We start from the raw sequence: 115,343 nt of genomic DNA, 5'->3' as shown, positions 1-115,343 counted from the left end.
GTGGCCAAGAGTCGCGGCGCGCGGGTGGCGATGGTCGACACCAATCGCGATCGCCTGGCGCTCTGTCGCGACGCGCTCGGCGCCGACGCCGTCTGGCACGCCGTCGAGGACGACGTGACCGCCGGGATCGAGGCGCTCAACGACGGCGCCCTGGCCGACGTGGTGTTCGATGCCACCGGCAATCCCGAGGCGATGATCCGCGGCTTCGACTTCGCCGGCCACGGCGGTCGCTATGTGCTGGTGAGCGTGGTCAAGGCCGACATCAGTTTCAGCGATCCGGACTTCCACAGGAAGGAACTGACCCTGCTGGGCAGCCGCAACGCCACGCGGGAGGACTTCGAGACCGTCACCCGGCTGATGGCCAGTGGCGACCTCCTCACCGAGCCGCTGATCACCCACCGGGGTCGGCTCGAGGAGTTGCCGACGCTGATGCCCCAGTGGTGCGCACCCGCCAGTGGCGTGATCAAGGCGATGGTGACGCTGGATGCCGCAACCGCGGAGGTCGAATCATGAGCGATACCCGCCTCGACACCATCGGTACCGACAGCCCGACCCGGATCACCCTGCGCATCCACCCGCGCGACAACGTGGCGGTGGCGCTGACCGACCTGCCCGCCGGCCGCCGGGTCGTGATCGACGACCGCGATATCGCCCTTGCCGACAATGTCCGCCACAAGCACAAGTTCACGCTCCAGGCGCTGTCGCCGGGGGATATCGTCACCATGTACGGCGTCACCGTGGGCAAGGCGACGCAAGCCATCCCCGCGGGCGGCGTCATCAGCGTGGACAACGTCGCCCACGCCACGGAGAGCGATGACGTCCAGCCCGGCAGCAGGAGCTGGACGCCGCCGGAGGTGACGCGCTTCCAGGGCGCGACCTTCGACGGCTTCCATCGCCCCGACGGCAGTGTCGGCACCGCCAACCTCTGGCTGGTGATCCCGCTGGTGTTCTGCGAGAACCGCAATATCGAGGTGCTGCGCCAGTGCGTCGCCGATGCGCTGGGCGACGACCCTTATCGCGACTACAAGCGCATGGCGCGGCAGATGCTGGACGGGATGCTCGATGCCTCGTTCGGCAACCCTTTCGAGTCGCAAGCGCCAACACGCTTCCCCAATGTCGACGGCGTGCGCTTTCTGACCCATACCCTGGGCTGCGGCGGCACCGACGACGATGCCGAAGCGCTGTGCCAGCTGCTGGCCGGCTACATCTGCCACCCCAACGTGGCCGGCGCGACGGTGCTGAGCCTCGGCTGCCAGAAGGCGCAGATCCAGATGCTCAAGGCGGCGGTGGCCCAGCGCGACCCGCAGCAACTGCGAACGGTGGACTACTTCGACCAGCAGTCTTCACCCAGCGAGGAGGCCCTGATCCGCAATGCGCTGCAGTCGATCTTCGACGGCCTGGCGGCCGCCGACCGTATCCCGCGTCAGCCGGCGCCGCTCTCCAAGCTCACGCTCGGCGTCGAGTGTGGCGGCTCCGACGGTTTCTCCGGGATCTCCGCCAATCCGCTGGTGGGCGGCGTGGTCGATCGCCTGGTCGCCCTCGGCGGCAGCGGCATTCTCGCCGAGTTCCCGGAGCTGTGCGGGGTCGAGCACGAGCTGGTCGCCCGCTGCACCGACGCGGGCGTCGCCGGACGCTTCCGCGATCTGATGCAGGCCTATCAGCGCCACGCCGCCGCGGTGGGGGCCGATTTCTCCATGAACCCTTCGCCGGGCAATATCCGCGACGGCCTGATCACCGACGCGATGAAATCCGCCGGCGCGGCCAAGAAAGGCGGCGATGGCCCGGTGGTCGACGTGCTCGACTACACCGAACCCCACCGCCGCGCCGGGCTCAGCCTGCTCTGCACCCCGGGCAACGATGTGGAATCGACCACCGCCCTGGCCGGATCCGGCGCCAACCTGATCCTGTTCACCACCGGGCTCGGCACGCCCACCGGCAACCCGGTGACACCGGTGCTCAAGATCGCCAGCAACAGCGAACTGGCCACGCGCATGCGCGACATCATCGATTTCGACGCCGGCCCCATCGTGCGCGGCGAACGCAGCATCGACGAACTGGCGGAAGAGCTGCTGACGCTGTGCATCGAGGTCGCCTCGGGGCGTCACCACTCGCACGCCCAGCGCCTCTCCCAGCACGACTTCATTCCCTGGAAGCGCGGGGTCTCGCTATGACGCTCTCCAGGCACACCAACGACTACCGCGACGCCGGGATCGTTCAGTTCGGCACCGGGCGTTTTCTGCTCGCCCATGTCGACGCGCTGGTCTCCGAATCGCTGGAGAGCGGAGAGAGCGACCAGCGCATTCTGGTGGTGCAGAGTTCGACCCGCGAGGAAGGCAAGCGCAAGGCGCGCCTGCTGGCCGAGCGGCGCCGCTACCCCGTGCGGATTCGCGGCCGACGCGACGGCGAGGCCATCGACCGCGAGCAGACCGTCGACAGCGTCGCCGGCTGCCTGATCGCCGCCGAGCAGTGGGACGCGCTCGAGCGCCACGTAATCGAGCACGCCCGCATCATCGTCTCCAATACCGCCGACAACGGCTACGAGATCGGCGACGACTCGAGTCTCGCCACCGTGCCGGCGAGCTTTCCCGGCAAGCTGACCCACTTGCTGCGGGCGCGCTTCGAGGCCGGCAACGACGGCCTGACGATCCTGCCCTGCGAGCTGATCGAGCACAGCGCCAGCCGGTTGCAATCGCTGGTGACGGCGATGGCCCGCCGCGACGGCGCAGGAACCCCGGACAGCGAGGCCTTTCTGGACTGGCTCGATAACCGCTGCGTATGGGCCGATACGCTGGTGGATCGTATCGTCTCGGAACCGCTCGAGCCGCTCGGCGCGATCGCCGAGCCCTACGCGCTCTGGGCCATCCAGCGCAGACCCGGCATGGCGATTCCCTGCACCCACTCGGATGTCGAGATCGTCGATGACCTGGGCCCGCAGGCGATGTGCAAATTGCACATTCTCAATCTCGCCCACACCTATCTGGTCGATCGATGGCAGCGCGAGGGCCGGCCGGTCGAATTCGTGCGCGAGGCGATGGAGCACTCCGCGCTGGTCGACCCGCTGCATGCCGTGCTCGAAGACGAGGTCCTGCCGACGCTGGCCACCGAGCTGCCGATGACCCGATTGCAGCGCTATCTGGCCGTGACGCTGGAGCGCTTCGCCAACCCCTTTCTCGATCATAGCCTCGCCGATATCGCCCAGAATCACGCCGCCAAGCGACAGCGACGGCTGCAACCGGTGGTGGATAAAGCACGCCTCCAGGGGCGCGCCACACCCAGGCTCGACGACGCGTTGAGCCAATGATCCCAGCAAGAAGCCCACAAGACGACAACACTGGAGCACGCCCATGACGACCCATCGATTTTTCCGATTCACGGCTTCGCTCGCCCTGGCGAGCGTGAGCACCCTTGCCCTCGTCAGCACAGCGCAAGCCGCCACCGAGATTCGCGTCGCCTACGGCAATCAGCCCGGCGAGCCGGTCGATGTCGCCGTCAAGGCGTGGGCGAAAAGCGTCGAGGAAGCCAGCGACGGCGAGTTGACGCTGAAGGCGTTTCCCGCCAGCCAGCTCGGCGGCGAGACCGAAGTGATGGAGCAGGCCCGGTTCGGCTCGCCGCTGATCACCATTACCGCCTACTCCAACTTCATCAGTTCGGTGCCGGATCTCGCCGTACTGGACGCGCCCTATCTGGCCGACGATTTCGACAGCAAGCTCAAGGTCTTCGATTCCGACTGGTTCGCCGGACAGGAGCAGAAAGTCGAGGAAGCGGGCTATCACATCGTGATTCCCAACACCGTCTACGGCGTGCGCCAGCTGCTCTCCCGCGAGCCGGTGGCCACGCCGGAAGACCTGGCCGGGGTCAAGATCCGGGTGCAGAACTCGCCGATGTACGTGGCCGCGATCAAGGCAATGGGCGCGGTGCCGACACCGATGTCCCTGGGCGACGTCTACCCCTCCCTGGCCCAGGGCCTGGTCGACGGTGTCGAGAACCCGCTGCCGGTGCTCTACGGCGGCAAATTCCATGAAGTGGTGAAGAACCTCAATCTCACCGCCCACATGCACACGGTCGCGCCCTTCGTCACCGGCGAGGCGTTCTGGCAGCAGTTGAGCCCGGAAGATCAGAAGATTCTCACCGAGACCGGCCAGGAGATGGCCCAGAACCTGCGAACCCTGGTCGAGAAAGAGACCGACAAGTCGCTCGAACAGCTAAAGGATGCCGGTGTCCAGGTTCACGAGGTGGATACCGCGCCGTTCCGCGAGCGCGCCCAGGAAGAGATTCCCAAGGCGTTTCCGCAGTGGAGCGAGGGGCTTTATCAAGAGGTCAGCGACATCATCAACGGCTAGTCTCGATGCCTGCGCGAGCGAATCGCGGCGTTGCGCGGGGCTCGAAGCCCTCGCCTAACACCCCGTTATGTCTCGTCTTCTGCGCCCCGCGCGCCTTGCGCTTCATCTCGCTCGGCTATCGATCCTCCTTTGTTTAACGCTGCGACGTGAGCTGTTGCTCACGCCGTTAGGAGTTGAATATTCATGCAAACGCTTTTCAGGGCGGTCGACCGTTTGATGCGGCTCGACGAGGTGATCGCCAGCCTGGCACTGTTCGGGCTGTTCCTGGTCGCCATCGCCAATGTCTTCATGCGCTATCTGTTCTCGTCCCCGCTGGCCTGGAGCGAGGAGATCCTGCAGCTGCTGATGGTATGGGCGACGTTTCTCGGCGCCAGCGCGCTGGTGCGGCGCAACGAGCACGTCCTGATCGGCCTGCTGGGCGACAAGTTGCCGCCCCGCCTGAGCCGCTGGAATACCCGCATCTTCAATATCGGCATCGTCATGCTCTGTGCCCTGGCGATGCTGTTCTGGGGCCTGGAACTGCTGCCGTTCTCGCGCTTCCGCAGCACGCCGATGCTGCAGATCCCCTACTACTGGATCCACGTCGCCATCCCCATCAGCGCCGCCATGATGCTCTACCACGGGCTGGTGCGCCTGATCACCGATGACCGGGGTGTGGCTTCACCGGACGCGACCGCCGACCTCTTGACCGCCGATGTGTTGAACACCAAGGAGTAATATCGATGGCCGTTGGCATTGCGCTCGTCGCGCTCTTCATCCTGTTCTGCCTGGGTACGCCGGTTGCCTTCGCGCTGTTCGCGTCGAGCCTGGCCTACTTCCTGATCGGCGCCGACCAGCCCATGGTGATGCTGATCCAGCGCCTCGCCGGCGGGCTGGAGTCGATCTCGCTGCTGGCCATTCCGTTTTTCATCATGGCCGGGGTGTTCATGAATCACTCCGGCATCACCGAGCGTCTGCTCAAGCTGGCCGAGCTGATGACCCGCCGCCTGCACGGCGGACTGGCCCAGGCCAACGTGCTGCTGAGCACCTTCATGGGCGGGCTGTCCGGCTCCAACATTGCCGATGCGGCGATGAACGCCAAGCTGCTGGTGCCGAGCATGACCAAGGCCGGCTACCCCAAGGCGTTCTCCAGCGCGATCACCGCCTCGTCGTCGCTGATCACCTCGACCATACCGCCGGGCATCGCGCTGATCGTCTACGGCTACGTCAACAACGTCTCCATCGGCCGGCTGTTCCTGGCCGGCGTCGTGCCAGGGGTGCTGATGGCGGTCGCCATGATGGTGCTGGTCTCGATCCAGTGCCGACGTCTCGGCTACCAGAAGCCGCGCCGCGAGCGCGTATCGCGTCACGAGTGGATCAGCGTCACCCGCGCCGGGATCATCGCCCTGCTGCTGCCGGTGGTGGTGATCGGCGGGATTCGCGTCGGTATCTTCACCCCCACCGAGGCGGGGGCGATGGCAGTGCTCTACGCGCTGATCGTCGGCCTGTTCGTCTATCGCCAGATGGGGCTGGGCAGCATCGCCGTGGCAACGCGGGAATCGCTGATGGCCTCGGTCAACGTGCTGTTCATCATCGCCGTCGCCTCGGGCTTCGCCCGCGTGCTCACCTGGGAGCAGATTCCCCAGCAGATCGCCCTGATGCTCTCCTCGGGCGTCGGCAGCGCGGTGGCGTTTCTGCTGATCGCCAACCTGCTGCTGCTGGTCCTCGGCATGTTCCTGGAGGGCAACGCGATTCTGATCGTGCTGTCGCCGCTGCTGGCCCCGGTCGCCGCCCAGTTCGGCATCGACCCGGTGCACTTCGGCATCGTCTTCATCCTCAACGCCTCGATCGGCACGATAACGCCACCGCTGGGGACGGTGATGTTCACCACCTGCAGTATCACCGGCGTCTCGATCGGGGCGTTCATTCGCGCCATCGTGCCCTACTGGCTGCTGCTGGTCGCCTTGCTGCTGGTGGTCACCTTCGTGCCAGCGGTGTCATTGACGCTGCCCAACTGGGTGTTTTGAGCACCGCTGAAAGCCATGAGTGAAAGCTTGCGGATACGACCATGGGTGTATGTCGACCTTTCCAGGTCGCGCGTTCGGCGACCCGACGGGTAAGATGAAGTTGAGAAAGCCAATGTTGACCATACGGCTTAGCCAACTTCGACTGCCGAGACCCGATGTTCGTGAAGGACGCGCCGCCAACTCGTTCCCCCCAACGCCCCAGCGTCGCCGAAGCGCTGGTCAAGGAGATCTTCGCCGGACACTACCAGCCCGGCGAATTCGTACCCAAGGAGATCGATCTCTGCGAGCAGTTCGCGCTCAATCGCTCGGCGGTGCGCAGCGATCTGCGCCAGCTGGTCGACGCTGGCATCATCGAGCGCATTTCCGGCTACGGCTCGCGAGTCCGGGCGTACTCCGAGTGGAATATTCTCGATCCGCAGGTCACCGACTGGATGGTCCGTTTCGCCACCCCCAACCCGGGTATCCAGCGCGAGATCCTGGCCTTCAGGTTCGACGTCGAACCCTATGTCGCGATGACCGCGGCCAAGCGCGCCACCGCGCGAGACCTCGTGGCGATCGAGGAAGCCTTCGAGGGCATGGGCCAGGACTTCCACAACCCAGAGTCGGCCAACCGCGGGAGGCTTCACAGCGACCACGACGTCGCCTTCCATGTGGCCATCTTCAAGGCGACTCACAACATCGTCTGGACGCAGCTCTCGCACATTCTGAAGCCCTCGATTCATCTGCTGGTGGAAACATCCAACATCAGCGCCAGCGATCCGGAGCAGAGCCTGGAGCGTCACCGACAGTTGATGGAGTGCATTCGAACCCGGCGCCCACGCGACGCCTTCTTCGCCTCGGTGGCCGTCCTGCAAGGAACGGCCGACGCGCTGGACATGGAGATGCCGGAAACCTTGCTGGGCGAAGTGCCTGCCTCGATCGGGGGCTGATCGACGGACACGCCGTTTCACTGCAGGTCACCGCGGGTGGCGATAGCCGACGCCGGCGATGCCTGTCTCGATCTCATGAAAGGAGAGACATCATGGATTTCGGTATTCACGGCCGCTGGGCCATCGTCTGTGCAGCCAGCCAGGGGCTCGGCAAAGGCTGCGCCATCGCCCTGGCCAAGGAAGGCGTCAATCTGGTCATCAACTCTCGCCGGCAGGAAACGCTCGACGCAGTTGCGCAGGAACTGCGTGCACTCAATCCGGCGATCGAAGTACGTACGGTGGCCGGTGATATCAGCGACCAGGCCGTCAGAGATGCGGTGCTAAGCGCGCCGCCCCAGGTCGATATCCTGGTCAACAACAACGGCGGCCCACCGCCCGGCGACTTCCGCGACTGGAACCGGGACGACTGGATCGCGGCGCTGGACGCCAACATGCTGGCCCCCATCACGTTGATTCAAGCCTGTGTCGATGGCATGGCCGAGCGAGGCTTCGGTAGAATCGTCAATATCACCTCGTCGGCAGTGAAAGCGCCGATCGACGTGCTCGGACTCTCCAACGGTGCCCGCAGCGGCCTGACCGGGTTCGTCGCGGGCACCGCACGCCAGTCCGGCCTCGCCAGCCGCAACGTCACCATCAACAACCTGCTGCCGGGCGCTTTCGACACACAACGACTGAGGGGGAGTATCGACAAGGCCGCCAGCAAGAGCGGCCGCACGCATGACGAGGTCGCCCAGGCGCGTCTGGCCGCCATACCCGCCGGCCGCTTCGGCAACTCCGAGGAGTTCGGCGAAGTCTGCGCCTTTCTCTGCAGCCGCCAGGCCGCCTACATGACCGGCCAGAACGTACTGCTCGATGGCGGTACCTACCCCGGCACCTTCTGAAGCGCCAAGACTGTGAACCTCCGGGGCCGAAGAGGCCGAGCTCGAGGGCCCGGCGTCTTCCAGACTTGCTAATGACAAGCGGTTTCAATCGGGCGCATCCAGGTCGGCTCCCATCTCCCTGCCATCATTTCTCTTCCGACTGCGGCTCGGGAATTTCCGGCATCGGCCCTCGCTCCAGATAGGTTCCCAGCACTACGTAACTGTGGGTCGTGCGCACGCCTTTTATTGCTTGAATACGCGACAGCAATGCCTCGAGGCTGGAAGGGCGCAAGCAGCGCACCTTGAGAATCAAGCAGGTTTCCCCGGTCGCCGTGTGGATTTCTTCCACGTCAGCCATCTCGCGCAGCGCGAGCACCGGTTCGGTCATCCCCCATCCTTCGGTGGTGATATGCACGAACGCCAGTAGCGGGCAGCCGATCTTCGTGCCATCGAGCTTTGCCACCGTCCCTTGAATGACGCCGTCACGGCGCAAGCGCCTGACACGCTCATGCACGGCCGGCGGCGAAAGGTGTACCCGTTCGGACAATTCTGCGTAGGATCGGTCGGCTCGCTCAAGCCTAAGAACAAGTAGGTCAACTGGCTTAGCCTACGTCTCTCGCCCAATTCCACGGGCGAGAGACGTCATGGTGCCTCGTTCAGCACGCGAGTCTTAATGCTTGAGCGAATCCTTGATGTCGTTATGAAATTGCCAATTTCCCTCAGTCCAGCTCATGCCCTGAATCGAGCGGCAAATTTTCCAGCCATCCTCCGTTTTCGTGAACCCCAGGTCGTACGTACCGACCAGCGTCTGAAACGGGCTGCCATTCGCCCCTCTGTAGAAGTGATGTGCATGGACCAGTACGTGACAGAACGCTGCATCACCATTAATCACGATGCTTTGTGGTATCAGGATATGCTCATCGCCATCCAGCTGGCTATGGAACTTATCAGCAAGTTCACACCACCGGTCGGCCGAGATATGCATACGCCCCATACCGATTGTCGGGCTATGATCGACTTCAATCTCGTCGGTATAGCATGTCCTGAGCGTTTTGAAATCACGCATGTCAACGCATTGCCCATAGCGCTGCAGCACATCTGTAATCTGAGCATGATCAAGGAGGTAGGTCACTTTCTCTTCCATGTTCGCGCTCTCGAGATATGCCATTTGCTCCGCAGTTGTAGTGAATGCCGTCATCATATGTCCTCATGCGAGAAATTCTTGCTGGAAAATGAGTAAGCCCCACACAAAGCGGAGCAATCCTCCTCTTCAAAAATACGGAGTAGCCCTCCGCTTTTCAAGCGCGGCATGAACGAGCACCACAATGGTGAGTCCCCATAGTCAAACAAAGGACTATGATCACAGCTATTCAGGGGGCTGGCACAACTGAGAACCCACTTGATCACGCAGATTCACTCATCGCCGGGCGTCCAACCACATCACTGGTGAGCCGGCGACCCGACAACCATATTGATCAAGCGGGTGTACCTTGTTTCCGCTTGCCATACGGGGTCATAACAGCAGGACCATCATCCTTGCACTTCAACGCTCGATCTGCATCCCTCTGATCAGAAGGTCAACCATCCGAATGGCTGATGGCTTCCAATTCTGGCCGGGCCTGATGTTTGCGACACCGGCAATGGCACGCAGCAGGTCAAGGGGCTCGATATCGATCCGAAACGTACCGGTCTTGATCGCACCGTCGACCAGCGCCTCAATGGATGAGGCAAGGTGGGAAGGAGTTCCGCTATAGAGCGGCTCGGGACCACCTATCAGAGTATTCAGTGCATCCGCCATATCCCGTTTGGTATCGATAAAATCCACGAACAGCAGTAACCATTCACGCAGCGCTTCGACTGGCTCCTGCTGCGCCATTAGCCGATCCGCTGCGTCGACCAACGTATCGGTCTCCTGCCGGTAAACGGCCTCGAGCAGCACATCTCGTTTGGGAAAGTGTCGATATAGCGTACCTATGCCGACGCCTGCCTCACTGGCGACTTGCTCCAGACTGGCAGCAGCGCCTCGTGCCGCGAAAACCTGCTTGGCTGCCGCAATCAAGCGCGCACGGTTACGTTCCTTGTCGGCACGAGGCCGGGCCCTTGGTTGGGAAGACACTTTTTTCTGCATGTTGACTGGTGCTCTTGATATACGGAGGAAGCCTCCGTATATTGATGCGGAGGCTTCCTCCACAATAACATGTCGAGGCTTCTGGAGCATGGCGCCACGACGTGGCGATACCGGAAATTCGTCATTTGGTTAAGCGGATCTCACATCGATGCGGACGTACCCAAACACAACGCATCTGACATAGCCCCACTACCGAAAAAACATCCTCGTAAAAATGGACATCAGGAGTAATAAATGCCATTCGTTGAAACTGACGAGTCGAAAGTTTTTTTCCGAGTCGATGGATCGGGACCAGGCTTGTTGCTGCTACACGGCACAGGTGGCAACTCCGAAACGAATTGGGGACCATTGGTTGGTCATTTGACTGAGGAACGTACGGTCATTCGCCCAGATTACTCGGGCTCGGGTAAGACGGTCGATGATGGAGCATCGCTCACAGTCAGTATGCTTGCGTCACAAGCCATTGCAGCCGCCGACAAAGCCGGTGTCTCACAATTCGACCTTGTTGGCTTCTCATTGGGCGCTGCGGTCGCAACCTATATCGCTGCAGAGTATCCCGATCGCGTGCGCTCAGTCATCCTGCTCGCAGGGTTTGCAACAAACAAGGATACGCGCCAAATACTGAGCTTCGAGCTATGGAGGGATCTCATCCACACAGATCGCGAAGCGATGGCACGTTTTATGTTAGTTACAGGCCTCAGCCCGGACTTTCTCGCCACGATGGACTACCACACGATGAGTAAAGCTACCCACGAGATAGTCGAGACAAACAATTGGGAAGGAATGGCACGACAGGTTGAACTCAATCTGACACTAGATGTAAGCGAGCATGCGCAACGCATCACTCAACCTGCCTTGGTCATTGGGTGTACCTACGATTGGATGGTTCCCTCCCCTTACTCACGACAGCTCGCCGACATCGTCCCAAGCGCCCGCTATCAGGAAATCGCGACCGGTCATCTCGCAACAATAGAGAAGCCCGATGAGGTGGCACGATTGGTGCTCGACTTTATAAGCACCAGTATTTCTTCATCGGATTGACCTTGACCTACCACTGAACTTTCATCGCACTGGCCATTTTAGCCCAGTTAGCTTTTGCTCTGTCCCTCTCACAATTGACCGCCGGATCCTGGAGTTTTTCGACTTAGTCACGATAACAGGCTAGCTACGTTATCGGGAAAATGCATGATGATCGAAACATTGTAACCGATCACACTATGGGGGCGGTCCTCATTGTAGTATCACGCCGTCAGTTTACGCGCCACTTGTTCGGCCGGATATCGAGGTGTCCGGGATCGCTACGAGGCACTCACGCGGGACGCCATCGACGACGTTGAGCACTCGGAGTAGATCAGCTCGAGTCATCGTCACAGCGTAACGCCCAAGCGTTACGTGCCAATCACATGAGTCGACAACGTCTTCCGAGGTATCTGTTAACAATGCTGTAACTTCCATAAACTGCGTTAGGATCTCTCTATCGCCTGTTAGCCCCCCCCTGATCCCGGTTTACTCTGCCCTGCCGACGACGTCGACTCTGGCTGGGGGCGAACCCCATCACGCGCTTGAACGCCCGGCTGAATGCCGGCTCGGAGTGATAACCGAGCCGTTCGTAGACAACAGTCACCCTTTCGCCATCGTCAGCCAGCCATTTGTGCGCGAGATGCATTCGAATCCGCGCGACATACTGCGCCGGTGTTTCGCCGACGACGGTCTTGAACCGATGCGCGAAAAGCGATCGGGAAGCGCCCATGACTTGCGCCAACCTGAGTATCGACCAGTCCTGTCCCGGGTCGCTATGAATCGCTGCCAGGACGCGGCCGATATTCGGATCACGGGACGCGGCCGCCCAGCCTTCAACGTCGCCGTAACCGAGCTCGACCCACGATCGGATGATTTGGGCTGCAAGCACGTCGGCCAGTCTCGAGACGATGGCGCCCGATCCCAGGCGATTGCCCTGCAACTCGCAGCCCATTGCGTCAATCAAGGCTGGAATAGCCGGCTGATCGCGCATGAGCGAACCGGCGTGCAGTATGGACGGCATCATATCGATGAGTGGATGCAAGCGATCCAAGTTAAAGCGCATCGTGCCGTAGAACATCAGGCAAGTGTCGTTCGTATGCTCGTTCTGAAACTCGATCGGGTCATCAAAATCGGCTTCGCAACGAAAAGCCGGAGTTCCCGGTCCGACCCCTTGACGTGTGCGCGCCAGAACGTGGGCATCGCCGCGCGGTAGCAAAATGGCATCGCCTGCTTCGAGCCACCGATAGCCGTGGGCCTTGTGAAACAGCCAACATCCCTGACCGGCGATGAAGTGAAAAGACGCGTTACTTTCTTCCGGAAATGAATAAGCCCATGAGCCTTCGAGGCGTCGACGGCCGTGTTTGATCCCAGTCAGCCACAGGCTGCGCAATACGGGGTCGACGAGATCCGTTGCCGGACGGCCGCTAAAGTTGGACGAATGGTTATGTTTATCGGACATATGAGCATCGATATTCCAAAACATAGAGCATAGCATCCTCTCCAAAGAGTAGAAGGAGAGAACGATGCCAATCGCCTCAGAACAAGAGCAATCGCCGACCGAACGCGCCCGCCGAAATGACACGACCGTTTCGGCAACGCGTCACTGGGCTGCCGTATGGTCCTTGTCCGTCGGGGTTTTCGGATTGGTCACCAGCGAATTTCTGCCGGCGAGTTTGCTGACGCCGATAGCCGACGATCTGGGCGTGTCGGTAGGGGCGGTCGGTCAAGCGGTCACGGCGACTGCCGCGATCGCGGCGGTGGCGGCCGTCGCCGTCATTTTTTCGCGCGTCGATCGCCGGTTCCTCATATGTATCTTATCGTGTTTGCTCATCGTCTCGAATATCGGGTCGGCCTTGGCCGGTTCGTTATGGCTATTCATCACCGCCCGTGCCGTTCTCGGCATTGCGCTGGGTGGCACATGGGCGCTTGCGGCCGCGCTCGCACTGCGCCTCGTGCCGAAGGAAAATGTCGCGAAAGCCATAGCCATCATCTTCGCCGGTATGACCGCAGCGTCTGTGTGTGCCCCAGCCATCGGCAGTTATCTCGGCTATCTCATCGGATGGCGCGGCGCATTCTGGGCGGTCGCGGGCATCGGCTCCGTTGCGCTCGTCGCGCAATTAGTGGCTCTGCCGAGCCTGCGTGCCGAATCCACGACCACGTGGCGGATGCTGGTCGATCTGCTGCGGTATCGCCGCATCTACGCTGGACTGATTACCGTCGTGTTCGTGTTGTCGGCCTATATTGCAGGCTTTACCTACATAAGACCGTTTCTTGAGCGGGTCACCCACATCGGTGATCAGTGGCTCGCGGTCACACTACTCCTTCTCGGGCTGGGCGGGTTTGCCGGCAACTTCGCCGGTGGCTGGGGGGCGGGTCGCAGCTCGCGCCATGCCTCGATCCTGGCGGCCTACACGGTCGGCCTAACTGCATCCGTGCTTTTTGGGGGTGCGGCATCTTTTCCGATCGCACTCACCGGCATCGCGCTATGGGGATTCGCGTTCGGGGCGTTCCCGGTAAGCATCCAAACGTGGACGACCGAGTCCGCACTCAATCACGCAGAGAACGCCGGTGCGTTACTGGTCGCGACGTTTCAGGTTGCCGTGATGGCAGGGGCGTCCGTCGGCGGCCTCGTCGAAAACACGTTCGGCGCGGCCGGTCCCATCGGCTATTGCGCCATCGCCGCACTCTGCGGTGGCCTAGCCATGGCTGGCTTAACAAGACGCGACGACACCTAAATGCCGCGCGTCGAAAGACCGGTGGCGGCACGCATCGGGACTCGTGCACAACGCAGCAAGGCAACAACCGGACCATTAAGAGAGTCCACGAACTAGGAGAAACCTCATGACAGCCGTATTCGTTCACGGCGTTGCCGATACGTTTCGGATTTGGAAGGGCGTTCAACGCCATTTGAAGCGTTCGGATTCTATCGCCCTCGCCCTTCCCGGCTTCGATAGCCCGGTGCCCCCGTCGTTTCAGGCGACGAAAGAGGAATACGTCGATTGGCTGATCGATCGGCTTGAAAGGATCGGCGAGCCGGTTGATCTCGTCGGCCACGATTGGGGCTGTATCCTCACGTTGCGCGTAGCCTCACTGCGGCCCGATCTGGTGCGGACCTGGGCCGGCGGGAGCGGGCCAGTCAGTGCCGCTTATGAATGGCACGAATTTGCGCACATATGGCAGACGCCTGGAGTCGGCGAACGCTGGATGCGATCGCTGGATATCGAGTCGTTCAGCCGCCAGCTCGAAGCATTCGGCGTGCCGATCGATGAAGCCCGAGCCACGGTCGCGCGCATCGACGACACCATGAAACATTGCATCCTCCAGCTCTACCGGTCCGCGGTTAATGTGGGCGCGGAATGGGAGCCGAGGCTGACCGAAATGAGCGCACCATCGCTCATCTTTTGGGGCCAGCACGATTCGACCACGCCGGTCGAGTATGCAGATCGTCTGCAAAAAGCGATTGACGCACCTGACATCTTGAAGCTCGAGTGCGGCCATTTCACGCCCATTCAATGTCCTCAAGCGATCGCGGCGGCTTTGGAAGATCACTGGGCGCACGGAAATAAAAAGATGGCTTGATTCAATGTCTTCTTATTGTTGAGAACAGATTGAGCTATTCCCCAAACCAGACATTAAATTGTAAATTGCGAGGTAGACTGCGATGTCAGTAACCGTGAGGATCGTTCGTTTCCACGAAACCGGCCCCTCCGACGTGCTCAAGGTGGAGACTGTGCCATTGCCAGAACCGGCCGCCGGGGAAGTGCGCATCCGTGTCAAAGCGATCGGACTAAACCGCGCTGAGGTGATGTGGCGCGAGGGCAGCTATCTGATACAGCCCGACCTGCCCGCGCAGATCGGATTCGAGGCCGCTGGCGATGTCGAAGCGATCGGCCCTGACGTCGAGTCCAACTGGCTGGGCAAACGGGTCAGCAACATGCCCAGTTTCTCGCCCAATATGTATGGCGCCTACGGTGATGTGGCGATCTTGCCGGTCCACGCGCTGTCGGAGATTCCAGACACTTTGAGCTACGAACAGGGCACGGCGATTTGGGCCCCATACCTGACTGCCTATGGTTCGCTGGTACGAATCGGCCATCTGGATAAGAACGATACCGTACTGATCACCGCTGCCAGCAGCAGCACTGGACTTGCAGCGATCCAGATCGTCAATACTATCGGTGCACAAGCGATTGCTACGACGCGCAAAGCCGATAAAAAGGGGACGTTGCTCGCCGCCGGCGCCGACCACGTCATCGTCACCTCGGAAGAAGACCTGGTGGAGCGTATTGTCGAGCTCACCGAAGGCAAAGGCGCGCGCCTAATCTACGATCCAGTAGCAGGCCCCGGGCTCGAGTCGCTCGCTAGAGCTGCGGCAATTGGCGGGACGATCTTCGAATACGGCCTACTTTCGCCAGCTCCCACGCCCTACCCGCTGCGCACCGCGCTTCTGCGCCAGCTCACGATCCGGGCTTACGACGCCGCTCCGGAGATGTTTCAGACGCCTACGGCCCGTAAAGAAGGTAAGGCTTGGCTTCTCAAGCAGATATCAGAGGGAAGGATTTCACCAATTATTGACAAAAGTAAATTCAAACTTTGCGACATTGCGAGCGCACACGACTATATGGAATCAAATACGCAGTTTGGAAAAATCGTTTTAACTCCGTAAATTTGTGCGTCAATTCTGCACGAAATTGAGCTAGAAAACTTCTGAATTCCTTTCTAACAACTTCAGCAACTGGCCTAGAGAATTCACTCCATTTCGATCAAGACAAACGCGCAGGAGGCCGATAGTCATCACCTGCGGGGCCGCATCCGTGATGATGGGCCCTGTCTACTCCATCGGCGGCTTTTCGGCCGTGACAGCGCTAGCCGCCGTTTTCGTGGTGCTCGGCGCGCTGACTAGTTGAAGCTGAGAATGAATACGTAGCAAATATCATCAAGCGTCAATGGCCTCCAAGGCAGCAGGGGCTCGTGGCTTACATCTTCATCTATCGTACGGACCGCTTATTGCTTGAATTCAGGTCCCATGGCGATGTGGTTCCTTTGCTTCGACCGCGATCACACCTGCACGCAGCACGATCATCCCGGCGGAAGCTATCAACACGATGCCCGCCACCGTCCAAAGATCGGGGACTTCACCAAAGAAAATGAATCCCCAGAACGCCGCGAATATTAAGAACGCATAATCGAACGTCGCGATCACATGCGTCCGAGGCGACTGATAGGCCCTGGCCAAGCCAATACTGATGACGAGCATGAGAGCGGCCAGTATACCGATTACCACCCAGTCACCACTGTGCATTTGACTCCAGTAACCCAAGAGGAAGGGATAAGAATGACTCTCCCCCGTCTGTAGCAAGACAATGAAAAGGCTAGCGCTCACCCCAAAAACCAGTAGTGTTAAATTCAACCAGAAGGCTAGAACGGGGGCTTCGACATCATCGCATTTTGCTCGGGTCAGGACCGCAGCAATCGCATAAAGAAACGCCGCGCCGACGGGAATTAACGCATAGGGCGTAAAACCCGAGACGCCAGGCTTTACGACCAACAGGACACCCAGAAACCCCATCAGAATCGCTATCCAATGCCGTAGGTTGATAGTCTCGCGAAGGAAGGTCGCCGACAACAGGGTGATAAAGAGCGGCGCGGTATACAAAGAAGCCGCCACGACAGATAGGTCCAGCTTCGGCAGAGCGCCGTAGATGCCCAGATACATCAAGGCGAGCGACAGGCTGCGCAACATGACCCAGCCAAGCCTTGGAACTCGAACGCGCATACCAACCAACAGCGCGAGCAACGGTACAACCAGCAATGATCGCAAGACGTATATCTGCCACAGCGACATGTCGGCACTGGCATATTTTACGAAGGCATCAGCCAGGGCCATGGCGAAGACAGTGGCAAGAATAGTACCGACGCCCGCCATGGTCGAAGTATCACGACTTGTTACGCTAAACATGCTAGGACTCCTATCTTCAGGGAGCCCTAGTGTTCCAAGCGAGTATAATTTCGTATAGTGAGCATAATACACCCACAAAGTTTCATAAAATCGAACAATGGACCGCAACGACCTCCACGCGTTACAAACGTTCGTCACCATCGCTGATCAAGGGTCGCTACGCGCGGCGGCACGCGTCCTTGGTGTCAATCCACCCGCAGTGTCGCACCAGTTGAAGGCTTTCGAGACACGCCTCGGCGTGCCGCTATTCGCTCGCAGCACGCGCTCGGTCGCACTTACCCAAGCGGGGCGAGCTCTGTACGAAGGCAGCAGCCATCTGTTGGGCGCCCTCGGAGAGACACTGGAAAATACTCGCAATGCAGCAAAGGCACGCTCCGGGCGCTTGAGGATCACCTTGCCCTTTCGCGCTTGGCAACTGATCATGGCCCCCAAAATCGCCGCTTTTCATTCAGCCTATCCAGGTATTGAGCTCGATCTGACGATAGAGGAAGGGCTGACTGACGTCATCGCCAATGGCTTTCATGCGGGCATCCGCCTGGGTGACCATTTGCAGGACAATATGGTCGCCATTCGCTTATCGGCGGCTGAAGAAACAGCCTACGTCGCAGCTCCAGAGTATCTTCATCGACATGGGACCCCACACACACCGGAAGACCTTCTGCACCACCCCTGCATTCGCTATCGGCAACCCAGTTCCGGGAAGGTCGCCGATTGGCAGTTCTTCGACGCCCTGAGAGAGTTCACGATGACGCCGCGCGGCACGCTGATTTTCAATGACTTCCGGAGCGTAGTGGATGCGGCGGCCCAAGGCTTGGGCATCGGTTGGTCATTGAAGCGAGGCGTCCAAGACGAATTGCAACGCGGTACATTGATCCAAGTATTGGCCGAATATACTCCGACCCGGCCGGGATTCTTTCTTTATTTTCCCAAACAGATACAAGATTTCGGCTTGCTACGCGCCTTCATAGAGCACTTTCGTGCCGATTGAGAGCATCTGACTCCCGAGGAAACGCTGAATAGATCCGCGAGCGGAATGAAACGCAGGCTTGGCGATATCTCAGCGCAGGGCAAGTAGCGTATCGACCGGCAGATGCATGACGCAGCCTTGCCTGATCACTGACTACGAGATCGCCAGTCGAGCCCCATTTGCCAAAAGTCGATCTCAAGAAGGGTTGCGTCTCGAAAAATACCCACGAGTTCTTCAAAGCGCTGCTCGGTCACACCGGCCAGTCGTTCGTCTAGCCATTCGATTTCACTGTGCATGGCGCTTTGGAATGCATCGCTTTCGTATATCGCGATCCAGGCATCGTAAGGGTTATCGGCGCGTACCGTCGTGGACTCGCTGTTGAGCATATTGGCGATTTCGCCGTAGCCCACCAGGCACGGGGCAAGCGCCACGTGCATATCGAGTAAATCACCCCGATTGCCGGCATCGAGCACATAGCGCGTGTAGGCCATGGTGGCCCGGTCTTCTGGTAATCGAGCCAAGTCATGGTCACTGATGCCCCATTGCCGGCAGTAGTCGACATGCAGCGTCAGCTCGGTATCGACGATGGCCTTGAGACCGTCAAAGGCTTGGCGCAGATCCGCCATGTTGCGGCTTTTATAGATCGCCAGCGCATACGCCCGCGCGAAATGCTGAAGAAACAGATAGTCCTGCTGGAGATAATAGCGAAAAGCGCCCGGCTCGAGCGTACCGGTGCCTAGACGGCGCACGAAATCGTGCTGGATATACGCCTGCCAGTCGGCCGCGCACGCGTTTTTGAGATCGTCGAAACTGTAGGCCATGATCGTCTCCGGTCGTTGGCAAGTAGGATCAGGAGGCAGGCCACAAGGGACAGGCAGATGTGTTGTCACAGGCCCGCTTGATTCCCTACGCCAGTACCCGCCTGCACGCGCAGGCATTCGCCGGATCAGGTTCAACGGGTTAATGCGCTAGTCCGGCTCACGGACCTGCATCTCTCAGCCGGTCGCCCGGCACCCCGTCAAGCACGCTAGACACACTGCCAACGGGAGGTTGTTTGTTCAACAACTGTCTGGGATGAGCTAGTCCTGGGAAACAAGAGACGAAGTCACAGCAAAAGCGTTCTTATATCGCTCAGAGCCCGGGCCAAAAAGGCCGTGAAGCGAGCCGCGTCGGCACCGTTGACCGCTCGGTGATCGTAGGACAACGACAGCGGCATCATCAGCCTTGGGGCAAACTCGGCGCCGCCCCACACCGGTTTCGTCTGCACCTTGGAAACGCCGAGGATGGCGACTTCCGGGGCGTTGACGATGGGCGTGAAGGCGGTGCCGCCGATGGAACCCAGGCTGGAGATGGTGAAGCAACCACCGCTCATCTCCTCGCGCTTGAGCTTCTTCGACTGCGCCTTGCCGGCTAGTTCGACCGATTCCTTGGCCAGGTCGATCAACGATTTCTGGTCGGCGTTGCGGATCACCGGCACCATCAACCCGTCCGGCGTGTCCACGGCGATACCGATGTGCACGTAGTGCTTCTGCACCAGCGTTTCACCGTCGCTCTTCAAGCTGACGTTGAACTGCGGGAACTTCTGCAAGGCGTAAGCACAGGCCTTGATCATGAACGGCAGCGGCGTGAGCTTGGCATTCTGCTTGGCGGCCTCGTCCTCCATCGACTTGCGGAAGGCTTCGAGCTCGGTGATGTCCGCCTCGTCGAACTGAGTCACGTGCGGTACGTTGAGCCAACTGCGATGCAGGTTGGCCGCGCCCGCTTTCATCAGGCGACCTATGGGCTTTTCCTCGACCTCGCCGAACTGGCTGAAGTCGATGTCCGGCACCGCCGGGATACCCGCACCGCCACTCGGCGCGGCCGAGCTTCCGGCACCACTGGCGCGCTGCTGAAGGGCGTTTTTGACGTAGCCTTGCACGTCTTCCTTCAGCACACGATTCTTGGGCCCAGTGGGTGTGACTTGGGCCAGGTCGACGCCCAGCTCGCGCGCCAGCATGCGCACCGCCGGGCCGGCATGCACATGAGCTCCCACCGTTTTGTCGTCGCCGTGCTTGTGGCGTGCCTCGGGGCGCGGCTCGCCCGCAGGCTCCTTGGCAGACGGCTCCGACTTGGTAGCGCTGGTCGTTTGCTGACTGGCGTCTTTCTGACCGGCATTAGCTTTCTTGGCTGACTTCTTGGCTTCCGCAGGCAGCGCGACACTCTCAGACTCGCCTTCCGCTAGCGTCTCGTCGGCGTCTTCCGCGTCGTCCCCTGCATCGGCAACTTCCATGGTACCGATTAGGTCTCCTTCGGAGACGCTATCTCCTTCTTTGACCGAGACTTCGACCATCTTGCCCTTGTAGGGGCTGGGCACTTCCATGGAGGCCTTGTCGGATTCCAGCGTGATCAACGTATCTTCCACGTCGATCTCGTCGCCTTCGCTGATCGCCAGTTCGATAACTGGCACGTTCTCGCTGCCGCCGATGTCCGGTACCCGTATCATTGCCTTACGCACTGTAGTGCTCCTCGTCCTTTAATCCGCTTTCACGTCACGTGGGCTCATGCTCAGTCACGCTTCAATTATCAAGCGGGTTAGGCGCGGCAGGATCGATGCCGTAATGCGTCATGGCATCGGAAACGACGTGCGGCGCTATCTCACCACGTTCGGCCAATGCCCAAAGCGCCATCGTCACTACGTGATAGCGGTCTACCTCGAAGAAGCGGCGCAGCGCCTCGCGCGTGTCGGAACGTCCGAAACCATCGGTGCCCAGAACATGAAAGTCACTCGGTACCCAAGCACGAATCTGATCGGCATACAGACGAATGGAATCGGTGGCCGCGACCACAGGACCTTGACGATCGGCCAACTGGCGCATTACCCAAGGCCTCTCCTGACGCTCGCCCGGAGCAAGAAAGCGCCGGCGATCATAGTCAAGCGCCTCGCGACGCAGCTCGTTGAAGCTGGTCACACTCCACACGTCGGCGATCACGCCATGTGACTCGCGAAGTATCTCGGCCGCCGCCTCGACCTCGCGAAGAATCGCGCCGCTACCCAGCAACTGAGCCCGTGGCTTGGGCTTGCCATCGTCGGTTTCCCCTGGATGCAACAGGTACATGCCACGCACGATGCCCTCTTCACAGTCGTCGGGCATGGCCGGGTGCGGGTAGTTCTCGTTCATCACCGTCAAATAGAAGAAGATGTCCTTGCCTCGCTCGTACATCTCCTGCAGGCCATGGCGCACGATGACCGCGACTTCATGAGCATAAGTAGGATCGTAAGTACGGCAGTTGGGAATGACCGAAGCGAACAGGTGACTATGGCCATCCTGGTGCTGCAGCCCCTCACCGTTGATGGTAGTCCGCCCCGCCGTGCCGCCTACCATGAAGCCCCGGCACATCATGTCGCCGGCGGCCCAGGCGAGATCGCCGACACGCTGGAAGCCGAACATCGCGTAAAAGACGTAAAAGGGGACCAACATCGTGCCGTGGTTCGCATGTGCAGTCGCCGCCGCAATCCACGACGACATGGCGCCGGACTCCGTGATGCCTTCCTCGAGGATCTGACCAGTCCGGTCTTCGCGATAGAACATGATCTGTCCGGCATCGGCCGGCTCGTATTTCTGGCCTTCCGGCGAATAGATACCCAGCTGGCGAAACATGCCCTCCATGCCGAAGGTCCGTGCCTCATCGGGAACGATCGGCACGATCCTCTCACGCAATGGCTTGAATTTGGTCAAGCCACTCAGCACACGCACGAAGGCCATGGTGGTCGAGACCTCGCGTTCACCGGTGCCTTTCAGTTGAGCAGCGAATGGCTTGTCCTCAAGCGTGGGGATCGGCAGCGTCTCGTGATTAGTGCGCCGCGCGGGCTGAAAACCATGCAGACGCTCGCGACATCCCTGTAGATAGCGCATTTCGGGCGAGTCCGTCGCCGGCTGATAGTACGGCATGCCACCGTCCTGCAATTGCTCGTCGGTAACCGGTACCTGAAAACGGTCGCGAAGCTGCCTCAAGCCCTCAGCCGTCATGGTCTTGATGTTATGAGCTTCCATATCCGCCTCACCGTGCTCGCTGCCCATGCCATAACCCTTCACGGTATGCGCCAGAATCACGGTGGGCCGGCCATTGTCAGCGTCCATGGCGGCACGATAGGCGGCATGGACCTTCACCGGATCGTGTCCGCCGCGGATGAGCCCCTGGATTTCCTCGTCCGACAGAGAGGCGACCTGCTCCGCCAGCTCATCGTACTTGCCGAAGAAATGCTCGCGGGTGTAGGCCCCGCCTTGTGCCTTGAAGTTCTGGTATTCGCCATCGACGGCTTCGTCCATGCGCCGCTGCAAAAGGCCGGTGTGATCGTCGTTCAGCAAGCGGTCCCAGGCACTACCCCAGACAACCTTGAACACATTCCAGCCGGCGCCACGAAAGGTCCGCTCCAGCTCACTCATCACGCTACCGTTGCCGCGAACCGGCCCGTCGAGACGCTGCAGATTACAGTTGATCACGAAGATCAAGTTATCCAGGCGCTCCCGGCTCGCCACGTTGAGTGCACCCAACGTTTCCGGCTCGTCGCATTCACCATCGCCAAGAAAAGCCCAGACCTTGCGTTGCTGGAGTGGCTGCAGCCCGCGGTTATCCATGTATTTCATCAGGCGTGCCTGATAGATTGCCTGGATTGGCCCGAGTCCCATCGACACCGTCGAAAACTGCCAATAATCCGGCATCAGGTAGGGGTGTGGGTAAGACGACAGCCCCCTGCCCCCAACCTCCTGCCGGAAGCAGTCCATCTGGTCCTCGGTCAGACGCCCCTCGAGGAAGGAGCGTGCGTAGATACCCGGCGTAATGTGGCCCTGGAAATAGATAAGATCGCCAGCAAAGCTTTCCGATGCGGCACGGAAGAAGTGGTTGAAGCCGACTTCGTAGAGCGTACAACTCGACATGTAGCTGGCCAGATGGCCACCGAGGCTCTTATCTTTCGCATTGGCACGCACCACCATGGCCACACCATTCCAACGGACTGACGAGCGAATCTTTCGCTCCAATGCCAAGTCTCCAGGGTAATCTGGCTCTTCATGAGGAGCGATAGTGTTACGGTGGTGCGTCACGAACCCGCCCTCGAACGACACACCGCTTTTGTCGGCCGCCTCGAGTAACCGGTGAATCATGAAACGCGCCCGATCTTGGCCTTCACAATGAGTCAACGATGACAAAGCATCCAGCCATTCACGTGTTTCAATAGGATCCGCATCGACAATGTTGCTGACAACATCGCTCATAATGTCGTGCCTCTTTCAAAAGATAAGATCGATGAAGCTATACAAGAGGCCGGCCGCCTACTCCTCGAAAACCCTAATATTGCACCTCGATGCTGGCAACGCAGTAAGATTGGAAACACTTTCCCGGATTTGAGCCTATGAATCTCGATTACTTAAAAGTCTTTGTCGCCATCGCCAAGCAAGGTTCTATCCTGGCGGCCTCAAAGGCATTGGACATTCCCAAGTCAACGGTGGCACGCCACCTCGATCAGTTGGAAAATCAACTGTCTCATCAGTTAGTAATGAGAAATACACGACATTTGCGCCTTACCGCCGAGGGCCAACGTCTATATCATCTATCAGAAAGCATCATTGGCGATTTGGAGGAAGTCGAGCATGAGATGAAGGGTCAACATGGCAGCCTTAGCGGTAGGGTTACCGTCGCCATTCCTTCCGAATTTGGCGTCAAATGGCTCGATGAAAGTATCGCCACTTTCGTGGCCGACCACCCGGACATCGCCATCGACTGTATCACCAGCATGGCGCCACTCGATCCAATCAGAAGGGATGTGGATGTCTCGATCTGCTATCACCGAGGCAAGCTGTCCGATAGCGGCATGGTGGTTCGCCCACTGGTCAGCATGCGCAGCGCCGTGGTCGCCGCACCTTCGGTCGTTGCCGATCATGGCCGGCCCGCTTCGGTACAGGAACTCAGTCATTTACCCTGTATCTCGACGCTGACGGCGCTACAGGCGAACCCCTGGCATTTCATCGATGTGGAAGGTCGAACTATCGCGCTGGATGTACCGACTCGCTATCGCGTTGACAGTAGCTTGATGCTCATCGCCGGTGCCCGCGCCGGGATCGGGTTCGCGATCATTCCGTATGAATTTTGCAAGGAAAGTATCGCGGCAGGTGATCTCGTCGAATTTGCGCTCGACCTTCAGCCGGCACCGCTGGAAATCGTCGCAATCCATCCGAATAGGCAAAGCATTTCGACACGAACACGTGCGTTCGTAGATATCGTAGAGCAGCAATTGCGGGCACGCCAAGACCTTTAACTTCTGTCATGAAAACTGGTTCATTGACGCTAGTGCATATCATGGAGCACGACCTTTTGACTAATTGTCAGGAAAGGTGGACAAGAAAAATTTAACCACTCTTCTCCTGTTACCCGAGAGCCAACCAATGGAAAAGAGCTTATCCCAACCAGAAACGCCACCTTTGAATCACCCTATACCGGCAACAATAGCAGCGGTCATTAAGAACGGAAATGTATTATTAGTGCGACGCAGGAACCCACCGGACGCCAATCACTGGGGTTTCCCGGGAGGAAAAATAGATTTTGGTGAAACGGTTGAAAACGCAGCATTACGTGAGCTTCACGAGGAAACGGGCGTCCAGGCAAACGTTGTAAAGACCTTTACCGCCGTAGATGTATTCGATCATGATCGCGCTGGCCATATTCAGCAACACTTTGTTCTTATCGCTGTATTGTGTCAGTGGGTATCTGGCGACCCCGTGGCCGGCGATGACGCCCTGGACGCACGGTGGTTTCCGATAGAAAGTCTAGAATTTCAAGACTTGGCGTTGAGCCTTGATGTGGTTGAAGTGGTCAAGATGGCTGCTGTGCTATAAGCGAAAGCCGGAAACGTCTATCACATAACCCCATCTCAGGCTTGCGGGGTATTCAAGCGCTCCTCCATTGCTTACAGAGTCACGCGGTATCTCGGTACACCGACCTTTTCACTCTTTCACGAGGGAGTGCTGCATGATCCCTTAGCATTGAGCGGGCACTAACTCGGCCACGTGCTGCCGAATGATCTGACCCAACCGCGTTACGGCGAGAGACGGTGCTGTCTCGGCATGATAAAGCGACAGCTCCAATCCGGGCAGCTCGGGCAATCCGGCTTCCTGCGCATTCAAGGCACGAACCTGTGCTGGCAAGCACAGCGGTGTTCGGATACCGATTCCCAATTCCGCCGTGATGGCAGCCCATGTGGCGCCCAAACTGGCACTACTGAAGGCGATACGCCATGCGATACCGGCACGGTCCAGGGCATCGATCGCCATCTGGCGAAGCATGCAGGGTGCTTCCAGAACTACCAGCGGCAACGGGTCGTCCAGGGCCTGGAGCGGTTGAAACGAAACCGACCCGATCCACTTCATTGGTACGCTAGCCAGGGTTTCGGCACTCAAGGACTCGCTAGCGGCTTTCCAGACCAGCGCCAGATCCAATTTGCCAAGGGAGACATCTTCCTTCAGCCGCATATTACTGGCGACACGTACCTCGATATGCAATTTTGGATGCGCCCGGGCGAAACGACCCAACACACCCGGTAGCAGGCGCTCGCCGAAATCCTCCTGCAAGCCGAGGCGGACACGCCCCTCCAGTTGTTCACCGCAAACGGCAGCCGCCGCCTCGTCGTTGAGATCCAGCAGTCGCCGCGCATAGCTCAGCATGACCTCGCCCTGTTCGGTCATCACCATGCCACGCCCTACCCTGTGAACCAGTGGCGTGCCCACCTGCTCTTCGAGTCGCTTCAGTTGGGCACTAACAGCCGATGTTGACCGATTCAGACGCGCAGCGGCCTTGGCAAAGCTCCCGAGCTCGATGCCCAGCACGAAGCCACGCAACACATCCGGGTCAAACGTAGTCTGGCGCATACATGAATCCCGATTTAGTGGATCACATATCCAAAAAGTTTTGATATTCGGGATAACAGTGAGGCGCTAACGTATCTAGCGTCAACTATCACGATGTTCTATCCGGAGACTGACATGCCGTTAGTTCGTATCTCACTGCGCCAGGGGAAAAGCGACAACGATCTGCAAGCCATCCGTGAAGGTGTTTACAGGGCCCTGCGTGACACCTTCAATGTCCCCGAAAATGATCGTTTCATCCTGCTTCACCAACATGCCGACGAAGAGTTCGACTGCAGCCCCGACTATCTGGGCATCTCGAGAAGTCAGGAACTGGTGATTATCCAGATCACCTGCAACGATACACGGAGCGAGACTCAGAAACGGGCACTCTATCAACGTCTGACGGAATACCTCACCACGGCCCCCGGCCTCAGGCAGGAAGATGTTTTCATCAACCTGCTCGAAACCGATCGGCACAACTGGTCGTTCGGCAATGGCGGGATGCAGTACGCCTGATCGCGTACTGCTCGATGGCGGCGCCTGTCTGGAGATCTGTTGAAGTGCCCAAAGCCGGCCCTCGCTCGTAGCTCGTAGCTCGTAGCTCGTAGCTCGTCAGTGATTATCCCGCGGTAGATCCCAGGCGATGGCCCGGTACTTGGTTGCCGGCGCCAGGGTCATGCCGCGGTCGAGCTGTTCGACCATCGAGCGCTGGATCTCCTGCCATGGGGTCTGATGATCGCGATAGGGATAACCGCCGCTGGCCTCGAGCCTGGCGCGTCGCGCCGCCAACTCCTCGTCGTCGATCAGCAGATTGGCTTCGCCACGCTTGAGATCGATACGGATCCTGTCACCGGTTTCCAGCAGCGCCAGCCCGCCACCGGTCGAGGCTTCCGGCGAGGCGTTGAGAATCGAGGGTGAGCCGGAGGTCCCCGACTGGCGGCCATCGCCCAGGCACGGCAGCGAGTCGATGCCCTGCTTGATCAACGCTTCCGGCGGTTGCATGTTGACCACCTCGGCCCCCCCGGGATGCCCCACCGGACCGGCACCGCGCATCACCAGGATGGTGTTCGCATCGATCTCGAGCGCCGGGTCGTCGATGCGCGCGTGGTAATCCTCCGAGCCATCGAAGACGGCGACCTTGCCCTCGAATGCGTCGAGATCGCCGGGGTTGGAGAGATAACGACGACGGAAGTCATCCGAGATCACGCTGGTCTTCATCAGCGCGGAGTCGAACAGATTCCCCTTGAGGTTGAGGAAACCCGCCGACTCCACCAGCGGGTGGTCATAGCGCAGGATGACGTCCTCGTCCTGCGTCTCCTGGCCGAAGCAGTTGGCGTGCAGCGTCTGGCCGTTGACGGTCAGCGCATCGCCGTGGAGCCGCCCTGCCGTGAGCAGTTCGTGAACCACCGCCGGCACCCCGCCCGCCCGGAAGAACTCTTCGCCGAGATAGGCACCCGCCGGCATCACGTTGGCGAGCAGCGGTATCGCGTGCCCGAGGCGCTGCCAGTCATCGTTGGTGAGTTCGATCCCGGCGTGCCGGGCGATGGCGTTGATGTGGACCGGTGCATTGCTGGAGCCGCCCAGCGCGGAGCAGACGACGATGGCGTTCTCGAACGCTTCCCGGGTGAGGATGTCGCTCGGACGCAGATCCTCCCACACCATCTCGACGATGCGCGCGCCGGTGGCGTAGGCGACCATCGGCCGCTCCTTGTAGGGTGCGGGGATCATCGCCGAGCCGGGCAGGCTCATGCCCAGCGCCTCGGCCATGGAGTTCATGGTCGAGGCCGTCCCCATGGTATTGCAGTGTCCCACCGAAGGGGCCGAATCCGCGATTCGAGCCAGGAACTCGGGGTAGTCGATCTCGCCGGTGGCGAGGCGCTTGCGCAACTCCCACACGATGGTGCCGGAACCGACCCGCTCCTTGCCGCGCCAGCCGTTGAGCATCGGCCCGCCGGAGAGCACGATCGCGGGGATATCGGCGGTGGCGGCGGCCATCAGGCAGGCCGGCGTGGTCTTGTCGCAGCCGGTGGTCAGCAGCACGCCATCGAGCGGATAGCCATGCAACACCTCGACCAGCCCCAGGTAGGCCAGATTGCGGTCCAGTGCAGCCGTCGGCCGACGCACGTTCTCGTGGATCGGGTGCAGCGGGAACTCGAACGGAACGCCGCCCGCCGCGCGGATGCCGGCCTTGACCCGCTCCACCAGTTGGATGTGATGCCGGTTGCACGGCGTCAGGTCGGAGCCGGACTGGGCAATGCCGATGATCGGCTTGCCGGAGGAGAGCTCTTCCAGCGTGATGCCGTAGTTCATGTAGCGCTCCAGGCAGAGCGCCGTGGTACCGGCGTGGTCGGGGTTGTCGAACCACCAGCGCGAACGCAGTTGGTCGGCGGTTCGGCGGGGACGTTCGCTCATGATCAGGACTCCAGAACGGGCGGATCCGGCGGCCAGGGATCGGGCAGCCGGAACGCCGTCATGCATGGGTGACTCGACGACGGGACGGTAACCTTGGCGGCCGGTCGATACGTCGTGTTGTCACGAAGGGGTTACGCTCTGTCTGAAAAATGCCTGCGCTCGCCCATAAGGCGTTAAAAATTGACTCAAAATGCTCATTTACACCTCGTAAACTCCGCTTCTTCGTCAATTTTTGCCTTTTCTGGCCATCGCTCGCCGATTTTTCAGACAGAGCTTAGAGCGCCTTGGCGGCCGAGTAACCGAAATCGTCCTCGCTGCCGAGCACGTTGCGCAGGGGGCGGCCCAGCGCCGGCAGGTCGATCTCGTAGCGGTCACCCGGTTCGGCGACGATCTTGTCGGCAAAGCTCAGCGTCGCGGTCCCGAAGAAGTGCACGTGGACATCCCCCGGGCGGCGGAAATTGCGATACTTGAAGTGGTGATGCTCGAGATTGGCGAGACTGTGGGCCATGTTGCCCTCGCCAGTCAGGAACGGCTTTTCCCACAAGGTACGGCCGTCGCGGACGATACGGCTGGTGCCTTCCAGGTTTGCCGGCAGCTCGCCGACGAAGAGTTCCGGCCCGAAGCTGCAGGCACGCAGCTTGGAGTGCGCCAGCCACAGGTAATTGAAGCGCTCGGTGACATGGTCGGAGAATTCATTGCCGATCGCATAGCCGACCCGCCAAGGCTGGCCGTCCCTGCCGACGACGTAGAGGCCGGCCAGCTCCGGCTCCTCCCCGGCATCCTGGGCGAACGACGGACTGGGGATCTCGCTCTCCGGCGCGACCACGCAGTCGCCGTCTCCCTTGTAGAACCACTCCGGCTGCGGCCCCACCTCGCCCGCTCTCGGCTTGCCGGCTTCCACGCCCATGCGGAACATGCGCATCGAATCGGTCAACTCGCTTTCGTCGACCTTGTCGGACGGCTGCATGGCGGCGGCGTGCATCGCCGAGCGCGTATCGGCGCTGCCAAGGTGCGTCAACCCGGTCCCGGTCACCAGACAGTGCGCCGGGTCGGGATGGGTAAGCGGCGGCAACAGACGGCGCTCCTCGATCAGCCGGGCATAGTCTAGCCGGGTTTCGGTCAGCGCGGCTTCGACCACGGCGGTCAATGGCGTGCCGTCGGCGATGGCGCGCCTGGCCAGTCCGTAGACGCCCTCGTCGCCATCGACGACCTGGACTTCATGTTCGTCGATGACCACCGCCACGGTCAGGCGGTCATCGTTCAGGCACTGAATCAGGCGCATCGGCATTCTCCTTGCATCGATCATCGGTCACTGTCGCCAACGGCCTTGCGGCGGCCATGGCAGAACGCCTCGCACGTTGCCGTACGGACCCATGCCGCCGCGATACAGCGACCACCATTTATCATCTCTCCACTATGTTGAACATATAAAAAATAAGTACAACATAGACTTTCGGAGCAAATACGTCCGTCGCCAACCGGCGTAATCTGCATGGTGGAGCCCCTTGATCGCTGCCGTTCCGTCACCGGGTTTTTGATCGATGGTATTGAAAAACGGAGATAATCACGGACTCCTCGGATCGTGATTCGGTGCCATAGTCAGACCCATGACGCGGCGCCGATTTACGCTCGTTATACCAATGTCTAGCCAATACGTTTATTGCACCCAATAGTCATAAATCATAGCTTCAGTGGGCGCCAAGTCGATTCCGTGACGGTAGAAATTCAAAACACCAACAACACCCCTCCCCAAGGAGACACGCCATGAAGACCTCAATCAACAAGCGTCATCTCGCTGGATTACTGGGATTGTCACTGCTGCTGCCGCTGCCGGCGCTGGCCGACTACCCCGAAAAACCGATCACGCTGATCGTCCCCTGGGCGGCTGGCGGCGGGACCGATGCGACCGCGCGAACCATCGCCGCTGCCCTGGAAGAGCAGTTGGGCCAGACCGTCAACGTGGTCAACCGAACCGGCGGCAGCGGCGTGGTGGGACACACCGCCATGGCCATGGCGAAGCCCGATGGCTACACGCTCGGTCTGATCACCGGCGAGATCAACATGATGCACTGGCAGGGGCTGACGCAGCTGACCTACGAGGACTACACCCCCATCGCCCAGATCAACTACGACTACGCCGGTATTCAGGTGGCCGCCGACGGCCCCTTCGACTCCGTCCAGACGCTGGTCGACCAGATCAAGGCCGAGCCCGCGCGAACCTACACCGCCTCCGGTACCGGTCAGGGCGGCGTGTGGCACCTGGCCTTCGCCGGTTTCCTGCTCGACCAGGGCCTGGAAGCCGATCGTGTCTCCTGGATTCCCAGCCAGGGCGCCGCGCCGGCGATGACCGAGATGGCCGCGGGCAGCATCGATATCGTGCCCAGCTCGGTTCCCGAAGGGCGCTCGATGATCGAAGCCGGCAAGGCCAAGAGCCTGGCGATCATGGCGCCGGAGCGGCTCGATAGCTTCCCCGACGTGCCCACCCTGAAGGAGGCACTCGGCACCGACTACACCATCGGCGAATGGCGCGGCATCGCCGGCCCCAAAGGCATGGACCCGGCGGTCGTCGAGACCCTGGAGACGGCGATCGAGGACGCCTACAACAGCGACACCTACCAGAACTTCATGGCCAAGCAGGGCTTCGGTACCGAATGGCGCGGGGCGGAAGATTTCGGCAAGCTCATGGCCGAGCAGGACAAGCGCTTCGGCAAGATCGTCGAGCAGGTGGGACTGGCCAAGTGATCCAGCGATCCGAACGGGAGACGACCTCATGAGAGACTTCCTGCTCGGACTGGCGTTCGTGATCGGCGGCGGCGTGGTCATCGCCGTCGCCCAGACCTACCCGACCATGCCGGCCCTCCAGTACGGCCCCTCGCTGTTCCCCTCGCTGATCGGCGGGGGAATGGTGATCGGCGGACTGGTGCTGGCGCTGACCCGGATAGGCCAACTCAGGATCGCGTTCGCCGGCCCCCGCTCCCAGACGCCGCGATACGACTACCGCGGCCTGCTGATCTCGCTGCTGCCCTGCGCGCTGATCGTCTTTTACATCCTCGCCAGCGAGTGGCTGGGCGCCCCATTGTGCATGGCGGTGAGCATGCTGATCCTGATGCTGCTGCGCGGCGCCAGGCCGTGGCTCTCGCTGGTCGTGTCGCTGGTCGTCGCGGCGGCGATCTATCTGCTGTTCTCACGCTATCTGCTGATCCCGCTGCCGGAAGGCACCCTGCTGTCTCAAATCCTACCCTAGCCTGGTGATTGCTCATGGACTCCTTTCTGCAAGGCCTGGCAATGGTGTTCAACGTCCAGACGATGCTGTTCATCGTCGCGGCGGCCGTCTTCGGACTCTTCGTGGGCGCCATTCCCGGCCTGACCGCCACCATGGCAGTGGCTCTGCTGGTGCCGATCACGTTCTACATGGATGCCACCCCGGCCATTGCCGCCATCGTGGCGACCTCGGCCATGGCGATCTTCGCCGGCGACATTCCCGGCACCTATCTCAATATCCCCGGCACGCCGGCATCCGCGGCCTATGTTGGTGAGTCCTATCGTCTCGCCCAGAAGGGCCGCGCCCGGGAAACGCTGGGCACCAACCTGATCTGCTCCGTCATCGGCGGGCTGTTCGGCACCATGGTGCTGGTCTTCGTCTCCCCCTCGCTGGCCGAAATGGCGCTCAACTTCAGCTCGTTCGAGTACTTCTGGCTCGCCCTGCTGGGCTTGAGCAGCTCGATCTTCATCGCCATCGGTTCCCGGGTCAAAGCGTTCCTGTCGCTGACCGTGGGACTGCTGCTGTCGACCGTCGGTCTCGACATGATGAGCGGCGCGCCGCGCTTCACCTTCGGCGTGCCCGACCTGATGGCCGGCATCAATTTCATCCCGGTGATGATCGGCATGTTTGCGCTCAACGAGATCATGATGTTCTACGGCTCGCGGGCCGAAGCGCGCAGCGTCCCGGTAATGGCCAAGGACAGCGTGTTCGCCAACGCTCCGGGGCACGTCAAGACCTACTGGCGCAACATCCTGCGCGGCAGTTCGCTGGGCACGCTGATCGGTGCGCTGCCTGGCGCGGGTGCGGATATCGCCGCGTGGATCGCCTATGCGCTGGGCAAGAGTCGCTCCAAGGAGAAGGAGAAATATGGCACCGGCCATATCGAGGGCATCGTCGATGCCAGCTCCGCCAACAACTCCGGCATCAGCGGTGCCTGGGTACCGGCGCTGGTGTTCGGCATACCGGGCGACACCATCACCGCCATCGTCATCGGCGTGCTCTACATGAAGGGCATGAACCCGGGGCCGACGATCTTCATGAACGGCGGCGGCCAGGTCTATGCGCTGTTCACGGTATTCTTCGTCGCCAACCTGATCATGCTGCCGATCGGCTACCTCGCCATTCGCGCCTCGAAGGTGTTCATCCTGACCCCGCGCAAGCTGCTGATGCCGGTGATTCTGAGCTTCTGCATCGTCGGCGCCTTCGCCATCAACAACTCGATCACCGACATCTGGATCATGCTGATCATCGGGCTGGTAGCGTTCGTGCTGGCCCGCAATGACTTCCCCATGGCGCCGGCGATCCTGGGCCTGGTGCTCGGCGGCACGCTGGAGAACAGCTTCATGAGTTCGATGCTGAAATCCAACGGCGACCTGCTGGCCTTCTTCGAACGGCCGATCAGCGCCGCGCTGGGCGCGCTGGTCATTCTGATCTGGGCGCTGCCCACGCTGATTCGCCTATTCCGACACTGGCGCCGCCCGGCGCAAACCGACCAGACACCGAGGTCCTCATGACACGCTACGACGCCGATACCCTGCGCGCCACGCTGTTCACCTTGTTCACCGAGAACGGCGCCAGCGCCGATGTGGCGGAAACCACCGCGCGCATCCTGGTCGAGGGCGACCTGCTCGGTCACCACACCCACGGCGTGAAACTGGCCAACGGCTATCTCAAGGATCTCAAGGCGGGCCATGCCTGCGGCGATCACAGCCGGCTCGAGATCCAGGAGAACAGCCCGGTCGCGGCGCTGTTCGACGGCCACTACCTGCTGGGTCCGTACCTGGTGCAACGCGCGCTGGACCACTGTCGCGACGCGGCCACTACGTTCGGGATCGGGATGGTCAGTCTCAAGCGGTCGCACCACATCGCGTGCCTGGCGGCGTACCTGCAACCGCTGGTCGAGGCCAACCTGGTTCCGCTGATATTGACCTCGGATCCGGCGGTCGCCTCGGTCGCACCGTTCGGCGGCCTGGACCGGGTCTACACCCCAAACCCGCTGGCGGTCGGTATCCCCGGGCGCGAACAGCCGCTACTGATCGACGTCAGCATGTCGACGATCACCAACGGCACCGTGGGCAAGACCCGTGCCGCCGGCGACAGGCTCGGCCACCCGGCGATTCTCACCGGCCACGGCGAGGTCAGTGACGATCCCGAGGACTATTTCGCCTCCCCGGAGGGGAGCATCCTGCCCCTGGGCGAACTCGCCTTCGGCCACAAGGGCTTTGCGCTGGGGCTGATGGTCGAAGCCTTGACGTCGGCCCTTTCCGGCTACGGACGCAAGGACTCCCCGGAGGGCTGGGGAGCGTCGGTGATGGTCATGGTGATCGATCCGGCCCGTTTCGGTGGCACGGACTCCTTCCTCGACGAGACCGACCACATCGCCAGACGCTGCCTCGGCAGCCGGCCGCGCGATCCCGAGCGGCCGGTGCGCCTGCCGGGTCAGTCCGGCCTCTCCCGCCGCCGGGACTATCTGGACAACGGCATCCCCTTACCACCGGACGTGGTGGAGGCCATGCGCGAGGCCGTGGCAGACTCGTCGCTATCGGGCAATACCGCTTTCGGCTGAAGCAATCCCACTTTCTCTCTCGACTCGACAGGAGCTCACCGCTACATGGCCTCATTCAACGATCCCGACTCCCTTTCCCCGCAACGCCAGGCCGGGCATTGCCTGCCCGACGATGCCGATCGCGCCCTCCTGGTGGGTCGCGTCTGGCTGGAGAGCGCCGGCGGCCGGGCCGGGCCGGCGCCGGTGGCGCTGCGCGGCGATACGCTGGTCGACCTCTCCCGCCACGTGGCCACCATGGCCGACCTGCTGGAACGCGACGACGCGACCTGGCTCGTTCGCGAAGCGCCCGGCGACACCGTCGGCACCCTGGCCGAAGTGCTCGCCAACAGCCATGCGGATATACCGCAGGCGCCCTATCTCCTGGCCCCCTGCGACGTGCAGGCGATCAAGGCCTGCGGCGTGACCTTCGCCGTCAGCCTGCTGGAGCGGGTGATCGAGGAGCAGGCCGGTGGCGACCTCAAGCGTGCCGCCGAGCTGCGCGAGGAGATCCAGGCGTTGATCGGTGGCGACCTGTCGCGGATCGAGCCCGGTTCGGAGGAAGCGATGGCGCTGAAGGCCGAGCTGCAAGCCCGTGGCGGCTGGTCGCAGTACATGGAAGTGGGCATCGGCCCCGATGCCGAGGTGTTCTCCAAGGCGCAGCCGCTGTCCGCCGTCGGCCACGGTGCGCGAGTCGGCCTGCACCCCGCCTCCCAATGGAACAATCCGGAGCCGGAGATCGTGCTGGCGGTGGACGCCGAGGGCCGGGTGCGTGGCGCGACCCTCGGCAACGACGTCAATCTGCGCGATATCGAGGGCCGCAGCGCCCTGCTGCTGGGCAAGGCCAAGGACAACAACGCCTCCTGCTCGATCGGCCCCTTCATCCGCCTGTTCGACGAACACTTCGGCATCGACGACGTGCGCAACGCCAGGGTCTCGCTACTCATCGAGGGGGTGGACGACGACTTCGTGCTGGAGGGCGAGAGCGACATGCGCGAAATCAGCCGCGATCCGCTCGACCTGGTGGCGCAGACCTACGGTGCCCACCACCAGTATCCCGACGGCTTCATGCTGTTCCTTGGCACCATGTTCTCGCCGATCCAGGACCGGGACGGCGAGGGCCAGGGCTTCACCCATCATGTGGGCGACCGGGTGACGATCTCGACGTCCAGGCTGGGCGCGCTGACCAACGTGGTCGATCGCAGCGATCGGCTACCACCCTGGACCTTCGGTATTCGCGCCCTGCTGGCCCATCTCGGCCAGCGCTGACATCGATCGCGAACGCCCCGCTCACCGCAAGACTGCAGCGAGCGCCGTCGTCGGACCGGCGGCGCTCAGGCGTCGTCGCGCATCAACAGGGTATCGATGAACTCGCCGACCACATCCGATATCTCTTCCCCCTTGCGGGTCAGCACGCCGTAATAGCCCAGCGGCTCGCCGATCACCAGCGGCAGCGCGGTGAATTTACCCGCCGAGATCGCGGTCTTGAGCACCGACGTCGGCAGCAGGGCGATGGCGTCCGATGAGCTCACCAGTTGCAGCGTCGTCTGTGTCGACGTGGTTTCCACCACGTTGCGGGGGGAAGCCACGCCCGACTCCGCCAGCGCCACCTCGAACAACCCTCGCATTGGGCTGCTCATGGGATGCAGTACCCAGGGCCAGCGCACGATCTCGCCCAGCCCCGGGGGGCGTTCGCACAGCGGATGCCCCGCCCTGACCACGATCGAGACCGGCTCCGCCTGCAGGGGCATGAAGTCGAACAGGTGGTGCTGGGCGTGTTCCGTCACGCGCCCGATCACCACGTCCAGGCGCTTGTACTCCAGGTCCGCCAGCAGCCGGTCGCTGGAGTTCTCGAACAGGCTCACCGCCAGTTGCGGACGCCGCGCCTTGATCGAGGTGATTGCCCTGGGCAGCAACAGCGGCGCCGCTCCCGGCACCGAGCCGATGACGAGCTTGCCGTAACCGCCCTCCCGCAGCGAGACGAGATCGTCGATCAGGCGGTCGGTATCGTTGAGGATGCTGCGGGCATAGCGCACCAGCAACCGTCCGGCATCGGTGATTTCCATGTGGCGAGGCTGGCGGTAGAAAAGCGTCATACCGAAGAAGGTCTCGATGTCCTTGAGCATCTTGCTGGCCGCGGGCTGACTCATGTTCATATGGCGCGACGTGGCGTGGAGATTGCGACTCTCGTCCAGCGTGACCAGCAGCACGAGGTGCTTGATGCGCAACCAGCCCTTGACGTGAATACGACTATCGTTGGACATCGATACCACCCCGCATAATCCTTTGGTCAAAGACAATAACCCCCGGTTATCGGGGTTGCAAAAAAAACGATTAGCCACCGATCACGAGCGCCGATTAGGCTATCGAATAACCGGGAATATCCGCTCCATACTTTCGACCAATATCCAAAAATGATCTTTTTCATTTTTGAAAAATAGAAGACAAAAAAGGCTGTACCTTTCCGATATTTAAGGGCGTTAAAGCTACGAACTCCCCATTCAATCCTCTCCAGGCAAGGAAGCTCATCGGCATGCCCACGATTCAACGCGTCGAAGTTCAGGACATCCGCTTTCCGACCTCCCGTGAACTGGACGGGTCGGATGCGATGAACGCCGCGCCGGACTACTCAGCCACCTACGTCATTCTGCACACCGATGCCGACGATGGTATTACCGGCCACGGTCTGACCTTCACCATCGGACGCGGCAACGAGATATGCGTCACCGCCGTCGAGTCGCTGGCGACGCGCCTGGAGGGACATTCGCTGGCGGACATCACCGCCGACATGGGCGCGTACTGGCGGGAGCTCACCAGCGGGGACAGTCAGTTGCGCTGGCTGGGGCCGGAGAAAGGTGTCATTCATCTGGCCTGCTCGGCGATGATCAACGCGATCTGGGATCTGTGGGCCAAGCGGGAGGGCAAGCCGGTGTGGAAGCTGCTGGCCGACATGACGCCCGAGGAGCTGGTCCGCTGCCTCGATTTCCGCTTCGTCACCGATGCCTTGACGCCGGAAGAGGCGATCGGCCTGCTCAAGCGCCGCGAAGCGGGCAAGGCCGAACGCGAGGCCTCCATGCGCGAGCACGGCTATCCCGCCTATACCACGTCCGCCGGCTGGCTGGGCTACTCCGAGGAGAAGATGCGCTCGCTGTGCCGGGAGGCGATCGCGGCTGGCTGGGAGCACTTCAAGCAGAAGGTCGGCGGCAACATCGAGGAAGATCGACGACGGGCCCGGATTCTGCGCGAGGAGATCGGCGAAGAGCGCCTGTTGATGATGGACGCCAATCAGATGTGGGACGTCGATGAGGCGATCGCCAACATGCGTCGGCTGGCCGAGTTCCGGCCACACTGGATCGAGGAGCCCACCAGTCCGGACGACGTGCTCGGTCATGCCGAGATTCGCCACCGCCTGGCACCGATCGGCGTCGCCACGGGCGAGCACTGCCATAACCGGGTGATGTTCAAGCAGCTCTTCCAGGCAGACGCGATCGATTTCTGCCAGTTGGATGCCGCCCGCCTGGGCGGACTCAACGAGGTGATCGTGGTGCTGCTAATGGCCGCGAAGCACGACATCCCGGTCTGCCCCCATGGCGGCGGCGTGGGCCTATGCGAGTACACCCAGCATATCTCCATGTTCGATTACATCGCCGTTTCCGGCTCGCTCGAGGGTCGTCTGCTGGAGTACGTCGACCACCTGCACGAGCACTTCGTCGACCCGGTTCGGATCGATCGCGGGCATTACCAGATACCGGACGCCGCCGGCTACGGCGTCACCATGAAAGCCAGTTCACTCGAGGCCCACCGCTTTCCAGGCGGCAGCGCCTGGCAATAGCCCTTGGCACCGGACGCCCGCCACCCAGAGCATTCGGACGCCGCCGAGACCGGCGTCGCCATGCAGCAAGTCACTCACGCTATTCATGCCACTCACGCGAGAAGCGCCACCAAAGCTATGGAGCTGAAGATGACAACAATCACATCCTTCCCCACCACTCCGCGCCCTAGTCGTGCCCGTTCCCGGTTGACGACGCTGGTGATGGCAACGGTCCTGGGTCTGACTAGCCTCTCTGCCACCGCCGCTACCGAAATGCCGCCATTCCCGGAGGTGACCGGCGATGTCGTCGAGGGTGACGGCAACGATTACAGCCTCAAGTTCAATATCGGCCTGACCCAGTCCAGCGCCCAGTATCGCGGCCTGGAGTACTTCAAGAAGATCGTCGAGCAACGCAGTGACGGTCATATCCAGGTACAGGCGTTCCATAGCGCGCAGCTGGGCGACGACCTGCAGTCGGTCAGTGCCCTCCAGGCCGGCACGCTGGAGATGACCGCGCCGTCCACCTCCCCCATGGTCAGCATGTTCCCGCAGTTCGCCGTCTTCGACCTGCCATTCTTGTTCCCGACACCGGAAATCGCCGACAAGGTACTGGACGGGGATATCGGTCAGCAGATGCTGAAGGACGCCTCCACCAAGGGACTGGTCGCCATCGGCTGGGCCGAGAACGGCTATCGCCAGTTGACCAACAGCAAGCAGGCGGTGACCTCCCCCTCGGACCTGGATGGCCTGAAGGTCCGGACCATGCAAAACCCGATCCACCTGGATATCTGGCGTACGCTGGGCGCGAATCCGACTCCGATGTCCTTCGCCGAGCTCTTCACCGCGCTGGAGCAGGGAGTCGTCGACGGTCAGGAGAATCCGTGGATCACCATCGAATCCTCGAAATTCAATGAAGTGCAGCAGTATGCCACCGAGACCAACCACGTCTACACGCCGTTCATCACGCTGGTGTCCGAGCGCTTCTGGAACCGGCTGCCGGAGAGCTATCAGCAACTGCTGCGCGAGGCGGCAAAGCAGATGGGCGACTACGAGCGTCAGGTCAGCCGGACTCTCAACGACCAGATCAAGCAGGAGCTGAAAGATCAGGGCATGCAGATCACCGAACTGACGCCAGAGCAGATCGCGACCTTCCAGGAAGATCTGGCGCCGGTCTACGACGACTGGCGTGACAAGATTGGCGGCGACCTGATCGATCGTATTCGCGCTGAGTCCAAGACTCAGTAAGTACCGGTTCGCCGCAGGCGCCGACTCGCGCCTGCGGCGATTGCGTGATCACGGAGGTCATGATGAATGCCGACTCGCCTTCCGCCCGGGGTTTCCTGGGCTGGCTACGCCAAACGCTGGAAATCGCTGTCGGGCTACTCGTGCTGGGCGTGGTGTTCTGCGTTACGGCCAACGTCTTTGGCCGCTTCGTCCTCAACTATTCCTACACCTGGGCCGAGGAGCTCTCCCGGGTGCTCTTCATCTGGTTGGTTCTGCTCGGCGCCGGCGTCGGCAGCCTCGGCAACGAGCATGTGGCGGTCACCTTCTTCCGCGACAAGGCACCCGCCGGGCTGCGCAAGGCCGCCGTGCTGCTGAGCATCGCCATCATCTACATCGTCTGCATCTGCATCCTGCTGGGGTTCAACGACGTCATTTCGGGCTATACCAGCGCCACGCCGATGCTGGGCATTCCGCAGACGTTTCTGTACAGCGCCATGCCGGTGATGGCGATCCTGACGATCATCGCCAACACCATCGCCCTGTTCTCCCTGTTCCGGAGCAAGACACCATGATTCTATGGAGCATTCTGATAGGGCTGGCCATCTGTATCGTCATCGGCATGCCGATCTCGTTCGGTCTCGCGGCCATCAGCCTGTTCATCTTCTTCGAGTCCGGCTACGCGCTCTCGCCGATCGTGGCACAGGCGGTCAATGGCCTGGACTCCTTCCCGCTTCTGGCCATTCCGCTGTTTATCCTGGTCGGGGAAGTCATGAGCGCCGGTGGCATCGCCACCCGCCTGGTTCGGCTGGCCAGCGCCCTGGTCGGATTCGTGGCCGGCGGCCTAGGCCAGGTCGCGGTGCTGACATCGATGTTCTTCGGCGGCATCAGCGGCTCGGCCGTGGCCGACGCTTCCGCCGTCGGCAGCATGATGATCGAGCCGATGAAGCAGCATCGCTACAGCGCGCCGCTGGCGACGGCCATCGTGGTGGCCGCGTCGGTGGTCGGCATCATCATCCCGCCCTCGATACCGATGATCCTGTTCGGCGTGGTCACCAATACCTCGATCTCGCAGCTGTTCATGGCAGGTATCGTGCCGGGCATCCTGATCACGCTGGGGCTGGCGGTGACCACCTATGTCCAGTCGCGCAAGAACGGCCGCGGCCGACCGTTCTCGGTACCGGAGCTGTTCGCGGCGTTGAAGGAAGCGCTGCTGGCACTGCTGCTGCCGGTCATTATCGTCGGCGGGATCCTCTCGGGCGTCTTCACCCCGACGGAAAGCGCGGCGATCGCCCTGGTCTACGCCTTCGCGGTCTCGTTCTTCATCTACCGCAGTCTGACGCTGAAGCGCTTCTTCGAACTCTGTATCGCCACCGGCAAACTGACCGGCGTGGTGATGCTGCTGCTGGCCTTCGCCAGTGTTCTCGCCTGGCTGCTCACCGCCAACATGATCCCGCAACAACTGGTGGTCAGCCTGTCCGCCATTACCGAGAACAAACTGCTGCTGCTGCTGATCCTGTCTGGCTTCCTGCTGGTGGTCGGCTTCTTCATGGACCTGACGCCGGCGATGGTGATTCTGGCGCCGCTGATGACGCCAGTAGTGGTCAAGCTGGGCATCGATCCCGTCTATTTCGGGGTGCTGATGTCGTTCATCCTGGGGATCGGCCTGATCACGCCTCCCGTGGGTACGGTGCTCTACGTCGGCTGCGGCGTCGGCAAGGTCGGCATGGAGAGCCTGGTCAAGAGCCTGCTCCCCTTCTACTTCACGTTGATCGCCCTGCTGGTGCTGTTCCTGCTCTTCCCCCAGGTCGTTCTCTGGTATCGCTGAGGCCGGTTTCGACGGGGACGAGGGGTTTCGATAACGTTGCGAGAGGTGATTCATGACCATTCAGGCCACGCTGCTCGACGATCTGACCGCGATGCTGGGCCCGGGTGGGTTACTGACCGATACCGACGACATGGAGCGCTACTGCGTCGACTGGCCGGGCTACCGTGGCGCCGAACCGCTGGCGGTGGCACGCCCGGCGACGACGCGCCAGGTCGCCGACGTGGTGAGCTACTGCCATCGCCACGATGTCGCACTGGTGCCCCAGGGCGGCCACAGCGGGCTGGTCGGCGGCGCCTTGCCCGATGTCGAACGGCCGGAGCTCGTCGTCAGTCTTGAGCGAATGGCGGCGATCCGCGATGTCGACCCCATCAACTTCACCATGAGCGTGGATGGCGGCTGCGTCCTGCAGTCGGCCAAGGATGCCGCCGAAGCGGCGGATTGCGATTTTCCACTCTCGCTGGGCGCCCAGGGTAGCTGCCAGATCGGCGGTAACGTCTCGACCAACGCCGGCGGCCTCAACGTGCTGCGTTACGGCATGATGAGACAGCTGGTGCTGGGACTGGAGGTGGTACTGCCGGATGGACGCATCTACAACGGCATGAAGGCGCTGCACAAGGACAACACGGGCTACGATCTGAAGCAGCTTTTCATCGGTGCGGAGGGCACGCTCGGCATCGTGACCGGCGCGGTACTCAAGCTGTTCCCCCGGCCCCAGGTCAGTCGCAGCGCCCTGCTGGCCTGCCCCAGCGTGGCTGCCGTGCTCGAGCTCTACGCGCTGGCGCGACGCAGTTGCTGCGACCTGCTGACCGCCTTCGAGCTGGTGCCGCGCGCCTGCCTCGAGCTCGCCATGGAGGCCGCCCCCGATCTACGCGATCCGCTGGATGCACCGGCGCCGTATTACGTCCTGATGGAAGCCAGCGCCAGTGGACCGGCGGACCTGGACACGATGATCGAGGACCTGTTCGAGCGCGGACTCGCGGCCGGCCAGCTCACCGATGGCGTGCTCGCCACCAGCGAGGCCCAGGCCGGCAATCTCTGGCGCATCCGAGAAGCCATGCTGGAGGGCCAGCGCAATCGTGGCGAGCACCTGCGCACGGACGTCTCGCTGCCGATCTCGTCGTTGACGGCATTCCACCAACGCGCTGCCGACGACATCCAGACATTGTCTCCGCAAGCGACGATCATCGCCTATGGCCACATCGGCGACGGCAACCTGCACTTCAACGTCCTGCCGCCCCCGGGACTCGATTCCGATGAGCGCTCGTCGCTGCTGCACGAGCTGGAGGAGCGCCTGTTCGAGATCGTCGCCGACTTCGACGGCAGCATCAGCGCCGAGCATGGCATCGGGCGGTTCAAACAGGCCGCCTTCCTGGAGACGCTCTCCGAGCCCGAGTACGACATCATGCGCGGCCTGAAGCGTCTCCTGGACCCCCGGTACCTGATCTCCCCTGGCCGGATTCTTCCCCCCCCGCCGAGTGACCCGGCCCCGGAAGCGTCCCCTTCTTTCAGGAAACGACTCATGCAAGATCCCAGTGTCGAAAAAGATCGCCATGGCGAAAGCCCACTGACCATCGGCTTCATCGGAACCGGCATCATGGGGGCCCCCATGGCGGCCCGCCTGGCGGATGTCGGCCATCGTGTCCAGGCCTGGAACCGCACGCCCGACAAACTGACACCGCTGCAGGCGGCCGGCGTGGTCGCGGCCCGATCCCCCGAAGCGGCTGCCCACGATGCCGATGTGGTCATCGTGATGCTGAGCGCCGGTCCCGTCTGCGATGAGATCCTGCTGGGCGAGACTGGCATCATCGCCGCGATGCGGCCCGGCAGTTGCCTGGTGGTGATGAGCTCGATCCCGGTGGACACCGCCAAGGGGCAGGCGGAGGCCGCCAGCCCCCATGGCATCGGCTATCTCGATGCGCCGGTCTCCGGCGGCGAGCGCGGCGCCATCGAGGGCACGCTGGCGATCATGGTCGGCGGCGAGGCTTCGGTTTTCGAACGTCATCGCCCGCTGCTGGCGACCCTCGGCCGCCCGACCCACGTCGGCCCCGCCGGGAGCGGCCAGCTCGCCAAGCTTGCCAACCAGATGATCGTGGCCAACACCATCGCCACCGTTGCCGAGGCCCTGCTGCTGGTGGAACGCGGCGGGGCCGATCCCGCGCAGGTGCGTCAGGCGTTGATGGGCGGTTTCGCCGACTCGACCGTTCTCGATGTCCATGGTCGGCGCATGCTGGAGGAAAGCTTCGTGCCGGGCGGCGCCGCAAAATGGCAGTACAAGGACACCCAGACCGCCATGGCGCAGATCGCTCGTCTGTCACTCGACCTTCCCATGAGCCGCCAGGGGGATGCGCTGTTCGGCGACATGCTGGAACATGGCGATGGCGACCTGGATCACAGCGCGCTGATCCGGGAGTTGCGCCGACGAAACGGCATGCCGGTCGACTGACTTCACGGCCCAACGGCCCAGCCAGAGTCTGGGCTCTGTCTGAAAAGTCGACGAGCGACGGCAAGACATGGCCTAGCGCTGGCTCAACCAACGCAGGTATCCCGGCTCCCGCAGCTCGCCGGCATGCCGGAAGTTGGCCAGACGTTCCTGGACCAGTGCCTCGGAGTCCTTGATGTGCCGGTAAAGCGCTTCGCTGGCCTGCTCGGCACGCCGCAGCTGCATCGCTTCGAAGACCTGCCGATGCGCGGCGAAGAACGGGTCGCCCGGCGGCAGTTCGATCGCGCCCCCCAGCAGGTGCTTGCTGATCAGCAGGATCGGCCGCGTGCGCTGAAGCATGATCAGGATCTCGGCGTTGCCGCCCTGCTCCAGCGCTTCGTGGTGCAGGTCGTTCTCCAGCGCATCGAGCTGGCTGGCTTCGATTCTGGGGTAGCTGGCCTGGGCCTGATCCAGACGGTCCAGATAGCGCTGGATCGACTTGTCGGCGATGCGCTCGCAGGCGCGCGCGATCATGAACGGCTCCAGTTGGCGTCGCGCATCGTAGAGCTGATGCAGTCGGGCGTCGTCCAGCGGCACCACGTTCCAACTGCTGTACTTGATCTTCTCGACGACACCGAGAGACTGCAGCTGCAGAAGGATGCGGTACGTGGTGGCGCGGCTGACACCCAGCGACTTGGCCAGTTGCAATTCGTTGAGCTCGAGTCGCCCCTTCATCGAGCAGAGGACGACGTCGTGCTCCACCCTCTCCGCCAGCGCGCGCCAGGAGTCCGTTCGCTTGACGGAGGCGCGGCCGCCCGCGGCCCGGAAATCGGCTGCCGTCAGCGATCGACGCACGACACTCCCCGGGGCCCGCCCCACCAGGAACCCCCGTCCTTCGAAACGGCTGATGGCGCCCTCGTCGTGCAGCCGTCCCAACGTCTGGCGCACCGGCGAGCGGCTCATGCCGAAGATATCGGCGATGTTGCCCTCGAGCAGCACCAGGCCGGGCTCCAGATGCCCACTGGCCATGCTGCGCAGCAGGGCCTCGTACAGTTGATCCTTGAGCGTCTTGGTCATCGAACTGATTCCGCCACGTTTTCGGTGGACCTGAATCGGGACGTGCCACGATTCAGCGATAATGAGTATTGCATACAAAGACCGTCACCGACTGTCAGACCTAGGTCCTGCCTCGAGACGGGTTGGAGACATCGCTTCTCGGATCGCCCCGGGGACGAGGCGACGCTACCGGACCCAAAAAAAACGCCGCCCACGAGGTGGGCGGCGTTCTTTCGACGCCAGCGGAGCATCGAGCTCGGCTGGCGGCGCGGCGTTCGACGATCAGGCGTGAGAGCGGCGAACCGGTGCGTCGCCATCGGTGCGGCGACGCGGTGCACGCTCGGGCGCGCCCTGGTCTTCCGAGATCTCCAGCGAGCGTCCGCCGACCCGCGCGCGTGACATCTTGGCCAGAATCGAGGACGGCAGTCCGCTCGGCAGCTCGACCACGGAGAAAGCGTTGCGGATATCGATGCGGCCGATACGACCGCCTTCGATGCCGCCTTCGTTGGCCAGCGCACCGACCAGTTGACCCGGCTTGACGCCATCCTTGTGTCCGACGGAGACCCGGTAGCGGGTCATGCCTTCGCGCGGTGCACTGTCGCGACGACGCGGGGCACCGCGCTCGCGGCTACCGCCATCGCGGCCACCGTCACGACCGCTATCGCGGCGCGAGGGCGAACTGGTGATGCGGCCGATCGGCGCTTCGCCGGCACGCGCCAGCGTCGCCAGCGCCGCCGCCAGATCGATCGGATCGTGGCCTTCCTCGACCAGCTTCTCGATCAGCGCGCGCTGATGATCGCCACCGGCTTCGAGCATCTCGCGCAGACGCCCACTGAACTGCGTGTCGCGATGGGCGCGAATGGCGGCCTCGTCGGGCAGCGGCATCTCGGTCATGGCCTGACCGGTGGCCTGTTCGACCCAGCGCACCTTGCGGGTTTCGCGACCGCCGGCAAAGGTGATGGCGACACCGTTGCGGCCCGCACGGCCGGTACGGCCGATACGGTGAATGTAGGCTTCGGAATCCTGCGGCAGATCGTAGTTGATCACGTGAGTGATCCGCGGTACGTCCAGGCCACGCGCAGCCACGTCGGTGGCGACCAGCACGTCGACCTTGCCACGCTTGAGGCGGGTCACGGTGCGCTCGCGCAGGCTCTGGTCGAGATCGCCGGACAGACCGGCGGCGTTGACGCCGCGTGCGGTGAGCTGCTCGACCAGCGTGGTGCAGGCGGCACGGGTGCGCACGAACACGATAGCGGCATCGACCGTCTCGACTTCGAAGATACGCGCCAGGGCTTCCAGCTTGCTGGGGCCTTCGACACGCACGACGCGTTGTTCGATGTTCTCGCCTGTGCTGACCTTGGACTCGATCGTGACTTTGACCGGATCGACCAGATAACGGTTGACGATACGCTCGATCTCGCTCGGCAGCGTCGCCGAGAAGAAGACCCGCTGAGCATCCTTCGGTGTGTCCGAGACCACGCGCTTGACGTCATCGATGAAGCCCATGCGCAGCATTTCGTCGGCTTCGTCGAGCACCAGCGCCGACAAGCCGTCGAGCTTGAGGCTGCCACGGTCAAGGTGATCGATGATTCGACCCGGTGTACCCACGACGACCTGAGCGCCACGCTTCAACGCCGACAGCTGTTCGCGATAGTCCTGTCCGCCACACAGCGTGGCGATCTCCAGCCCTTTCAGGTTCTGGCCGTACTTGGAGAACGAGACGGCAACCTGCTGCGCCAGCTCACGGGTCGGTGCCAGCACCAGCACTTGCGGTTCGCGCCGGCCGAGATCGAGACGGCTCAGCAGTGGCAGCGCGAACGCTGCGGTCTTGCCGGTGCCGGTCTGTGCCTGGCCCAGCATGTCGCGGCCTTCCAGCAGCGCAGGAATCGTCTGCGTCTGGATCGGCGAAGGAATTTCGTAGCCCAGCGTTTCGAGGGCGGTCAGTACTTCCGGCAATAGAGCCAGATCGCCAAAGCTAGGCGAAGCAGTAACAGTCGAGGTCATTTCACACCTTGGAGTGGCCGGTAGGCACCGGCGAAAATGTCATGGCATTGGTGGCGTGATTACCACTGAATGCCGGTCGCACCAGGCATTGCGCTTGTCGCCAGCGGATTCGAAAGCGACAGCGTATGTGGCGACCTTGATGCGCCCGGTTGCGTGATACGTCAACCGATCTAGGCGCTCCATCGTTGCATCCGGACGCGAAAAACGGCGAAGCCGTGCGTCATGTACGAGATACGTCCGGTGCTGGGCATCGACTCACGGGTCGATGGCGTCGATTACAGACATATCGGCAGGATGGTGGGGTCAACACATGCGAGGAGGCGCTACTATACCATCGGCGTAGACGTTTCACCACCCGAACGTAAAAATCCTACCGGGATCCCCTTCAGGCAGAGGTTGTGCCGGGTGAAGCCTGGCGGCGAACGCCGTAGACTGCGCGCCATGTCCCTCCTCAGCCAGCCGAGCGTCACTGCCATGCCGACGACACCCAAGCCCACATTGTGGATCGACGCCGACGCCTGCCCCCGCGTTGCCCGCGACATCATCATTCGCGCCGCAGAGCGCACCCATACCCGGACCTGGATGGTGGCCAATCACGCGCTGCCGTTGCCGCCGTCGCCATGGGTCAAGTCGCGCACGGTGGCACATGGCTTCGATGCCGCGGACAACGCGATCGTCGACGCCGTCACGAGCGGCGATCTCGTCATCACTAGCGATCTTCCTCTCGCACAGGAGGTCATCGAGCGGGGTGCGATGGTCATGACCACTCGGGGCGAGAATCTGACCCTCGACAACATCAGGTCGCGCGTGCAGATGCGCGATTTCATGGAGACGCTGCGCGCCAGCGGGGAACACACCCAGGGGCCCAACGCCTACACCGATGGCGATCGCCGGACGTTCGCCAACGCGCTGGACCGCTGGCTGCAGCGCCATGCTCGCGTCTAACGGGCTCGCTACCGACGACGACTCGCCAGCTCCCCGGCCCCGGCTGCAATAGCCTTCACTCGCCGCCGCGAACCCCGCGCCCCGTCAGCCGGTCACGATCATGCGGCGCATCCAGCGCCAACTCTGGCCCGACAGGCACGATGCGGGTCGGATTGATCGTCGGATGGCTGTAGTAGTAGTGGCGCTTGATATGGTCGAAGTCGACCGTGTCCCGGATACCCGGCCACTGGTAGAGTTCCCGCAGGTAATTCGACAGATTCGGGAAATCCGCGATGCGCTGCCGGTTGCACTTGAAGTGGCCATGGTAGACCGCATCGAAGCGTACCAGCGTGGTGAACAGCCGGATATCGGCCTCGGTCAGCCACTCGCCCGCCAGGTAACGCTGCCCGTCGAGACGCGACTCCAATCGATCGAGGCAGTCGAACAGCGCAGCGAAGTGCTTTTCGTAGACGGCCTGCTCGGTTGCGAAGCCAGCCTTGTAGACGCCGTTGTTGACGTGGTCGTAGACATCGGCGTTGACGGCATCGATGACGTCGCGCAGATCGTCGGGATAGAAATCGAGGCGGCTGCCGGTCAGTTCGTCGAACGCCGTGTTCAGCATCCGCACGATCTCCGCGGACTCGTTGTTGACGATGCGCCGCTCGCGCCGGTCCCATAACGCCGGGACCGTCACCCGACCCGTGTAGTTCGGGTCCGTCAGGGTATAGAGCTGGTGATGGTAGTCGACATGGTTGAGGCTATCGCCGCTGGACCCTTCGTCGACTCGATAGGACCAACCCTGACCCAGCATCAATGGACTGGTGTGAGAAACACCCACCAGCGCCTCCAGCCCCTTGAGCTTGCGCATGATCAGTGCGCGATGTGCCCACGGACACGCCAGCGACACGTAGAGGTGGTAGCGCCCGGCCTCCGCCGCCAGCCCCCGTTGGCCATTCGGCCCCGGCGCGCCGGTCGGCGTGATCCAGTCGCGCAGCTTGGCGGACTCGCGGACGAACTCCCCGCCATGGCTCTCGGTGTCATACCATCGATCCTGCCATTTCCCATCGACCAGCAATCCCATGACGCTCTCCTGTGCATTCAATGTCGTGCGGCGCCCGACCCATCAAGCCCCCGACGACGAGTGCGGGATGGCGTCAAGCACCGCTTGGCTACGTGCCGATGGCAGCATAGATCCCGGCGGCTGAAGGTCGAGCGCAATAACTCGGCTCATTCATTCGGCTGCATCGATGAATTGGGCACCGGCGGCAACGTATCGCGCGGACACGTGGACGTCACGCCCACCATCAGTTCATCGGCCAGAGCACGCGTGGCCGGGCCGGCGCCATCGACATCTTTGTAGATCATTTGAAGCGACGCCCTTCGCACGCCGCCCGCACGCAGCGGCAACGCCTTCAACCGGCCCTCCCGCAACGCCGCGTGGATGCGGGGTTCGGGCACCCAGGCAAAACCCAGCCCGCGCTCCAGCATGTCGATGGTGGTAGACAGATGACTCAGCGTCCATCGCTGCTCGGCCTTCAACCAACCGGCATCCAGCCGATGGCGGACCGCAGAGTCCCGTGTCACCAACTGCCGATGTCGCTCCAGATCCCGCAGATCCAGTTCGCGCTGTAACTGATGCAGTGGATGCCGAGGATGGGCGACCGCAATGAAGGCCACATCGACGACCGGTTGCCCCAGGAAGCCCTGGGCGTCGATACCCGAAATGGCGAGATCGGCCCGCCCCTCGTACAACATCTCTACAGCGCCATTGAGAACGGTCTCGTGCAATTGGACACGCACGTGCGGAAAAGCGTCCGAAAACCGGGTCAACGCCTCCGCGAGTGCATCCGTCGGAAATATCTGATCCACGGCCAGGGAGACTTCCGCCTCCAGCCCACCCGCGAGACGCTCGGCAACGTCTTCCAGCGAGGCCGCATTCTCGATCAGCTGACGCGCCCGTCTCAGCAGGAGCCCACCGGCTTCGGTGAGAACGACCTGGCGGCCCTTTGGCTCGAATAGCACTACGCCTAGCTGTTCCTCGATCTTGTGAATCGCATGGTTGAGCGTCGAAGGGCTTCGGTGAACAACATCAGCCGCCTTGGCAAACCCACCGTGGTCGGCTACCGCCGCCAGCATCTGCCACTGTAGTAACGTCACTTTTGGCACGACTTTCTCTCCATTGGCCCGCGCATCCGATGCTAGAGGACTCGTCTCTGCACTCAAGCTCTCTACATTTCCACATTTTGCCATCCGCGTCAGAAATCGGTGTTTCCCCTCCGACTTTTGCTGCACCAAGCTGGCTTGGAAGTTGACGCCGTCTGCTCAACCTTATCGATCAATAAAAGCCGTACAAAAGTTTTACGATGCAATATTTTCCCATAAAACAAGACTTTTAACGGCACCATATCGGTGCAACAACGCGCACCATCACATTACACAAGCTTACATTGAGCGTTTCGACGCAACCCATCGGGGCTCCCCGTGTCATTACCCCACCGTCCGTATGGCGGGGCATGAAATACTGTAATTAAATACAGACTAGGCAATTAATACTGGCTTGAGGTATTGTTCCCCGGCCTTTATTTAAATTTGTCATCTTTTTTTACCTGGGCCTTCATCTTCATGTTGCGAATATTCCATTCGCTGCCCCGCACGCACAAAGTGTTATTGCTGCCGGTCGCCACCATGGTCACCGTGCTGGGTACGCAAAAGATTATTGGTGTTTTCGGTGGTACCGAAGACGCACAAAAGCAGATTCCCCTGGCGACGACGACCACGATTTCTCAGTCGATCGTCAATTCAGCGACACCTAATAAAGAGACGGACTCCACTTCCTTCTCCCTCGGTGATCTATCGAAAGAGATTCCACTGGCGCAACTCGAACCTTTGGAGATAATGCACCTCGATCTGGTACCCGAAGCGCACGCTGACGACACGCCTCAACAGTCAGCGCAGGCGATCTCTCCCATCATTAAACCGGCGGTCAAGCCCAGTGTCAGGAAACTGGCGGTACAACTGCCCGTGGGCGATACCTACTCGGCGACCGACGAAGACGATGACAGCATTGGAGGTACCTCTTACGAAGATTGGTCCTTCGACAACTCTCTCGACCCTTCCGGCAACACGGAACTGGGCGACGAGATCGCTGCCCGCGAGACCTACGTCCCTGAATGGCAGAGCTATACCATTCAGAATGGCGACTCCTTCGCGCTGACTGCCGAGCGAACGCTGGGCCTGGCATATAGCGACGTCATGCAGATTCTCAACACGGTGCCGGACAAGAAGGTCCTCACGCGCTGGCGGGTCGGTCATAGTTTCGACTACAAACTCGACGAGAACGGCCAGTTGCTGGCGCTGCGGGTGATGAAAGATCCCCGCGAGGGCTACCTGATTAAGCGTGACGACGAGACGGCCGCCTTCGCCTATTCCCCGATCGAGAAGACTGGGGAAGCTGCCCAACGCATGTTCAGCGGCACGGTCAACGGCTCTTTCGCGCTCTCGGCTCAGTCGACGGGGCTATCCAGTGCCGAAGTGTCCGAACTCACCAGCGTGCTCTCGAAAAAGCTCGATTTCCGCCGCGAAGCACGTGCGGGCGATCAGTTCCGGGTTCTGGTCGAGTCCGACATGATCGACGGCCACTCCATGGACTCCAGGGTGCTGGCCGCCGAATACGAAGGCCAGCGCATGAACCTGACGGTAGTCCGCAACAGCGCCGACGACCATTTCTATACCCCGGATGGAAACAGTCTCGACCCCGCGTTCGATCGTTACCCTTTCCAGGGCAACTACCGCATCAGTTCACCGTTCAACCTGCGTCGCCATCATCCGGTCACGGGCCGCATCAGTCCACACAAAGGCACCGACTTCGCCATGCGCAGCGGCACGCCCGTCGATGCTCCGGCGGATGGCATCGTCGAACGGGTGGTCAACCATCCGATCGCCGGTCGCTACATCGTGATTCGCCACAACAACGGCTACGTGACCCGCTATCTGCATCTCAGCAAGGCACTGGTCAAGCCCGGTGAGCACGTCAAGATGGGCGAAGAGATTGCGCTCTCAGGCAGCACTGGCCGTGTCACGGGCCCTCACCTGCACTATGAAGTGCTGGTGAATAACCACCAGGTCGACGCCATGCGAGTGAAGCTGCCGGAGTCCCAGAGCCTCCGGGGTGATGCCCTCGCTGCCTTCAAGCGCGAATCGGAAAACCTGTTGGCGAAGCTGGATCAGAGCGGCGACAACGAACCGGCGATCGCCCAGGTCAGCATCAAGAAGAACGACGATGCCAACGACAACACCTAGTCGATGTCGTTGCCATTCAAAGCCCCGCCACGGCGGGGCTTTTTTGTGGCTCTCCTTCCCGAGGCGATCGCTGGCTCATCGATGGCCGCCATTACCTCCGTGAACGATGCAATCGTTTTTTGCGCCCAATGCCTCAAATGGGGGTAGCACTTTTGGTCACATCAGGCCATTCTGGGGGTGACTTCATCCGTCAGAGAGGTAAAGCCGACACAGTCTTTACGTTCGAACGATAGTGGCACTGACGGAGTGAATCGGGGCGACACCGTTCTGTCACCGCACTCTGTCAGGGTCGAGTAGCCTTGAACTCACAGGAGTGCTTTTGCCGATGGTGCGAATCGACAAGAAAGCGAACAGGCTCTACGTACTGGACACCAATGTCCTGATCCACGACCCAGCAGCCCTTTACCATTTCGAGGAGCACGATGTCGTCATCCCCATGACGGTGCTCGAGGAGCTGGACAAACACAAGAATGGCATGCGCGAGATCGCGCGAACGGCAAGACAGATCAGCCGCACCCTCTCAGACCTCACGGCCCACGTTACACCGGAAGAAATCCAGCAAGGCATTCCCATTCCCCGCGTCACCGGTGACCCCGCCGGCCGTCTGCGCTTTCTGTGCTACCAGGATCTGGCGCCGCTGGAGACGCTGGAAAATTCCCCCGACAACCGCATCCTCGCCGAGACCTGCCGGCTACGCGACGAAAGGCCCGATGCCTCCGTCACGCTGGTGACCAAGGACATCAATCTGCGAGTCAAGGCCACCGCGCTCAACGTCCCGGTCGAAGACTATCTCAACGACAAGGCGTTCGATGACCTCGACGCCATGATCGAAGGCGCCAAGGTCTACGCCGATGCCGGCCGTGACGGGAGGAGCCTGTGGGAATCGCTCGATGTCGAGGTCATGGTCGAACGGACCGATGGCCACACCTTCTATCACCTGGAAGGCGGCATTCCCGAAGACTGGCATGTGGGCATGCTGGTATCGGACAGCGAAAACGGTGCCGAATTCGAGGCCATCGTCCGCAGCCACGGCCCGCGCAAGGCCAGCCTGCAATTGTTGACCAACTATCGCCATCACGGTGGCGTCTGGGGCGTACATGCCCACGACAGCCGACAAAACTTCGCTCTCAACCTGTTGATGGATCCGACCCTTGATTTTCTCACCCTGGCGGGCAGTGCAGGGACCGGCAAGACCTTCATGACGCTCGCGGCAGCCCTGCAGCAGACACTGGACAGCAAGCAGTTCGAGCGTATCGTCTTTACTCGGGCTCCCATTCCGATGGGTGAGGACATCGGCTTCCTGCCGGGCACCGAGGAAGAGAAGATGTCGCCGTGGATGGGCGCTTTCCACGACAACATGGACAACCTGCTGCGCGACGAGCGTGAAGGATCGTCGAGCTGGAACGATGGCGCGACCCGGCAGTTGATCGGCTCCCGCGTCCAGATCCGCTCTCCCACCTTCATGCGTGGGCGCACCCTCAACGATACCTTCCTGATCATCGACGAGGCCCAGAACTTCACGCCCAAGCAGCTCAAGTCGCTGGTGACGCGCGCCGGACGCAATACCAAGATCGTCTGTCTGGGCAATGTGGGACAGATCGACACGCCCTACCTGACGGCCAACACCTGCGGCATGGCAGCGGTCGTGGAACGTTTCCGCGACTGGCCCCATGCCGGCCATATCACGCTGAGAAGCGTCGAGCGTTCCAGACTCGCCCTGGCAGCGGAGGAGCTGCTGTAACTCCCTTGTCGACCTTCTTCCATCCAACGCAAGACGCCCCGGCCAAGCCGGGGCGTCTATCGGTAATATCCCACCAATGACAGTCAATAGTCGTCTTCTGATGGCTTCTTGTTGTTCATGACGTCCTCGATCAGCTGTTCGGATTCGCTGCGTGGCGTCTCGGCCAGGATCCGCTCGGCCTCCTCCCAGGCGCAGACTTCCGTGTTGCAGGACGTGCAGTAAACCAGATCATCGGCTGACTTGGCCTGGGAAACCTTCATCATATGGTTGCCGCAGTTGGGGCACCCCTTGGGCATACGAAACTCTTCGGAAAAGTCTGACACGGCATCACTCCTTGTCGGCCGGTGAAGGTCTGCATCCAGTGTAGTCGAGTTGCGGCTCGCTACGGCGACATCTCCCTGCCCGATGCCGAATCGCCTCGGGCGTCAACGCCGCCAGACGACACAGAGATTGTTCGCCGGCAGCTCGTGAACGGCTTCGCACTTCAGGTCGTTGTCCCTGGCCAGCCCCTCCACCGCTTCGAGATCGCGAATGCCCCAGCGCGGATCACGCGCCCGCAGTTGCTCATCGAACGCCGCATTGCTGGGCGCGGTGTGCTCGCCATGGCGCAGAAAAGGGCCATAGACCACCAGCGCGCCACCCACGGGAAGCTGACGTCCGGCTGCAGCAAACAGTGCCTCGCTGGCCGCCCAGGGCGAGATATGCAGCAGGTTGATACAGACGACCGCCGCCAGATCCGGCAGCGGCGGCCAACGAGCCGTGACATCCAGGCGAACCGGCGCCGCGAGGTTATCCAGTGCCTCGGTCTCCCGCCAGGCAGCAATCGAGGCCAGCGCGGTCTCACTGGGATCCGTCGGCTGCCAGCACAGCGGGGCCAGGTGGCGGGCAAAATAGACCGCATGCTCGCCACTGCCGCTGGCGAGTTCCAGTACCCGCCCCGTGCTCGGTAGTACCGAGCGCAGTACCGCGAGAATCGGCTCTCGATTGCGCTGGGCGGCCGGACTGAAAAGACGCCGGTCGCTTCCTCGCGGTTCCAGACTGTCCATGCTGTTCATGACGCCCCCGTCATTGAAGTGTCGTGGTCAACCAGGCGGCGATGTCTCGCGCCTGCTCGGGACACAGACTGTGTCCCATCTCGTAGCTGCGATAGTTGACCGGGTAGCCCAGCGACTCGACCTTCTCGGCGCCCTCGCGGCCCAGGGATTCGGGGACGACGGGATCGGCCGAGCCATGATGCACCTCGATGGGCAGGCGGCGGTTGACCTCGACCAGATCGATGCTGTCGGCGGTGGCGAAGTAGGTCGACAGCGCCAGCAACCCGGCCAGCGGCCGGGCACAGGAAAGCGCCGCCTCGTAGGCCACCGCGCCCCCCTGCGAGAAGCCAGCGATCACGATCCGCCGGCTGTCGATCCCATCGGCGATCTGGTCGTCGACCAGCCCGTGGACGCGCTCGGCGGAAGCGCGTAGCTGCTCGACATCGACCCGGCGGCCGAGATTCATCTCAAGAATGTCGTACCATGCCGACATCGTCATTCCGCCGTTGACCGTCACCGGCAGTTGCGGGGCATGGGGCAGCACGAACCGCACGGCCAGCGAATCCGGCAACGCCAGCGCCGGTATCAACGGCTCGAAATCATGACCATCGGCCCCCAGCCCATGGAGCAGAATGACACAGGCATCGGCCTTTCTCCCGTTCGATGGTTCAATGATCAACTCGCGCGCAGCTGTCATGTTGGATCGTCCTCGTCGCCTGGTTGGCCCGGTTCGGGTTCGACATTCTGGTCGTTCAGTTTAACGTGCCATCCGAAACCTTGCGCGCTGCGTAGGTTGATGAACGAATTCGATTCACGCCCACCCGACGGCGACAGGTCAAAGCCATGCTGACGCCGAATCGCCCGACCCGACTCAAGGACGAGCCATGATGTTTTCCCTTGCCCAGGCGCCTCGCTGGCACCTGCTGATGGCCCTCTCGTTACTCAACATCCTGCTGCTGACACCGGAGCTTCCCTGGGCGGGGTTTCCGCCGGAACACTGGATCGCGCTCGAGGTGCCGCTCATCGTCGGTGTACTGGCCCTGCTGCCCCCCTCGCGCTGGCGACGCTGGCTGTCCGGACTGGTCGCCCTCTTCGCACTGGCGATCGTCTTCGGGGCCGCCGGCGACGCCTTGACGCAAACCATGCAGGGGCGATCGCTGAACCTCTATACCGACATCAAGCTGATTCCCATCCTGGTCGAGCTGATCGTCACCAATCTCGGCCTGCCGCTGGCCATCGCAGGCTTATCGGCCGCCGGCCTCGCCTCATTCGCCACCGGCCTCTTGCTGGTGAGACTGCTGCGCGGTTTTCACGCCCGCAACACACCACGCGCGCTGGCGCTGCTGCTGGTCTTGTCGGGAGGCATCGGTCTCGCGGGCGTCAATGTCGTATCCCAGGGCAACGCTCCGGTCTGGATCGCCAGGCTCGGCCATCCCGCTGCCAGCTTCGTGAGGTTCGAATGGCAGCGAGCCCAGCAGACACGCCAGGCGATGGCGACGTTCGGCCGCCGGTTGTACGACGACGATCGCGCCTATGCGACGCCCGACGGCCAGGCCCTTCCCGGCTTGGCCGACACCGATGTCATTCTGGGCTTCATCGAGTCCTACGGCGTCGCCGCCATCGAGCGCAAACCGTTCAAGGCCGAGATTCGGCCACGCCTCGAGACGATAGCGCACCAACTCGCCGCCGCCGGCCTGTCGGTCGTCACCGGACGCGTCACCGCTGCCACGCTCGGCGGCCAGTCCTGGCTCAATCATGCCACGTTCACCAGCGGCCTGCCGGTCACGTCGCAGCTGCGGTTCGAGCTGATGATCAATAGTCCTCACTCGACCCTGATCGACGATTTCAAGGCGACCGGGCATACCACCATCGCCATCATGCCGGGCATCACCCGGGATTGGCCCGAGGGCAGCCTCTACGGCTATGACGAGATCCACACCGCCGGGAGCATGGACTATCAAGGCCCCTCGATGGGGTGGGCCAGCATGCCCGATCAGTTCACCTGGCAACGGGTCGAGGATTATGCGCTGTCACGTCACGACAGGCCGAGCTTTACCGAGCTGGCGACGCTGTCGAGCCACGCCCCGTGGTCGCCGGTCATCGACATGATCGAGGATTGGTCGACGGTCGGCGACGGTCGGGTTTTCGATCACTGGAAAGGCGCGGGCGAGGACTACGCCACGCTGTGGCAGGACACCGAGGCGATGCGCCGAAACTACGGCCCGGCCATCGACTACTCGCTACAGGCGGCCAGCGGCTTTGCCCGGCGCTACCTGGGCCGGAACCTGCCCGGCGGCGATCACGCCCTGATGATGATACTCGGCGACCACCAAGCCGCACCGGCAATCATCGGCGACACTCCCGGCAGGGATGTGCCGTTGCATGTCATCAGCGACGACCCGGCGTTGCTACGGGGATTCATCGATAACGGCTTGCGGCCCGGCATGTTCCCGCCCGGGCCGCAAGCCGCGATTCCCATGGAGGGAATGCGGGATCTGCTACATCGGATCTACGGCGACGTCACTTCTGATGAGACGTCGCCGACTTCAGATTCCGGCTCTTGATCAGGCTGGCAACGGTAGTGACGACCAGGGTACCGAGAATGATCGACATGGATAGCCAGATCGGGATTTCCGGAACCAGATGCAGCGGCTGTCCGCCGTTGATGAACGGCAGGCTGTTGGTATGCATCGCCTCGATGATCAGCTTGACGCCGATGAAGGCCAGGATGAACGACAGCCCCAGGCTGAGATAGACCAACCGGGTCAGCAGGCCACCGAGCAGGAAATAGAGCTGGAGCAGCCCCAGCAAGGCAAAGGCGTTGGTGGTGAAGACGATATAGGGCTCCTTGGTCAGCCCGTAGATCGCCGGGATCGAGTCCAGTGCGAACAGCACGTCGGTCATCCCCAGCGCCACCACCACCATGAACAGCGGCGTCACCAGGCGCTTGCCGTTCTTGACAGTCAGCAGGCGGTCGCTGTCGAACTCGTCGGTGGCCGGTAGACGCTGCTGGATCCAGCGCACGATGGCGTTGGGCTCGTACTCTTCGTTCTCGTCATGACCGCCCGCGCCCTCGCGCACCAGCTGAATCGCCGTATAGAGCAGGAAAAAGCCGAAAAGGTAGAAAACCCAACTGAACTGTGCGATGGCCGCGGCACCGACCGCGATGAAGATGCCGCGCAGGATCAGTGCAATCACGATGCCGATCAACAGCGCCTTCTGCTGGTAGGCGCGCGGCACCGCGAACTTGGCCATGATGATCAGGAACACGAACAGGTTGTCGACCGACAGGCTCTTCTCGGTGATGAAACCCGCGAAATACTCGGCGCCATGCTGCGCGCCCCAGACCCACCACAGACCGCCACCGAAGATCACCGCCAGCGCGATGAAGAAGACCGACCACCAGGCCGCTTCCTTGAAGGTGGGATCGTGGGGCTTACGCACATGGGCGCAGAAATCGAAGATGAAGAGTGCGGCGATGCCGGCGACAGTCGCCAGCCAGACCCAGACGGGTACGTGCATAGAGGAACCTCCGGTAGACGGTGAACGTCACCGAAAGTCTCTCCCGCTGCCTGCGGCGCCTTAAGCGGCCGTGGCAACCGATGATTCCGGGGCAATGTGGCCCGTGCTGACGAAATCATCGACCGGCGGCGCCTGAGGCGCCGGCGGCGGGATACTCCCCTTCCGTGCTGAGCGCATTGTGTCTGCAAGACGGTATCGACGCAAGCGGCCGGCACACATATCATCCCGTCAATACCACGGTTCTTCCGGCGTGCAGGAAGACGCGCTTCTGCAGGTGGTAGCGCACCGCCCGGGCCAGGGTCAGGCACTCGATGTCACGCCCCCGGGCCACCAGATCCTCCGGATAGTGGGCATGGTCGACCGCCTCGACACCCTGGGCGATGATCGGCCCTTCGTCGAGGTCGTCGTTAATGTAGTGGGCAGTGGCGCCGACCAGTTTCACGCCCTTCTCGTAGGCCTGGTGGTAGGGCTTGGCCCCCTTGAATCCCGGCAGCAGCGAGTGGTGGATGTTGATCGCGCGGCCAGCGAAGTGGTGGCACAGCTCGGGAGACAACACTTGCATGTAGCGCGCCAGGATCACTAGCTCGGCCCCACTCTCCTCCACCACCCGGCGCACCTGCGCCTCCTGCTCCGCCTTGGTCTCCGGCGTGATCGGCAGATGGTGATAGGGCAGCCCGTGCCATGCTGCCAGCGGCTCCAGGTCGGGATGGTTGGAGACGATGGCGCGCACGTCGATCGCTAGCTGCCCGGTACGATAGCGGTAGAGCAGATCGTTGAGGCAGTGGTCGGTCTTGGAGACCATGATCACCACCGGCAGGCGGTAGTCCGGCGGGGTCAGCTCGAAGTGCATGTCGAACGCCGACGCCCGCGCGTTGAACTGCTCGCGGAAGTCGCCGCCGTCGAAATCGGCCTGCTCGGGGAGAAAGGCCGCGCGGATGAAGAACTGTCCGCCGCGGTAGTCGTCGAAGGAGTGCAGCTCGGTGATATAGCAGCCCTGCTCCTTGAGGAAGCGAGTCACCACGTCCACCGTGCCCAGCCGGCTCGGGCACTGGGCGGACAGAATCCAGCTGTTGTTTTCAGAGTGCATGTTGGCTCCAGCCAGGCCTGGCCCCTACTGTCGCAGGGGCCTTGTATCGTCAGGGCGACGCGGATTCCACGCGCAGCCCGTACTCGCGTCCGGCGTCCAGCAGCCAGCGCACGCAGTAGTCGGCGAAGCTGCGCCGTACCACCAGCTCGAAACGCGCCTCGCTCGGGCGGCGCAGTACCACGCTGGTCTTGGCGAAGACGGTACCCACCGCCTTGCCCACCGGCAGCCCCTGCTCGTGCACATCATAGGTGACCGACTTCATCAGCAGCTCACGCGCCTTCTCGCCGGAGAGCTCCAGCAGGGTCTGGCCGCCGCCGACGTTGACGATGGCGAAGTGGGCATCCCCCAGCCTCGCCCGCAGTCGGTTCTCCAGCTCGAACTCCTCGCCGGCGGGCACGATCACCAGCCACTCGTCCGGCGAGACCCACTGCACCGAACGGCTGCCCTCGGCATCGAGCACCAGCCCCAGCGGCTTGCCCGGCAGGCTCACCCCGAGTTCGGCGCGCACCGCCTCGTCGAGGGTGATGGCCCCACCGCGCAGCACCAGATGGCCGAGGAATGGCCGTTCGACCACTCGGATCTGCTCGGCGGCGCCACCTTCCTCGGTGACGCGCCCCTGTACCCGGCTCCACTGCAGCGGCGACTCGGGGGTGACACCGGCGTCGGCGCCCGGATGCGCATCGAAAGTGGCAGCGTTGCCACCATTATCTTCAGGACGGGCTTCGGAACGGGCTTCAGACATTCTGGCGCTCTCCCTTGGGATCGATGAAGACGGTACTCACGACTTCGGCCTGGTGGACACTGCCGTCGGACATCGGCAGATAGACGGTCTCGCCCATCCGGTTGCGTCCGCCCTTGAGCACCGCCAGCGCGAAGCCGCTCTCCAGTACCGGGCTGTAGTAGCTCGAGGTGACGTGACCCATCATGGTCATGGGGATCTTCTGCTCGGGGTCGAGCACGATCTGCGCCCCCTCCTCGAGGACCACCTTGGGGTCCTTGGGCTTGAGCCCCACCAGCTGCTTGCGATCCTCGCGGGCGGTGTCCGGACGCGTCAGCGCGCGCTGGCCGATCCACGAGAACGGCTTGTCGTAACCCACCGCCCAGTGCATGCCCAGATCCTCCGGGGTCACCGAGCCGTCGGTGTCCTGACCGGCGATGATCAGCCCCTTCTCGGCACGCAGCACGTGCATGGTCTCGGTGCCGTAGGGCGTGAGGTCGTACTTCTCGCCGTGGGCGAACAGCGCCTTCCACACGTGCATGGCGTAGTTGGCCTGGACGTTGATCTCGAACGCCAGCTCGCCGGTGAAGGAGATACGGAACACCCGCGCCGGGACGCCGGCGACCTTGCCCTCCTTCCAGTCCATGAACTTGAACTGCTCACGGTCGAGGTCGATATCGGTCACTTCCGACATCAGCTTGCGCGCGTCCGGACCGGTCACAGTCATGGTCGCCCAGTGGTCGGTGACCGAGTTGAAGTAGACCTGCAGCTCCGGCCATTCGGTCTGGTGCCACAGCTCCAGCCACTCCAGCACGCCGGCGGCGCCGCCGGTGGTGGTGGTCATCAGGAAGTGGTTTTCGGCCAGGCAACTGGTGGTACCGTCGTCCATCAGCATGCCGTCGTCCTTGCACATCAGCCCGTAGCGCACGCGCCCCGGTGCCAGCTTGGCCCACTTGTTGGTGTAGACCCGGCCCAGGAACTCACGCGCATCCGGCCCCTGGATGTCGATCTTGCCCAGGGTCGAGGCGTCGAGGATACCCACGCCGCGGCGCACCGCCAGACACTCGCGCGCCACCGCCTCATGCATCGTCTCCAGACGCTCTTGACCGCCGGCGCGGCGTTTTTGTGGAAAATACCAGGGGCGCTTCCACTGGCCGACATCCTCGAACTCGGCGCCGTTCTCCACGTGCCACTGGTGCAGCGCGGTGTAGCGCTCGGGATCGAACAGCTCGCGGCAGTGGCGGCCGACAATGGCGCCGAAGCTGACCGGGGTGTAGTTGGGACGGAAGACCGTGGTGCCCACCTCGGGGATCGAGCGATTGAGGCAGCGCGCGGCGATCGCCATGCCGTTGATGTTGCCCAGCTTGCCTTGGTCGGTGCCGAAGCCCAGCGCGGTGTAGCGCTTGACGTGCTCGATCGACTCGAAGCCCTCGCGGGTCGCCAGCTCCACTGCCGCCGCGGTGACGTCGTTCTGCAGATCGACGAACTGCTTGGGCGCGCGCAGCGGCGGCTTCTCATGAGGCACCTGATAGAGCGCGCTGATCGGCGACTCGTGGCGCACCGCGACGTCGGGTACCGCGATCGCGGCGGCCTCCTTGAAGCCCGCCGCGCGGGCCGCCTCGGCACCGACACCGGCGCCGTCGGCCAGGGCCTCGCCGAGAGCGTAGACGCCGTGGGCGCCGCCGGCGACATGCATCCCCTTGAACTCGCCGGGCACGAAGCCGAGCAGGTCATCGCGCCACTGGGGGCGCTTGCCGGTGTGCGAGGCCAGGTGGACCACCGGGCTGTAGCCGCCGGAGCTGGCGATGGTATCGCACTCCAGCGTCTCGACCTTGCCGGTCACCACGAAGCGCTCGGTGTCGATCGCCACCACCTTGGCACCACTGACACGCTGGCTGCCGGTGGCCTCCATCACCGCGCTGCCGGTGATGACACGGATGCCGGCGTCGCGGGCCTGCTTGACCAGGTCGCCATCCGGCTTGGCCCGCGAGTCGACCACCGCGACCACCTCGCGGCCGGCCTCCTGCCAGTCCAGCGCCGCGCGATAGGCGTGGTCGTTGTTGGTGGAGAGCACCAGGCGCTGCCCGGGTACCACGCCATAGCGGCGGATATAGACAGAGATCGCCCCCGCCACCAGGTTGCCGGGCACGTCGTTGTTGGCGTAGACCAGCGGGCGCTCGTGGCTGCCGCTGGCCAGTACCACGCGGCCGGCACGCACCCGGTGCAGCCGCGCGCGCACTTCGCCCTCGCGCCCGGCGCCCGCGGCGGTATCGGCGAGGTGCTCGGTGCGCCGCTCGTGCAGGGTGACGAAGTTGTGGTCGTGATAGCCGTTGGCGGTGGTACGCGGCAGCAGCGTGACGTTGGCCAGACCGGCGAGTTCGGAGACAACCTGTTCGGCCCAGGCGCTGGCCGGGGCGCCGTCGATCGCTTCACGGCTGTCGAGCAGCGAACCGCCCATCTCTTCCTGTTCGTCGCACAGGATCACCCGCGCGCCGGCACGCGCAGCGGAGAGCGCGGCGGCAAGCCCGGCGGGGCCGGCACCGATCACCAGCACGTCGCAGTGCTGATTGAAGTGGTCGTAGATATCCGGGTCGGCTTCGGTGGGCGCGCGGCCGAGGCCGGCACCCTTGCGGATGAACTTCTCGTAGGTCATCCACATCGAGGCCGGGGCCATGAACGTCTTGTAGTAGAAGCCCGGCGGCATGAAACCGCCGCCCAGCTTGCCGACCCAGCTCATGACATCGCGCTGCACGTTCGGCCAGCCGTTGGTACCGCGTGCCACCAGACCGTCGTACAGGGCCTGCTGGGTGGCGCGCACGTTGGGCACCTGGGCGGCCTCTGAGGCGCCGAGCTGGACGATGGCGTTGGGCTCCTCCGGCCCGGCGGCGGTGATCCCGCGTGGACGCGAATACTTGAAGCTGCGGTTGACGATATCCACGCCGTTGGCCAGCAGCGCCGAGGCCAGGGTATCCCCGGCGAAGCCCATGTATTGCTGGCCGTTGAAGGTGAACGACAGCCGCCGCGAGCGGTCGATGCGCCCGCCCTGATTGAGACGGTTGGACTGGGTCATGACGGCGTCTCCTCGTTGAGCCGGCTGTTCTCGGGCCGGGCGCCGACGGTCTGCCAGCCGCCATCGGCGGTCTGCACGCCCTGCTCGCGGCGCACTTCGGCGCTGGCGGCGGTGATGCTCGGCTGCTCGCCCATGCGATAGGTCTCGAGAATCTCGTAGCTCGCGGTGTCGCGGGTGATATTGAAGAACTTGCGACAGCCCAGCCGGTGCACCCACATCTCGTGGTGGATGCCGCGCGGGTTGTCACGTAAGAACAGGTAGTCGCCCCACGCCTCGTCGCTCACGCTGGCGGGTTCGGCCGGCCGTTCGATGTGTGCCTGACCGCTGGGATGAAACTCCTCTTCCTCGCGGTACTCCTGGCAGTAGGGACAGAAGATATGAAACATGGTGTGCTCTCCTCAGTGCGCCACGCCGGCGGCGCCGTGTTCATCGATCAAGGCGCCGGTATGGAACCGGTCGATGGAGAACGGCGCCGCGATGGGGTGCATTTCCCCTTTTGCCAGACTGGCTGCGAAAACGTGCCCGGAACCGGGGGTGGCCTTGAAGCCGCCGGTGCCCCAGCCGCAGTTGAAATAGAGTCCCTTGACCTGGGTCTTGGACAGGATCGGGCAGGCGTCGGGGCAGGTATCGACGATGCCGCCCCACTGCCGGTTCATGCGTACCCGCGAGAACATCGGGAACATCTCGACGATCGCCTGCAGGGTGTGCTCGATCGTCGGATAACTGCCGCGCTGACCGTAACCGAGATAGCCGTCGATCCCCGCCCCGATCACCAGGTCGCCCTTGTCGGACTGGCTGACGTAGCCGTGCACGTGGTTGGACATGGTGACGGTATTGAGGATCGGCTTGAGCGGCTCGGAGACCAGCGCCTGCAGCGGATGCGACTCCAGCGGCAGCTTGATCCCGGCCATCTTGGCCAGCACGCCGGAGTTGCCCGCGGCCACGCAGCCCACCGTCTGCGCTTCGATATCGCCACGGTTGGTGTGCACGCCGTGGATCTGGCCGTCGCGGATCTTGAAGCCGGTCACCTCGGTGTTCTGCAGAAGGTCGACGCCCAGCGCATCGGCACCGCGGGCGAAGCCCCAGGCCACCGCGTCGTGGCGCGCGACCCCGGCGCTCTTCTGCCACGAGGCACCCATGATCGGGTAACGCGCGCGCTTGGAGGTATCCAGCGCCGGCTCGATCTCCTTGATCTGCTCGGGGGTCACCACCTCGCTGTCGATGCCGTTGAGGCGGTTGGCATTGACCCGGCGCTGCACGTCGCGCATGTCCTGCAGGGTGTGCGCCAGGTTGAGCACGCCGCGCTGGGAGAACATCACGTTGTAGTTGAGATCCTGCGACAGCCCCTTCCACAGGTCGAGGGAGTGGTTGTAGAGCTGCGCCGCCTCGTCCCACAGGTAGTTGGAGCGTACGATGGTGGTGTTGCGCGCGGTATTGCCACCGCCCAGCCAGCCCTTCTCGACCACCGCCACGTTGGTGACGCCGAACTCCTTGGCGAGGTAGTAGGCCGTCGCCAGACCGTGGCCGCCACCGCCGACGATGATCACGTCGTAGCGCTTCTTGGGGGTGGGATTGCGCCAGTGACGCTGCCAGTTCTCGTGATGACTGAGCGCGTGCTTGACCAGGCTGAAACCGGAATAACGTTGCATGGGGACCCTCTCTACGCCACGGCGGACGGCGGTATCGACCCTCGGGTCGATGATTTTCCGCGATGGTATCGTCCACCCTGGGGGCCATGATGTTCTGCGACGTCACGCTCGGGCGTGTTTGCGACATGACATTGCGATTTGCGACAGAGAGGATCGCCGCTGCCGTTCGAGGGGCGGTCCGGACGGCGCCGAACCGACGAGCGCGCGAGGCTATCCGCGCCCCGGGGCTGCCGCGGAGTTGCCGATGATCTCCGGCATGACCTCCAGGCGCATCGTCGGATCCTCGGGCGGGGTGTCGATCCAGTCGAAGAGGCGCGCGATCATCGTGGAAACGTCCTGGCGCATCATGATCAGGCGCGGATGGAAGGCTGCCGCCAGCGGATCCCAGTCGAAGCAGCCCATGATGATGTCGTTCATGTCGTGGCCCCCGAGGCGCAGCCAGCGCACGATCCCTTCCAGCGAGATCGTGGAGTTGACGAACATCGCCGCGGGCAACCGGCCCTCACGACCGACGTAAGCCTCAAGCGCTGCCTGGGCCTTCTCGGCGGCGTAATCGCAGGGAACGATATCCGTGGGCTTCGTGGCCAGGTCGCGTCTCTCGCGGGCCTGGCGAAAGCCTTCGATGCGTTCCCGGGTATTGTGATCCTCGGCTCGGCCACCGATGAACAGCACGCGTGCCGCGTCGATCTTCCGCGCCTCGAGCCGGTCGAGCAGCGCGTCGGTCAAGCGGCGCGCGCCCTCGCGATTGGCGGATATCACCGACGGCGCGGCCGTGCCGGGCAGATCGAGGTTGAGGCTGGCGATACCTGCGGCACTGCACATCTCGGCAATGGCATCCGGGTTCGTCGCCCCGGTGCATATCAGGTGTTCGACGCGATAGGCCAGCATCATCCTGGCCGCCTCGCGCTCCTGATCCGGGTCGCGGTTGGTGCAGGAGACGATGGTGAAGATTCCGCGCCGGCGAGCCTCGGCCTCGAATATCTGGGCGATCGAGCTGAAGTAGCGGTTGTCGTAGAGCGGCAGGATCATGCCGAGAATACCGGAACGATCGCGCCGCAACGCCCGCGCCTGCATATTGGTGGAATACCCCTCGCGCTCGGCCAGATCGAGGATTCGCCGAGCCAGCTTGCGGCTGATCCGACGGCGCTGCCACGTGCCGTTCAGGACGGCACTGACAGTACTCGGCGAGGATTTCGCCAGCTTGGCGAGATCGTAGATGGTCAGCTTTCTGGATGGCTCGCTCGACACTTGGCCCCTCCCCCTTCGGTAGATCAAAAGTAGCATTGACCTGATCGATGCAGAAACGAATAGTTGCACAACCGATTGCGCATTCATAACTGGCTTTGGTCAGAAGCGCTGAAAGGGTGTTTACGAATTCGACGAGGGAAGGCCAGAGCAGGGCGCGTGGCCAAGGCGACATCGTCCGAAAAAGGACCTGGCTCGCGTACGAGGTCGATTTCAACGCTGTCTTACCGAGCGCAGGCGCTGTGTAAACACCCGCTGAGCCGGCTGCGCTGTCGGACCACCAACGACGGGGAACCGATCATGAAACGCAACTCGTATCTCGCCGCGACCGTTGTCGCGGGCGTCATAGGCAGTGCCGGCATGGCTCAGGCTCAGGCTCAAGACAAACCCACCATCGCGGTCGTGGCCAAGGTCGGCGGGATCCCCTGGTTCAACGCCATGGAGCAAGGCATCGAGGAGATGGGCGACGAGCTCGGCGTCGATGCCTACATGGTCGGCCCGACCAGCGCCGACCCTGCGCTGCAGGTGCGTGCGGTGGAAGACCTCATCGCCCGCGGCGTGGATGTCATCGGCGTGGTCCCCAATGATCGCGAGGTGCTGGAGCCGGTACTCAAGAAGGCCCGCGACCAGGGCATCATCGTCCTCACTCATGAAAGCCCCGACTCCGAGAACATCGACTACGACTTCGAGATGATCTCCGCCCAGCAACTGGGTGAAGAGCACGCCCGGCTGCTAGCCGACACTACCGGCTGCGAAGGCTCCTACGCCGTCTACGTCGGCGGACTCAACGTACCCGCCCATAACGCCTGGGCCGATGCCGCCGTTCAATGGCTCGACGCGAACTGCCCGGACATGAAGCAGGCCGCCGATCGCTTCGGTGTCGCCGAAAGCGTCGACGACAGCCGCAATACCACCCTGGATCTGATCCGCGCCCATCCCGATCTGGCCGGCATCATGTCCTTCGGCAGCCAGGGCACCATCGGTGCCGCCCGGGCCGTCAAGGAGCGCGGTCTGGCCGGAGAGATCAAGGTCATGGGACTGTTCTCCCCCGGGCAGGGTCGTCGCCTGGTTCATGAAGGCGTCATCACCGGCGGCTTCCAGTGGAGCCCGCTGGAGGCCGGCAAGGCGTTCGTCGCGCTCGGCGACAGGCTCTACGACGGTGGCGAGATCGCCGATGGCGACGACCTGCCGGTACTCGGCGAAGTCCGTCTCGACGGTCATACCCTGTACGCCTCCAAGCCGCTGGAGCTGAACGAGGAGACGGTCGACGAGCTGGCCGAACTCGGTCTCTGAAGCAATCCGACCTCCACAGCCGCGCGATGTCCGCGCGGCCGACTTTCATCTTGCCTTCCGGGAGAGACAGCGATGGATGACATCGCACTGCGGGCGGAGCGTGTCAGCAAGGTGTTCGGCCAGAGCCGGGTACTCGATGACGTCTCCTTCGAGCTCCGCCGCGGCGAAGTGCTCTGCCTCGCCGGCGAGAACGGCTGCGGCAAGAGCACGCTGATCAAGATACTCAACGGGGTCTACACGCCGGAGGCGGGGGCGGCGTTCTCGTTCGGCGACGCCGAAGCCGTGAGCCGCATCACCCCTCGCCATGCCCGCGCACTCGGGATCCATGTCATCTGGCAGGATCTGGCCCTGTTTCCGCACCTGAGCGTTGCCGAGAACATCGTCTTCGACGACTACGTGGCCAGCCCTTTTCGACCGCTCTCCCGGCGAGCCGCCCGCCAGGAGGCGCGCGAGGTGATCGAACGCCTCGGCGTTCCCCTCGACCCCGACACCCGCGTCGAGGATCTCTCCATCGCGCGGCGCCAGTTGGTCGCCATCTGCCGGGTGCTGCGCGCCGGTGCTCGAATCGTGTTCATGGACGAGCCCACGGCATCGCTGACCCGCAACGAAGTGCAGACGCTGCTGGAGATCACGCGCTCGCTCTCGGCGCAGGGCATCTCCATCGTCTTCGTCAGTCATCGGCTGTCGGAGGTACTGGCGGTCTGCCAGCGGGTGACCGTGCTGCGCAACGGCGCCCTGGTCGGTACCTATCCAACCGAGGGCATGACCCAGACGCGGCTGTCGCAATTGATGACCGGCCGCGAGCTGACGCTCACCCCGCGTCATGCCGCCTGCTCGGGCGAGCCGGTGCTCGAGCTGCGCCACCTGAGTCGCACCGGCGAGTTCGAGGACGTTTCGCTGACGCTGCATCGCGGCGAGATACTGGGCCTCACCGGGCTGCTGGGTGCGGGACGCACCGAGCTCGCCCACGTGCTGTTCGGCATGAACCGTCCCACCGGCGGCGAGCTGCTCAAGAACGGCAAGCCGCTGACGCTGCGCTCCAACCGGGACGCGATCCGCAACGGCATCGCCCACGTCTCCGAGGACCGCCTGCACCTGGGGCTGGTCCAGAACCAGTCGATCAACATGAATACCGCCGTGACGGTACTGGACGAACTGGAAAAGCCGAGGGGTTTCCTCTCCCCGCGGCGCCTTCGCGAGCTGACCGCCGAGTGGATCCGGCGTCTCGGCACCAAGGTCAACGACGCCGAACTCGCGGTCTCTTCCCTTTCCGGGGGCAACCAGCAGCGGATCGTGCTGGCCAAGTGGCTGGCGACCCGGCCTGAGGTGCTGATTCTCGACTGCCCCACGGTGGGCGTCGATGTCGGCGCCAAGGCGGGCATCTTCGACATCATCCGGCAACTGGCCGACGAGGGCATGTCGATCATTCTCATCTCGGACGAGGCTGGCGAAATCTGGATGAATTCGGACCGCGTCGTGGTCCTCAAGGCGGGTCGGGTCAGCCGCGAGCTCACGCCCAACGCCATCACCGAGGCATCGCTCGAGGAGATCATCAATGCCTAGACTGCACCTCGGCACCGAGGGCGTGCTGGCCGCGATCATCGTCGCGCTCTGCGTCGTTCTCGGCCTGACCACGGATACCTTTCTGACCACGCAGAACCTGTTCGACCTGCTCAACAACCAGTCCGTGAACATGATCTTCGCCGTCGGGCTGGTGGTGGTGCTCATCGCCGGCGGCATCGACATCTCGTTCGCGGTGGCGGCCTCGGTGGTGCAGTACGTGGTCATGACGCTACTGATCGATCACATGGGCGGCGGCAACTGGTTGCTCGGCATCCTCCTGTCGATGGCCGTGGGTGGTCTGCTCGGCCTGGTCAATGCCTTCCTGATCCACCGTTTTCGCATCGTCTCGATCATCGTCACCATCGGCACCTTCAACCTCTACTTCGGGCTGCTGATGGTCTTCACCGGCGGCGTCTCGATCTACGACATCCCGGACTGGCTCTACTATTCGATTCCCCTGATCGACCTGCCCGCCTCGCGGGGCAGCGCGACGCTCTATCTCCCCGTCGTGGTGATGGCCGTGATGAGCCTGGCCACCGGATTCATTCTCACCCGGACTGGATTCGGACGTGCCATCTACGGTTTCGGCTCCAGCCCGGAAGCGGCCAGGCGCTCGGGCGTGCGGGTGGGAATGATCCATGCTTTCGCCTACGGCTGGCTGGGCCTCTGCGCCGGCGTCGCCGGGCTGATGCAGGCCCACATCGTGCAGGAGGTGGTCCCCAACGCCCTGATCGGCCAGGAGCTGCCGATTCTCGCGGCCGTGGTCCTCGGCGGCGCGACGCTCGGTGGCGGCCGCGGCTCGGTGACCGGTGCGTTGCTCGGCGTGCTGCTGCTGGCGGTGGTGCAGAACGGGCTCAACCTGCTCGGCGTGACCCCCTACGCCTTCCGCATGATCGTCGGCTTCATCATTCTCGTCGCAATCACCTGCAGCAATCTCGACAAGCTGCTGCCCCGTCGCGCGATTTCCAAGGAGGCACGCCCATGAGCGCCGCATCCGCCCCCCGCCGGGCCTTTCGCCCCGGTGCCGAGTCTCTCGAAATCGGCATCATGGCGCTGCTGCTCGTGGCGAGTGTCTCGTTCTTCGCCGTGATGGCGCCCGGCTTCCTGAGCGCGGTCAACGTCCGCTCGATGGCCGTGCAGCTACCGGAACTCGGCCTGCTTTCGCTGGCCATGCTCGTGCCGATCATCTCCGGCGGTCTGAATCTGGCGGTGACGTTCACCGCCAACATCGCGGGACTGACCACGGCCTGGCTGGTGCAGAACGCCCTGGGCGATACCGGCGTGCTCGGCATCGTCGCGGGTATCGCCGCCGGCCTCGGCGTGGGCAGCGCGGCCGGCTTGCTGATCGGCGTCATCGTCGCGCGGGTCGGCGCCCACCCGATTCTGGTCTCGCTGGGCGCGATGATCTTCTTCCAGGGGCTGGGGGAGTTCCTGACCCGAGGCGGCGGTATCTCCGGCATGCCGGCCGGCTTCCAGTGGCTCGGCAGCGGCAGCCTGATCGGTATCCCCATCCCGATGCTGATCTTCCTGCTGTCCGCGGGCGGGCTCGCCTACTTCATGCAGTTCACCCGTACCGGATTCTCGATCCACATGATCGGCTCCAATTTGCGTGCCACCGAATATTCGGGGATCGACGTGCGGCGCGTGCTGATCGTGCTCTACACCCTCTCCGGGTTGCTGGCCGCCATCGCCGGCATGGTGATGCTGGCGCGCTTCAATTCGGTACGCGTGGGCCATGGCGAAAGCTACCTGCTGATCACGGTCCTGGCCTGTTTTCTCGCCGGCGCCAATCCGTTCGGCGGCTTCGGACGCGTGCTGCCGCTGGTGCTGGGTCTGATGAGCCTTCAGGTGATCGCCTCGGGCATGAACCTGATGGGCGCCAGCCAGCATCTTGCCACCGCCGTGTGGGGCGCATTCCTGATCGTCGTCATGACACTGCGCATGCCCTTTCTCAAACGCTCTTGAACAGGCCGACCATGACCGAGACACACTATTCATTGGGCGTCGACATCGGCACCGGCAGCGCCCGCGTCGGGGTCTTCGACGACCGCGGTGAACTGCTGGGCGAGGCGAAAGCGCCGATCGCCATTCACCGCCCCCTCGAACACCACGTCGAGCAGAGCACCACCGATATCTGGCGAGCCGTCTGCGACGCCACCCGTCGCGCCGTCGACCAGGCGGGTATCGAGCCGGCCAGGGTCAAGGGCCTGTCGGTGAGCGCAACCTGCTCGCTGGTCCTGCTCGACCGCCAGCATGAACCACTGGCACTATCGCCTGGCGACGAGCGCTGGAACATCATCGTCTGGATGGATCACCGGGCCACGGCAGAAGCCGCGATCTGTACCGCCACCGGGGCCGCCCCGCTCGCCAATCTCGGCGGCGTGATGTCGCCGGAGATGCAGATGCCCAAACTCATGTGGCTCAAGCGCAATCGACCGGCGCTATACGACAGCATCGGTTACGCCGGTGACCTCGGCGACTGGCTGGGCTATCACTGCACCGGAATCGATCGCCGCTCGGTCTGCACCCTGGCCTGCAAGTGGACCTTCGACCCACGGCCGAATCGCGGCTGGGATCGGGAGTTCCTCGCCCAGATCGACATGACGGACGTGCTCGAGCGCGCCGCGCTTCCCGATCGCGCCGCTGCCGTGGGCGAGCCGCTGGGGCGACTGACCGAGGCGGCTGCGGCCGAACTCGGACTCACCACCGACTGTCTCTTCGCCGTCGGCATGATCGACGCCTACGCCGGCGCCATGGGTACGCTGGGGCGCAGCCTCGACGCCCACTCGGCGCATCGGCTGGCGGTCATCGCCGGCACCTCGACCTGCCATATCGGCGCCCAGCCGGAGCGTCGTGAAGTTCCCGGCGTGTGGGGCCCCTACCCTGGTGCCCTGTGCGACGGGTTCACCGCCAACGAAGGTGGCCAGAGCCTGACCGGCGCTCTGCTGGACCATATCGTCGCCCTGTTCGGCGCGGGCCGCGAGTTCGGCGACGATCCCCACGGCGCGCTTTCGGACCTGCTGCTGGACCGGCTGGCAGAAGGCGATCCGGCCCCGGACCTGCACGTTCGCCCGGACTTCATCGGCAATCGTTCGCCGCTGGCCGACCCCGAGATCCGCGGCGCCATCGTCGGCCTCACGCTGGAGTCGCCCAGAGAGACTTTCATCAAGGTGTACTGGGCCGCAGTGACGGCGCTGGTCTACGGGACACGCGCCATCATCGAGCGCATGAACGCCAACGGCTACGCCATCGACACCCTCCATCTCAGCGGTGGCCACAATCGTTCCCCGCTGCTGCGCAAGCTCTACGCCGACGGCACCGACTGTCGCGTGGTGCTGTCGGAAGCGCCGGAACCCGTGCTGCTGGGCGCCGCGGTAGCCGCCATGGCATCTCGGCGGGACGGGGATCTACTGGCCGTTGCTCGTAAACTTGCGCCCAACGAAGGTGTGCTCGAACCCGATGCGGCAGCCAGGGAGCTCCACGAGAGACGCTATGCCGCGTTTCGCGATCTGTTCGGTGGACGCCTGGACTGAGCGCGAGACGAGGCGCCCGCGCCAAGCATCCGGCGATCAGCCCATCGCCGCCACCGGCTTGCGGCGATGGCACGTCTCGGCATGGTCGTTGACCATGCCCACCGCCTGCATCCAGGCGTAGACGATCACGGGGCCCACGAACTTGAAGCCACGTTTCTTGAGCGCCTTGGAGATATCTACAGAGAGCGGCGTCTGGGTGGGAACCGAACCGTCGCTGCCGATAGAGTCCTGGATCGGCCGTCCCCCCACCATGCCCCACAGGAACTCGGAGAAGTCTTCGCCGTTATCGCGTATGGCGAGATAGGCACGCGCATTGCCGATCGTCGCCTCGATCTTGGCGCGGGAGCGGATGATGCCGGCGTTGCCCATCAGACGCTCGACGTCACGCTCATCGTATCGGGCGATACGCTCGGGATCGAAGCCCTCGAACGCCTCGCGAAAGGCGTCGCGCTTCTTGAGAATGGTGAGCCAGGAGAGCCCCGCCTGGAAGCCGTCCAGGATCAGCTTTTCCCACAGCGCGCGGCTATCGTATTCCGGCACGCCCCACTCCTCGTCGTGGTACTCGGCATTCAACGGGTGACTTCGTGCCCAGGCGCAGCGCAGTAGGTCGGGATTTGGCTCGGTCATGCTCGGGTCTCGTCGGTGGCGGGAAGTGAGTCAATTGTGACACCCCCGCGCGAGGGATTTAAGTTGCTCCGAGTCTGAGTCAGCGGTTACGGAAATCACGCCCTCGCACAGAGGCCACCTACCGATATTGACGCTCACCACACCATCGACAAGGCCTGAACGGATCCATTTCAGGCATTGCGTCGAAAAATACACTGAAAAAACGATCTATCACGTTTTCGTGATGAATCACCGTTTATCTCACAGGTAACTTCATCATCAGTTGGATCAGACGACCAACGTCAACCGATGACAATGGAGTTGCCTTATCATGAAAATTCAAATCCTCTCCGCGCTCGCACTGGCCTTTGTACTACCGCTTTCCGCTCAGGCCAATAGCGCCATGGCAGAGGCCGCCTTCGAGAAAAATCGCGAGATGCTGAGCGCACTCATGAGTGGCGCTGATGCGTCGACAGGGGGAAGCCACAATGCCAACGCGACCGTCAGTGGTCACAGCGACGCGGCGAATAATGCTCTCCAGCAGGTAGCCGAGAGCACGCACCGAAGCACGATGGTCATGTCCGGTACCGGCACGCTTTCCGCCCAGGGCCAGAGCGCAGCCGCCAGCTCGGCTCTCACGGCCGTCAACGGAGGTTGAACAGGAATCCGGATTGGGGCGCGAAGAAACCGATAGTTCTCGACCGATATCGAGCCGTGATTTCCGGATATTTCGCTCGAGTCATTGCAATCATCATCATCAGAAACACTCGATAGTAGGCTTTTTTCACATCAATGGGCCACGCATTCCCTTGGGATTCGTGGCCCATTACTCTTTTACTCGGGTGCCCGAAGCTGAAGGAAGTAGCACCCTGTTTTCTGTTATCGAAGTACGCCGTGCGGATCGATCACGAATTTCTTGGCCGCGCCGCCGTCGAAGTCGGCGTAACCCTGGGGCGCCTCATCCAGCGAGATGGTCTGCACGTTCACCGCCTTGCCGATCTGGACCCTGTCGTGAAGGATCGCCTGCATCAGCTGGCGCTGATAGCGCATGGCCGGCGTCTGGCCGGTGTGGAACGACATCGCCTTGGCCCAGCCGAGGCCGAACTTCATCGAGATGTTGCCGTGCTTGGCATCTTCGCTCTCGGCGCCCGGATCTTCGGTGACGTAGAGTCCCGGGATGCCGACCCGGCCGCCGGCCTGGGTGATCTCCATGGTGGCGTTGAGCACCGTCGCCGGCTGCTCATGGGAATGGTTGTGACCATGGCAGTTGGCTTCGAAGCCTACCGCATCGACCGCGGCATCCACCTCCGGCACGCCCAGCACCGACTCGATCAATTCCGACATGCTGGCGTCCTGCTTGAGATCCAGCCCTTCGCAGCCGAAGCTGCGCGCCTGGTCGAGGCGCTTGTCATTCATGTCGCCGACGATCACGCAGGCCGCGCCCAACAGCTGGGCGGAGACGGCAGCGGCCAGCCCCACCGGACCTGCACCGGCGATATAGACCGTCGAACCCGGCTGGACACCGGCGGTCACGCAGCCGTGGAAGCCGGTGGGAAAGATGTCCGAGAGCATGGTGAGGTCGAGGATCTTCTCCATCGCCTGCTCCTTGTCGGGAAAGACGAGCAGTTGGAAATCGGCATAGGGCACCATCACGTACTCGGCCTGACCGCCGACCCAACCGCCCATATCAACATAGCCGTAGGCGCCACCGGCGCGGTCACCGTTGACGTGCAGGCAGATATGGGTATCGCCGCGTTTGCAGTTGCGGCAGCGGCCGCAGGCGACGTTGAACGGCACCGAGACGATGTCGCCCTTCTTGATGAACTCGACGTCACGGCCACACTCGATCACCTCGCCGGTGATCTCGTGGCCGAGCACCAGCCCTTCCGGCGCCGTAGTTCGGCCACGCACCATGTGCTGGTCGCTGCCGCAGATGTTGGTGGTCAGAATCTTGAGGATGACGCCGTGATGGCACTGGCGGCTGCCGAGCGCCAGCTCAGGGAAAGGGATGCTCTCGACGGCGACCTTGCCGGCGCCGCGAAAGACGACGCCTCGATTGGCGGGTGAAGACATGGTGTGAACTCCTGGGTCTGGTCTCGGAATGCCTTGCGTCGTGCCGCTCTGGCGACGACATCGAAAGAAGGCGCGAAACCAGACTAGGAGTTACATCGATGGTGAAACGGTCTCGTCACGCCACCGAATGACGCTGCGACGACAGCCGCCAGGTCCAAAGGTCTAACACTTGCAGCTCTTTGCTCGTCGCTCAGAAATCGATGACGACTTTTCCCCGCGGCTTCGAACAGCATGACAGGATGAAGCCCTCGGCTTCGTCCTCCTCGGTGATGCCGCCGTTGTGCTCCATCTCGACCTCGCCCTCGAGCTTCATCACACGACAGGTACCGCAGATCCCCATCCCGCAGGCCTTGGGAATATGCAGCCCCAGCTTGGCCGCCGCCGAGTGAATGGTATCGTTCTCGCTGACGCGAATACTCTTGCCGCTGCCAGTGAATTCGACTGGCATCAGATCGGCCGTGTCCACTTCTTCCGCGTCGGCCTCCGCTTGCTCGGCCAGTTCCAGCACGTCTTCCTGGACGCTCAACGGTGTCGCACCGAAAGACTCCTGATGGTAGTGCGACATATCGAAGCCATCTTCCAGCAGCACCTGGCGCACTGCTTTCATGAATGGCGTCGGTCCGCAGCAGAATACCTCCCGCTCGAGATAGTCCGGCGCCATCAAGGTCAGCATCTGCCTTGTCAGATAGCCCCGGAAACCGGACCAGGCCTGGCTAAGCTCGTCGCTGCGCTCGCACACGATATGCAGACGGAACTCCGGCAGCCGCGAAAACATGTGCACCAGTTCACGGTGGTAGATGATGTCGTTGGGGGCCTGAGCGCAATGGATGAACTCCAGGTCGACGGCGGCATTGGTATCGAAGAACCAGCGCGTCATCGACATCAGCGGCGTGATCCCGACGCCCCCCGAGAGCATCATCACTTTCTCCGCCGGGTGATCGATGACATTGAAATCCCCGACCGGCCCGTGAACCACCATCGGGTCGCCGACCTTGAGATTGTCGTGAAGCCAGTTGGAGACCTGCCCGCCAGACAAACGCTTGACCGTGATCGAGAAGCTGTAGGGGATCGAGGGTGAACTGGAAATCGTGTAGGAACGCATCACCGGCTGACCGGCGATCTCCAGTTCCAGCGTGACGAACTGCCCCGGCTTGAAGAAGAACATCACCGGCTGGTCGGCCATGAAACAGAACGTTCGCACGTTCCAGGTTTCCTGAATGACCTTGACGCACCGCACCTGATGTCGGCCGTTGGTCCAGGTTTGCGTATTGACCGGATTGAAGAATTGCATCGTCACCGCACTCGATCGGGGAAATGGCCAGGGCGAGAACGCCGATCCGCATAGCCGCTTCCGGTGAATTACTATCCTCAGCGGATTCTGCGCACGCCGAAGCGGACCGACTTGCCTATCAACGACACAGGCATGCCAACCACCCCCAGGTGCCGCCAAAACCTCGATTCCGGCACGAAAATTGACCCGCCGAGACACCCGCGCAGCGTCATCGGCACCAAGGTATCGACGGGTGACTTACCGGTGAGCATTTGTGCCCGGCGGTCGGCCTGGCATCGACGAATGTCGCGGATGGACAATTTCATCGCCAGCACCTGAGCGACACTCGCCGAAAGTCGGATCGGTAGCATGCAATCGCCACCGTCCTATGCCATTCACCTGGTCGTTCCCGCGGACGTGTTCGGGAAAGACCCACTCAGTCATCGATGAGGATGCGACCATGTCACCACTTCCACGCGACAGCCTGGATGACGCTCTCAGCGCGACCCGCAAGGCCGTGGCGGATATGCTGGATCAGCGTGACCCGACCTATTCACTGCCCCAGCCCTTCTACAACGACCCGCGGCTGTTCCAGGTCGACATGGAGGAGATCTTCGAGAAGCAGTGGCTGTTCGCCGGCATGAGCTGCGAGATTCCCGCCAAGGGCAACTACTTCAAGCTCGAGGTGGGTAGCAACTCGATCATCGTTCTACGCGGTGCCGAAAACAAGATTCACGCCTTTCACAACGTCTGTCGCCACCGCGGCTCGCGCCTGTGTCTCAAGGACAAGGGCAAGGTGGCCAAGCTGGTCTGCCCCTACCATCAGTGGACCTACGAACTCGACGGCCGGCTGCTGTTCGCCGGCAGCGATATGGGTACCGAGTTCGACATGAGCGCCTATGGCCTCAAGCCCGTGGCGGTGAAGAGCGCTGGCGGCTTCGTGTTCATCAACCTGAGCGAGGACCCGGAGCCGATCGACGACTTCCTGGTCTCGCTGGAGCACTATCTCTCGCCCCACGAGATGGACAACGTCAAGGTCGCGGTGGAGTCCAACATCGTCGAGCGCTGTAACTGGAAGCTGGTGATCGAGAACAATCGCGAGTGCTACCACTGCAACGGCGCCCATCCCGAACTGCTCAACTCGCTGATCGAATTCGACGATACCAACGACCCCCGCTCCACCGGCGAGTACCGAGATCTGGTCGCCCGCAAGCAGGCCGACTGGACCACCTGCGAGGTACCGTGGCAGCTGGCCCGATTCGGCAAGCGCAATCGCCTCACCCGTACGCCGCTGATCGACGGCATCGTCTCGATGACCATGGATGGCAAGCCGGGCTGCAACAAGCTGATGGGCCATATACCCAATGCGGACATGGGCTCGCTGCGCATCCTTCACCTGCCCAATTCCTGGAACCATTTCATGGGCGATCATGCCGTGGTCTTCCGCGTACTGCCGTTGGGCCCGCAGGAGACGCTGGTCACGACCAAGTGGCTGGTGCACAAGGATGCCGTCGAGGGGACCGACTACGACCCCGAACGTCTGCGCCAGGTCTGGGACGCCACCAACGATCAGGACCGCCGCCTGGCCGAGGAGAACCAGCTCGGCATCAATTCTCGCGCCTATCAGCCCGGCCCTTATTCGACGACCTACGAGTTCGGCGTCATCGATTTCGTCAACTGGTACAGCGAAACACTGCGGGCCAACCTCGGTGTCGAGACATCGCCTCAGTTGCAGGTCGCCTCGCAGTAACGCTGCACGGCTTGAGCGGCAAGCGATCCACGCTTTACCAGCCATCCACCCATGAAAAAGGCGCTTCCCGAAGGAGGCGCCTTGCACCGGTACCCGGAAACGCCGGGAAATCAGAACTCGACGGTAGCCGACAGCTTGAGCGTACGCGGCTCCCCCTGAACCAGGGTCTGGTTACCAGTCGTTGCGGCAGACTCCCAGTAATCTTCATCAGTGACGTTGTCGATGCCCGCGCGCCAGATCAGGCTCGCCTCATTGAGCGGCATGGTGTAGCGGAAGCCTAGGTCGAGACGATTCCAGGGATCGACTTCGAGGTTGTTGGCCTCATCGACGTACTGTGAGCCGGTGCGAATGAGTCGTCCGGTCGCCGTGAGCCGGTCCATTTGGGGGATATCCCATTCACCGCCCAGAACATAGCGGTATGTCGGCACGCCCGGCGCGTCGTTGCCATCGTTCTCGCCATTGGTCGTGTTGCGAAGTTCCGGATCCATGAAGGTCGCGCTCGCCAACACACGCACGCCATCCAGCGGCACTCCGTAGCCACTCAACTCGATGCCGCGGTTGCGCTGCTCACCGTTGTAGCCGGCGGTATTGTCCTCAATGCTGACCTGCGGCTGCTCGATCTGGAAGAGACTGATACCACCGCCGATATTGCCGTAATCGAACTTGGCGCCGACTTCGTCCTGCTTCGAGCGTACGATACCCAGAATTTCATTGGGATTCGTAAGATCTGGGTAATTGTTCAGACCGGGGGCCGTTTCGCCCTGCTGTAACGCCTCGATATGATTGGCGTAGAGCGAAATAGTATCCGTGGGTTTGTAGACGATGCCATAGACCGGAGTGACGCGAGACTTGGAAAACCGGTTTTCCCGTATACCCGTATTCCCATTGTAATTATTGACCTCGATCTCTTGATATCGACCGCCCAACGTCATCAGCACACGATCATCGAAGAAACCCAGTGTGTCCGACAGAGAAACGCCGTTATTGTAGGTGCGCCCTGTCGTCGTGGGGTCACTCAGATCACCGCTTGGGAAATTAGGCTCGCGGACTGGAACGTCGACCGGGTCGTAGATGTTGGTCGGCGCTCCCGTGAAAATTCCATCGAAAGCCACATCCTTGCGAAAATAGACGCTGGAATAACCCAGGTTCACCTGATGCGAGACCGGTCCGGTATCCAACTGTCCGCGCAAGCCGACCTGACTGGCGAAGGTTTCCGACTGGTAGGCCGTATCGAGTTGGGAAACCGTAGCATCACCATCTTCATTAGTAACGCTAGGCGACCCGGCCAGACTTCGCTCATGGGTGCGATTGCCCCCGATCGCGGCATAGCCGGTCCAGGAGTCACTGAAGTCGTACTCGCCTCGCAGCATGGCGAAATTGGTCTCCAGGCTCGAGCGATTCCAGCTTGGCGTGTAGTTGCTGTCGGCATCGGGCACCGAAGGTACGGAATCGCCGGTGTAGTTGGTCAGGTTCACATTCAGGCGGCCGCCATCGATGACCGATTTCTGGTGACCGACATCCAGCGATGCCCGAGCGCGATCGCCACGGTAGTCCAGTCCCACGACCGCAGAGGTATTCTTGCGGCTCTCGTCGTCGATGGCCGTATCCCCACGCCCGCGGTTGATACTGGCCCGAATCCCATATTCGTTCTGATTGCCGAAACGCCGACCGACATCGAGCTGCGTCTCGCCATAGCTGTCCGACTGGTATCCCGTGGAAACTCGCGTGATTGGCTCGTCGGTTGCTCGCTTGGGTTCGATGTTGACAGCGCCGCCCACCCCGGAACCGCCAGCGGGTACGCCGTTGGCGAACGCACTGGCACCTTTGAACAGTTCGACCCGCCCCATCATGCTGGTGTTGATCAACTGGCGTGGCAGTACACCGTATAGCCCACCGTAGGAAATATCGTCACCGTACAGGTCGAACCCGCGGACCTTGAATGACTCCGAGTAGTTGCCGAACCCCTTGCCGACGATCACCGAGGCATCGTTTTGCAGCACGTCCCCCAGCGTGTCGGCCTGTTGATTCTCTATCAGGTCGCTCGTATAGCTGATGACATTGAACGGCACGTCCATCGTGTCCTGCTCGCCGAGAACCCCGATCCGTCCCCCGGCAGCAACCTGCCCGCCCGCATAGGCGGGCGGCAGTGTATCGCCTTGGGTCAGGATCGCCTGGCTGGTGACGGTCACCGTATCGAGGGACTGGCTATCGCCAGGACTGCTTTGGGCCCAGCTCGTGGTGACGACAGGTGGCGCGCTCATGGTGACCGCAACGAAAGCCAACCTGCCAAAGAGGCGCCTGTTCTCGGAAGACGCGATACCTGGGTTCATTATCCTTGGACCTATCGATATGGACGGGCAAAGTAAAAAGCGGGCCCATTCTATAGCGTCCCGACATCAACATAAATAGAAACGAGAATCATTATTGCCATGATGATGACTGCGATTGCCGGGAGCCAGGTGTCATCCAACAAAAAGCCCGGCGTTGAGCCGGGCTCCCGTTCAATGCACAACTGTATTACCAACGATATTTCAGACTGCCGATAACACTGCGGGATTCACCGTAGTAGCACCAGTAGTCGCAGCCGCTGACGTAATCTTCGTCCGTCAGATTGGTGACGTTGACCTGAGCGGTCCAGTGCGAGTCGACCGCATAGCTGACCATCGCATCGTAGAGCGTGTAGGCCGCCACTGTGGTGTCGCTGTACTGGGGTGAGTCCACGCTGGTACCGATGTAGCGCGCTCCGGCCCCAAGCCCCAGTCCAGCCAGCGTTCCATGGGAGAAGTCGTAATCCAGCCACAGCGAAGCTTGGTGACGCGGAATGAGACCTGCACGGAGTTCTTGCTGGGTGTCGCTGACATCAAGCGTCACGTCAGTGTAGGTATAGGCTGCCGTGACCTGAAGGTTGTCAGTGACATAACCCACACCCTCGAGTTCGAAACCTCGGGAATGACGCTCCCCACCCTGGTTACTTGAGGAACCGCCGCTGGGATAGAGCGTGTCGCTCTCCTTCAAGTCGAAGACAGCTGCAGTGACATAACCATCCAGCCAATTGGGTGCGTACTTGAGCCCCAGCTCCCACTGTTTACCCTCGCTAGGCTGGTAAGCGTCGCCATTCAGATCGTTGCCGATGTTTGGCGTGAATGACTCGCTGTAGCTGAGGTATGGCGAGAGACCATAGTCGCCCAGATACATGACGCCACCGGTATAGGACATCTGCGTATCGTCGTAACTCTGATCCTCGCCACCCTCCTGCTTGTTGGTGACGTCGACGCTATCGTGTCGCGCCCCGGCCAATAGAATCCAGCGATCGTAGAGGCGCAACTGATCCTGTACGTAGACGCCGATTTGCTCCTTGCCCTGATCGTAGTATGTCGGATTGCTGGGTGGATTGGTGGTTACATCGCCCGGATCGAAGATATCGATCATGCCGTAGTTGAAGTTGTCGCGGCTGAGATAATCGGCATCCAGGTGCTGGTAATCGAGCCCCACCAACAACGTGTTCTCGGTGTTGTCGGTATACCAGGTACCGATCATGCGGTTATCGATGGTGAAGGCGTCGTAGCTGCCATCGCGATAGGTCAGGCCACGCTGCGCGGTGCGATCATCGGTCATGTATGACGGATATGCAGTACGCAGGAAGAGATCGAGCGAGCTCAACCGCGCGTTCTGTTGGAACGCCCAGGTATCGTTGAAGGTGTGCTCGAGTTCGTAGCCGACCGAAATCTGCTCGTGCTCGAGACGATCATTGTCGTTGTCACCGAGATCCGTATCGCGATCCACCTTGCCAAACGGCGTGTCGTTGACGGAACCGTAGGGAAGATAGAAGACATTTGCTGGCGTGCCATGATCGCGCTGATAGCTTGCCAGCAGCGTCAGGGTTGTCCGGTCGGATAGATCTACCGCCAGGCTGGGAGCGAAGTAAACTCGCTCGTTGTCGGTACCGTCAAGTTCACCGTCCTGGTCACGAAACAATCCAACGAGACGGTAGCGGACATCGCCGCTGTCGGTGACCGGTCCAGACGTATCGATCCCAACCTGCCGATGCCCCTTGTTACCGGCCTGGATTTCGAACAACCCCTGGGTTTCATCGGTTGGACGCTTACTGATGGCGTTGATGATGCCCCCGGGAGGCGCCTCGCCATATAGGATCGATGCTGGCCCCTTCAGGAAATCGACTCGCTCGAGACCGAAAGGCTCAGTTTTCCACCATAGATAGCCGGCCTCGCGGAACAGACGCAATCCATCCTGATAGGTTGAGTCCTCACCCGAGAAGCCGCGGAAGAAGAACCAGTCCGCCTTGGCGTCATTCCCGTAGGGTGCCGACAATGCACCGGCACGATAGCGTAAAACCTGGTCATACTTGTTGACCGCGCGTCTCTCCAGTTCGGTGTCGGTGACCACAGAAGCCGAACGCGGGGTTTCCAGCAGCGGTGTGTCGACCTTGAGCGCCGTGCTGGTGACCACGACGGTTTCGTTGGCCGCAGCCGGCTCCTGGGCAAGTGCGCTTCCCGCACAGGCAAAAAGCAGCGTACCGCTCACGGCGGCGAGAGTGTTCCCTGGTTTCATCGAATCGAATGCCCGTTTATCGCGTTGTAGGAGCCGGCAGCCGTCGGCCGGACGTTGTTATCGACAGTATTCTAAATGACAATCATTGCCATGTGTATTCAATAGGAAGTGCGTCTCCTCTCTTTATTGATAACGATTGTCATTCGATCTACCATCACCGCCCGTAGGCCGCATCCGGTGCCCGTGTTTATGACCGGGTGAGCGCCGTGCCACTCTCCTTCCGCCGCCAGGAAACCGTCACTTTGTCGCGTGTTCGCTCTTTTCCAGCTCTCCTCGCACTTGCGGTTGCCGTGCTGCTGGGGATGAGCACCGCGCTTGCGGACGCCCAGGCCGACGCCGATTCGAAACCGTTGCGGATCGCGGCCGCCAACTGGACGGTCGTCGAAACCCTCATCGCCCTGGGGGTCGAACCCTACGCGGTGTCGGACATCCCCAACTACAACGCCTGGGTCAAGGCACCAGCGGTCTCCGGTTCGACGCTGGACATGGGATTGCGCAACGAGCCCAACCTCGAACTGCTGGCCCAGGATCCACCCGACCTATTGATGACCAGCGCCCTGTTCTCCCGCGACAACGCCCGCCTGGAGCGTCTGATGCCGGTCAGGATGATCGACAACTTCTACACCGACCGGCCGTATTACGAGGCGACGCTGGCGATGACCCGCGAGATCGCGAGACTGACCGACCGGCGGCCGCAGGCCGAAGCCCTGATCGACGAAACCGACGCCATTCTCGAGCGCGCCACCCAAGCCTTGCAAGGCACGAAGACGCCCCTCTATCTGGTGCAGTTCAGCGATGCCCAGCACGTCCGCGTGTTCGGCCAGGGCAACATGGTGGGTACGCTGTTCTCCCGTACCGACCTCACCAATGCCTGGACTGGTCCGACCAATGCCTGGGGCTACGCCAGCATCCCGATCGAGCGACTAGCCGAGCGTCCCGAAGCGCGCATCGTCGTCATCAAGCCTTATCCCCGAGGCGTGAAAGAGGCCCTGCGCGACAATCAGATCTGGCAGCACCTGCCGGCGGTCCGCGCGGGGCGGGTGAGCTTCATCGATCCCATCTGGCCCTACGGCGGACTGATCTCGCTGCAGCGCTTGACCCGTTCGCTGGTCGATGTCGGCACCCAAGCCCTCACCACCGATGCGGCTCCCGCTTCGTCCGTCGAGGGTCAGGCGCCATGACGCTTCGCGCGCGTTCTCCCGCTTGGTTCGCCATCGTCCTGCTGCTGCTGGCGATCTGCCTGGGAGCCGCGACCCTGCATACCCGATTCGGCGATCTTTCCGGACACTGGTGGCAATCCATTGTTGCCCCCGACGATGACCAGATCGGTCAGATCGTGATGCACTACACCTTCATGCCGAGGCTGCTGGTGGCGCTGCTGGGCGGCGCGGCCCTGGCCCTGGCGGGGTGCCTGATGCAGCAGGTGTTGCGCAATCCGCTGGCGTCGCCGGCAACGCTGGGCGTCACCAGTGGTGCGCAGCTGGCGCTGGTCGTCGCGACGCTATGGGCGCCGAGCTGGATGCTGGCCGGGAGGGAATGGATCGCCCTGGCCGGCGGCATCGTGGCGACGCTACTGGTCTTCGCGCTCTCCTGGAAGCGACGCCTGGCGCCGATGGTGGTGGTGCTCTCCGGGATGGTGGTCAGCCTCTATTTCAGCGCGATCAACAGTGCGCTGCTGCTGTTTCACCAGGAGAGCCTATCGGGGCTGTTCATCTGGGGATCGGGGGCGCTAGCCCAGGATAGCTGGCACGACACTCGATTCCTGCTGCTGCGCCTGGGCATCGTGGTGGTGTTGGCACTGCTGCTGCTACGTCCGCTGTCGCTGCTCGATCTCGAGGAGGAAGGCGCCAAGAGCCTCGGCATCTCGCTGCGCAAGCTGCGCTTCGCCGGCCTGGGCCTGGGGATCTTCATCACCGCCTGCGTGGTCAGTGCCATCGGCCTGATCGGTTTCATCGGCCTCGCCTCTCCGGCCATCGCACGGCTCTCCGGTGCCCGCACGCTTCCCCAGCGGCTCGTCTGGTCGATGATTCTGGGCGCGCTCCTGCTCGCAGTGACGGATCTCGCCGTGCAGCAGTTGGCCCCGTTCACGGCATCCTTGCTGCCGACCGGCGCCATGACAGCGGCGCTGGGCGCCCCGCTGCTGCTGTGGCTACTGCCGCGATTGCGGATCAGCGGATCACGGCCAACGCCCAGCACGGGGCTGACCATGCCGCGACAGGCACAACCGCATCGACGCCTGTGGGCTCTGACCGCGTTGACGGTCGTTGCCTGCACGTTGGCGCTACTGGTTGGCTTCATGCTCGACAGCCACGCCATGTATCCCAGTCTGGCAGGCACCAGCGACCTGTCGCTCATCGTCGATTGGCGGTTGCCGCGAGTGGCTACGGCCGCGGCAGCGGGGCTGATGCTGGCCATCGCCGGCACCCTGCTGCAGCGGATGACCGGCAACCCCATGGCCAGTCCGGAGGTCCTCGGCATCAGTGCCGGCGTCGCGATCGGCGTGATTGCGCTGATGTTGCTGCCGCTCGGCATCGCCCCACTGAGCGGCTCCGTAATGGGCTTCAGCGGGGCCTCCGTTGCGCTATTGGTACTGATCGTTTGCAACCGCCGCAGTGGCTTTGCACCGGAGCGGCTGCTGTTGACCGGCATCGCCATCTCTTCGCTGCTGGACGCCATGCGTGCCATCGTGCTGGCCAGCGAGGATCCCAGGGCGCAGCAGTTGCTCTCGTGGTTGGGTGGGTCGACCTACTACGCCAGTCTCACTTCGAGCAGTTGGATCGTGGCGATCGCCATCCTCCTGCTGGCGCTGACGCTGCCGCTGCAGCGCTGGCTGACATTGCTGCCGTTGGGCGCGCCCACCGCCAAGGCGCTCGGCGTCGACGTGGATCGCAGCCGACTGATGCTGCTGGCACTGGTCGCCCTGCTGACCGTCGCCGCGACGCTGGTCATCGGCCCGCTCTCCTTCGTCGGCCTGATGGCTCCTCATATGGCGCGCCTGATGGGATTCCACGGCGCCAGGCATCAACTGCTCGGGGCCGGGCTGCTGGGGATGCTGGTCATGGTGACCGCCGATTGGCTGGGCAGAAATCTGTTCTTCCCCTATCAGCTGCCGGCGGGCCTGATCGCCGCGTTGATCGGCGGCGTCTACTTCATGTGGGGGTTGCGGAGGCTCTGAAGCGCGCATCGGCGCTCAACGGCGCGCACGGACGTAGCCGCGCCAGATCTCCCGGGAGCGCATGAGTTCGTCTTCCAGAATGCGGCGGTTGCCCTCGCTCGACACCGGCAAGACGGGATCGTGCATCGGCGGCAGGCACTCCATGATCACCGGTCCGTCGAAACCGATCCGCGCGAGTGCGTCGAACTGCGCTTCGAAATCCACGCCACCGCTGCCGATACCGCCGCGCGTGGAATCAGACACCTGGTAGATCGCCAGGGCGTCGCGGCTCGACTCGATCGCCGCGACCGGGTCCATCTCTTCGAAATGCAGGTGGTAGCTGTCGAGAACCAGCCCGAAATTGGCTCTAGCCACCTGCCCTACCAACCGGTTGGCCTCCTCGACCGTGTGAATCATCGGCGCTTCGTCGCGGTTGACGACTTCATAGACCAATCGAATGTCCCGCTCGGCGGCATAGTCGGCCAGCTCGCGACACGCCGCCGACAGGGCGTCGAAGGGCGTGGCGTGGCCCCGAATCCACAGCGACAGCATCGACAGCGTGACGACGGGCGCCTCGAGTTCGGCGGCGCGGTCGATGACCTGACGATAGGCGTCCAAGCCCTGCGCGACGTCCGGCGCTTCCCCGACCTGCGGGCTGATCCGCCGGGCATCCACGGCCATCAGCGCAAGCTCCCTGCGCGCCAGTGAGTCCCGGATCGCCGCCGGGGAGGCATGCTCCCAAAGCTCGTCGATCTGGACGCCATCGAACCCCAGCTCGACCACCTTGTCCATCAGCAGTTCGAGATCGCCGATACCGAGCGTCCAGGTGCAGAGTCCCATCTCCATGCTGCCGATTCCTGTATCGCGTCAGTTGCCTCTCCCAGCATAGGCAAGGATCCACGACACCGTAACCCTAGGTGCGACGATGCGCGCGACCGCAACCTCAGGGGCTGCCGAAGATGGGCAGCAGATGGCGCTCGATCGCCTCGCGAACGGATGGCAGCATCACGTCGGTATGCTGCATCAGATCGCGAATGGCGGGCTCCAGACCCTCGACGCCTCGCGCGCGATGACACCCCGCCGCCAGTCGAGCGCAGCTCTCGGGGCACGCCTCCTCGGGGATACGCACCCCCAGCGAGACCAGCCGTTGACGAAAGTCCTCGCCATCGATGAGATCGACGATCATCATGATCCACCTCCGTTCGACATTGTTGCCGTGCATGCCGCGACCAAGGCATGGCTATCGAGCCGGCCGCGCGTTCTATTATCTATCGCATCGTGACAGGCGTCGTCGATACCCGAAACGTCGCCATGTCGGTTTCAGGAAGTTTGGTGTCACTCATGGGGACGCATGCTCGAGATCGCTCTTCGCTCCCCCGTCTTTGGCACCTGGCACACCTGCCGCTCGCGGTGCTGGCAGCGTGAACCCCCAGGCTACCGACGACCCACGCAGTTGCCTTTGCCTATCGGGACGATCTCATCTGATTCTGGACAATCTGACGCCGATGATGCTGCCGGCGTCCTGCCGTACGGGCTTTATACCGCTCGTCGCGCCGAGCATTTTCGCGACGGTCGCCTTCATGCCGTCGATCCGGCACGCGTCGTACCCCATCTGATGGACTACTGATCATCCTGCGCGAGGATCTTTTCCGCCCGCAGATAATCGATCAGCTTCTCGGCGGCCTCCTCCGGCGAGAGATCGGTCAGCACCTGACCACCGGACGCGGAGGACTTGGCCGCGGCGGCCTTGAAACGGTCCCGCGCATTGGTGGATTTCACCACCTTGAGCCGCTTGGGCCGCGCCCGTGCCGGCTGCCACTGCCAGTCGGCGCTGCCGGTGTCGAGGCGCGATTCGTCCGCGGGCAGCAGATCGTCGACGGTCTCGATGCGCCCGCGCCGCGCCGGGCCGAAGGCGCTCTGACGTGGCGCCTCGGCGACAGCGTCCACCGCGATCAGACACGGCAGGCGGATTTCGAGTCGCCGGCGCTGGCCTTGGGGCAGCGCCTGCAGCACCGTCACGCTCTCCGCGTCGCAGCGTTCGATGGCGGCAACGCCGGTGGCGATCGCCCAGCCCAGCCGCTCGGCGAGCAGATACCCCACCATGCCCGAACCCTCGCCACATTCGGCGCGCTGGCCGGTCAACGCCAGTCTCACGCCGCTGCGCTCGAGCCACGCCGCCAGCAGCGGTAACGCATCCTCGCCGGCACGCAGCGGCAGCAGCGACAGCTGCCCGTCGCGATCGTCGTCGAGGCCATGATACATCCCCAGATACCCTTCCAGACACTCCCGCAGCGAAGCCTGCTCCGGGTCGCCGGCATGGACCAGCGAGAGATCGGCGCCGACCAGCGACAGGCCCATCTCGACGGCACGGGCATCCTCGCGGGCGCGCCCGGCGCGCCCAGAGACCGGGTGGCGGCCGCTCGACACCAGCACCGCGGTCTTCACGTCATGGGGCGTTCCCGCTGCGGCTTGGGGTTCAGGCTGCGGCATGTCGCGACTCCTCGTCCGTCCAAGACCCGTCCGAACCAGTTTGGTCTCGCGGCTGGCCGAGGCGCTCGCAGACCGCCGCCAGCACCGCGTCGCCGTCGGCGATCAGCGCCAGGTCGGCGCGCTTGACCATGTCGCAGCTCGGGTCGTTGTTGATCGCGATCACCCGCTGGCACTTGGCGATCCCCTGCAGATGCTGCACCGCCCCGGAGATGCCCACTGCGACATAGCAGCTCGCGGTGACGAAGGTGCCGGTGGCGCCGACCTGGCGCGAACGCGGCATGTAGCCGTCATCCACTGCCACCCGCGAGGCGCCTTCGCTGGCCCCCAACACCCGGGCGGCGTGGTGGTAGCCTTCCCAGTCGCTGATGCCGCGGCCGGCGGAGAGAATGAACGGCGCCTGGGCCAGCGGGATCTCCTGGGGGTCGACGGCGACCCGGCCACGGTCGATGACCCCGGACGCCGGCGCTTCGTTTGCTGCCGACGAGAGCTCCCCGCCCATCGTCGCCAGCTCGATGACCCGCGCCTCGTGACGCGTCTCGCTGACCGGTTCGGCACATTCGGGCAGCGCCAGCAGCACCCGGGCGACGTCGCGCAGGATGTCCTGACGGTCCCCTGCGCGGGAGAGCGTTTTGCCCTCACTGAGCTGCCAGACCCGGGTCGCCGGGCGGGCATCGCCCACGCTAGCGTTCGCGCCCTGACTCGCGCTCTGAGGCAGGAGACGCGCTGCCAGCCGCCGCCCGAGATCGCCGCCATCCGGCAGCGAATCGGCGAAGATCCAGTGCCGGGGCGAAAGCGCCGCTTCGACGTCGACAAGCGCCGCCAGGCGCGGCTCCGGGTCGTAGCCTTCGGTCACCATGGCGGAGAGATCGACGACGCGGTCAGCACCGGCGTCCTCGAACCCGGAGACACCGCTGAGGAAGGTCACCGCCGTCACCGCCAGGTCATGGCCGTCGGCGAGCTGCCGGGCGAGGCCGAACAGGTCGCGGTCGTGATCGTTGAGCCGCCCTTCCGGCAACTCCGGCACCACCACGACATGGCCCACCGGCTGATCGATAACGATCTGACGCCGCGCCGGTTCCGCACTCGTCGACGCGCCCCCCGCGGGGCTCGCCTCCACCGCAGCGCCGCTGCGATCGATGCGCTTGATGCCGTTGGGGCCGATCGCGCCGAGGGCATGCGGATTGATGCGCGTCACGCCGTCGGCACTGGTCCAGCGCCACGCCGGCCGGGCGAACTCGTGGTGGCGCGGGTGCAGACGGTTACGCCGGGCGCGCTCGGCGTGGGGGTCGAGTCGTCGGACACTCATGCCGGTTCCTCCTCGCGGCTTTGGCTTGGCGCGCTGGTGGCGTTCATCGCCGCTGTCGGCTCGACCAGCGCGTCGGCGACCATCTCGGCGAGATCGCGAATGCGCGGGCGCGGTTCGACCACGCCTTCGAGCATCGCGGTGCACTGCGGGCAGGCCACGGCGACAGTGGTCGCCCCGGTCTCGCGCACGTCCTCCATGCGCATATCGGGGATACGCGCGCGGCCGGGCACGTCGGAGAGCGCAGCACCACCGCCACCGCCACAGCAGCGCGAGCGGTAGCCGGAGCGCTCCATCTCGGCGACTTCCAGCCCGAGGGCGGCAAGCACCTGGCGCGGCGCGGCGAATTCACCGTTGTAACGGCCCAGATAGCAGGGGTCGTGATAGGTAACGCTCTCCGCCTGGGCCGGGGCTGTCACGCTGATGCGCCCGCCATCGAACAGCTCGGCGATGAAGGTGGAGTGGTGCTTGACCACGTAGTCGCCGCCGAAGGCGCCGTATTCGCGGCCCAGCACGTGGAAGCTGTGCGGGTCGGCGGTGACGATGCGCGCGAAGCGATAGTGCGAAAGCGTGGCGATATTGCGTTCGGCGAGGCGCTGGAAGGTGGCCTCGTCGCCGAGCCGTCGGGCGACATCACCGCTGTCGCGCTCCTCCTCGCCGAGCACGGCGAAATCGACGTCGCCGGCGCGCAGGATCTTGACCAGCGAGCGCAGGGTGCGCTGGTTGCGCATGTCGAAGGCGCCGTCGCCGAGCCACAGCAACACGTCGACCCCCTCGGGGCGATCCTGGATGCGCGGCAGCTCGAGATCCGCCGCCCAGTCGAGGCGCGAAGCGTTGTCGAGCCCACCGGGGTTGTCGGTGGCGATCAGGTTGTCGATCGCCACCGCGCCCTTCTCCGGGGTCTCGCCCCGCTCCAGTGTGATGAAACGGCGCATGTCGACGATGGCATCGACGTGCTCGATCATCATCGGGCACTCCTCGACACAGGCGCGGCAGGTGGTGCAGGCCCACAGCGTCTGCGCCTCGACCAGTTGCGGCACGATGGCATCAGAGGGACCGCCATGGTGCTTGCCGACCTCGATGCCGGGATAGCCGGAGCCGGCGTAGCGGGAATCGCTGCCGCCGGCCATGCCCACGACCATGTCCTGGATCAGCTTCTTGGGGTTGAGCGGCTGGCCGGCAGCGTAGGCCGGGCAGACGCTCTGGCAGCGGCCGCACTGGACGCAGGCATCGAACCCGAGCAGCTGCTCCCATTGGAAATCGGCGGGCTTCTCCACGCCCAGCGTCTTCGCCGTGAGGTCCAGCGGGAAGAGCGCGGTGGAGCGGCTGCCGCGATGGACGTCATGTGTCTTTTTCGGGGACGCGTCCGGATGGTTGTCATCGAACCGCTCGGGGCGCCGGTGGAAGGCCAGATGGAAAGAGCCGGCGAAGGCGTGCTTCATCGGCCCGCCCCAGCCCATGCCGACCACCATTTCCAGCAAGCCCCAGACCAGCACGGCCGCGAGCACGATCGCCAGTACCCCGCCGCCGAGCACGGTCGGCGCTACTCCGACCAGCGGTAGACTCACCAGGAACATGCCCACCGAGTAGGCGATCAGGCTCTTGGAGAGGCGCTGCCACGGCCCCTTGGATAGCTTGGCCGGCGGATTCACCCGGCGCAGGTTTACCGCAATGGTGCCCATGAACATGACCAGGCTCGCCGCCAGCAGCAGCCCGCCCAGAATCGGATTGCGCCAGCCGAATCCATGCACCACCAGCGCCAGCGCCATGGCCGCGACATAGCCGCCGGCGGTGGCCACGTGGGTGTGCGCGATCGCCTTGTCGCGAGCAACGACATGGTGCAGGTCGTTGAGATAGCGCTTGGGCATCAGCGCGAGCCGATGCCACCGCATCGGCGTGCGCCGCCCCTGGCGCCACAGCCGGGTGCGACGCACCGCGCCCGCCGCACCCACCGCCAGCGCGGCAAAGATCAGAATGGGGAGTAGCGTCTGCAACATGGTGCTTCTCCGAAAAAGTCGCTGTATCGGTCATATCGACGCTTTCAGCCAGCGATGTCCTGCCGCCCACCTTCGCTATGGAACGGCTACGAGCGATGGCATGACCGGGGCGCGTAGCCCAGGCGAATGCCGAGGAGCCAGCGGAGTGGACGTGTTTGTCCATAAGCATGGCGAAGAGGGATTCAACGCCGTATCGTCGAGCGCAGTCCGTTCCCCTCACAGATCCTTGCAGAGGCGGAGCGCATCATAGATCGCCGCATGCGTATTGCGCTGCGCCACGCAGTCACCGATCCGGAACAGCGCGAAATCGCCGCTCTCGGCCAGGGTCGGCTGCGCCGTCGCCGCGTAGAGCGCCTCGAGATCGATCTGGCCCTTGTTGCGCGAACGCTCCTTGAGCGCGTAGTAGAGCGACTCGTCCGGACGCACGCCGTTCTCGATCACCACCTGATCGACCACCCGCTCCTCGTGCTCGCCGGTGTATTCGTTCTCGAACAGCGCCACCAGCTTGTCGCCCTCGCGATAGACCTTGTGCAGCCCCAGGTCGCCGGTCATCACCACCGACTGCTGATAGAGGCTGCGGTAGTAGGTCGGGAAGGTGGTGCCGCCGATCGCCACGCCGGGCTTGGTGTCGTCGGTGACGATCTCCACCGTCGAGCCCTTGCTGGCGAGATAGTCGGCGGTGGACATGCCGCTGAACTCGCACATGGTGTCGTAGACCAGCACGTTCTTGCCCGGCTCGACCTTGCCGCCGAGGATGTCCCAGCTGCTGACCACCAGGCTCTCCTCAGGATTGTCCGAGTAGCCCCACTCGGGCACCTGCTCGAGGAACGGATGGCCGCCGTTGGCCAGCACCACTACGTCCGGCTGCAGGTCGCGCACCACCGAATCGTCGGCGCGGGTCTCGAGCTGGACATCGACCCCGAGGCGCGCCAGTTCCATCTCGTACCAGCGGGTGATGCCGGCGATCTGGTCGCGCTGCGGTGCCCGCGCGGCAAGGGTGATCTGGCCGCCAAGCTGGGGCTGGGCTTCGATCAGGGTGACGTCGTGGCCGCGCTCCGCCGCCACGCGCGCTGCCTCCATGCCTCCGGGGCCGCCGCCGACAACCACCACGCGGCGCTTGGGCCCGGCGCTCTTCTCGATGATGTGCGGCAGTCCCATGTACTCCCGCGAGGTCGCCGCATTCTGGATGCAGAGCACGTCGAGCCCCTGATACTGGCGGTCGATGCAGTAGTTGGCGCCGACGCACTGGCGGATCTGGTCGGTCTGACCCGCCTTGATCTTGGCGATGATGTGGGGATCGGCGATATGGGCCCGTGTCATCCCTACCAGATCGACGTAGCCGCCCTCGAGGATGCGCTCGGCCTGGGTCGGGTCCTTGATGTTCTGGGCATGGATGACCGGAGCCGAGACCACCTCCTTGATACCCGCCGCCAGGTGCAGGAACGGTTCCGGCGGATAGGACATGTTGGGGATGACGTTGGCGAGCGTGTCGTGAGTGTCGCAGCCCGAGCCGATGACGCCGAAGAAATCGACCATGCCGGTGGCATCGTAGTAGGCGGCGATCTGCTTCATGTCGTCGTGCGACAGACCGTCGGGGTGGAACTCGTCGCCGCAGATGCGCATGCCGACGCAGAAGTCGTCGCCCACTTCGGCACGCACCGCCTTGAGCACCTCCATGCCGAAGCGCATGCGATTCTCGAAGCTGCCGCCCCACTGGTCGGTGCGCTTGTTGACCCGCGGGCTCCAGAACTGGTCGATCAGATGCTGGTGGACCGCGGAGAGTTCGCAGCCGTCGAGACCGCCCTCCTTGACCCGCCGCGCCCCCTGGGCGAAATCACCGATGATGCGCCAGATCTCCTCCTCCTCGATGGTCTTGCAGGTGGCGCGGTGAACCGGCTCACGGATGCCCGACGGCGACAGCAGCGTCGACCAGTTGTGGCCGTCCCAGCGCGAGCGCCGCCCCATGTGGGTGATCTGGATCATGATCTTGCCGCCGTGCTTGTGCACAGCGTCGGCAAGATTCTGGAAGTGGGGAATGATACGATCGGTGGCGACGTTGACCGAACTCCACCACTGCTGCGGGCTGTCGATGGAGACCGGCGAGGAGCCGCCGCAGATGCAGAGCCCGCAACCGCCCTTCGACTTCTCTTCGTAGTATTTGACGTAGCGATCCGTGGTCATGCCGCCGTCGGTGGCGTGGACCTCGGCGTGAGCGGTGCTCACCACGCGGTTGCGGATGGTCAACTTGCCGATCTGGATCGGTTTGAACAGGGCTTCATGAGCCATGGCCGGTCATCTCCTCGAACTCTCACTGCCCCTGGGTCAGGTGCGGCCGCCACGAGTTCTTCAGTACACGGAATTGCTTGAATTATTGATAGCTGTCGCGATACGTATCAGGGCCGCCGTCAGCGCGGCGTGACATCGAAGTAGCCAACCTCGCAGCCCGCCTCGGCCCCGCTCTGGGTCTGCTCGGCCACGGTGCGAAGGCTGCTGCCGCGAGCTTCGAGAATCTGGTCCATGGCGCCAGCGAACCAGCCAGTGAACATGTACTCCTCGCGCTTGCCGGTCTTGCCGAGCTGGTAGACGAAGCAGGAGTGCTCCAGGCGCACCCTGGCCGTGCCGGCGTCGAGATCGATCGCTTCGGTGACGAACAGCCCCCAGCCGCGCTGCGACAGCCGTTTCATGTAGTGCTTGAAGACCGCCTCGCCCTCGAGACCGTGCAGCTCGGCCTCCTTCTCGCACCAGTGCCAGGCGGACTTGTAGCCGGCGTCATAGAGAATCTTGGCGTAGGCTTCCACCCCCAGCGCCTCTTCGATGGCGACGTGGTTGTTGATGAAGAAGTGGCGCGGCACATAGAGCATCGGCAGCGCATCGGTGGTCCAGACACCGGTGTCGCTATCGACGCTGATCGGCAGTTCGGGGGCCATCTGGGTCATATCGGTTACCTCTGAAGTTGTTCTTGGGCGGCGCTTCTAGCCGCGGGCTAAGAGCAGAATGATGGTTTGGGGCCTCCAGCCGACTCCGCGGGCCTTGCGGAGCCGTCATGAGCGAAGCGGGCGCTAGGCGCGGATTGGGGAGCCAGCGGAGTAAACGTGTTTGTTCATGAGCATGGCGACCCAATGCGCAACAACGCGCCCGCGAGCGCAATAGGCTCGGAGGCTTACTCGCCCCAAACATCCTTCAACGTCCGCACCCAGTTCTCCCCCATGATCTTGCGCACCACCGGCTCGGAGAGTCCGTGGTCCAGCAGCGCCTGGGTCAGGTTGGGAAACTCGCCGATGGTGCGGATGCCCTTGGGATTGATGATCTCGCCGAAGCGGGTCAGGCGGCGGGCGTAGCCCTTGTCGTGGGTCAGCCACTCGAAGAAGGCTTCGTCCTGGCCCTGGGTGAAGTCGGTACCGATACCGATGGCATCCTCGCCGACGATGTTCATGATGTAGACGATCGCCTCGACGTAATCCTCGACGGTGGCGTTGACGCCCGCCTTGAGGAAGGGCGTGAACATGGTCACCCCAACGAAACCGCCGTGATCGGCGATGAACTTGAGCTCTTCGTCGGACTTGTTGCGCGGGTGCTCCTTGAGCCCGCTGGGCAGGCAGTGGGAGTAGCAGACCGGCTTGCTCGATTCGAGGATGATCTCCTCGGAGGTCTTCGAGCCGACGTGAGAGAGGTCGCACATCATGCCGACCCGATTCATCTCGGCGATCACCTCGCGGCCGTAGCCGGAGAGACCGCCGTCGCGCTCGTAGCAGCCGGTACCGACCAGATTCTGGGTGTTGTAGCAGAGCTGGGTGATGCCCACGCCGAGTTTCTTGAAGATCTCGATGTAGCCCAGCTTGTCCTCGAAGGCGTAGGCGTTCTGAAACCCGAGGATGATGCCAGTCTTGCCCTCTTCCTTGGCCCGGGTGATATCTCGGGTGGTGTGCACCGGACGCACCAGCTCGGCGTTGTCGCGCATCAGCTGGTTGACGGCGACGATGTTGTCGACGGTGGACTCGAAGTCCTCCCATACCGATACCGTGCAGTTGGCGGCCGTCAGCCCGCCCTTGCGCATATCCTCGAACAGGGCCCGATCCCATTTGGCGATGATCAGGCCATCGATGATGATGGCATCGTCGTGCAGAGATGACGTCGACATGCGGAACTCCTCCTGGGTTTTGTGCGCCTTTCGCAGCCGTCGCGGCGTGTGGCCGGAAGCCCGAAGACGATCGTTCCGCGCAGCATATCCCCGCGCTCCCTCCCCTCGCCGACCGAAAGCGAATTCCAGTGTTCCGATTGCGTCAAGCCGACTTGCCTGCCTGCGACAGACTCCCGGCTCCGGAAGCCATCGAGTGGGTGCGTTATTGACGCCAAGGCGTTCCTTATATAGAACGCTCTATATAAAGAACGACTGGACTCCTTCATCCATGGACAAGATCGCGCTGGAAACCCTGGGACGACATCTTCAGGCGCTGCGTCAGGCACGTGGCCTGTCGTTGACGCAGTTGGCGGCTCAGGCGGAGATCGCCAAGTCAAACCTGTCCCGCCTCGAGCAGGGGGCCGGCAACCCGACCATCGACACGCTGTGGCGCCTGGCGAAGCGGCTCGGGGTACCGTTCGGCACCCTGGTGGCGCCCGTCGCGACACCGGTGGAGGAGAACGGGATCAGCGTGCGCTTGATCGAGCAGAGTCATCACCGGCATCACGATGAGCCGGCAGTCGATGTCTACCTGATGCGCTGCGCGCCCGGGACGGTTCGACAGGCAGAGGCTCACGCGCCAGGAACGCGGGAAACCCTGCAGGTCGTCGAGGGTCGGGGATCGGTCGGCCCCCCGGAACAGCCGCACCCGCTTGGTGCCGGAGAGATTTTCACGTTCGCCGCCGATCAACCTCACGTCTATCGTGCCAGCGACACGGGTGCAACGCTGCTGGTCACCATCGTCTACGCCAGGGGAGAACCATCGAATGCCTGACACCGACATGCCGTCACCCTCGAGCGGCTGGTTGATCGGCGTCCGTGAAGCGGTGCCGCTGTTGGGTGGCTACATCCCGGTGGCCGTCTCGTTCGGATTGATCTCCACACAGGCGGGTTTCAGCACTGCCGAGACGCTGGCGATCTCGACGCTGATCTATGCCGGAGCCTCGCAGTTCCTGTTCGTCGGCATGGTCGCCAGCGGCTCTCCCCTGTGGCTGACCGTGGCGCTGACGCTGCTGATCAACGTGCGCCATGTCGTTTACGCCCCCAATATCGCGCCCTGGCTGCCGAAAAGTCGCTGGTGGCCATGGTTGATGCACGGTCTGACCGACCAGATCTTCGCGCTGGCCCACAGCCGGTTACCGCAGTTGCCCGCAGCGCAGCGCGTCGGCTGGTTTTTCGGCGCCGCCCTGCTGGCCTGGCTTAGCTGGATTGCCGGCTCGTTGCTGGGCGCGGTCGCCGGTGAGTGGCTGACCCACCGCTGGCCCCTGCTGGGCGAGGTGATGCCGTTTGCGCTGCCGGCACTATTTCTGGTGTTGATCGTGCCGCGCTTCACCTCCAGGCGCTGGGCGCTCGCACTCGGTATCAGTATCGTCGCCGCTCTGCTCTGCACCCTGACCGGGTTGACCAATATCGGGATCCCGCTGGCTGCCGCTTGCGGGGCACTCTGCTTCTATCTGATCCGGCTGCCGGAGAGAGTCAGACCGGTAGGAGGGAAACGCCGATGAGCTTCGAGCTCTGGATCGCCATGATCGTCGCCGCGCTGGGCACCTATCTGATCCGACTGCTGCCACTGATCTGGATGCAGCAGCGCCTGAAACGCCGCGACGGGGATGCCGCCGTCGATGTGCTGCCAAAGTGGCTGGTGGTGCTGGGTCCGATGATGATCGCTGCTGTACTGGGTGTCTCGTTGGTGCCGCGCACGCCGGATCTGGCCGGCTGGCTGGCGACGGTGGTCGGACTGGGCGTCACGCTCGTCGTCTGGCGCAAGACCCGCTCACTGGGCTGGCCGGTGGTAGGCGGGGTGCTCACGTTCGGGGTCGTGGTGATCGTGGCCAGAGTCGTCATCTAGGCTTCGCCCGTGGGACAGGCCAGGCGTCGCAATGACAGCTGGCCGCGAACGGACGGCACGATGGCCGCCCGATCCAGGCGTGGAAATCGTCATTCTCAGCCCAGCGCGATACTGGCGTAGGTCGGTTCCCCCCGGGCGTGGCTCAACGCCACCGTTGCACTGCTGGATTGCATCAGCGGGTCGTCGTCCGCCAACGGAATCACCGCAGGCTCCAGTCGACGAATCTTCAGCGTTTCGCCACGATCCTCACGCGGCGGCGTGCCGAAATACTCGCGGTAGCACTTCGAGAAGTGAGGGGTGGAGACGAAACCGCAGGCGGAGGCGATCTCGATGATCGGCAATGGCGTCTGCTTGAGCAGTTGCCTCGCTCGCGTCAGCCGAAGCTTGAGGTAGTAACGCGACGGAGAACAGTGCAGATGACGCTGGAACAGACGTTCGAGCTGGCGCCGAGAGACATCCACGTAGCTGGCCAGCTCATCGAGCTCGATCGGCTCCTCGATGTTGGCTTCCATCAACGCCACGATCTCGAGCAGCTTCGGCTGCGTGGTGCCCAGCACGTGCTTGAGCGGCACTCGCTGTTGATCCTCCTCGCCGCGGACCCGCTCGTAGATGAACATCTCGGAAATGGCCGCCGACAGCTCTCGACCGTGGTCGCGCCCGATCAGGTTGAGCATCATGTCCAACGGTGCCGTACCGCCCGAGGCCGTAAAGCGGTCGCGATCAATCGAGAACAGCCGGGTACTCCAAGCGGTACGCGGATAGGCCTCCTGGATCGCGGCCAGACACTCCCAGTGGATACTGGCGTCGTAACCGTTCAGCAGCCCCGCCTGGGCCAGGGCCCAACTGCCGGTACAGACCGACCCCACCCGCCGCAGTTGGCGCTGACGACTCTGCAGCCAGGTCAGCAGGGCCGGGGTGACGGAGCGCTGGGGAGCGACACCTCCGCATACCACCAGCCAATCCAGCCTCAGCGGCGAATGGGCACTGGCATCCGGTGTCACCTGCATGCCGTCACTCGCCCGAACGGGAGCGCCATCCATGGTCATCACGTACCAGCGATAGAGCTCGCGTCCGGCAAGTTGATTGGCCATCCGCAACGGCTCGATAGCCGATGCCAAGGAGATCAGGGTGAAATCTTCCAGTAGCAGGAAGCCGAGCGTCTGCGGTTCGGGCACGGCGCCGGCGGGGGCGCTACCACGAGCGGGGGTGATTGCCATTTCATGTCTCCTCCAAGGATGGTTCGGCGGTTATTGTTATTGCGGTTCCCTGGTGTCTGTCGCTCTCGGTCCACGGCGACTTCTATCGGCGTCGAACGACGCTGGACTGAGACCGTCACGTGACTTTTCAGCATCTCGACCGGCCTGTTTCGACTTTAATCCCTGTGACCATGCGACGCATGCGTTTTTATCTCTGCGCGACATCGTCATCGTCATTAGGCACTCCGATGTCGTTTTCAGAACAGATCGTCGTCCTCACGCTCCAACGGTGTCGCGATTCGAGCAGAACGTGAAAAAGTGTTACCGGACGGAGGTGATAACAAGTATCATTCACACCGTTATCGTACCCTTGTCGTCTCGTCGTCGTTCACCGCGATCCACCATTGGATTTCTGCCATGTTGGTACCGTTTCTGATCATGCTGAGAGAGGGGCTGGAAGCAGCCCTGATCGTCGGCATCATCGCCAGCTATCTTCGTCAGACCGGCCGTGGCGCCTGGATGCCCGCGGTATGGATCGGCATTTTCCTGGCGGTCGCCCTCGCCCTGTTCGTTGGCGCGGGGTTGCAGTTCGCCAGCGCCGAATTCCCGCAGCGTCAACAGGAGCTGTTCGAGGCCCTGGTCGGCTTTCTCGCCGTCGGCGTGCTGACCTGGATGGTGATGTGGATGCGCCGCGCCGCCAGCGGCATGCGGCGGGACCTCACCCGGGCGCTCGACGAGGCGTTCCATCGCGGACGCCGTCACACCTACGCGCTGATCGCCATGGTCTTCCTCGCCGTGGCGCGCGAGGGACTGGAATCCATCTTCTTTCTGCTGGCGGTGTTCCAGCAGAGCAGCAGCTCGGAGGCGCCGCTGGGCGCGCTACTGGGCCTGATCGTCGCTGCCGTCACCGGCCTGGCCCTCTATCGTGGCAGTTTGAGGCTGCCGCTGGCGCATTTCTTCCGCCTCACCGGCCTGTTCATCCTGCTGGTGGCGGCCGGCCTGTTCGCCGGCTCGGTACGCGCGCTGCATGAAGCGGGCCTCTGGAATCACGCCCAGAAGGTGGTTTTCGACCTGAGCGACCGTCTGCCGCTGGACACGCCTCTGGGGTCGCTGTTTTCAGGCATCTTCGGCTACCAACCGGCCCCCACGGTGAGTGAATTCGTGGCTTATATCGGCTATCTGGCGGTCGCGTCGTGGCTGCTGTGGCTTCGCCCGTCATCGACCCGGACATCGGCGACGACCCAGCCCCGGCACGGGAGAGCCTGAGCCATGTCGCAGTCCGCTTCCATCGCACCGCCCTCCCCCCGCACCCTGCGCCTGGGGATGGCGGTCTCGTTTCTGCTGATGCTGATCGCCCTGGGTGTTTTCACGCTCTCGCTGCGCGCCGCAAATCCGGTCGGCGACGACGGCCAGGTCATCGAGGTGACCGCCAGCGGTTGCGAGCCCAACCGCCTGGAAGTGCCTGCCGGACAGCGCACGTTCACCGTGGTGAACCGGTCGGACCGTGCCATCGAATGGGAGATCATCGACGGCGTGATGGTGCTCGCGGAGCGAGAGAACATCGCGCCCGGCCTGCGCCAGCCGCTGACCGCGACGCTGAAGGCGGGTGATTACGTGATGACCTGCGGCCTGCTCAGCAATCCACGCGGCACCCTGCATGTCGTCGCCGGCGATTCGAGCGCGCCGGCTTCCACCCTTCCGGCGACCGCCTTTGTCGGGCCGCTGGCCGAGTACCAAGTCTATACCACGCTGCAGCTGCGGAAGCTCCGCACCAGCGCCGTCGATCTGCGCGACGCCGTCGCCGCCGACGATCTCGATGCCGCCCGCCGGGCCTATCGGGAAGCGCGTCGCATCGACCTGCATCTCGCCATGCCCATCGGGCTCTACAGCGATATCGATCAGCGCCTGAACGCCCGCGCCGACGACTTCGAACAGCGCGAAGCGGACCCTGCCTTCGTCGGCTTCCACCGGCTCGCCGCCGGGCTGTTCGGGCATCAGGGTACCGCTGGCCTGAATCCCGTGGCCGCGCAGCTGGTTGCCGATGTGGACACTCTCGCCGAGCGGCTGAAGCACGCCTCGATCCCGCCGGCCCAGCTGGCCGCCGGCACCTCCCGCGTGCTGGAAGCGTGGCTCGACCACCACCGCGACGACAGCGCCATCGCGGGTCGGGATCTCGCCGATCTCGTCGCCCTGACGGAGGGAGCCGACAAGATCGTCTCGCTGCTGTCGCCACTGCTGGAGCATCGGTCTCCCGCCGTCCAACAGACCCTGCAGGCCAATCTGAAGGCGCTACAGCGGGACCTTCCGGCGGCCATCAATTCGTCGACGCCATCCGGCGTCGCCGCCGGGGCCTTGCTGCAGGCGACCGGCACCCTGGCCGACTCGCTCGCCGGCATCAATCAAACCCTTACCCTGGAAGGTTAATCGACATCGGTCATCGCTCATGAGTCAGTTCGATCGTCATTCAGGCTGTCCCTTTCATCGACGGACAGACCGTTCCCAGACAGCACTTCCCCCAGCGGACACGCCCGCGCCCGCCCATCGTGAACGCCGTCGCTTCCTCAAGGGCGCCGGCTTGACCGGCCTTGGCCTGGGGCTCGGCGGGATCGGGCTCAGTGGCACCTGCCCGGCCCGGGCCGCCAGCGGACATGGCCAGGACGTGACCAGCGCGCCGCAGGAACAGGACGCGCAGCTGCGCTACCCATTTCACGGCGAGCATCAGCAGGGCGTCGTCACCCCCCGCCCGGCCACCGGCATGCTGGTCGCGTTCGACGTCCTGGCACGGGACCGAGACGACCTGGAAAGGTTGCTGAAGATACTGACCGAGCGGATGGCCTTTCTGACCCAGGGCGGCAGGATTCCCGAACGCGACCCGCTGTTTCCGCCACCGGATTCCGGCATCCTGGGTCCCGTGATCGCGCCTGACGGCCTGACCATGACCCTCGCGGTGGGCGCCTCCCTGTTCGACAAGCGCTACGGCCTGGCGAGCGCCCGGCCGCAGCGCCTGCAGCGCATGGAGGGCTTTCCCAACGACGCGCTGGACGCCGCACGCTGCCACGGCGACCTGGCGCTCCAGATCTGCGCCAACACCCTGGACACCGGCTATCACGCGCTGCGCGACATCATCAAGAACACGCCGGGGCTGCTGATGGTGCGCTGGAAACAGGAAGGCACCGTGCCGCCGCTGCCACCCGCCCCTGGCGAGGTGGACGGCAGTGCCCGCAATTTCCTCGGCTTCCGGGATGGCTCCGCCAACCCCGATGGCAGTGACGACGTGCTGATGGACGAGTTGGTGTGGGTCGGCCGGGATCACGACGAACCGGCCTGGGCTCGCGGCGGCAGCTATCTCGCGGCGCGTATCATCCGCAACTTCGTCGAGCGTTGGGATCGCACGCCACTGCATGAGCAGGAGATGATCTTCGGCCGTCGCAAGATGAGCGGTGCGCCGCTTTCCGACAGCACCGCCGAGGGCAGGGAGCAGGACGTCCCCGATTACTCACGGGACCCGGAGGGCAAGATCACCCCGCTCGATGCCCATATCCGGCTGGCCAATCCGCGCACGCCCGCCACCGAGAAGAATCGCATCCTGCGGCGACCGTTCAACTACTCCAACGGCGTCGAGGCCAACGGCCAGCTCGACATGGGGCTGCTGTTCCTCTGCTTCCAGGCGGACCTGGAGGCGGGATTCATCACCGTTCAGCGCCGCCTCGACGGCGAGCCGCTGGAGGAGTACATCAAGCCGGTGGGCGGTGGCTACTTCTTCGTGCTGCCCGGGGCACGGGACGACAACGATTTTCTGGGCAGTGGCCTGTTGGCCGCCTCTGCCTGAGCCTGCTCGGCCCAGGCGGCGAGATGCAGGCATCAGCACTCGGGCAACATAGAGTCATTATCGAAAACAACCGCGCTCGCGACGACGAGCCGATGATTCATGACCGCCGACTGGCACTCGGATCATTCAACGGAGGCAGACAATGAAGACAACCCGACAGTGGATCGCTACCGGCGCTTTCGCGCTACTACCGCTCGCTCCTCTCACCGCCCTTATTACGGCGCCAGCCGCCCAGGCGGCGGTCGCGCCGGAAGCGCTGGTCGGCCCGGTCGCCGACTACAAGCTCTACGTCCTCGACAATCTCGAGCAACTGGTCAGCCACACCCGGGACTTCACCGCCGCCGTCCAGGCCGGTGACGTCGAGAAGGCGCAGGCGCTCTACGCCCCGACCCGGGTCTACTACGAGCGCATCGAGCCTATCGCCGAGCTGTTTGCCGACCTCGACGCCAGCATCGACGCGCGGGAGGACGACTACGAGAAAGGCGTCGAGGACCCCGACTTTACCGGCTTCCATCGCCTCGAGTACGCCCTGTTTCACGACGATAGCACCGAGGGCATGGAAAAGTACGCACAGGGCTTGATGGATGACGTCAACGACCTCGACAGTCGTGTCCAGGGCCTGACCTTCCCGCCCGAGACGGTCGTCGGCGGGGCTGCCGCGTTGATGGAAGAGGTCGCGGCGACCAAGGTCTCCGGCGAGGAAGATCGCTACAGCCGCACCGACCTGTGGGATTTCCAGGGCAATGTCGACGGCGCCCGGGAAATCTTCGAGCTGTTCAAGCCGTTGGCCGCGCAGGAGGACGCCGGGTTCGTCGAGCGCGTCCAGGACAACTTCGACGACGTGGAAGAGACCCTGGCCGACTACCGCCTGGAGGCCGACGACCCCAGTGCGGGCTTCGAATCCTACGACCGGGTCAGCGATGCCGACCGCCGAGCCCTTACCGGCCCGGTGACCGTGCTCGCCGAGGACCTGTCGACGCTTCGCGGTCTGCTCGGCCTGAACTGAACCGGCCCGCGGGTCAGTCGCTCGCCGCGCGTCTGACCCGTTGGCGATCGTCGTCCAGCGTCAGCCCCTGGTCGAAGCGCTTGAGCAGCCGTTTGCGATGACCGTCGACGATGCGTTTGACCCGTTCGTCGCCGATCGCCTCCAACGACGCCAGCGCCTTCTGCAGTCGAATGCCGATCTCCACCGTCGTGGCACCATCGCGTGCGATCGGGGTGAAGAAATCCTCGAACAGGTCCTCGGTCTTCAAAGCATCGACATGGACATGTTCGACCGGTGGCGTCGCTTCGTCGATACCACCCGCGGCGTGTCGCACCCATGGCGTCAGTACCCGGACGCCACAGCCGATGATGTCGATGGCGGTTCCGGGATCGTTGATACCCGGCGATAACGCTTTCGACGCCACTTCCGCCAATACGATGATGCCAAACCGGGGATCTTCGTCGAAGTGTCGCGCCGGCCCAACCGTAAAGGCATCTGCGATCTTCTTCGCGCGCTCCGTGTCGAGCGCGGGTGTCGAAGCCAGTTCAGTGGTCGTGTCGACGAACCTGCCAGGCAACGCCCTGACATAGATGGCAAGGCTGGAATCCCCGGCCAGCGAGTCCAGCAGCGACATGTCGACGTGCTGCAGATAGCCAACCTTGTCGGCCCGAACCGGCTCGAGTCTCTCGGGGAGCGTGGCCGGCATTGCCTGGCCTCCCAGGTAAGGGTTGTCCATGCGTCCCTCGAGCGCCTTCCGGGCCGCCGTCTCCACTTTATCGATGGTATCTCTCACCCGGCCCAGCCGGGTCAGGTAGCCGGCCCATTTGATCAACTGATAGACCACCAGCACGATGACCACGATCGTCGCGGCGAACAGCAGCGTGCGGCCGTCTTCGTCGTAGACGCCGGCAGCCAAGGCGATGATGCCGACCAGGCTGAAGAGAAACGCGCCGATGAACGTAGCCAGCGTATTCTGCGTCACCCGATCCTCGATCAGCAGGATGTTGGCCCTCGGGCTGACGTTGCTGGTCGCGGAGCCATAGGATGTGACCATCGCGCTCAGCGAAAACGTCGTCACCGCCAGCATGCTCGAGGCGATGATATTGAGAATGCTGTCCACGGCGCTGGCGCCGATGCTGGCGAAGGCCGGCAAATCCAGCCAGGGCGTCACCAGCCAGGCGATCAGCGCTGTCAGCAAGCCTCCCAGCGAAAAGAGCGTGGCGCGATACCACAACGAGCGATGCAACCGCCGCCAGATCCACTGAAAACGCCCTACCATCATGCCACTCCCCTCCGGATCGATTCGCTCAGAGTCTAGGTCAATCGGGCCATCGTCGGGCCTTTTGGCGGCGCTGGTCTATCCTGATCTCGAATCTGTCACGCCGATGATGGCTGACAGCATCGACTATCGGTTTGGACAAAAGGAGTTTGCCATGGCCCGGCCTGGCGGGATGTCGAGGTCATGCTCGACCAACGTCACCACCTTCACGCCACCGGCCGCGACAGTATCGGACGCAAGCAGTACACCCACGAGGTGATGGGGCGCTTCAGCACCAAGGATTTTCGGACCTGGGCCGGAACCTCGATCGCCGCACTGGCGCTGGAGGAGCTGGGGCCCGGCGACAACGACCAGACAAGCCAGGGCAACGTGCGCCATTCTCAAGCTGCTGCAGAGCCGGCTGGACGCCAGGCACTGACGGCATCGGCTCGACCTATCGGCAATCGACGCCAATGGCCGGCCGATGCTACAACGGAGCTTTATCTCTCTGCCATTCGTCGTCACCGCGCCAACGGTCGACACGCTTCGGGACGACGAGGCTTTTGCACGAACACTTTCAACCGTTCAGGAACGCCCCATGTCCCCAGCCGAACCCGCGCTCGATACCGTCGTCTACGTCGCCAACGCCGGCGATGGAACCATTGGCAGTTATCGTCTGGATCGCCAGCATGAGGCGCTGGTCCCCCTGGCCACCATCGAGGCGGCAGAGAATGTGATGCCGCTGGCCGTCAGTCCCAATCGAAGGTATCTCTACGCCGCGATCCGCAGCGATCCGCTGCGGGTCCTGAGCTATCGCATCGACGCCAGCACCGGGGAGCTGACGGCGCTGGGTAGTGGCGCGCTCTACGGCAGCATGGCCTACATCGCCACCGACCGCACCGGTCGCTACCTGCTGGCCGCATCCTATGGCGGCAACCTGGTCAGCGTCAGCCCCATCGATGCCAACGGCGTCGCCGGTGATGCCACCCAGACGCTGGGCACCGGCAGCCGCGCGCATGCCATCCAGGCGACGCCGGACAATCACCACGTCATTGCCACCAACCTGGGCGATGACCAACTGGCCCAGTTCTACTTCGCCGACGGCGCGCTCGCCCCCAACGAGCCGGCCGTCGCCGAGACGGCTGCCGGTTCCGGCCCGCGCCACTTCGTGTTTTCGCCCAGCGGACGATTCGTCTACGTGCTGGGAGAGTTCGATGCCACGGTAACGACCTTCGCGCTGGACGCCGACAGCGGCACGCTGAGCCGGGTCGGCATCTGCCAGGGGTTGCCCGAGAGCCACGGCCTCGCGCCAGGCATGCCCCGCGAGGAGATTCCCGACGGTGACGATACGCCGCGCATCTGGGCCGCCGACCTGCACATCACGCCGGACGGCCGCTACCTCTATCTCTCCGAGCGCACCAGCAGCACCCTCAGCACGCTGCGGGTCAGCCCGGAAACCGGCGAGCTGCACTTCGTCGGCAATCAGCCGACCGTGCAGCAGCCCCGCGGCTTCGGAATCGATCCCGCCGGGCGTTACCTGGTAGCCGCAGGCGAACTGAGCGATCACCTGTCGCTCTATCGAATCGAATCGGCCAGCGGTGGCCTGACCCATGTCAGCGACGCCGCCACCGGCCGCAAGACGAACTGGGTGGAGATCGTGGCCCTCGAACGGCCATGATCGTCAGCCCGCTGCCGGGTCACGTGAATGCGCCGGCCCACTGCCGCTGGTATACTTGTTCGCGACTGCAGGTTGTCGACAACTTTACGCGCCGCCGCCGCGATCGATTTCAGCCCCGAGTGCCGGCCAGTCACGGTGCCAGGAACCGACACTCGGGAGGATGTCTCGCCTCCTGGGTCGAGAAAGCGTCGGGCGATCGACAGAGGATGGCGTCGAACGCTGACGTATCGAGCCGAAACAGAGGGGCGGGACGCGCATTCGAGTTTCCGCACGCACTCGACACTTCGTGTCATTGCCAAAGAGAGGTTAACGAACAGACATGTCCAATACGCCGAAGATCATCTACACCCTGACCGACGAAGCCCCGGCCCTTGCCACCTACTCTCTACTGCCGATCATCGAAGCCTTTACCGGCACCGCTGGCATCACGGTCGAAACCCGCGACATCTCTCTGGCCGCGCGCGTCCTGGCCCAGTTCCCCGACCTGCTGAGCGAAGAGCAGCGCGTCAGCGACGATCTGGCCGAACTCGGCCAACTGGCGACCACCCCCGAAGCCAACATCATCAAGTTGCCCAACATCAGCGCGTCGGGCCCCCAGCTCAAGGCGACGATCAAGGAGCTGCAGAGCCAGGGCTACCCCCTGCCGGATTATCCGGAAGAGCCCAAGAACGACGATGAAAAAGCGATCAAGGCGGCTTACGACAAGGCCAAGGGCAGCGCGGTCAACCCGGTGCTGCGCGAGGGCAACTCCGATCGCCGCGCGCCCAAGTCGGTCAAGAACTATGCCCGCAAGTACCCGCACCGCATGGGCGAGTGGAGCAGCGATTCGCAGTCTCACGTCGCCCACATGAGCGAAGGCGACTTCTACGGCAGCGAGCAGTCCGCGGTGATCGCCAAGGCCGGCAAGCTCAAGATCGAGCTGCAGCAGAAAGACGGTACTCACATCACGCTGAAGGAAGACCTCGCCGTCAAGGAGAGCGAAGTCGTCGACGCCGCGAGCATGAGCAGCCGTCGCCTGCGCAACTTCATCGACAGCGAGATCAAGGATGCCAGGAAGCGCGGCGTGCTGTTCTCGCTGCACCTGAAAGCGACCATGATGAAGGTCTCCGACCCGATCATGTTCGGTATCGTGGTCGAGGAGTTCTACAAGGAGGCGCTGGAGAAGCACGCCGAGGCGCTGAAACTGGCCGGTTTCAACTCCAGCAGCGGCATCGGGGATCTCTACAGCGCGATCGAGAAACTGCCGAGCGAGCAGCAGGACGCGATCAAGAGCGACATCGAGGCGCTCTACCAGGAGCGGCCGTCGCTAGCGATGGTCAACTCCCACAAGGGCATCACCAATCTGCACGTGCCGAGTGACGTAATCATCGACGCCTCCATGCCGGCGATGATCCGTGATTCCGGCAAGATGTGGGGCACCGACGACGCCCTGCACGACGCCAAGGCAGTGATTCCGGACCGCTGCTACGCGACCATCTACCAGACCGTGATCGAGGACTGCAAGAAGAACGGCGCCTTCGATCCGACCACCATGGGCAGCGTGCCCAATGTTGGCCTGATGGCGCAGAAAGCCGAGGAGTACGGCTCACACGACAAGACCTTCCACATCCCGGCCGACGGCACCGTCGTCGTCACCGACGAGAACGGCCAGACGCTGTTCAGCCATGACGTCGAGGCCGGCGACATCTGGCGCATGTGCCAGACCAAGGATGCGCCGATCAAGGATTGGGTCAAGCTGGCCGTCAATCGCGCCCGTGAAAGCGGATCGCCGGCGATCTTCTGGCTCGACGCCAACCGCGCCCACGACGCCAAGCTGATCGAAAAGGTCGAGACCTACCTCAAGGATCACGATACCGACGGCCTGGATATCCGTATCCTCGCACCGGTGGAAGCGATGAAGGTGTCGCTGGAGCGCATCCGCAAGGGCGAAGACACCATCTCCGTCACCGGTAACGTGCTGCGCGACTACCTGACCGACCTGTTCCCGATCATGGAACTCGGCACCAGCGCCAAGATGCTCTCCATCGTACCGCTGATGAACGGCGGCGGCCTGTTCGAGACCGGTGCCGGCGGCTCCGCGCCGAAGCACGTCCAGCAGTTCCTGGAGGAGAACCACCTGCGCTGGGACTCACTGGGTGAGTTCCTGGCGCTCGCGGCGTCTCTCGAGCATCTCGGCAGCACCTTCGACAACGCCCGTGCCAGGATCCTGTCGGCGACGCTGGATCGCGCCAACGGCGAATTCCTCGACAGCGACAAGTCGCCCAAGCGCAAGGTCGGCGAACTCGACAACCGCGGCAGCCACTTCTATCTGGCGCTCTACTGGGCCAAAGAGCTGGCCGCCCAGACCGACGACGGCGAACTGAAGTCACTGTTCGAAGAGATCGCCAGGACGCTTGGCGACAACGAGAAGACGATCGTCGACGAGCTCAACGCAGTGCAGGGCAAGCCGGTGGACATCAAGGGCTACTTCCACCCCAATGGCGAGCTGGTGAGCGAGGCCATGCGCCCCAGCAAGACGCTGAACGCGGCACTGGGCAAGCTCTACCAGGCCTCCTGATCGGCGCACCGGCTCGAGGCCATCGAGCCGGTTTCGCCGCTGCCGCGACGGCAGCGACGGCGAAAAAGAAACGGGCCCGTGCCATTGGCACGGGCCCGTTTGCTTACAGGCGCTATCGAATCGGGATGCCAGCGATCAGCTCGTCGCCAGCGCCTCGTCCCCTTTTCCATCGAGATGGGCCGGCACTTCCGGCTCGTCGACGGCAAAAATGCCCCCGCTCAAACGCCGTACCCGCTTCATGAACAGGGCGATGCAGATCAGCGTGCCGATGGCGGCGACGACATAGCTCAGCTGCAGCGAGAGGCCGAAGCCGATCGGGGCGTAGGCGAGATAGGTGAAGGTCGCCATGGTCATGAATGTCGCCGGGATCGAGGTGATCAGGTGCGGCTTGCGCGCCAGCACCAGATACATGGTCGCGACCCACAGCGCGATGACGGCCGTGGTCTGGTTGGCCCAGGAGAAGTAGCGCCACAGCAGCGTGAAGTCCATATGGGTCAGCGCGTAGGAGACCACGAACAGCGGTGCGGCAATCAGCAGGCGTTTGACGATGGGACGCTGATCGATCTTCAGGTAGTCGGCAATGATCATGCGCGCGCTGCGGAAAGCCGTATCGCCCGACGTGATCGGCAGTACGATGACGCCGAGAATGGCCAGCGTACCGCCAATGGCGCCCAGCATGGTGGTGGAGACTTCACTGACCACCGCGGCCGGACCTCCGGCTGCCAGAACGTCGGACAGCGTGTGGTCGCCATGGAACAGACTCATCGCCGCCGCCGCCCAGATCATTGCGATGACACCTTCGGTGATCATCATGCCGTAGAAGATCTTGCGGCCGTTACCCTCGTTCTCCGTGGTGCGGGAAATGATCGGCGTCTGGGTCGCATGGAAGCCAGAGAGCGCGCCGCAGGAGATGGTCAGGAACAGCAGCGGGAAGATCGGTGCGCCCTGGGGATGCATGTTCTGGAATGAGAGTTCGGGAATCGGCGCACCGGTGAAGATCATGCCGAGTCCGATACCCAGCGCGCTGAACAGCAGCAGCGCGCCGAAGTAGGGGTAGATCCGGCCGATGACCTTGTCGATCGGCAGCAGCGTCGCCAGCAGATAGTAGGCGAAGATCACCAGCGTGATCAGCGTGAGCGACAACGGCGTCATGTTGGCCAGCAGCGCCGCCGGAGAAGTCACGAAGACGGTACCCACCAACAGCAGCAGCAGAATGGCGAAGCCGTTGACCACGTGCTTCATCACCCGGCCCAGGAACTTGCCCGCCAGTTGCGGCAGGTGAGCGCCATGATTGCGGATCGAGATCATGCCGGTGAGATAGTCGTGTACCGCGCCCGCGAAGATACAGCCGATCACGATCCAAACGAACGCCACCGGGCCGTAGAGCGCCCCGAGAATCGGGCCGAAGATGGGACCGACACCCGCGATATTGAGCAGCTGAATCAGCGAATTCCGGGTGGTGTTCATCGGCACGTAGTCGATGTTGTCGCGCATGGTGAACGCAGGCGTGCGTCGCTTGCGATCGGTGACGAATACACGCTCCACGAATTTCCCATACGTGAAGTAGCCCACTATCAATAGCAGGATCGATCCAATGAAGGTAATCATCTAGGGCCCCTGGTGCTGGTAAGACGCCTTGTGGGCATCCGGCAGGTACTACACGGACCCGCAGGGTCCGCAGTCTGATCAAGCGCGCCAATTTACGAATAAGGCCCGGACATTACACCTAGACTTTAGTGGCGGTCGCGACACTTGACGGCGCTTGTCTCCATGGGACTTCTCAAGCATGCTGGCGCCTTTCCGGCCACCTCGCCCACACCGTCAATGTTCAAGACTCTCGTGGCTCTCTTCCTGATCGCTTCGCCGGGGCTGCTGGCATCGATTCCACCCGCGACGGCGGCAACACCACCGACCGCTCCCGACCTGCTGGCGCGCGCCGATGTGATATACCAGCCGACAGCGGCATCCCTCGATCGACTGGCCCCCGATGCCGATCCCGATGTCGTCGCCCTCGGACTGGGAATCATGCAGTGCGCGCAGCAACACGGCGTGGGAGAGAACGCACGGCGCCTGGCGATCATCGACTACAGCCGCTCTTCACTGACGCCACGTCTGTGGGTCTTCGACCTGGCCCGCAACACCCTTCTCTACCGCGAGGTGGTGGCGCATGGTCAGGGGTCGGGCGGCGACATCCCGGACCACTTCTCCAATCGGGAAGGCTCCCACGCCTCGAGCCTGGGCCTGTTCCTGACCGGCCAGACCTACGAGGGCAGAAACGGCCACTCGCTGCGCATGGAGGGGCTGGAGCCCGGCTTCAACGACGCGGCGATGAGCCGCGCGATCGTCATCCACGGCGCCGACTACGTGAACCCGGAAGCCGGCGAGGCACGGGGCCGCCTGGGTCGCAGCTGGGGTTGCCCCGCCCTGCGCCCCAGCGTCGCCGACGACGTGATCGAGGTGCTGAAGGATGGCCAGTTCGTCTTCTCCTACTACCCCGAACGGGAGTGGCTGATGCGCTCCGCGCTGGCCCGGTGCGCGCTGGCCCGGTGCGCGCTGGCCAGGGTCGAGGGGGACGGTCACGAGCATCGCTGGCTCGGCGTGCGCTGAACGATCTTGCTCGGACGCCTGTTTGCGGACCTTGCCAGGCTTTCCCACAGGGGCGACATTGATAGGGTGCCGGGTGTCGATGACGCGAACAGAACCGGCAGTCGTCAGGGAGCACCTCCAATGCCTCGGCTGGGATTCACGCTACTGTTGAGCCTTGCCCTGCTGGTCTCGCCGGCCGGCTTTGCCGTGCCTTTCTGGGGCGAGAAACAGTCGAGCCCCGTCGACTCACCGGTCGATCGACTGCCTCCCGGCGCCTGGATCTGGGGCGGTGACGACAAGCAAGCCGGTCCGATGGCCGTCGTCGTCAGCCTGACCGAGCAGCGAGCCTACGTCTATCGCAACGGCATCCTGATCGGTGTCACCACCGTCAGCACCGGCCGCGAGGGCTACGAGACGCCCACGGGAGTCTTCACCGTGCTGCAGAAGGACAAGGATCACCGCTCCAATCTCTACGGCAACGCCCCGATGCCCTACCAGCAGCGATTGACCTGGGACGGCGTGGCACTGCATGCCGGCGGCCTGCCGGGCTACCCGGAATCCCACGGTTGCGTCCACCTGCCCACCGAGTTCGCTCGCCTGCTGTTCGAGGCCTCGAACCTGGGGATGACCGTGGTCGTGGCGCAGGCGGGGCAGGCGCCGGTCTCCCTCGTCCATCCCGGGCCATTGAGCCCGATCGATGCCCACACCGGCGCCGATGTCGACATGCCCCAGCTGGCCGGTGGCAATAGCTGGCGTTGGGCCATGGATCCCCCCGCCGAGGGTCCGATCTCGATGGTGTTGAGTCGCAGCGACCGCATGCTCGTGGTCTACCGCAATGGCGTCGAGATCGGCCGCTCCCGTGTCGAGCTCGCTCGTCCGGGTGCGGTGACAGGAACTCGCGCCTACATCGTCGAAGGGCATTTTCATCCTCCGACCCCGCAGGAGAGTGCCCTTGCGAGTATCGAGGGGAACTCCCGCTCGCTGCCCATGCCGACCTGGATCGCGATCGGCGTACCGGGCTACGAGAGCGCCGCCGGTCGGCCGGTACCGGCCAATGTCGCCAATCAGGTCATGGTGCCGGACGGTTTCAAGCAGAAAGTGCTGCCTCTGCTCTCTCCCGGCACCGTTCTGGTCGCCACCGATGCGCACCTGACTCCCGAGAACAGCGGCGAACACCTGCGCGTCATCGATAGCGTCGGCCCCAGCGGCTGGCTGGATGACGTCGTCACCGAGCGTCATGTCGGCGCCACCCCCTGAAGTCGTCAGCGACATCCACAAACCGCGGGTGCGACAAGCCGTGCGACATTCATCCACTATGACCAACCCCGGAACTGGCCTATGTTGAATGTCGACGAGCGATTCGACGAGTCGTGACACGTCGACGGCCGGATGCGCCCGGAGACGACACGGCACCAGGAACGCTTCCGCTGGTTCCCTTCACGATTGGGAGGTTGCCATGTTCAAGTCCCTGCTGGTCCCCATCGATGGTTCCGAAGACTCCCATGTGGCGCTCAATGTCGCTTGCCAACTGGCGGCGCCAGTTCAGGGTAAGTTGTATCTCCTGAATGTCCGCGATCCCTATCCACAGCTGCACCGAGGCGAGTTGCTGAGCGTCGAGGCGGCGATCAAGGCGGCCTCGGTGGACACGGCGGACCGCGAGGGCCACGCCATCCTGGACGCGGCGCTGGATACCCTTCCCTCCTTTCCCGGCTACAACGGCGAATTCGATATGCTGGTCAAGCAGGGCTCGCCGGCACGCACGATCGTTGCCGAAGCCGAGCGGCTAGGCGTGGACGCGATCGTAATGGGAAGCCGTGGCGTCGGCCAGTTCAAGGGCCTGATGATCGGTAGCGTCTCTCACAAGGTGACCCACGTCGCCAGGTGTCGGGTAATCTGTGTGCATGAGAACCCGCACCGGCACGCGACGCAGGCGCCCCATGAATTCGTCGATGTCGACGGACCGGGGAGATACGCAGACGGTTCACCGGAATGACTTGCGGGACAGAACGGTCGCCACCATGCTGAACCGGGTGGGATAGTGGCGGGAAAGGTTCCCGAAGGAGAGGACCAATGGCCAGTGGCTGGGCAAAGGACGGTGCGGTTCAGGAGCAGATCGACAGCACCGTGGAGGACGGCATTCAGGAAGCGCGGCAGCGGCTGCAGAGAGCCGGGCCCAGCCTAGCGGCGTGCGAGGAGTGCGGGACGCCGATCCCGGAAGCACGACGCCAGGCTGTGCCCGGCGTTCGATTGTGCATCGACTGTCAGGCCGAGGCGGACCGCCATCAGACGCATCGCGCGGCCTACAATCGCCGCGGCAGCAAGGATAGCCAGCTGCGTTGATCGGATCGTCGGGCCATTCAGGCCGGCGTCTTCGCGGTCTCCGGCATCGACTGCAGCAGTTCGAGTAGCTCCCGGATCACGTGCTTCTGCAGTTGCTCGGCCCGTTGCCGGGACATTCGTACTCGCTCGCCGGGATCCAGTTCCTCTTCCTCGCGATCGCCGAAGACGGCCTCGAATGGCACATGCGGGAAGAACTGCTGCTGGAGATGCAAATTCTCCTCGCGATGATGCGCCATGATGCGTCGGGCCATCTCGGGGTCCATGAAATCTCTCTCACGCTGGAACAGTTCATGGCCGACACCGAGCGTCCTGGCCAGCCGCTGCTTCAGCCTGTCGTCATGGATATCCCGGAAGAGCCCCTTGTATCCGGCGAGAATCTCGCAGAAGAAAGGATTCAGGCTGAGATTGCTGCGGTCCCGGTCGAAAGAGAGCGTCGACGGGTCCTCGACCAGATGAGAGAAGAAGTCCGTCAGCAGCTCCCCTCCCCGCAGCGCCTCCGCCTGCAGTGGTCTCACCGTCACGCTGGCCGCTCCATAGAGTCTTCCGAAGGCCTGGCCTACCGCCAGATAGTGGGGATTGGCCCTGCGCAACGCCTCCTGGCTATATTCCGCGAATGTCTTGCCCTCCTTGAACCCCCACTGCTGCCAAGCGGAGAGAAGGTAGTCGTCCTGACGACGAATGTAATAGACCACCTCGACGTCGTCGAAGTGTTCGGCGAGCACCCGGTGAATGCCCTCCCCGATCGGCCCCATCAAGTGGTTGATGAGGTTCTCCGCCGAGATCACGAAGGTCGCGTCTCGCCACAGCAGTGACTCCCGCCAGGACTCAAGGCGCGCGCGAAGAGACGTCGTATCGCCACCGTTCTCCATGATCTGTCGAAAGAACTCGCGCGGCGTCTCGCCACGGGGGTGGAACCCGGCCTCGCCGGGCAGGCGCAGGTGCGGGTCGGGCACGACGACCTGGTTGTCGGCCAGTCCCGGTCGATTACGGATGATCGCCCGCTGAATGCTGGTCGAACCGCACTTCGCATGACCGGGGTGAAGTAGTAATCTCATGGCAGCCCCTCGCATGTAGCAAGCCGTAACGGCCAAGATTTAGGCCATTACAAACCCCAGGGCAACCGATCGATGGGTTCCAGGGACCAGAATCCCAAAATAGGCTTGGATGAGTCGTCGAATCGACTTAGTGATGTCTTGCCTGGAACGGGAGCGCAATGCCTGGTTCCCTTCCTCTCTCGCGGCGCACCGAAGGAACCGATCCCAATGCATTTCGATCTCGCGGACTTGCGCATCTTCGTCCACGTGGCGGAGGCGAAGAGCCTGACGGCAGGCGCCCTGCGCGCGCATCTCTCGACGGC

Annotated in this window: 96 protein-coding genes and 2 pseudogenes (2 of these 98 only partly in view); 53 read left to right on the top strand and 45 right to left on the bottom strand. The window is 63.1% G+C overall.

The window, feature by feature from the left end:
• The 8 genes from F0A16_RS02365 to F0A16_RS02330 all read left to right on the top strand — a co-directional run.
• Nucleotides 1–513: the 3' portion of a zinc-binding alcohol dehydrogenase family protein gene (locus F0A16_RS02365; RefSeq protein WP_149433776.1), read on the top strand. Its footprint begins 531 nt before the window's first position; the window shows 513 of its 1,044 coding nt (coding positions 532–1,044); its start codon lies beyond the left edge, outside the window; its stop codon occupies nt 511–513.
• On the top strand, nt 510–2,171 hold the full coding sequence (locus F0A16_RS02360) for a UxaA family hydrolase (protein ID WP_149433775.1): 1,662 nt from the start codon (nt 510–512) through the stop codon (nt 2,169–2,171). Before F0A16_RS02365 ends, F0A16_RS02360 begins: the two co-directional genes overlap by 4 nt.
• On the top strand, nt 2,168–3,301 hold the full coding sequence (locus F0A16_RS02355; RefSeq protein WP_149433774.1) for a mannitol dehydrogenase family protein: 1,134 nt from the start codon (nt 2,168–2,170) through the stop codon (nt 3,299–3,301). Before F0A16_RS02360 ends, F0A16_RS02355 begins: the two co-directional genes overlap by 4 nt.
• Before the next feature lie 43 nt (nt 3,302–3,344).
• Complete coding sequence (locus tag F0A16_RS02350) at nt 3,345–4,340, top strand: C4-dicarboxylate TRAP transporter substrate-binding protein (RefSeq protein ID WP_149433773.1); 996 nt, start codon at nt 3,345–3,347, stop codon at nt 4,338–4,340.
• A 183-nt stretch (nt 4,341–4,523) separates the two neighbouring features.
• Nucleotides 4,524–5,057: a TRAP transporter small permease gene (locus F0A16_RS02345; RefSeq protein WP_149433772.1), complete on the top strand. Its 534-nt coding sequence runs from the start codon at nt 4,524–4,526 to the stop codon at nt 5,055–5,057.
• 5 nt (nt 5,058–5,062) lie between these two features.
• Nucleotides 5,063–6,346 (top strand): TRAP transporter large permease, encoded by a 1,284-nt coding sequence (locus F0A16_RS02340; RefSeq protein ID WP_149433771.1) that lies wholly within the window; start codon nt 5,063–5,065, stop codon nt 6,344–6,346.
• A 155-nt stretch (nt 6,347–6,501) separates the two neighbouring features.
• Entirely contained in the window at nt 6,502–7,275 is a 774-nt protein-coding gene (locus F0A16_RS02335; protein ID WP_149433770.1) for a FadR/GntR family transcriptional regulator, read from the top strand.
• A 92-nt stretch (nt 7,276–7,367) separates the two neighbouring features.
• The gene (locus F0A16_RS02330) at nt 7,368–8,156 is read left to right on the top strand and encodes an SDR family oxidoreductase (protein WP_149433769.1); all 789 of its coding nucleotides are present in this window, start codon (nt 7,368–7,370) and stop codon (nt 8,154–8,156) included.
• A gap of 124 nt (nt 8,157–8,280) precedes the next feature.
• Here the strand turns inward: F0A16_RS02330 and F0A16_RS22090 are convergent, their stop codons facing one another.
• The 4 genes and pseudogenes from F0A16_RS22090 to F0A16_RS02315 all read right to left on the bottom strand — a co-directional run bounded on the left by F0A16_RS22090 (nt 8,281) and on the right by F0A16_RS02315 (nt 10,263).
• On the bottom strand, nt 8,281–8,598 hold the full coding sequence (locus tag F0A16_RS22090) for an Lrp/AsnC family transcriptional regulator (RefSeq protein WP_338100587.1): 318 nt from the start codon (nt 8,596–8,598) through the stop codon (nt 8,281–8,283).
• A gap of 18 nt (nt 8,599–8,616) precedes the next feature.
• Nucleotides 8,617–8,694 (bottom strand): annotated as a pseudogene (locus F0A16_RS22085) (AsnC family transcriptional regulator); the annotation flags it as partial.
• A 111-nt stretch (nt 8,695–8,805) separates the two neighbouring features.
• Nucleotides 8,806–9,336 (bottom strand): nuclear transport factor 2 family protein, encoded by a 531-nt coding sequence (locus F0A16_RS02320; RefSeq protein WP_149433767.1) that lies wholly within the window; start codon nt 9,334–9,336, stop codon nt 8,806–8,808.
• Between the two features lie 342 nt (nt 9,337–9,678).
• Nucleotides 9,679–10,263: a TetR/AcrR family transcriptional regulator gene (locus F0A16_RS02315; protein WP_149433766.1), complete on the bottom strand. Its 585-nt coding sequence runs from the start codon at nt 10,261–10,263 to the stop codon at nt 9,679–9,681.
• 234 nt (nt 10,264–10,497) lie between these two features.
• Here F0A16_RS02315 and F0A16_RS02310 point away from each other — a divergent pair, with 234 nt between their 5' ends.
• A complete protein-coding gene (locus tag F0A16_RS02310; RefSeq protein ID WP_149433765.1) occupies nt 10,498–11,304 on the top strand; it encodes an alpha/beta fold hydrolase in 807 nt (268 codons plus the stop codon).
• 433 nt (nt 11,305–11,737) lie between these two features.
• Here the strand turns inward: F0A16_RS02310 and F0A16_RS02305 are convergent, their stop codons facing one another.
• Nucleotides 11,738–12,766 (bottom strand): AraC family transcriptional regulator, encoded by a 1,029-nt coding sequence (locus tag F0A16_RS02305; protein WP_223119687.1) that lies wholly within the window; start codon nt 12,764–12,766, stop codon nt 11,738–11,740.
• Nucleotides 12,767–12,806: 40 nt separating this feature from the next.
• Here F0A16_RS02305 and F0A16_RS02300 point away from each other — a divergent pair, with 40 nt between their 5' ends.
• From F0A16_RS02300 to F0A16_RS02290, 3 genes are all read left to right on the top strand, one after another.
• Complete coding sequence (locus F0A16_RS02300; RefSeq protein WP_149433764.1) at nt 12,807–14,018, top strand: MFS transporter; 1,212 nt, start codon at nt 12,807–12,809, stop codon at nt 14,016–14,018.
• A gap of 106 nt (nt 14,019–14,124) precedes the next feature.
• Nucleotides 14,125–14,862 (top strand): alpha/beta fold hydrolase, encoded by a 738-nt coding sequence (locus F0A16_RS02295; RefSeq protein WP_149433763.1) that lies wholly within the window; start codon nt 14,125–14,127, stop codon nt 14,860–14,862.
• Nucleotides 14,863–14,944: 82 nt separating this feature from the next.
• On the top strand, nt 14,945–15,949 hold the full coding sequence (locus F0A16_RS02290; protein WP_149433762.1) for a zinc-dependent alcohol dehydrogenase family protein: 1,005 nt from the start codon (nt 14,945–14,947) through the stop codon (nt 15,947–15,949).
• Nucleotides 15,950–16,300: 351 nt separating this feature from the next.
• Here F0A16_RS02290 and F0A16_RS02285 read toward each other — a convergent pair whose 3' ends face one another.
• Complete coding sequence (locus F0A16_RS02285) at nt 16,301–17,242, bottom strand: DMT family transporter (protein WP_149433761.1); 942 nt, start codon at nt 17,240–17,242, stop codon at nt 16,301–16,303.
• A 97-nt stretch (nt 17,243–17,339) separates the two neighbouring features.
• On the opposite strand from F0A16_RS02285, the gene F0A16_RS02280 reads away from it, so the two are divergent.
• On the top strand, nt 17,340–18,230 hold the full coding sequence (locus F0A16_RS02280; RefSeq protein ID WP_149433760.1) for a LysR family transcriptional regulator: 891 nt from the start codon (nt 17,340–17,342) through the stop codon (nt 18,228–18,230).
• A gap of 125 nt (nt 18,231–18,355) precedes the next feature.
• On the opposite strand, the gene tenA is transcribed toward F0A16_RS02280, so the two are convergent.
• The 3 genes and pseudogenes from tenA to aceE form a co-directional block, all read right to left on the bottom strand.
• Nucleotides 18,356–19,030, bottom strand: a complete 675-nt coding sequence (tenA, locus tag F0A16_RS02275) for a thiaminase II (RefSeq protein WP_149433759.1) — start codon at nt 19,028–19,030, stop codon at nt 18,356–18,358.
• 284 nt (nt 19,031–19,314) lie between these two features.
• Nucleotides 19,315–20,688: pseudogene (aceF, locus tag F0A16_RS02270) on the bottom strand (dihydrolipoyllysine-residue acetyltransferase); the annotation flags it as partial.
• A gap of 76 nt (nt 20,689–20,764) precedes the next feature.
• Entirely contained in the window at nt 20,765–23,461 is a 2,697-nt protein-coding gene (gene aceE, locus F0A16_RS02265) for a pyruvate dehydrogenase (acetyl-transferring), homodimeric type (RefSeq protein ID WP_149433758.1), read from the bottom strand.
• Nucleotides 23,462–23,598: 137 nt separating this feature from the next.
• On the opposite strand from aceE, the gene F0A16_RS02260 reads away from it, so the two are divergent.
• Complete coding sequence (locus tag F0A16_RS02260) at nt 23,599–24,501, top strand: LysR family transcriptional regulator (protein ID WP_149433757.1); 903 nt, start codon at nt 23,599–23,601, stop codon at nt 24,499–24,501.
• Between the two features lie 127 nt (nt 24,502–24,628).
• On the top strand, nt 24,629–25,078 hold the full coding sequence (locus F0A16_RS02255) for an NUDIX hydrolase (protein ID WP_149433756.1): 450 nt from the start codon (nt 24,629–24,631) through the stop codon (nt 25,076–25,078).
• Between the two features lie 141 nt (nt 25,079–25,219).
• On the opposite strand, the gene F0A16_RS02250 is transcribed toward F0A16_RS02255, so the two are convergent.
• Complete coding sequence (locus F0A16_RS02250; protein ID WP_149433755.1) at nt 25,220–26,107, bottom strand: LysR substrate-binding domain-containing protein; 888 nt, start codon at nt 26,105–26,107, stop codon at nt 25,220–25,222.
• A gap of 114 nt (nt 26,108–26,221) precedes the next feature.
• Here F0A16_RS02250 and F0A16_RS02245 point away from each other — a divergent pair, with 114 nt between their 5' ends.
• Nucleotides 26,222–26,602 (top strand): tautomerase family protein, encoded by a 381-nt coding sequence (locus tag F0A16_RS02245; RefSeq protein ID WP_149433754.1) that lies wholly within the window; start codon nt 26,222–26,224, stop codon nt 26,600–26,602.
• A 96-nt stretch (nt 26,603–26,698) separates the two neighbouring features.
• Here the strand turns inward: F0A16_RS02245 and F0A16_RS02240 are convergent, their stop codons facing one another.
• Nucleotides 26,699–28,498 carry an IlvD/Edd family dehydratase gene (locus tag F0A16_RS02240; RefSeq protein WP_149433753.1) on the bottom strand — a complete coding sequence of 600 codons (1,800 nt, stop codon included), beginning with the start codon at nt 28,496–28,498 and terminating at the stop codon, nt 26,699–26,701.
• A 274-nt stretch (nt 28,499–28,772) separates the two neighbouring features.
• The gene (gene araD1, locus F0A16_RS02235) at nt 28,773–29,780 is read right to left on the bottom strand and encodes an AraD1 family protein (RefSeq protein ID WP_149433752.1); all 1,008 of its coding nucleotides are present in this window, start codon (nt 29,778–29,780) and stop codon (nt 28,773–28,775) included.
• Nucleotides 29,781–30,262: 482 nt separating this feature from the next.
• Between araD1 and F0A16_RS02230 the strand changes: the two genes are divergently transcribed.
• From F0A16_RS02230 to F0A16_RS02210, 5 genes are read left to right on the top strand one after another with little or no spacing between them, the layout of a single operon-like run.
• The gene (locus tag F0A16_RS02230) at nt 30,263–31,240 is read left to right on the top strand and encodes a tripartite tricarboxylate transporter substrate binding protein (RefSeq protein ID WP_149433751.1); all 978 of its coding nucleotides are present in this window, start codon (nt 30,263–30,265) and stop codon (nt 31,238–31,240) included.
• A gap of 28 nt (nt 31,241–31,268) precedes the next feature.
• Nucleotides 31,269–31,742 (top strand): tripartite tricarboxylate transporter TctB family protein, encoded by a 474-nt coding sequence (locus F0A16_RS02225; RefSeq protein WP_149433750.1) that lies wholly within the window; start codon nt 31,269–31,271, stop codon nt 31,740–31,742.
• A gap of 14 nt (nt 31,743–31,756) precedes the next feature.
• Complete coding sequence (locus tag F0A16_RS02220; protein WP_149433749.1) at nt 31,757–33,274, top strand: tripartite tricarboxylate transporter permease; 1,518 nt, start codon at nt 31,757–31,759, stop codon at nt 33,272–33,274.
• The gene (locus tag F0A16_RS02215; RefSeq protein ID WP_149433748.1) at nt 33,271–34,326 is read left to right on the top strand and encodes an Ldh family oxidoreductase; all 1,056 of its coding nucleotides are present in this window, start codon (nt 33,271–33,273) and stop codon (nt 34,324–34,326) included. Before F0A16_RS02220 ends, F0A16_RS02215 begins: the two co-directional genes overlap by 4 nt.
• A gap of 45 nt (nt 34,327–34,371) precedes the next feature.
• Nucleotides 34,372–35,571: a fumarylacetoacetate hydrolase family protein gene (locus F0A16_RS02210; protein WP_149433747.1), complete on the top strand. Its 1,200-nt coding sequence runs from the start codon at nt 34,372–34,374 to the stop codon at nt 35,569–35,571.
• A 65-nt stretch (nt 35,572–35,636) separates the two neighbouring features.
• On the opposite strand, the gene F0A16_RS02205 is transcribed toward F0A16_RS02210, so the two are convergent.
• Entirely contained in the window at nt 35,637–36,566 is a 930-nt protein-coding gene (locus F0A16_RS02205; RefSeq protein WP_149433746.1) for a LysR substrate-binding domain-containing protein, read from the bottom strand.
• A 269-nt stretch (nt 36,567–36,835) separates the two neighbouring features.
• Between F0A16_RS02205 and F0A16_RS02200 the strand changes: the two genes are divergently transcribed.
• The 5 genes from F0A16_RS02200 to F0A16_RS22165 all read left to right on the top strand — a co-directional run bounded on the left by F0A16_RS02200 (nt 36,836) and on the right by F0A16_RS22165 (nt 43,605).
• Complete coding sequence (locus F0A16_RS02200) at nt 36,836–38,134, top strand: L-fuconate dehydratase (RefSeq protein ID WP_149433745.1); 1,299 nt, start codon at nt 36,836–36,838, stop codon at nt 38,132–38,134.
• A gap of 129 nt (nt 38,135–38,263) precedes the next feature.
• Nucleotides 38,264–39,358, top strand: coding sequence for a TRAP transporter substrate-binding protein (locus F0A16_RS02195; RefSeq protein ID WP_149433744.1), 1,095 nt, complete (start codon nt 38,264–38,266; stop codon nt 39,356–39,358).
• A 62-nt stretch (nt 39,359–39,420) separates the two neighbouring features.
• On the top strand, nt 39,421–39,909 hold the full coding sequence (locus F0A16_RS02190) for a TRAP transporter small permease (RefSeq protein WP_149433743.1): 489 nt from the start codon (nt 39,421–39,423) through the stop codon (nt 39,907–39,909).
• A complete protein-coding gene (locus F0A16_RS02185) occupies nt 39,906–41,162 on the top strand; it encodes a TRAP transporter large permease (RefSeq protein WP_149433742.1) in 1,257 nt (418 codons plus the stop codon). Before F0A16_RS02190 ends, F0A16_RS02185 begins: the two co-directional genes overlap by 4 nt.
• 52 nt (nt 41,163–41,214) lie before the next feature.
• Nucleotides 41,215–43,605 (top strand): NAD(P)-binding domain-containing protein, encoded by a 2,391-nt coding sequence (locus F0A16_RS22165; protein ID WP_187775879.1) that lies wholly within the window; start codon nt 41,215–41,217, stop codon nt 43,603–43,605.
• 72 nt (nt 43,606–43,677) lie between these two features.
• Here the strand turns inward: F0A16_RS22165 and F0A16_RS02170 are convergent, their stop codons facing one another.
• Both F0A16_RS02170 and F0A16_RS02165 read right to left on the bottom strand, forming a co-directional pair.
• Nucleotides 43,678–44,658 (bottom strand): GntR family transcriptional regulator, encoded by a 981-nt coding sequence (locus tag F0A16_RS02170; protein ID WP_149433741.1) that lies wholly within the window; start codon nt 44,656–44,658, stop codon nt 43,678–43,680.
• A 261-nt stretch (nt 44,659–44,919) separates the two neighbouring features.
• Nucleotides 44,920–46,641 (bottom strand): DEAD/DEAH box helicase, encoded by a 1,722-nt coding sequence (locus F0A16_RS02165; RefSeq protein WP_149433740.1) that lies wholly within the window; start codon nt 46,639–46,641, stop codon nt 44,920–44,922.
• 441 nt (nt 46,642–47,082) lie between these two features.
• Here F0A16_RS02165 and F0A16_RS02160 point away from each other — a divergent pair, with 441 nt between their 5' ends.
• Nucleotides 47,083–47,586 carry a YaiI/YqxD family protein gene (locus F0A16_RS02160; protein WP_239023678.1) on the top strand — a complete coding sequence of 168 codons (504 nt, stop codon included), beginning with the start codon at nt 47,083–47,085 and terminating at the stop codon, nt 47,584–47,586.
• A 55-nt stretch (nt 47,587–47,641) separates the two neighbouring features.
• Here the strand turns inward: F0A16_RS02160 and F0A16_RS02155 are convergent, their stop codons facing one another.
• Together F0A16_RS02155 and F0A16_RS02150 are read right to left on the bottom strand one after the other, a co-directional pair.
• The gene (locus tag F0A16_RS02155; RefSeq protein WP_149433739.1) at nt 47,642–48,646 is read right to left on the bottom strand and encodes a glutathione S-transferase family protein; all 1,005 of its coding nucleotides are present in this window, start codon (nt 48,644–48,646) and stop codon (nt 47,642–47,644) included.
• Between the two features lie 146 nt (nt 48,647–48,792).
• Entirely contained in the window at nt 48,793–49,731 is a 939-nt protein-coding gene (locus F0A16_RS02150; protein WP_149433738.1) for a LysR family transcriptional regulator, read from the bottom strand.
• A gap of 456 nt (nt 49,732–50,187) precedes the next feature.
• On the opposite strand from F0A16_RS02150, the gene F0A16_RS02145 reads away from it, so the two are divergent.
• Both F0A16_RS02145 and F0A16_RS02140 read left to right on the top strand, forming a co-directional pair.
• Nucleotides 50,188–51,864, top strand: a complete 1,677-nt coding sequence (locus tag F0A16_RS02145) for a peptidoglycan DD-metalloendopeptidase family protein (protein WP_149433737.1) — start codon at nt 50,188–50,190, stop codon at nt 51,862–51,864.
• 325 nt (nt 51,865–52,189) lie between these two features.
• Nucleotides 52,190–53,605: a PhoH family protein gene (locus F0A16_RS02140; RefSeq protein ID WP_149433736.1), complete on the top strand. Its 1,416-nt coding sequence runs from the start codon at nt 52,190–52,192 to the stop codon at nt 53,603–53,605.
• 83 nt (nt 53,606–53,688) lie between these two features.
• Here F0A16_RS02140 and F0A16_RS02135 read toward each other — a convergent pair whose 3' ends face one another.
• From F0A16_RS02135 to F0A16_RS02125, 3 genes are all read right to left on the bottom strand, one after another.
• A complete protein-coding gene (locus F0A16_RS02135; protein WP_149433735.1) occupies nt 53,689–53,928 on the bottom strand; it encodes a hypothetical protein in 240 nt (79 codons plus the stop codon).
• A gap of 102 nt (nt 53,929–54,030) precedes the next feature.
• Nucleotides 54,031–54,660 (bottom strand): DUF938 domain-containing protein, encoded by a 630-nt coding sequence (locus F0A16_RS02130; protein ID WP_149433734.1) that lies wholly within the window; start codon nt 54,658–54,660, stop codon nt 54,031–54,033.
• Between the two features lie 10 nt (nt 54,661–54,670).
• The gene (locus F0A16_RS02125; protein ID WP_149433733.1) at nt 54,671–55,336 is read right to left on the bottom strand and encodes an alpha/beta hydrolase; all 666 of its coding nucleotides are present in this window, start codon (nt 55,334–55,336) and stop codon (nt 54,671–54,673) included.
• A 187-nt stretch (nt 55,337–55,523) separates the two neighbouring features.
• Here F0A16_RS02125 and F0A16_RS02120 point away from each other — a divergent pair, with 187 nt between their 5' ends.
• Complete coding sequence (locus F0A16_RS02120; protein WP_149433732.1) at nt 55,524–57,203, top strand: alkaline phosphatase family protein; 1,680 nt, start codon at nt 55,524–55,526, stop codon at nt 57,201–57,203.
• On the opposite strand, the gene F0A16_RS02115 is transcribed toward F0A16_RS02120, so the two are convergent.
• From F0A16_RS02115 to F0A16_RS02085, 7 genes are all read right to left on the bottom strand, one after another.
• A complete protein-coding gene (locus tag F0A16_RS02115) occupies nt 57,160–58,161 on the bottom strand; it encodes a TerC family protein (RefSeq protein WP_149433731.1) in 1,002 nt (333 codons plus the stop codon). The two genes, F0A16_RS02120 and F0A16_RS02115, sit on opposite strands and share 44 nt — an antisense overlap.
• A 220-nt stretch (nt 58,162–58,381) precedes the next feature.
• Nucleotides 58,382–59,248, bottom strand: coding sequence for a formyltetrahydrofolate deformylase (gene purU / locus F0A16_RS02110; RefSeq protein ID WP_149433730.1), 867 nt, complete (start codon nt 59,246–59,248; stop codon nt 58,382–58,384).
• A gap of 49 nt (nt 59,249–59,297) precedes the next feature.
• Complete coding sequence (locus F0A16_RS02105) at nt 59,298–59,990, bottom strand: sarcosine oxidase subunit gamma (RefSeq protein ID WP_149433729.1); 693 nt, start codon at nt 59,988–59,990, stop codon at nt 59,298–59,300.
• Entirely contained in the window at nt 59,983–63,036 is a 3,054-nt protein-coding gene (locus F0A16_RS02100) for a sarcosine oxidase subunit alpha family protein (RefSeq protein WP_149433728.1), read from the bottom strand. Before F0A16_RS02100 ends, F0A16_RS02105 begins: the two co-directional genes overlap by 8 nt.
• Nucleotides 63,033–63,422, bottom strand: coding sequence for a sarcosine oxidase subunit delta (locus F0A16_RS02095; protein WP_149433727.1), 390 nt, complete (start codon nt 63,420–63,422; stop codon nt 63,033–63,035). The genes F0A16_RS02100 and F0A16_RS02095 overlap by 4 nt, the downstream gene beginning before the upstream one ends.
• Before the next feature lie 12 nt (nt 63,423–63,434).
• Nucleotides 63,435–64,685: a sarcosine oxidase subunit beta family protein gene (locus F0A16_RS02090; RefSeq protein WP_149433726.1), complete on the bottom strand. Its 1,251-nt coding sequence runs from the start codon at nt 64,683–64,685 to the stop codon at nt 63,435–63,437.
• Nucleotides 64,686–64,895: 210 nt separating this feature from the next.
• A complete protein-coding gene (locus F0A16_RS02085; protein WP_239023677.1) occupies nt 64,896–65,933 on the bottom strand; it encodes a substrate-binding domain-containing protein in 1,038 nt (345 codons plus the stop codon).
• Nucleotides 65,934–66,230: 297 nt separating this feature from the next.
• Here F0A16_RS02085 and F0A16_RS02080 point away from each other — a divergent pair, with 297 nt between their 5' ends.
• The 5 genes from F0A16_RS02080 (at nt 66,231) to F0A16_RS02060 (ending at nt 72,319) form a co-directional block, all read left to right on the top strand.
• Nucleotides 66,231–67,223 carry a substrate-binding domain-containing protein gene (locus F0A16_RS02080; protein WP_149433724.1) on the top strand — a complete coding sequence of 331 codons (993 nt, stop codon included), beginning with the start codon at nt 66,231–66,233 and terminating at the stop codon, nt 67,221–67,223.
• 72 nt (nt 67,224–67,295) lie between these two features.
• A complete protein-coding gene (locus F0A16_RS02075) occupies nt 67,296–68,786 on the top strand; it encodes a sugar ABC transporter ATP-binding protein (RefSeq protein WP_149433723.1) in 1,491 nt (496 codons plus the stop codon).
• On the top strand, nt 68,779–69,771 hold the full coding sequence (locus F0A16_RS02070; protein WP_149433722.1) for an ABC transporter permease: 993 nt from the start codon (nt 68,779–68,781) through the stop codon (nt 69,769–69,771). Before F0A16_RS02075 ends, F0A16_RS02070 begins: the two co-directional genes overlap by 8 nt.
• A complete protein-coding gene (locus F0A16_RS02065) occupies nt 69,768–70,751 on the top strand; it encodes an ABC transporter permease (protein ID WP_149433721.1) in 984 nt (327 codons plus the stop codon). The genes F0A16_RS02070 and F0A16_RS02065 overlap by 4 nt, the downstream gene beginning before the upstream one ends.
• 11 nt (nt 70,752–70,762) lie before the next feature.
• Nucleotides 70,763–72,319: an FGGY-family carbohydrate kinase gene (locus F0A16_RS02060; protein ID WP_149433720.1), complete on the top strand. Its 1,557-nt coding sequence runs from the start codon at nt 70,763–70,765 to the stop codon at nt 72,317–72,319.
• Nucleotides 72,320–72,355: 36 nt separating this feature from the next.
• On the opposite strand, the gene F0A16_RS02055 is transcribed toward F0A16_RS02060, so the two are convergent.
• On the bottom strand, nt 72,356–72,946 hold the full coding sequence (locus tag F0A16_RS02055; protein ID WP_149433719.1) for a DNA-3-methyladenine glycosylase I: 591 nt from the start codon (nt 72,944–72,946) through the stop codon (nt 72,356–72,358).
• A 310-nt stretch (nt 72,947–73,256) separates the two neighbouring features.
• On the opposite strand from F0A16_RS02055, the gene F0A16_RS02050 reads away from it, so the two are divergent.
• Nucleotides 73,257–73,583: a hypothetical protein gene (locus F0A16_RS02050; protein ID WP_149433718.1), complete on the top strand. Its 327-nt coding sequence runs from the start codon at nt 73,257–73,259 to the stop codon at nt 73,581–73,583.
• 221 nt (nt 73,584–73,804) lie between these two features.
• Here the strand turns inward: F0A16_RS02050 and fdhA are convergent, their stop codons facing one another.
• From fdhA to F0A16_RS02035, 3 genes are all read right to left on the bottom strand, one after another.
• Complete coding sequence (gene fdhA / locus F0A16_RS02045; protein WP_149433717.1) at nt 73,805–74,998, bottom strand: formaldehyde dehydrogenase, glutathione-independent; 1,194 nt, start codon at nt 74,996–74,998, stop codon at nt 73,805–73,807.
• Between the two features lie 190 nt (nt 74,999–75,188).
• A complete protein-coding gene (locus F0A16_RS02040; RefSeq protein ID WP_420853055.1) occupies nt 75,189–76,289 on the bottom strand; it encodes an FAD-binding oxidoreductase in 1,101 nt (366 codons plus the stop codon).
• 77 nt (nt 76,290–76,366) lie between these two features.
• Entirely contained in the window at nt 76,367–76,594 is a 228-nt protein-coding gene (locus F0A16_RS02035; RefSeq protein ID WP_149433715.1) for a hypothetical protein, read from the bottom strand.
• 134 nt (nt 76,595–76,728) lie between these two features.
• Here F0A16_RS02035 and F0A16_RS02030 point away from each other — a divergent pair, with 134 nt between their 5' ends.
• Nucleotides 76,729–78,018 (top strand): aromatic ring-hydroxylating oxygenase subunit alpha, encoded by a 1,290-nt coding sequence (locus F0A16_RS02030; RefSeq protein WP_149433714.1) that lies wholly within the window; start codon nt 76,729–76,731, stop codon nt 78,016–78,018.
• A 110-nt stretch (nt 78,019–78,128) separates the two neighbouring features.
• Here the strand turns inward: F0A16_RS02030 and F0A16_RS02025 are convergent, their stop codons facing one another.
• Together F0A16_RS02025 and F0A16_RS02020 are read right to left on the bottom strand one after the other, a co-directional pair.
• The gene (locus F0A16_RS02025; protein ID WP_187775878.1) at nt 78,129–80,279 is read right to left on the bottom strand and encodes a TonB-dependent receptor; all 2,151 of its coding nucleotides are present in this window, start codon (nt 80,277–80,279) and stop codon (nt 78,129–78,131) included.
• Nucleotides 80,280–80,535: 256 nt separating this feature from the next.
• Nucleotides 80,536–82,587 carry a TonB-dependent siderophore receptor gene (locus tag F0A16_RS02020; protein ID WP_149433712.1) on the bottom strand — a complete coding sequence of 684 codons (2,052 nt, stop codon included), beginning with the start codon at nt 82,585–82,587 and terminating at the stop codon, nt 80,536–80,538.
• A 302-nt stretch (nt 82,588–82,889) separates the two neighbouring features.
• Here F0A16_RS02020 and F0A16_RS02015 point away from each other — a divergent pair, with 302 nt between their 5' ends.
• Together F0A16_RS02015 and fhuB are read left to right on the top strand one after the other, a co-directional pair.
• A complete protein-coding gene (locus F0A16_RS02015; RefSeq protein ID WP_149433711.1) occupies nt 82,890–83,768 on the top strand; it encodes an ABC transporter substrate-binding protein in 879 nt (292 codons plus the stop codon).
• Entirely contained in the window at nt 83,765–85,762 is a 1,998-nt protein-coding gene (gene fhuB / locus F0A16_RS02010) for a Fe(3+)-hydroxamate ABC transporter permease FhuB (RefSeq protein WP_149433710.1), read from the top strand. The genes F0A16_RS02015 and fhuB overlap by 4 nt, the downstream gene beginning before the upstream one ends.
• Nucleotides 85,763–85,777: 15 nt before the next feature.
• Here the strand turns inward: fhuB and F0A16_RS02005 are convergent, their stop codons facing one another.
• The 8 genes from F0A16_RS02005 to F0A16_RS01970 form a co-directional block, all read right to left on the bottom strand.
• The gene (locus F0A16_RS02005) at nt 85,778–86,587 is read right to left on the bottom strand and encodes a sugar phosphate isomerase/epimerase family protein (protein ID WP_149433709.1); all 810 of its coding nucleotides are present in this window, start codon (nt 86,585–86,587) and stop codon (nt 85,778–85,780) included.
• A gap of 97 nt (nt 86,588–86,684) precedes the next feature.
• Entirely contained in the window at nt 86,685–86,930 is a 246-nt protein-coding gene (locus tag F0A16_RS02000; protein ID WP_149433708.1) for a hypothetical protein, read from the bottom strand.
• Nucleotides 86,931–87,361: 431 nt separating this feature from the next.
• A complete protein-coding gene (locus F0A16_RS01995; protein ID WP_149433707.1) occupies nt 87,362–88,231 on the bottom strand; it encodes an electron transfer flavoprotein subunit beta in 870 nt (289 codons plus the stop codon).
• Nucleotides 88,218–89,537, bottom strand: a complete 1,320-nt coding sequence (locus tag F0A16_RS01990; protein WP_149433706.1) for an electron transfer flavoprotein subunit alpha/FixB family protein — start codon at nt 89,535–89,537, stop codon at nt 88,218–88,220. The genes F0A16_RS01995 and F0A16_RS01990 overlap by 14 nt, the downstream gene beginning before the upstream one ends.
• Nucleotides 89,534–91,531 (bottom strand): (Fe-S)-binding protein, encoded by a 1,998-nt coding sequence (locus tag F0A16_RS01985; protein ID WP_149433705.1) that lies wholly within the window; start codon nt 91,529–91,531, stop codon nt 89,534–89,536. Before F0A16_RS01985 ends, F0A16_RS01990 begins: the two co-directional genes overlap by 4 nt.
• Nucleotides 91,532–91,747: 216 nt before the next feature.
• Nucleotides 91,748–93,817 carry a dimethylglycine demethylation protein DgcA gene (gene dgcA / locus F0A16_RS01980; RefSeq protein ID WP_149433704.1) on the bottom strand — a complete coding sequence of 690 codons (2,070 nt, stop codon included), beginning with the start codon at nt 93,815–93,817 and terminating at the stop codon, nt 91,748–91,750.
• Between the two features lie 119 nt (nt 93,818–93,936).
• Complete coding sequence (locus F0A16_RS01975; protein ID WP_149433703.1) at nt 93,937–94,467, bottom strand: DUF5943 domain-containing protein; 531 nt, start codon at nt 94,465–94,467, stop codon at nt 93,937–93,939.
• A gap of 224 nt (nt 94,468–94,691) precedes the next feature.
• A complete protein-coding gene (locus F0A16_RS01970; protein ID WP_149433702.1) occupies nt 94,692–95,669 on the bottom strand; it encodes a dipeptidase in 978 nt (325 codons plus the stop codon).
• A gap of 268 nt (nt 95,670–95,937) precedes the next feature.
• Between F0A16_RS01970 and F0A16_RS01965 the strand changes: the two genes are divergently transcribed.
• The 3 genes from F0A16_RS01965 to F0A16_RS01955 are packed head-to-tail and all read left to right on the top strand — an operon-like array spanning nt 95,938 to nt 97,557.
• Nucleotides 95,938–96,483 (top strand): helix-turn-helix domain-containing protein, encoded by a 546-nt coding sequence (locus tag F0A16_RS01965; protein ID WP_149433701.1) that lies wholly within the window; start codon nt 95,938–95,940, stop codon nt 96,481–96,483.
• Nucleotides 96,476–97,213, top strand: a complete 738-nt coding sequence (locus F0A16_RS01960) for an AzlC family ABC transporter permease (RefSeq protein WP_149433700.1) — start codon at nt 96,476–96,478, stop codon at nt 97,211–97,213. The genes F0A16_RS01965 and F0A16_RS01960 overlap by 8 nt, the downstream gene beginning before the upstream one ends.
• Nucleotides 97,210–97,557 carry an AzlD domain-containing protein gene (locus F0A16_RS01955; RefSeq protein WP_149433699.1) on the top strand — a complete coding sequence of 116 codons (348 nt, stop codon included), beginning with the start codon at nt 97,210–97,212 and terminating at the stop codon, nt 97,555–97,557. The genes F0A16_RS01960 and F0A16_RS01955 overlap by 4 nt, the downstream gene beginning before the upstream one ends.
• Nucleotides 97,558–97,652: 95 nt before the next feature.
• Here F0A16_RS01955 and gbdR read toward each other — a convergent pair whose 3' ends face one another.
• Nucleotides 97,653–98,774 (bottom strand): choline metabolism transcriptional regulator GbdR, encoded by a 1,122-nt coding sequence (gene gbdR / locus F0A16_RS01950; protein WP_149433698.1) that lies wholly within the window; start codon nt 98,772–98,774, stop codon nt 97,653–97,655.
• Between the two features lie 396 nt (nt 98,775–99,170).
• On the opposite strand from gbdR, the gene efeU reads away from it, so the two are divergent.
• The 4 genes from efeU to efeO (F0A16_RS01930) all read left to right on the top strand — a co-directional run bounded on the left by efeU (nt 99,171) and on the right by efeO (F0A16_RS01930) (nt 103,588).
• A complete protein-coding gene (gene efeU, locus F0A16_RS01945; RefSeq protein WP_149433697.1) occupies nt 99,171–100,019 on the top strand; it encodes an iron uptake transporter permease EfeU in 849 nt (282 codons plus the stop codon).
• Between the two features lie 3 nt (nt 100,020–100,022).
• Nucleotides 100,023–101,177, top strand: a complete 1,155-nt coding sequence (gene efeO / locus F0A16_RS01940; protein WP_149433696.1) for an iron uptake system protein EfeO — start codon at nt 100,023–100,025, stop codon at nt 101,175–101,177.
• A 19-nt stretch (nt 101,178–101,196) separates the two neighbouring features.
• Nucleotides 101,197–102,582: an iron uptake transporter deferrochelatase/peroxidase subunit gene (efeB, locus tag F0A16_RS01935; protein ID WP_149433695.1), complete on the top strand. Its 1,386-nt coding sequence runs from the start codon at nt 101,197–101,199 to the stop codon at nt 102,580–102,582.
• A 142-nt stretch (nt 102,583–102,724) separates the two neighbouring features.
• Nucleotides 102,725–103,588, top strand: a complete 864-nt coding sequence (gene efeO, locus F0A16_RS01930; RefSeq protein WP_149433694.1) for an iron uptake system protein EfeO — start codon at nt 102,725–102,727, stop codon at nt 103,586–103,588.
• 13 nt (nt 103,589–103,601) lie between these two features.
• On the opposite strand, the gene F0A16_RS01925 is transcribed toward efeO (F0A16_RS01930), so the two are convergent.
• Complete coding sequence (locus tag F0A16_RS01925) at nt 103,602–104,849, bottom strand: DUF2254 domain-containing protein (protein WP_223119686.1); 1,248 nt, start codon at nt 104,847–104,849, stop codon at nt 103,602–103,604.
• A gap of 574 nt (nt 104,850–105,423) precedes the next feature.
• On the opposite strand from F0A16_RS01925, the gene F0A16_RS01915 reads away from it, so the two are divergent.
• Together F0A16_RS01915 and F0A16_RS01910 are read left to right on the top strand one after the other, a co-directional pair.
• Nucleotides 105,424–106,503 (top strand): lactonase family protein, encoded by a 1,080-nt coding sequence (locus F0A16_RS01915; RefSeq protein ID WP_187775877.1) that lies wholly within the window; start codon nt 105,424–105,426, stop codon nt 106,501–106,503.
• 319 nt (nt 106,504–106,822) lie between these two features.
• A complete protein-coding gene (locus F0A16_RS01910; RefSeq protein ID WP_149433692.1) occupies nt 106,823–109,060 on the top strand; it encodes an NADP-dependent isocitrate dehydrogenase in 2,238 nt (745 codons plus the stop codon).
• A gap of 135 nt (nt 109,061–109,195) precedes the next feature.
• Here the strand turns inward: F0A16_RS01910 and F0A16_RS01905 are convergent, their stop codons facing one another.
• Entirely contained in the window at nt 109,196–110,668 is a 1,473-nt protein-coding gene (locus tag F0A16_RS01905) for a carbon starvation CstA family protein (RefSeq protein ID WP_149433691.1), read from the bottom strand.
• Nucleotides 110,669–110,830: 162 nt separating this feature from the next.
• Between F0A16_RS01905 and F0A16_RS01900 the strand changes: the two genes are divergently transcribed.
• From F0A16_RS01900 to F0A16_RS01885, 4 genes are all read left to right on the top strand, one after another.
• Nucleotides 110,831–111,667, top strand: a complete 837-nt coding sequence (locus tag F0A16_RS01900; protein WP_239023676.1) for a murein L,D-transpeptidase catalytic domain family protein — start codon at nt 110,831–110,833, stop codon at nt 111,665–111,667.
• Between the two features lie 120 nt (nt 111,668–111,787).
• On the top strand, nt 111,788–112,903 hold the full coding sequence (locus F0A16_RS01895) for a L,D-transpeptidase (RefSeq protein WP_149433690.1): 1,116 nt from the start codon (nt 111,788–111,790) through the stop codon (nt 112,901–112,903).
• 199 nt (nt 112,904–113,102) lie between these two features.
• Nucleotides 113,103–113,639 carry a universal stress protein gene (locus F0A16_RS01890; protein WP_149433689.1) on the top strand — a complete coding sequence of 179 codons (537 nt, stop codon included), beginning with the start codon at nt 113,103–113,105 and terminating at the stop codon, nt 113,637–113,639.
• 77 nt (nt 113,640–113,716) lie between these two features.
• Entirely contained in the window at nt 113,717–113,986 is a 270-nt protein-coding gene (locus F0A16_RS01885; protein WP_149433688.1) for a DksA/TraR family C4-type zinc finger protein, read from the top strand.
• 17 nt (nt 113,987–114,003) lie between these two features.
• Here the strand turns inward: F0A16_RS01885 and F0A16_RS01880 are convergent, their stop codons facing one another.
• Nucleotides 114,004–115,041 (bottom strand): hypothetical protein, encoded by a 1,038-nt coding sequence (locus F0A16_RS01880; RefSeq protein ID WP_149433687.1) that lies wholly within the window; start codon nt 115,039–115,041, stop codon nt 114,004–114,006.
• Nucleotides 115,042–115,248: 207 nt separating this feature from the next.
• On the opposite strand from F0A16_RS01880, the gene F0A16_RS01875 reads away from it, so the two are divergent.
• Nucleotides 115,249–115,343, top strand: partial view of a LysR family transcriptional regulator gene (locus tag F0A16_RS01875; RefSeq protein ID WP_149433686.1) — the 5' portion only. The gene runs 847 nt beyond the window's last position; the window shows 95 of its 942 coding nt (coding positions 1–95); the start codon lies at nt 115,249–115,251; its stop codon lies beyond the right edge, outside the window.

This window comes from Salinicola corii (genome assembly GCF_008298015.1).
Lineage (GTDB): Bacteria > Pseudomonadota > Gammaproteobacteria > Pseudomonadales > Halomonadaceae > Salinicola > Salinicola corii.
This window is presented reverse-complemented; position numbering and strand designations above follow the sequence as displayed.

Coding starts and splice junctions, on each gene's coding strand:
- F0A16_RS02360 (WP_149433775.1), top strand. CDS start 510: ATGAGCGATACCCGCCTCGACACCATCGGTACCGACAGCCCGACCCGG.
- F0A16_RS02355 (WP_149433774.1), top strand. CDS start 2,168: ATGACGCTCTCCAGGCACACCAACGACTACCGCGACGCCGGGATCGTT.
- F0A16_RS02350 (WP_149433773.1), top strand. CDS start 3,345: ATGACGACCCATCGATTTTTCCGATTCACGGCTTCGCTCGCCCTGGCG.
- F0A16_RS02345 (WP_149433772.1), top strand. CDS start 4,524: ATGCAAACGCTTTTCAGGGCGGTCGACCGTTTGATGCGGCTCGACGAG.
- F0A16_RS02340 (WP_149433771.1), top strand. CDS start 5,063: ATGGCCGTTGGCATTGCGCTCGTCGCGCTCTTCATCCTGTTCTGCCTG.
- F0A16_RS02335 (WP_149433770.1), top strand. CDS start 6,502: ATGTTCGTGAAGGACGCGCCGCCAACTCGTTCCCCCCAACGCCCCAGC.
- F0A16_RS02330 (WP_149433769.1), top strand. CDS start 7,368: ATGGATTTCGGTATTCACGGCCGCTGGGCCATCGTCTGTGCAGCCAGC.
- F0A16_RS02320 (WP_149433767.1), bottom strand. CDS start 9,336: ATGATGACGGCATTCACTACAACTGCGGAGCAAATGGCATATCTCGAG.
- F0A16_RS02315 (WP_149433766.1), bottom strand. CDS start 10,263: ATGCAGAAAAAAGTGTCTTCCCAACCAAGGGCCCGGCCTCGTGCCGAC.
- F0A16_RS02310 (WP_149433765.1), top strand. CDS start 10,498: ATGCCATTCGTTGAAACTGACGAGTCGAAAGTTTTTTTCCGAGTCGAT.
- F0A16_RS02305 (WP_223119687.1), bottom strand. CDS start 12,766: ATGTTTTGGAATATCGATGCTCATATGTCCGATAAACATAACCATTCG.
- F0A16_RS02300 (WP_149433764.1), top strand. CDS start 12,807: ATGCCAATCGCCTCAGAACAAGAGCAATCGCCGACCGAACGCGCCCGC.
- F0A16_RS02295 (WP_149433763.1), top strand. CDS start 14,125: ATGACAGCCGTATTCGTTCACGGCGTTGCCGATACGTTTCGGATTTGG.
- F0A16_RS02290 (WP_149433762.1), top strand. CDS start 14,945: ATGTCAGTAACCGTGAGGATCGTTCGTTTCCACGAAACCGGCCCCTCC.
- F0A16_RS02285 (WP_149433761.1), bottom strand. CDS start 17,242: ATGTTTAGCGTAACAAGTCGTGATACTTCGACCATGGCGGGCGTCGGT.
- F0A16_RS02280 (WP_149433760.1), top strand. CDS start 17,340: ATGGACCGCAACGACCTCCACGCGTTACAAACGTTCGTCACCATCGCT.
- tenA (WP_149433759.1), bottom strand. CDS start 19,030: ATGGCCTACAGTTTCGACGATCTCAAAAACGCGTGCGCGGCCGACTGG.
- aceE (WP_149433758.1), bottom strand. CDS start 23,461: ATGAGCGATGTTGTCAGCAACATTGTCGATGCGGATCCTATTGAAACA.
- F0A16_RS02260 (WP_149433757.1), top strand. CDS start 23,599: ATGAATCTCGATTACTTAAAAGTCTTTGTCGCCATCGCCAAGCAAGGT.
- F0A16_RS02255 (WP_149433756.1), top strand. CDS start 24,629: ATGGAAAAGAGCTTATCCCAACCAGAAACGCCACCTTTGAATCACCCT.
- F0A16_RS02250 (WP_149433755.1), bottom strand. CDS start 26,107: ATGCGCCAGACTACGTTTGACCCGGATGTGTTGCGTGGCTTCGTGCTG.
- F0A16_RS02245 (WP_149433754.1), top strand. CDS start 26,222: ATGCCGTTAGTTCGTATCTCACTGCGCCAGGGGAAAAGCGACAACGAT.
- F0A16_RS02240 (WP_149433753.1), bottom strand. CDS start 28,498: ATGAGCGAACGTCCCCGCCGAACCGCCGACCAACTGCGTTCGCGCTGG.
- araD1 (WP_149433752.1), bottom strand. CDS start 29,780: ATGCGCCTGATTCAGTGCCTGAACGATGACCGCCTGACCGTGGCGGTG.
- F0A16_RS02230 (WP_149433751.1), top strand. CDS start 30,263: ATGAAGACCTCAATCAACAAGCGTCATCTCGCTGGATTACTGGGATTG.
- F0A16_RS02225 (WP_149433750.1), top strand. CDS start 31,269: ATGAGAGACTTCCTGCTCGGACTGGCGTTCGTGATCGGCGGCGGCGTG.
- F0A16_RS02220 (WP_149433749.1), top strand. CDS start 31,757: ATGGACTCCTTTCTGCAAGGCCTGGCAATGGTGTTCAACGTCCAGACG.
- F0A16_RS02215 (WP_149433748.1), top strand. CDS start 33,271: ATGACACGCTACGACGCCGATACCCTGCGCGCCACGCTGTTCACCTTG.
- F0A16_RS02210 (WP_149433747.1), top strand. CDS start 34,372: ATGGCCTCATTCAACGATCCCGACTCCCTTTCCCCGCAACGCCAGGCC.
- F0A16_RS02205 (WP_149433746.1), bottom strand. CDS start 36,566: ATGTCCAACGATAGTCGTATTCACGTCAAGGGCTGGTTGCGCATCAAG.
- F0A16_RS02200 (WP_149433745.1), top strand. CDS start 36,836: ATGCCCACGATTCAACGCGTCGAAGTTCAGGACATCCGCTTTCCGACC.
- F0A16_RS02195 (WP_149433744.1), top strand. CDS start 38,264: ATGACAACAATCACATCCTTCCCCACCACTCCGCGCCCTAGTCGTGCC.
- F0A16_RS02190 (WP_149433743.1), top strand. CDS start 39,421: ATGAATGCCGACTCGCCTTCCGCCCGGGGTTTCCTGGGCTGGCTACGC.
- F0A16_RS02185 (WP_149433742.1), top strand. CDS start 39,906: ATGATTCTATGGAGCATTCTGATAGGGCTGGCCATCTGTATCGTCATC.
- F0A16_RS22165 (WP_187775879.1), top strand. CDS start 41,215: ATGACCATTCAGGCCACGCTGCTCGACGATCTGACCGCGATGCTGGGC.
- F0A16_RS02170 (WP_149433741.1), bottom strand. CDS start 44,658: ATGACCAAGACGCTCAAGGATCAACTGTACGAGGCCCTGCTGCGCAGC.
- F0A16_RS02165 (WP_149433740.1), bottom strand. CDS start 46,641: ATGACCTCGACTGTTACTGCTTCGCCTAGCTTTGGCGATCTGGCTCTA.
- F0A16_RS02160 (WP_239023678.1), top strand. CDS start 47,083: ATGTCCCTCCTCAGCCAGCCGAGCGTCACTGCCATGCCGACGACACCC.
- F0A16_RS02155 (WP_149433739.1), bottom strand. CDS start 48,646: ATGGGATTGCTGGTCGATGGGAAATGGCAGGATCGATGGTATGACACC.
- F0A16_RS02145 (WP_149433737.1), top strand. CDS start 50,188: ATGTTGCGAATATTCCATTCGCTGCCCCGCACGCACAAAGTGTTATTG.
- F0A16_RS02140 (WP_149433736.1), top strand. CDS start 52,190: ATGGTGCGAATCGACAAGAAAGCGAACAGGCTCTACGTACTGGACACC.
- F0A16_RS02130 (WP_149433734.1), bottom strand. CDS start 54,660: ATGAACAGCATGGACAGTCTGGAACCGCGAGGAAGCGACCGGCGTCTT.
- F0A16_RS02125 (WP_149433733.1), bottom strand. CDS start 55,336: ATGACAGCTGCGCGCGAGTTGATCATTGAACCATCGAACGGGAGAAAG.
- F0A16_RS02120 (WP_149433732.1), top strand. CDS start 55,524: ATGATGTTTTCCCTTGCCCAGGCGCCTCGCTGGCACCTGCTGATGGCC.
- F0A16_RS02115 (WP_149433731.1), bottom strand. CDS start 58,161: ATGCACGTACCCGTCTGGGTCTGGCTGGCGACTGTCGCCGGCATCGCC.
- purU (WP_149433730.1), bottom strand. CDS start 59,248: ATGCACTCTGAAAACAACAGCTGGATTCTGTCCGCCCAGTGCCCGAGC.
- F0A16_RS02105 (WP_149433729.1), bottom strand. CDS start 59,990: ATGTCTGAAGCCCGTTCCGAAGCCCGTCCTGAAGATAATGGTGGCAAC.
- F0A16_RS02100 (WP_149433728.1), bottom strand. CDS start 63,036: ATGACCCAGTCCAACCGTCTCAATCAGGGCGGGCGCATCGACCGCTCG.
- F0A16_RS02095 (WP_149433727.1), bottom strand. CDS start 63,422: ATGTTTCATATCTTCTGTCCCTACTGCCAGGAGTACCGCGAGGAAGAG.
- F0A16_RS02090 (WP_149433726.1), bottom strand. CDS start 64,685: ATGCAACGTTATTCCGGTTTCAGCCTGGTCAAGCACGCGCTCAGTCAT.
- F0A16_RS02080 (WP_149433724.1), top strand. CDS start 66,231: ATGAAACGCAACTCGTATCTCGCCGCGACCGTTGTCGCGGGCGTCATA.
- F0A16_RS02075 (WP_149433723.1), top strand. CDS start 67,296: ATGGATGACATCGCACTGCGGGCGGAGCGTGTCAGCAAGGTGTTCGGC.
- F0A16_RS02070 (WP_149433722.1), top strand. CDS start 68,779: ATGCCTAGACTGCACCTCGGCACCGAGGGCGTGCTGGCCGCGATCATC.
- F0A16_RS02065 (WP_149433721.1), top strand. CDS start 69,768: ATGAGCGCCGCATCCGCCCCCCGCCGGGCCTTTCGCCCCGGTGCCGAG.
- F0A16_RS02060 (WP_149433720.1), top strand. CDS start 70,763: ATGACCGAGACACACTATTCATTGGGCGTCGACATCGGCACCGGCAGC.
- F0A16_RS02055 (WP_149433719.1), bottom strand. CDS start 72,946: ATGACCGAGCCAAATCCCGACCTACTGCGCTGCGCCTGGGCACGAAGT.
- F0A16_RS02050 (WP_149433718.1), top strand. CDS start 73,257: ATGAAAATTCAAATCCTCTCCGCGCTCGCACTGGCCTTTGTACTACCG.
- fdhA (WP_149433717.1), bottom strand. CDS start 74,998: ATGTCTTCACCCGCCAATCGAGGCGTCGTCTTTCGCGGCGCCGGCAAG.
- F0A16_RS02040 (WP_420853055.1), bottom strand. CDS start 76,289: ATGCAATTCTTCAATCCGGTCAATACGCAAACCTGGACCAACGGCCGA.
- F0A16_RS02035 (WP_149433715.1), bottom strand. CDS start 76,594: ATGAAATTGTCCATCCGCGACATTCGTCGATGCCAGGCCGACCGCCGG.
- F0A16_RS02030 (WP_149433714.1), top strand. CDS start 76,729: ATGTCACCACTTCCACGCGACAGCCTGGATGACGCTCTCAGCGCGACC.
- F0A16_RS02025 (WP_187775878.1), bottom strand. CDS start 80,279: ATGAGCGCGCCACCTGTCGTCACCACGAGCTGGGCCCAAAGCAGTCCT.
- F0A16_RS02020 (WP_149433712.1), bottom strand. CDS start 82,587: ATGAAACCAGGGAACACTCTCGCCGCCGTGAGCGGTACGCTGCTTTTT.
- F0A16_RS02015 (WP_149433711.1), top strand. CDS start 82,890: ATGAGCACCGCGCTTGCGGACGCCCAGGCCGACGCCGATTCGAAACCG.
- fhuB (WP_149433710.1), top strand. CDS start 83,765: ATGACGCTTCGCGCGCGTTCTCCCGCTTGGTTCGCCATCGTCCTGCTG.
- F0A16_RS02005 (WP_149433709.1), bottom strand. CDS start 86,587: ATGGAGATGGGACTCTGCACCTGGACGCTCGGTATCGGCGATCTCGAA.
- F0A16_RS02000 (WP_149433708.1), bottom strand. CDS start 86,930: ATGATGATCGTCGATCTCATCGATGGCGAGGACTTTCGTCAACGGCTG.
- F0A16_RS01995 (WP_149433707.1), bottom strand. CDS start 88,231: ATGCCGCAGCCTGAACCCCAAGCCGCAGCGGGAACGCCCCATGACGTG.
- F0A16_RS01990 (WP_149433706.1), bottom strand. CDS start 89,537: ATGAGTGTCCGACGACTCGACCCCCACGCCGAGCGCGCCCGGCGTAAC.
- F0A16_RS01985 (WP_149433705.1), bottom strand. CDS start 91,531: ATGTTGCAGACGCTACTCCCCATTCTGATCTTTGCCGCGCTGGCGGTG.
- dgcA (WP_149433704.1), bottom strand. CDS start 93,817: ATGGCTCATGAAGCCCTGTTCAAACCGATCCAGATCGGCAAGTTGACC.
- F0A16_RS01975 (WP_149433703.1), bottom strand. CDS start 94,467: ATGACCCAGATGGCCCCCGAACTGCCGATCAGCGTCGATAGCGACACC.
- F0A16_RS01970 (WP_149433702.1), bottom strand. CDS start 95,669: ATGTCGACGTCATCTCTGCACGACGATGCCATCATCATCGATGGCCTG.
- F0A16_RS01965 (WP_149433701.1), top strand. CDS start 95,938: ATGGACAAGATCGCGCTGGAAACCCTGGGACGACATCTTCAGGCGCTG.
- F0A16_RS01960 (WP_149433700.1), top strand. CDS start 96,476: ATGCCTGACACCGACATGCCGTCACCCTCGAGCGGCTGGTTGATCGGC.
- F0A16_RS01955 (WP_149433699.1), top strand. CDS start 97,210: ATGAGCTTCGAGCTCTGGATCGCCATGATCGTCGCCGCGCTGGGCACC.
- gbdR (WP_149433698.1), bottom strand. CDS start 98,774: ATGGCAATCACCCCCGCTCGTGGTAGCGCCCCCGCCGGCGCCGTGCCC.
- efeU (WP_149433697.1), top strand. CDS start 99,171: ATGTTGGTACCGTTTCTGATCATGCTGAGAGAGGGGCTGGAAGCAGCC.
- efeO (WP_149433696.1), top strand. CDS start 100,023: ATGTCGCAGTCCGCTTCCATCGCACCGCCCTCCCCCCGCACCCTGCGC.
- efeB (WP_149433695.1), top strand. CDS start 101,197: ATGAGTCAGTTCGATCGTCATTCAGGCTGTCCCTTTCATCGACGGACA.
- efeO (WP_149433694.1), top strand. CDS start 102,725: ATGAAGACAACCCGACAGTGGATCGCTACCGGCGCTTTCGCGCTACTA.
- F0A16_RS01925 (WP_223119686.1), bottom strand. CDS start 104,849: ATGATGGTAGGGCGTTTTCAGTGGATCTGGCGGCGGTTGCATCGCTCG.
- F0A16_RS01915 (WP_187775877.1), top strand. CDS start 105,424: ATGTCCCCAGCCGAACCCGCGCTCGATACCGTCGTCTACGTCGCCAAC.
- F0A16_RS01910 (WP_149433692.1), top strand. CDS start 106,823: ATGTCCAATACGCCGAAGATCATCTACACCCTGACCGACGAAGCCCCG.
- F0A16_RS01905 (WP_149433691.1), bottom strand. CDS start 110,668: ATGATTACCTTCATTGGATCGATCCTGCTATTGATAGTGGGCTACTTC.
- F0A16_RS01900 (WP_239023676.1), top strand. CDS start 110,831: ATGGGACTTCTCAAGCATGCTGGCGCCTTTCCGGCCACCTCGCCCACA.
- F0A16_RS01895 (WP_149433690.1), top strand. CDS start 111,788: ATGCCTCGGCTGGGATTCACGCTACTGTTGAGCCTTGCCCTGCTGGTC.
- F0A16_RS01890 (WP_149433689.1), top strand. CDS start 113,103: ATGTTCAAGTCCCTGCTGGTCCCCATCGATGGTTCCGAAGACTCCCAT.
- F0A16_RS01885 (WP_149433688.1), top strand. CDS start 113,717: ATGGCCAGTGGCTGGGCAAAGGACGGTGCGGTTCAGGAGCAGATCGAC.
- F0A16_RS01880 (WP_149433687.1), bottom strand. CDS start 115,041: ATGAGATTACTACTTCACCCCGGTCATGCGAAGTGCGGTTCGACCAGC.